This is a genomic window from Roseivirga sp., assembly GCF_049099775.1.
In the GTDB taxonomy this organism is placed as follows: domain Bacteria; phylum Bacteroidota; class Bacteroidia; order Cytophagales; family Cyclobacteriaceae; genus Roseivirga.
In genome coordinates this window covers 1-115,343 of sequence record NZ_JAGDZM010000007.1, presented here as the reverse complement: position 1 = coordinate 115,343, position 115,343 = coordinate 1, and the positions used below count along the sequence as shown (strand labels likewise).

Annotated in this window: 97 protein-coding genes, 1 tRNA gene and 1 pseudogene; 45 read left to right on the top strand and 54 right to left on the bottom strand. The window is 39.1% G+C overall.

Features of this window, described 5'->3' with window-relative positions; translation table 11 throughout:
• Window positions 1-24: 24 nt before the first annotated feature.
• Window positions 25-1,152, bottom strand: coding sequence for a glycosyltransferase family 4 protein (locus JXQ92_RS11515; RefSeq protein ID WP_421986766.1), 1,128 nt, complete (start codon window positions 1,150-1,152; stop codon window positions 25-27).
• Window positions 1,153-1,258: 106 nt separating this feature from the next.
• On the opposite strand from JXQ92_RS11515, the gene rfbB (JXQ92_RS11510) reads away from it, so the two are divergent.
• Genes rfbB (JXQ92_RS11510) through rfbD form a run of 4 tightly spaced genes read left to right on the top strand, consistent with a single transcriptional unit; the run spans window position 1,259 to window position 4,588 of the window.
• Entirely contained in the window at window positions 1,259-2,311 is a 1,053-nt protein-coding gene (gene rfbB / locus JXQ92_RS11510) for a dTDP-glucose 4,6-dehydratase (RefSeq protein WP_421986765.1), read from the top strand.
• The gene (gene rfbC, locus JXQ92_RS11505) at window positions 2,308-2,856 is read left to right on the top strand and encodes a dTDP-4-dehydrorhamnose 3,5-epimerase (protein ID WP_421986764.1); all 549 of its coding nucleotides are present in this window, start codon (window positions 2,308-2,310) and stop codon (window positions 2,854-2,856) included. Before rfbB (JXQ92_RS11510) ends, rfbC begins: the two co-directional genes overlap by 4 nt.
• 2 nt (window positions 2,857-2,858) lie before the next feature.
• Window positions 2,859-3,722, top strand: coding sequence for a glucose-1-phosphate thymidylyltransferase RfbA (gene rfbA / locus JXQ92_RS11500; protein WP_421986763.1), 864 nt, complete (start codon window positions 2,859-2,861; stop codon window positions 3,720-3,722).
• An 8-nt stretch (window positions 3,723-3,730) separates the two neighbouring features.
• Window positions 3,731-4,588 carry a dTDP-4-dehydrorhamnose reductase gene (rfbD, locus tag JXQ92_RS11495; protein ID WP_421986762.1) on the top strand — a complete coding sequence of 286 codons (858 nt, stop codon included), beginning with the start codon at window positions 3,731-3,733 and terminating at the stop codon, window positions 4,586-4,588.
• A gap of 77 nt (window positions 4,589-4,665) precedes the next feature.
• On the opposite strand, the gene JXQ92_RS11490 is transcribed toward rfbD, so the two are convergent.
• The 29 genes and pseudogenes from JXQ92_RS11490 to JXQ92_RS11350 all read right to left on the bottom strand — a co-directional run.
• Window positions 4,666-5,952: a hypothetical protein gene (locus JXQ92_RS11490; protein ID WP_421986761.1), complete on the bottom strand. Its 1,287-nt coding sequence runs from the start codon at window positions 5,950-5,952 to the stop codon at window positions 4,666-4,668.
• Window positions 5,949-7,037, bottom strand: a complete 1,089-nt coding sequence (locus JXQ92_RS11485) for a DUF1972 domain-containing protein (RefSeq protein ID WP_421986760.1) — start codon at window positions 7,035-7,037, stop codon at window positions 5,949-5,951. Before JXQ92_RS11485 ends, JXQ92_RS11490 begins: the two co-directional genes overlap by 4 nt.
• Before the next feature lie 3 nt (window positions 7,038-7,040).
• Window positions 7,041-8,150: a glycosyltransferase family 4 protein gene (locus JXQ92_RS11480; RefSeq protein ID WP_421986759.1), complete on the bottom strand. Its 1,110-nt coding sequence runs from the start codon at window positions 8,148-8,150 to the stop codon at window positions 7,041-7,043.
• A complete protein-coding gene (gene gmd / locus JXQ92_RS11475) occupies window positions 8,151-9,167 on the bottom strand; it encodes a GDP-mannose 4,6-dehydratase (protein ID WP_421986758.1) in 1,017 nt (338 codons plus the stop codon).
• A gap of 211 nt (window positions 9,168-9,378) precedes the next feature.
• A complete protein-coding gene (locus JXQ92_RS11470) occupies window positions 9,379-10,083 on the bottom strand; it encodes an acyltransferase (protein ID WP_421986757.1) in 705 nt (234 codons plus the stop codon).
• A gap of 45 nt (window positions 10,084-10,128) precedes the next feature.
• Window positions 10,129-11,382, bottom strand: a complete 1,254-nt coding sequence (locus JXQ92_RS11465; protein ID WP_421986756.1) for a hypothetical protein — start codon at window positions 11,380-11,382, stop codon at window positions 10,129-10,131.
• Window positions 11,379-12,731: a hypothetical protein gene (locus tag JXQ92_RS11460; protein ID WP_421986755.1), complete on the bottom strand. Its 1,353-nt coding sequence runs from the start codon at window positions 12,729-12,731 to the stop codon at window positions 11,379-11,381. Before JXQ92_RS11460 ends, JXQ92_RS11465 begins: the two co-directional genes overlap by 4 nt.
• 42 nt (window positions 12,732-12,773) lie before the next feature.
• Complete coding sequence (locus JXQ92_RS11455) at window positions 12,774-13,985, bottom strand: hypothetical protein (protein WP_421986754.1); 1,212 nt, start codon at window positions 13,983-13,985, stop codon at window positions 12,774-12,776.
• On the bottom strand, window positions 13,975-15,486 hold the full coding sequence (locus JXQ92_RS11450) for an asparagine synthase-related protein (protein WP_421986753.1): 1,512 nt from the start codon (window positions 15,484-15,486) through the stop codon (window positions 13,975-13,977). Before JXQ92_RS11450 ends, JXQ92_RS11455 begins: the two co-directional genes overlap by 11 nt.
• Before the next feature lie 99 nt (window positions 15,487-15,585).
• Complete coding sequence (locus JXQ92_RS11445) at window positions 15,586-16,296, bottom strand: PIG-L deacetylase family protein (RefSeq protein ID WP_421986752.1); 711 nt, start codon at window positions 16,294-16,296, stop codon at window positions 15,586-15,588.
• Window positions 16,274-16,948, bottom strand: a complete 675-nt coding sequence (locus JXQ92_RS11440; protein WP_421986751.1) for a formyltransferase family protein — start codon at window positions 16,946-16,948, stop codon at window positions 16,274-16,276. The genes JXQ92_RS11445 and JXQ92_RS11440 overlap by 23 nt, the downstream gene beginning before the upstream one ends.
• Window positions 16,948-18,000, bottom strand: coding sequence for a pseudaminic acid synthase (gene pseI / locus JXQ92_RS11435; RefSeq protein WP_421986750.1), 1,053 nt, complete (start codon window positions 17,998-18,000; stop codon window positions 16,948-16,950). The genes JXQ92_RS11440 and pseI overlap by 1 nt, the downstream gene beginning before the upstream one ends.
• Window positions 17,990-18,619 (bottom strand): hypothetical protein, encoded by a 630-nt coding sequence (locus JXQ92_RS11430; protein WP_421986749.1) that lies wholly within the window; start codon window positions 18,617-18,619, stop codon window positions 17,990-17,992. The genes pseI and JXQ92_RS11430 overlap by 11 nt, the downstream gene beginning before the upstream one ends.
• Complete coding sequence (gene pseG / locus JXQ92_RS11425) at window positions 18,616-19,596, bottom strand: UDP-2,4-diacetamido-2,4,6-trideoxy-beta-L-altropyranose hydrolase (RefSeq protein ID WP_421986748.1); 981 nt, start codon at window positions 19,594-19,596, stop codon at window positions 18,616-18,618. The genes JXQ92_RS11430 and pseG overlap by 4 nt, the downstream gene beginning before the upstream one ends.
• Complete coding sequence (gene pseF / locus JXQ92_RS11420) at window positions 19,577-20,281, bottom strand: pseudaminic acid cytidylyltransferase (protein ID WP_421986747.1); 705 nt, start codon at window positions 20,279-20,281, stop codon at window positions 19,577-19,579. Before pseF ends, pseG begins: the two co-directional genes overlap by 20 nt.
• The gene (gene pseC / locus JXQ92_RS11415; protein WP_421986746.1) at window positions 20,274-21,470 is read right to left on the bottom strand and encodes a UDP-4-amino-4,6-dideoxy-N-acetyl-beta-L-altrosamine transaminase; all 1,197 of its coding nucleotides are present in this window, start codon (window positions 21,468-21,470) and stop codon (window positions 20,274-20,276) included. Before pseC ends, pseF begins: the two co-directional genes overlap by 8 nt.
• 6 nt (window positions 21,471-21,476) lie before the next feature.
• The gene (gene pseB / locus JXQ92_RS11410; RefSeq protein WP_421986745.1) at window positions 21,477-22,487 is read right to left on the bottom strand and encodes a UDP-N-acetylglucosamine 4,6-dehydratase (inverting); all 1,011 of its coding nucleotides are present in this window, start codon (window positions 22,485-22,487) and stop codon (window positions 21,477-21,479) included.
• Entirely contained in the window at window positions 22,488-23,537 is a 1,050-nt protein-coding gene (locus JXQ92_RS11405; protein ID WP_421986744.1) for a hypothetical protein, read from the bottom strand.
• A gap of 77 nt (window positions 23,538-23,614) precedes the next feature.
• Complete coding sequence (locus tag JXQ92_RS11400; protein ID WP_421986743.1) at window positions 23,615-26,254, bottom strand: SLBB domain-containing protein; 2,640 nt, start codon at window positions 26,252-26,254, stop codon at window positions 23,615-23,617.
• A gap of 73 nt (window positions 26,255-26,327) precedes the next feature.
• Window positions 26,328-26,834, bottom strand: coding sequence for a UpxY family transcription antiterminator (locus tag JXQ92_RS11395; RefSeq protein ID WP_421986742.1), 507 nt, complete (start codon window positions 26,832-26,834; stop codon window positions 26,328-26,330).
• Entirely contained in the window at window positions 26,824-27,351 is a 528-nt protein-coding gene (locus tag JXQ92_RS11390) for a winged helix-turn-helix domain-containing protein (protein ID WP_421986741.1), read from the bottom strand. The genes JXQ92_RS11395 and JXQ92_RS11390 overlap by 11 nt, the downstream gene beginning before the upstream one ends.
• A gap of 145 nt (window positions 27,352-27,496) precedes the next feature.
• Entirely contained in the window at window positions 27,497-28,630 is a 1,134-nt protein-coding gene (locus JXQ92_RS11385) for a DegT/DnrJ/EryC1/StrS family aminotransferase (RefSeq protein ID WP_421986740.1), read from the bottom strand.
• 11 nt (window positions 28,631-28,641) lie between these two features.
• Window positions 28,642-29,697, bottom strand: coding sequence for an NAD-dependent epimerase (locus tag JXQ92_RS11380; protein ID WP_421986739.1), 1,056 nt, complete (start codon window positions 29,695-29,697; stop codon window positions 28,642-28,644).
• Window positions 29,698-30,978, bottom strand: coding sequence for a nucleotide sugar dehydrogenase (locus JXQ92_RS11375; protein ID WP_421986738.1), 1,281 nt, complete (start codon window positions 30,976-30,978; stop codon window positions 29,698-29,700).
• 9 nt (window positions 30,979-30,987) lie between these two features.
• The gene (gene cysQ / locus JXQ92_RS11370; protein WP_421986737.1) at window positions 30,988-31,755 is read right to left on the bottom strand and encodes a 3'(2'),5'-bisphosphate nucleotidase CysQ; all 768 of its coding nucleotides are present in this window, start codon (window positions 31,753-31,755) and stop codon (window positions 30,988-30,990) included.
• Window positions 31,756-31,757: 2 nt separating this feature from the next.
• A complete protein-coding gene (locus JXQ92_RS11365; RefSeq protein WP_421986736.1) occupies window positions 31,758-32,999 on the bottom strand; it encodes a sulfate adenylyltransferase subunit 1 in 1,242 nt (413 codons plus the stop codon).
• Window positions 33,000-33,019: 20 nt separating this feature from the next.
• Complete coding sequence (cysD, locus tag JXQ92_RS11360; protein WP_421986735.1) at window positions 33,020-33,925, bottom strand: sulfate adenylyltransferase subunit CysD; 906 nt, start codon at window positions 33,923-33,925, stop codon at window positions 33,020-33,022.
• Window positions 33,912-34,571 carry an adenylyl-sulfate kinase gene (cysC, locus tag JXQ92_RS11355; protein WP_421987367.1) on the bottom strand — a complete coding sequence of 220 codons (660 nt, stop codon included), beginning with the start codon at window positions 34,569-34,571 and terminating at the stop codon, window positions 33,912-33,914. Before cysC ends, cysD begins: the two co-directional genes overlap by 14 nt.
• Before the next feature lie 30 nt (window positions 34,572-34,601).
• A pseudogene (locus tag JXQ92_RS11350) lies at window positions 34,602-34,766 on the bottom strand (DUF2061 domain-containing protein); the annotation flags it as partial.
• Between the two features lie 45 nt (window positions 34,767-34,811).
• On the opposite strand from JXQ92_RS11350, the gene JXQ92_RS11345 reads away from it, so the two are divergent.
• The 15 genes from JXQ92_RS11345 (at window position 34,812) to rodA (ending at window position 50,373) form a co-directional block, all read left to right on the top strand.
• Window positions 34,812-35,480, top strand: coding sequence for a heme exporter protein CcmB (locus tag JXQ92_RS11345; protein WP_421986734.1), 669 nt, complete (start codon window positions 34,812-34,814; stop codon window positions 35,478-35,480).
• A 66-nt stretch (window positions 35,481-35,546) separates the two neighbouring features.
• Entirely contained in the window at window positions 35,547-36,212 is a 666-nt protein-coding gene (gene ccsA / locus JXQ92_RS11340; protein ID WP_421986733.1) for a cytochrome c biogenesis protein CcsA, read from the top strand.
• Between the two features lies 1 nt (window position 36,213).
• Window positions 36,214-36,498 (top strand): CcmD family protein, encoded by a 285-nt coding sequence (locus JXQ92_RS11335; RefSeq protein ID WP_421986732.1) that lies wholly within the window; start codon window positions 36,214-36,216, stop codon window positions 36,496-36,498.
• 46 nt (window positions 36,499-36,544) lie between these two features.
• Window positions 36,545-36,943, top strand: a complete 399-nt coding sequence (locus tag JXQ92_RS11330) for a cytochrome c maturation protein CcmE (protein WP_421986731.1) — start codon at window positions 36,545-36,547, stop codon at window positions 36,941-36,943.
• Window positions 36,944-37,010: 67 nt separating this feature from the next.
• Window positions 37,011-39,569: a cytochrome c biogenesis protein CcsA gene (gene ccsA, locus JXQ92_RS11325; protein ID WP_421986730.1), complete on the top strand. Its 2,559-nt coding sequence runs from the start codon at window positions 37,011-37,013 to the stop codon at window positions 39,567-39,569.
• Window positions 39,570-39,627: 58 nt separating this feature from the next.
• Complete coding sequence (locus JXQ92_RS11320) at window positions 39,628-40,917, top strand: aminotransferase class V-fold PLP-dependent enzyme (RefSeq protein ID WP_421986729.1); 1,290 nt, start codon at window positions 39,628-39,630, stop codon at window positions 40,915-40,917.
• 24 nt (window positions 40,918-40,941) lie between these two features.
• The gene (locus JXQ92_RS11315; protein ID WP_421986728.1) at window positions 40,942-41,724 is read left to right on the top strand and encodes a Rossmann-like and DUF2520 domain-containing protein; all 783 of its coding nucleotides are present in this window, start codon (window positions 40,942-40,944) and stop codon (window positions 41,722-41,724) included.
• Between the two features lie 162 nt (window positions 41,725-41,886).
• A complete protein-coding gene (locus tag JXQ92_RS11310; RefSeq protein ID WP_421986727.1) occupies window positions 41,887-42,672 on the top strand; it encodes a geranylgeranylglycerol-phosphate geranylgeranyltransferase in 786 nt (261 codons plus the stop codon).
• A complete protein-coding gene (gene purN, locus JXQ92_RS11305; protein ID WP_421986726.1) occupies window positions 42,669-43,247 on the top strand; it encodes a phosphoribosylglycinamide formyltransferase in 579 nt (192 codons plus the stop codon). Before JXQ92_RS11310 ends, purN begins: the two co-directional genes overlap by 4 nt.
• Window positions 43,248-43,286: 39 nt before the next feature.
• A complete protein-coding gene (gene purH, locus JXQ92_RS11300) occupies window positions 43,287-44,816 on the top strand; it encodes a bifunctional phosphoribosylaminoimidazolecarboxamide formyltransferase/IMP cyclohydrolase (protein WP_421986725.1) in 1,530 nt (509 codons plus the stop codon).
• 66 nt (window positions 44,817-44,882) lie between these two features.
• Entirely contained in the window at window positions 44,883-45,911 is a 1,029-nt protein-coding gene (locus JXQ92_RS11295) for a rod shape-determining protein (RefSeq protein ID WP_421986724.1), read from the top strand.
• Between the two features lie 6 nt (window positions 45,912-45,917).
• A complete protein-coding gene (mreC, locus tag JXQ92_RS11290; RefSeq protein WP_421986723.1) occupies window positions 45,918-46,763 on the top strand; it encodes a rod shape-determining protein MreC in 846 nt (281 codons plus the stop codon).
• Window positions 46,760-47,275 (top strand): Rod shape-determining protein MreD, encoded by a 516-nt coding sequence (locus tag JXQ92_RS11285; protein WP_421986722.1) that lies wholly within the window; start codon window positions 46,760-46,762, stop codon window positions 47,273-47,275. Before mreC ends, JXQ92_RS11285 begins: the two co-directional genes overlap by 4 nt.
• Entirely contained in the window at window positions 47,276-49,090 is a 1,815-nt protein-coding gene (locus JXQ92_RS11280) for a penicillin-binding transpeptidase domain-containing protein (RefSeq protein ID WP_421986721.1), read from the top strand. It abuts the gene before it with no gap.
• 8 nt (window positions 49,091-49,098) lie between these two features.
• Window positions 49,099-50,373 (top strand): rod shape-determining protein RodA, encoded by a 1,275-nt coding sequence (rodA, locus tag JXQ92_RS11275; RefSeq protein ID WP_421986720.1) that lies wholly within the window; start codon window positions 49,099-49,101, stop codon window positions 50,371-50,373.
• Here the strand turns inward: rodA and JXQ92_RS11270 are convergent.
• Window positions 50,370-51,368 carry a hypothetical protein gene (locus JXQ92_RS11270; protein ID WP_421986719.1) on the bottom strand — a complete coding sequence of 333 codons (999 nt, stop codon included), beginning with the start codon at window positions 51,366-51,368 and terminating at the stop codon, window positions 50,370-50,372. The genes rodA and JXQ92_RS11270 overlap by 4 nt on opposite strands.
• A 115-nt stretch (window positions 51,369-51,483) precedes the next feature.
• On the opposite strand from JXQ92_RS11270, the gene JXQ92_RS11265 reads away from it, so the two are divergent.
• From JXQ92_RS11265 to chrA, 6 genes are read left to right on the top strand one after another with little or no spacing between them, the layout of a single operon-like run.
• Window positions 51,484-51,807: a 2Fe-2S iron-sulfur cluster-binding protein gene (locus JXQ92_RS11265; RefSeq protein ID WP_421986718.1), complete on the top strand. Its 324-nt coding sequence runs from the start codon at window positions 51,484-51,486 to the stop codon at window positions 51,805-51,807.
• Window positions 51,808-52,413: a thymidine kinase gene (locus JXQ92_RS11260; protein WP_421986717.1), complete on the top strand. Its 606-nt coding sequence runs from the start codon at window positions 51,808-51,810 to the stop codon at window positions 52,411-52,413.
• Entirely contained in the window at window positions 52,373-54,652 is a 2,280-nt protein-coding gene (locus JXQ92_RS11255) for a two-component regulator propeller domain-containing protein (protein WP_421986716.1), read from the top strand. Before JXQ92_RS11260 ends, JXQ92_RS11255 begins: the two co-directional genes overlap by 41 nt.
• The gene (recO, locus tag JXQ92_RS11250) at window positions 54,652-55,341 is read left to right on the top strand and encodes a DNA repair protein RecO (protein ID WP_421986715.1); all 690 of its coding nucleotides are present in this window, start codon (window positions 54,652-54,654) and stop codon (window positions 55,339-55,341) included. Before JXQ92_RS11255 ends, recO begins: the two co-directional genes overlap by 1 nt.
• Window positions 55,342-55,389: 48 nt before the next feature.
• The gene (locus JXQ92_RS11245; protein WP_421986714.1) at window positions 55,390-56,364 is read left to right on the top strand and encodes an isopenicillin N synthase family dioxygenase; all 975 of its coding nucleotides are present in this window, start codon (window positions 55,390-55,392) and stop codon (window positions 56,362-56,364) included.
• Window positions 56,365-56,372: 8 nt separating this feature from the next.
• Window positions 56,373-57,551, top strand: coding sequence for a chromate efflux transporter (chrA, locus tag JXQ92_RS11240; protein WP_421986713.1), 1,179 nt, complete (start codon window positions 56,373-56,375; stop codon window positions 57,549-57,551).
• Here the strand turns inward: chrA and JXQ92_RS11235 are convergent.
• From JXQ92_RS11235 to JXQ92_RS11185, 11 genes are all read right to left on the bottom strand, one after another.
• Window positions 57,543-58,439: a S66 peptidase family protein gene (locus tag JXQ92_RS11235; RefSeq protein ID WP_421986712.1), complete on the bottom strand. Its 897-nt coding sequence runs from the start codon at window positions 58,437-58,439 to the stop codon at window positions 57,543-57,545. The genes chrA and JXQ92_RS11235 overlap by 9 nt on opposite strands.
• 60 nt (window positions 58,440-58,499) lie before the next feature.
• The gene (locus tag JXQ92_RS11230; protein ID WP_421986711.1) at window positions 58,500-59,087 is read right to left on the bottom strand and encodes an OmpH family outer membrane protein; all 588 of its coding nucleotides are present in this window, start codon (window positions 59,085-59,087) and stop codon (window positions 58,500-58,502) included.
• Window positions 59,088-59,114: 27 nt separating this feature from the next.
• Complete coding sequence (locus JXQ92_RS11225) at window positions 59,115-59,582, bottom strand: OmpH family outer membrane protein (protein ID WP_421986710.1); 468 nt, start codon at window positions 59,580-59,582, stop codon at window positions 59,115-59,117.
• 70 nt (window positions 59,583-59,652) lie between these two features.
• Window positions 59,653-62,307, bottom strand: coding sequence for a BamA/OMP85 family outer membrane protein (locus JXQ92_RS11220; RefSeq protein ID WP_421986709.1), 2,655 nt, complete (start codon window positions 62,305-62,307; stop codon window positions 59,653-59,655).
• 8 nt (window positions 62,308-62,315) lie between these two features.
• A complete protein-coding gene (locus JXQ92_RS11215; protein WP_421986708.1) occupies window positions 62,316-63,053 on the bottom strand; it encodes an isoprenyl transferase in 738 nt (245 codons plus the stop codon).
• An 83-nt stretch (window positions 63,054-63,136) separates the two neighbouring features.
• Window positions 63,137-63,844, bottom strand: a complete 708-nt coding sequence (locus JXQ92_RS11210) for a DUF6089 family protein (protein WP_421987366.1) — start codon at window positions 63,842-63,844, stop codon at window positions 63,137-63,139.
• A gap of 53 nt (window positions 63,845-63,897) precedes the next feature.
• Window positions 63,898-64,773: an NAD kinase gene (locus tag JXQ92_RS11205; protein ID WP_421986707.1), complete on the bottom strand. Its 876-nt coding sequence runs from the start codon at window positions 64,771-64,773 to the stop codon at window positions 63,898-63,900.
• 7 nt (window positions 64,774-64,780) lie between these two features.
• On the bottom strand, window positions 64,781-65,446 hold the full coding sequence (locus JXQ92_RS11200) for a CBS domain-containing protein (RefSeq protein WP_421986706.1): 666 nt from the start codon (window positions 65,444-65,446) through the stop codon (window positions 64,781-64,783).
• A 64-nt stretch (window positions 65,447-65,510) separates the two neighbouring features.
• Entirely contained in the window at window positions 65,511-66,080 is a 570-nt protein-coding gene (locus JXQ92_RS11195) for an anthranilate synthase component II (protein ID WP_421986705.1), read from the bottom strand.
• Window positions 66,077-66,601, bottom strand: a complete 525-nt coding sequence (locus JXQ92_RS11190) for a CvpA family protein (RefSeq protein ID WP_421986704.1) — start codon at window positions 66,599-66,601, stop codon at window positions 66,077-66,079. Before JXQ92_RS11190 ends, JXQ92_RS11195 begins: the two co-directional genes overlap by 4 nt.
• Before the next feature lies 1 nt (window position 66,602).
• Window positions 66,603-67,055, bottom strand: a complete 453-nt coding sequence (locus JXQ92_RS11185; protein ID WP_421986703.1) for a GatB/YqeY domain-containing protein — start codon at window positions 67,053-67,055, stop codon at window positions 66,603-66,605.
• Window positions 67,056-67,123: 68 nt separating this feature from the next.
• On the opposite strand from JXQ92_RS11185, the gene JXQ92_RS11180 reads away from it, so the two are divergent.
• The 4 genes from JXQ92_RS11180 (at window position 67,124) to metK (ending at window position 70,630) form a co-directional block, all read left to right on the top strand.
• Window positions 67,124-67,837, top strand: coding sequence for a pyridoxine 5'-phosphate synthase (locus tag JXQ92_RS11180; protein WP_421986702.1), 714 nt, complete (start codon window positions 67,124-67,126; stop codon window positions 67,835-67,837).
• Window positions 67,838-68,599, top strand: coding sequence for an alpha/beta fold hydrolase (locus JXQ92_RS11175; RefSeq protein WP_421986701.1), 762 nt, complete (start codon window positions 67,838-67,840; stop codon window positions 68,597-68,599).
• The gene (locus JXQ92_RS11170; protein WP_421986700.1) at window positions 68,596-69,312 is read left to right on the top strand and encodes an SAM-dependent methyltransferase; all 717 of its coding nucleotides are present in this window, start codon (window positions 68,596-68,598) and stop codon (window positions 69,310-69,312) included. The genes JXQ92_RS11175 and JXQ92_RS11170 overlap by 4 nt, the downstream gene beginning before the upstream one ends.
• Window positions 69,313-69,382: 70 nt before the next feature.
• Window positions 69,383-70,630 carry a methionine adenosyltransferase gene (metK, locus tag JXQ92_RS11165; protein ID WP_421986699.1) on the top strand — a complete coding sequence of 416 codons (1,248 nt, stop codon included), beginning with the start codon at window positions 69,383-69,385 and terminating at the stop codon, window positions 70,628-70,630.
• Between the two features lie 52 nt (window positions 70,631-70,682).
• Here metK and hpf read toward each other — a convergent pair whose 3' ends face one another.
• The 4 genes from hpf to JXQ92_RS11145 form a co-directional block, all read right to left on the bottom strand.
• The gene (gene hpf / locus JXQ92_RS11160; RefSeq protein ID WP_421986698.1) at window positions 70,683-70,979 is read right to left on the bottom strand and encodes a ribosome hibernation-promoting factor, HPF/YfiA family; all 297 of its coding nucleotides are present in this window, start codon (window positions 70,977-70,979) and stop codon (window positions 70,683-70,685) included.
• A 24-nt stretch (window positions 70,980-71,003) separates the two neighbouring features.
• On the bottom strand, window positions 71,004-71,918 hold the full coding sequence (locus JXQ92_RS11155) for a tyrosine-type recombinase/integrase (protein ID WP_421986697.1): 915 nt from the start codon (window positions 71,916-71,918) through the stop codon (window positions 71,004-71,006).
• Between the two features lie 28 nt (window positions 71,919-71,946).
• The gene (rpsU, locus tag JXQ92_RS11150) at window positions 71,947-72,141 is read right to left on the bottom strand and encodes a 30S ribosomal protein S21 (protein WP_069834144.1); all 195 of its coding nucleotides are present in this window, start codon (window positions 72,139-72,141) and stop codon (window positions 71,947-71,949) included.
• Window positions 72,142-72,270: 129 nt separating this feature from the next.
• The gene (locus JXQ92_RS11145) at window positions 72,271-73,410 is read right to left on the bottom strand and encodes an acyl-CoA dehydrogenase family protein (RefSeq protein WP_421986696.1); all 1,140 of its coding nucleotides are present in this window, start codon (window positions 73,408-73,410) and stop codon (window positions 72,271-72,273) included.
• Window positions 73,411-73,577: 167 nt separating this feature from the next.
• Between JXQ92_RS11145 and rfbB (JXQ92_RS11140) the strand changes: the two genes are divergently transcribed.
• Both rfbB (JXQ92_RS11140) and rfbA (JXQ92_RS11135) read left to right on the top strand, forming a co-directional pair.
• Complete coding sequence (gene rfbB / locus JXQ92_RS11140; protein WP_421986695.1) at window positions 73,578-74,627, top strand: dTDP-glucose 4,6-dehydratase; 1,050 nt, start codon at window positions 73,578-73,580, stop codon at window positions 74,625-74,627.
• Window positions 74,624-75,484 carry a glucose-1-phosphate thymidylyltransferase RfbA gene (rfbA, locus tag JXQ92_RS11135; protein ID WP_421986694.1) on the top strand — a complete coding sequence of 287 codons (861 nt, stop codon included), beginning with the start codon at window positions 74,624-74,626 and terminating at the stop codon, window positions 75,482-75,484. The genes rfbB (JXQ92_RS11140) and rfbA (JXQ92_RS11135) overlap by 4 nt, the downstream gene beginning before the upstream one ends.
• 3 nt (window positions 75,485-75,487) lie before the next feature.
• Here the strand turns inward: rfbA (JXQ92_RS11135) and JXQ92_RS11130 are convergent, their stop codons facing one another.
• Window positions 75,488-76,492 (bottom strand): M28 family peptidase, encoded by a 1,005-nt coding sequence (locus JXQ92_RS11130; RefSeq protein WP_421986693.1) that lies wholly within the window; start codon window positions 76,490-76,492, stop codon window positions 75,488-75,490.
• A 157-nt stretch (window positions 76,493-76,649) separates the two neighbouring features.
• Here JXQ92_RS11130 and rimP point away from each other — a divergent pair, with 157 nt between their 5' ends.
• Genes rimP through infB form a run of 3 tightly spaced genes read left to right on the top strand, consistent with a single transcriptional unit; the run spans window position 76,650 to window position 81,214 of the window.
• Window positions 76,650-77,117, top strand: a complete 468-nt coding sequence (rimP, locus tag JXQ92_RS11125; RefSeq protein ID WP_421986692.1) for a ribosome maturation factor RimP — start codon at window positions 76,650-76,652, stop codon at window positions 77,115-77,117.
• A gap of 5 nt (window positions 77,118-77,122) precedes the next feature.
• On the top strand, window positions 77,123-78,367 hold the full coding sequence (gene nusA / locus JXQ92_RS11120) for a transcription termination factor NusA (RefSeq protein WP_421986691.1): 1,245 nt from the start codon (window positions 77,123-77,125) through the stop codon (window positions 78,365-78,367).
• 39 nt (window positions 78,368-78,406) lie between these two features.
• Entirely contained in the window at window positions 78,407-81,214 is a 2,808-nt protein-coding gene (gene infB / locus JXQ92_RS11115; protein WP_421986690.1) for a translation initiation factor IF-2, read from the top strand.
• Window positions 81,215-81,438: 224 nt separating this feature from the next.
• On the opposite strand, the gene JXQ92_RS11110 is transcribed toward infB, so the two are convergent.
• Together JXQ92_RS11110 and JXQ92_RS11105 are read right to left on the bottom strand one after the other, a co-directional pair.
• A complete protein-coding gene (locus tag JXQ92_RS11110) occupies window positions 81,439-82,623 on the bottom strand; it encodes a THUMP-like domain-containing protein (RefSeq protein ID WP_421986689.1) in 1,185 nt (394 codons plus the stop codon).
• Window positions 82,620-83,612, bottom strand: coding sequence for an aspartate-semialdehyde dehydrogenase (locus JXQ92_RS11105; RefSeq protein WP_421986688.1), 993 nt, complete (start codon window positions 83,610-83,612; stop codon window positions 82,620-82,622). Before JXQ92_RS11105 ends, JXQ92_RS11110 begins: the two co-directional genes overlap by 4 nt.
• A 226-nt stretch (window positions 83,613-83,838) precedes the next feature.
• Between JXQ92_RS11105 and JXQ92_RS11100 the strand changes: the two genes are divergently transcribed.
• From JXQ92_RS11100 to JXQ92_RS11085, 4 genes are all read left to right on the top strand, one after another.
• Window positions 83,839-89,937: a lamin tail domain-containing protein gene (locus JXQ92_RS11100; RefSeq protein ID WP_421986687.1), complete on the top strand. Its 6,099-nt coding sequence runs from the start codon at window positions 83,839-83,841 to the stop codon at window positions 89,935-89,937.
• A gap of 519 nt (window positions 89,938-90,456) precedes the next feature.
• Window positions 90,457-90,843: a TraR/DksA family transcriptional regulator gene (locus tag JXQ92_RS11095; RefSeq protein ID WP_421986686.1), complete on the top strand. Its 387-nt coding sequence runs from the start codon at window positions 90,457-90,459 to the stop codon at window positions 90,841-90,843.
• Window positions 90,843-91,415 (top strand): SMC-Scp complex subunit ScpB, encoded by a 573-nt coding sequence (scpB, locus tag JXQ92_RS11090; RefSeq protein ID WP_421986685.1) that lies wholly within the window; start codon window positions 90,843-90,845, stop codon window positions 91,413-91,415. The genes JXQ92_RS11095 and scpB overlap by 1 nt, the downstream gene beginning before the upstream one ends.
• A 43-nt stretch (window positions 91,416-91,458) precedes the next feature.
• Window positions 91,459-92,262, top strand: coding sequence for a pseudouridine synthase (locus JXQ92_RS11085; RefSeq protein WP_421986684.1), 804 nt, complete (start codon window positions 91,459-91,461; stop codon window positions 92,260-92,262).
• Window positions 92,263-92,375: 113 nt separating this feature from the next.
• On the opposite strand, the gene JXQ92_RS11080 is transcribed toward JXQ92_RS11085, so the two are convergent.
• Window positions 92,376-92,448: transfer RNA gene (locus tag JXQ92_RS11080), tRNA-Phe, on the bottom strand.
• 99 nt (window positions 92,449-92,547) lie between these two features.
• On the opposite strand from JXQ92_RS11080, the gene JXQ92_RS11075 reads away from it, so the two are divergent.
• Both JXQ92_RS11075 and JXQ92_RS11070 read left to right on the top strand, forming a co-directional pair.
• Entirely contained in the window at window positions 92,548-93,873 is a 1,326-nt protein-coding gene (locus JXQ92_RS11075) for a 4Fe-4S dicluster domain-containing protein (RefSeq protein WP_421986683.1), read from the top strand.
• Between the two features lie 18 nt (window positions 93,874-93,891).
• Window positions 93,892-94,689: a (Fe-S)-binding protein gene (locus JXQ92_RS11070; protein ID WP_421986682.1), complete on the top strand. Its 798-nt coding sequence runs from the start codon at window positions 93,892-93,894 to the stop codon at window positions 94,687-94,689.
• Between the two features lie 71 nt (window positions 94,690-94,760).
• Here the strand turns inward: JXQ92_RS11070 and JXQ92_RS11065 are convergent, their stop codons facing one another.
• Genes JXQ92_RS11065 through JXQ92_RS11050 form a run of 4 tightly spaced genes read right to left on the bottom strand, consistent with a single transcriptional unit; the run spans window position 94,761 to window position 98,485 of the window.
• A complete protein-coding gene (locus tag JXQ92_RS11065; RefSeq protein ID WP_421986681.1) occupies window positions 94,761-95,612 on the bottom strand; it encodes a hypothetical protein in 852 nt (283 codons plus the stop codon).
• Between the two features lie 4 nt (window positions 95,613-95,616).
• Window positions 95,617-96,294 (bottom strand): DM13 domain-containing protein, encoded by a 678-nt coding sequence (locus JXQ92_RS11060; RefSeq protein ID WP_421986680.1) that lies wholly within the window; start codon window positions 96,292-96,294, stop codon window positions 95,617-95,619.
• Window positions 96,291-97,775: an ATP-binding protein gene (locus JXQ92_RS11055; RefSeq protein WP_421986679.1), complete on the bottom strand. Its 1,485-nt coding sequence runs from the start codon at window positions 97,773-97,775 to the stop codon at window positions 96,291-96,293. Before JXQ92_RS11055 ends, JXQ92_RS11060 begins: the two co-directional genes overlap by 4 nt.
• Complete coding sequence (locus JXQ92_RS11050; RefSeq protein ID WP_421986678.1) at window positions 97,775-98,485, bottom strand: response regulator; 711 nt, start codon at window positions 98,483-98,485, stop codon at window positions 97,775-97,777. Before JXQ92_RS11050 ends, JXQ92_RS11055 begins: the two co-directional genes overlap by 1 nt.
• A 205-nt stretch (window positions 98,486-98,690) precedes the next feature.
• Here JXQ92_RS11050 and JXQ92_RS11045 point away from each other — a divergent pair, with 205 nt between their 5' ends.
• From JXQ92_RS11045 to JXQ92_RS11025, 5 genes are all read left to right on the top strand, one after another.
• Entirely contained in the window at window positions 98,691-99,194 is a 504-nt protein-coding gene (locus JXQ92_RS11045; RefSeq protein ID WP_421986677.1) for a hypothetical protein, read from the top strand.
• A 35-nt stretch (window positions 99,195-99,229) separates the two neighbouring features.
• Window positions 99,230-101,317, top strand: a complete 2,088-nt coding sequence (locus JXQ92_RS11040; protein ID WP_421986676.1) for an OmpA family protein — start codon at window positions 99,230-99,232, stop codon at window positions 101,315-101,317.
• Between the two features lie 81 nt (window positions 101,318-101,398).
• Window positions 101,399-102,562 carry an AIR synthase related protein gene (locus tag JXQ92_RS11035; RefSeq protein WP_421986675.1) on the top strand — a complete coding sequence of 388 codons (1,164 nt, stop codon included), beginning with the start codon at window positions 101,399-101,401 and terminating at the stop codon, window positions 102,560-102,562.
• Between the two features lie 292 nt (window positions 102,563-102,854).
• On the top strand, window positions 102,855-109,754 hold the full coding sequence (locus JXQ92_RS11030; RefSeq protein ID WP_421986674.1) for a T9SS type A sorting domain-containing protein: 6,900 nt from the start codon (window positions 102,855-102,857) through the stop codon (window positions 109,752-109,754).
• A gap of 572 nt (window positions 109,755-110,326) precedes the next feature.
• The coding region (locus JXQ92_RS11025; RefSeq protein ID WP_421986673.1) for a beta strand repeat-containing protein at window positions 110,327-115,343 on the top strand (5,017 nt) is incomplete at its 3' end.

Genomic DNA, 115,343 nt, shown 5'->3' with positions numbered 1-115,343 from the left:
AAGGATTAAATGACGGGAATAGAATTACCCGGCGTTCTTAGAGATGGAAACGACTTTTGCTTCATTTCTCTGAGCGCGATTTCGCTCTTTAAGCTCTTCTTTTCTTTTGTCTATAGCAGACTTAAAAATTAGCTCGAGAATTGTGCCTAAAGCAAAAACAGTGACTAATAAAGATGGGATTACAACAGCATCGGTAAAATTCTTCAAAACCAGTGCTAGAAGCACAAAAACGATGTTAACTGTTACAAGTATACCTGTAGATTGTGCATGATTACAACCAAGTCTTAGCAAGATATGGTGAAAATGTGTTCTATCTGGATGCATAGGAGACTTACCTTTTGCCACACGTTTGACAAAAACACGTGCTGTGTCGGCTAAAGGAAGAATCAAAATAGCCATCGCGGTTCCAATAGAACCACCAAATGCATATTCACCTAGGGTTAGCATTGAATTAGAATCAATAAACTTAATTGTGGCTATTGATAGAAAGAACCCTATAAACAATGAACCAGTGTCTCCCATGAATATTTTCGATGGTGCCCAGTTGAAATTTAAGAAAGCAAGCAATGCCCCTCCAAAAGCAAATGAAATCAAAGAAAAAGACACTAAGCCGTTAAGATAAAACCAAGTCCCGAAAAAGATTGACGATATGACACCAACAGAACCAGCCAACCCATCAATACCATCAATCAAATTATAGGCGTTGGTAATTACGATAATTGTAAAAACCGAAATTAAATAGCTAATCACTAATGGAACTTCACCAATACCAAAAAGGCCATAAAGGGACATTAATCTGATATCACATACTGTAACAATTATTAATGCGGCAGCAATCTGCCCAAATAGCTTCTGAAAAGCTCTCAGGTTGATTAGATCATCTCGAAACCCTATTATAAACATTATTGAGAGAGCACTTAAAACATATTTCGTTTCTCGCAATGTTTCAAATGGGGCCCAAATCAATAGAGCAATACAGAAACCAATAAACATTGGAAAGCCACCCATAGCAGGTGTCTTTGCCGTATGAATCTTCCTTCCTCCAGGATCATCCAAAAAATTTCGTCTCTTGAAGAATTTGATGAATACTGGAAACATCAAGAAAGTGACTAAGAAAGAAGTTCCTCCTACTAAAAATATCTGTTCCATCATTAAAATTAGATTCAAATATAACAACGAAAAGCCTCATTAAAAATAACCCCAAAATTTCTTTAAAAAGATCAATTGTATTGTGGGAGGCATTTACTAGCTTCGCATCATGAAGAAAGTTCTGATTACTGGAGGAGCCGGATTTATTGGAAGTCATTTGGTTAGGCTATTTATAAGAAAGTATCCAGACTACTCAGTTTACAACCTAGATGCCCTTACCTATGCAGGTAATCTTGAGAACCTTATGGATATTCAGGATCACGAAAACTACACCTTTATCAAGGGAAATATATGTGATGCGGCATTCATAGATGCACTGTTTGCTGAGCACAAGTTTGACAGTGTTATACACTTAGCGGCTGAGTCACATGTGGATAGGTCTATTACGGATCCGCTGGCTTTTGTTAACACCAATGTGATAGGTACGGTCAACTTATTAAATGCAGCTAAAAAAACATGGGCAGACAACATGGATGATTGTCGTTTCTATCACGTATCTACAGATGAGGTTTATGGTTCTCTGGGTGACGAAGGCTTCTTTTTAGAAGATACCTCTTATGATCCACAGTCACCTTACTCAGCCTCTAAAGCTAGTTCAGATCATTTTGTGCGAGCTTATGCAAATACGTACAAATTGCCAGTAGTGGTTTCCAACTGCTCCAACAACTACGGACCAAATCAATTTCCAGAAAAATTACTCCCACTCTGTATCAATAACATAAAGCACAGTAAGCCCCTGCCAATTTATGGTAAAGGGGAGAATATTAGAGACTGGCTGTATGTAATAGATCATGCAACTGCCATTGACAGCGTTTTTCATCAGGGCAAAAACGGTGATACCTACAACATCGGCGGCTTTAACGAATGGAAGAATATAGACATCGTAAGACTGCTTTGTGACATTATGGATAAGAAGTTGGGTAGAGATGAAGGCACCTCTCAAAAACTTATCACCTTCGTAAAAGACAGAGCAGGTCATGATATGAGGTATGCCATTGATGCAAGTAAAATCAAGGATGAGCTTGGCTGGATCCCGTCCCTTCAATTTGAAGAAGGCCTGGAGAATACTGTTGACTGGTACCTTGAAAATGAAGTGTGGCTGGAAAATGTCACCTCTGGTGCCTATCAAAGCTATTACGACAAACAGTACTCTAATTCATGACGATTACTCAAACCCCCCTTGTCGATTTATACCTTATACAGCCAAAAGCATTTTTGGATGAGAGAGGATATTTCATGGAGGTGTCTAACGACAGCCGAACAAAGGGAAGTGTACTTGATTCATACAATTGGATTCAAGAGAATGAGTCCATGTCTTCGAAAGGTGTATTAAGAGGTATGCACTTTCAAAAAGGAGAATATGCACAAGCCAAATTGGTTAGGGTTATTTTAGGAGAAGTTTTTGACGTGGCAGTAGACCTACGCGAATCTTCGCCAACCTTTGGAAGGTGGTTTGGTATTTATTTATCAGGCGAGAATAAAACCCAACTTCTGGTACCTCGTGGCTTTGCTCATGGCTTTTTGGTGATCTCAGAATCGGCTATCTTCTCATATAAGTGTGACAACTTTTATGCACCGGAATATGACTCGGGCATCTTGTATAATGATGCAGAAGTAGGCATAGAGTGGCCGGAAGTAAATACGGAACTCAGGCTATCTCCAAAGGACCTGAACTTAAGCACCTTGAGAACAGGATATCGATTTTAATCATGAAAGGTATTATTCTAGCAGGTGGATCTGGCACCAGACTACACCCACTTACCATAGCCATTAGTAAACAACTAATGCCGGTATATGACAAGCCGATGATTTATTATCCATTATCGGTTTTGATGCTCAGCGGTATTAGAGAGATTTTGATTATTTCTACTCCTCATGATCTGCCACTATTCAAAAAATTATTGGGAGATGGCAGTCAGCTAGGTTGCAGGTTTTCTTATGCAGAACAACCTCGACCTGAAGGATTAGCACAAGCCTTTATCATTGGCAAAGAATTTATTGGTGATGAAAGTGTGGCCCTCATATTGGGTGATAACATTTTCTATGCATCAGGCTTGCCCAATCTGCTAAGAAGCAATGTAGATCCTGATGGAGGAATTGTATTTGCCTACCGGGTAAATGATCCCGAACGCTATGGCGTAGTAGAATTCAATAAGGATAAGGAGGCCATTTCTATTGAGGAAAAGCCCGAAAATCCAAAATCAAACTACGCAGTACCAGGACTCTACTTTTATGACAACTCAGTAGTGGAGATTGCCGCAAAACTCAAGCCAAGTCCTAGGGGCGAACTTGAAATTACAGACGTAAACAAGCACTACCTGGAACAGGGAAAACTTAGGGTAAGTGTGCTCGACCGGGGAACTGCCTGGCTCGATACGGGTACTTTCACATCTTTAATGCAGGCATGTCAGTTTGTACAGGTTTTGGAAGAAAGGCAAGGCGTAAAAATATCATGCATCGAAGAAATTGCCCACTCTATGGGCTTCATAGATGACAGTCAGCTACTTAAGCTGGCCAACTCGCTTGAAAAATCAGGCTATGGCAAATACCTGAGAAAGATCGCTCAACAATAACCTAATCTATGAAAAATGTGCTCGTTACAGGAAGCAATGGCCAACTCGGATCTGAGTTGAAACAACTTATTGGGGTTCACCCAGGTTTTTCCTTCACGTTTATTGATATTGAAGATCTAGACTTTACCGATGGGCTTTCCGTGGATCGTTTCTTTGAGGGAAAATCCTTTGATGCTATTATCAATTGTGCGGCCTATACGGCTGTTGACAAGGCTGAAGAGGAAAGGGAAATGGCCTACAAGGTCAATGAAGGAATTCCCCGATTACTGGCCAACAAAGCCAACCTAAACAAGGCAATTCTTGTACATGTTTCAACTGACTTCGTCTTTGAGGGAAAGGCACATAAGCCTTTGAAAGAAACAGACGATACTTACCCGGTAAGTATTTATGGTGAAACGAAGCTAGCCGGCGAAATTGCAGTGAGCACACATGCCAAAAAACACTTTATCATACGTACATCCTGGTTATACTCTACTTTTGGAAAAAACTTTGTAAAGACCATTCTAAACCTTTCAAAGTCAAGAGACGAAATGAGGATTGTGGCAGACCAGATAGGTACACCTACATATGCCAGAGATTTAGCCAAGGTAATCATGCATATATTGAAAACGGATTCTGACAATTATGGGGTTTATCACTTTAGCAATGAAGGAACTGCCAGCTGGTTTGATTTTGCGCACGCCATAGTAGAACTTAGTGGCAATGAATGCAAAGTAAACCCGATCCCAGCCAGTGCTTATCCTACACCAGCGAAAAGACCGGCTTTCAGCCTCATGGATAAGTCAAAAATCAAAGACACTTTTGATTTAGAAATAGATCACTGGACCAAGCCTCTCAAAAATTGCCTTGATCTGATTCAGGATTAGGATTTGACACAATAAAAAGCAACGGGGCTTGCCATAAGTGGCAAGCCCCGTTGTTCATTGCTGTTGGCAATCACCACTTAAAATGAACTTACGATTTCATCATAAACCTGAGTTAGTGGAAAGCGTTCTGGTAGTTTTGATTGTGGAGCCGTATCAATGAAGTAGCCGATTCCATGGTGTTCACCATTTTTTATGGCTACAAAGGCAAGGTATTGATTAAAATTTTCAATGGTTGTATCACCTACAATGTTAAAGCCTTCTGGAATATCATTTGGATATACCAACTCAACAAAGAGACTATTACCTCTATTGTCTACTTGAAATATTTTTATCGCATCTTTTTCAGCCATAAAAGAATTCAGCTTGTCCTCTGCATACTTGGCCGAAGCCTCATTGTCAAATTCTACAAGAAAATCTCTGGACATTCTAGGAAAAATGTTGGTGAAATCACTGACACCCATTTTTAACATAAATGCCTTATGTTCTTTAATTCTCCAGTAATATGTCAGGTGTTTATGTGGTTTCTGATGCAAGCCTGTTGAGATTATTATGCGCTGGCCAAAGGCCAGAAGCTTACCCAAAACTTTGTCATACTCTTTCAAGATAGTGTATACTGGATCCTGGTCTTGAGGGCAGTACCAATTTGGGTTTTTCAGATCACCCTCATAAGCTTTCGAGTTGAAAAGGTAATGATGTTGTAAGTGGGCTCCTGAATTGAGAAATAGTGATGAAAAATCAGGCTGGTGCTTTTTCCACTGGTGGACGAAGAGATCACCCAGAAGCTTGTCAAGTACAATAGCCTTTACGCCAACCATACTCTTGATCTTCGTAAACAGTGAGAGATATTCAAAATAACTCTGCACTGGCACCACCTTCATGTACGTTTTGAGCATGGCCAGAACGGAAGATTTTGACAATTTTCCTTCAGCATTGTCATTCACTGCCTGAGAAACAGCTTCTGAAACAGCCAGAACGAAAGACTCTCCGCTAGCCTTAGTTTCAGTCCAAGGGTCGGGAACGAAAAATTTAGGGTTTTTCAGCCTATTATCTGCATTAAAAGGGCTAATGGCTCCTACACTGTGTCCTTTCTTTTCGGCAATTTCCCACAGTTGTTCCAGGTCTTTTCTACTGACAATGTCTCCCAGCCTGAATACCTGATGTTCGTCATAGTTTTTGCCTGTATGCACAGTAGTCCACTGAATCCAAGGTTCAAGTAGCTTATACTCATTTTCCGAAGTGGTCTCCAGATAACCATAGGTATCAAAGAGGTGTTTGAAATTAGGTAACAACCCCTCTTCGGCATACTTTTTAATGAATTCAAAGTTCAACTCATTCAGTCCAAGTAAAATCAGTTTACCAGTCATAGTTCTTCAATTCTGTTACTCAAATTGCCTGCTAATTCTTTCCAGTTGTAGGTATATTTTACTTCCTCAAAATTAGCCTTAATTTTCGCATCGTCAAGGCTAGTAGCATCGGTATAATACTCAATAACTCCTTTTACTTCATCTCCATCTTTAAAATAGCCCTCTTTTTGCAGCAAAACCCCTTTATTAAAGACATTGTCATGTGCCACTACGTTGGCTTTACACGCCATAGCTTCGAGCAACGAAGGGTTCGTTCCTCCGACAGAGTGTCCATGAAAGTAAATGAGGCAATACCTTCTAAGACTATCCAATTTTGACTTGTCAAAGATACCTCCCAAAAAACGAACTTTATCTCCGTATTGTTCAAATAAAAGCTCACCAAATTTTGTATTGGTATTTCCCACAATTAGCAGAGGTTTTTGACTTTTACTTTTGAGATAACCCTCAATTACAGTTTGTACATTGTTTTCAGGCTCCAATCTAGCTATTACCATATAGTAATCAAAAGGCGCTAATTGATATTCAGTTAAAACCTCCTTTGTAAATTCCAAGTCGGTATCGGCACCGTATGGCAAATAAAAGGTCTCCTTATCAGGGTATTTACCTTGGAGGTAATCAGTAATGCCATGGTTGTCAGAAATCAATATATCTGATGAATTGGCAGCCAATTTTTCTAGCCACCGAAAACACTTTTGCATAAATGGAGACCATTTAGTCCTTTTCCACTCAAGCCCGTCCATGTTAGTCATTACTACCGGCTTTGCCTTTTTGTAAAACCATATGGAAGGTGCCGAACTACCGTAACCTAATTCAATGACTACCTCAACCCTTTTTTTGATAGCATCTTTCAGGCAAACCCAATCGTAAATAAAATTGGCAAAAGGGCCCATCTTCAAAGGAAGTGGTTTTCTTACAATTTTCACCCCTCGATACTCATTTTCGGTATAAGGGTGATCAGTACTGTTATATACATATACCTCATGCCCTAGTGAAACCAAGTGTACAGACAGATATTCGGCACACTGTTCAAAGCCTGAATAGTTATTAGGAATGCCCCGAGAGCCTACAATTGCAATGGTCTTCATGAGTTAATGGGCGGTTAATAAATTATGAAATTGTTTTCCGATGGTTTCCCAAGAGTAGGTTTTCAAAACAGTCTGTCTGATCTCTTCTACCTTTTCTACCGATATGGGGTTTTCTACAGCATCTTTGATAGCCGCTTCAAGACTACCAGCCTCATTTATGTCTATGTGGTACTTACCAAAGAAGGTATAATCTTCCAGTGAGGTAGTATTTGAGCAGATAACTGGTACGCCAAGACAAGCTGCTTCCAATGGAGGCAAGCCAAACCCCTCACTAAAAGATGGGTAAACGAACAGCCTGCAGTGTCGATAAAAAGAAACTAGGTCTGAGTAAGGTATAGACTCTAAAAAGAAAATTCTCTCCTCACAATCTTTACTAATTTCAGACAAGGCCTGATTGAGTTGAACACTATCTAAGGCCCTCTTCCCTATCAATACCAGATCATACTCATTGTGAAGTTCTAAGCGGTTGAAAGCACGAATAAGTTCTGCATGATTTTTACGAGGCTCAATGCGGCTTACAAACAACAAGTATTTCTCTCTGATTTTATATTTATCTATAATAGGAGCTACCTTTGTCTTATCCAAATTGGTGAAGTCCTCATTGATTCCCAATGGAATGTCATTGATTTTTGACTGCTTGATCTTAAAAAAGCGACTGATGCTCTTTTTAGAGAATCGAGAGTCGGTTATTAAGATGTTGCAAATTTTGGCAGAGATTCCATACAGAAGGCCTCTCATCGTTCTAACATGAAATGGATAATCCTTAGGATAATTGAGGAAAAGCACATCGTGAACCGTATTAATGGTTCTGGCCTTGATCAAAGGGGATACCACATACTGAAAGTGCACAAAATCTACTTCGTACTCCTTAGCTAGTTTAGGGAATTCATAAAGGTACCTTTCAAAGCGCTTTGTACTGTTCAATTGAATGAGATGAATATTTTCCAAGTCTGGAAATTCCTCTCTCAGAGAATCGAGGTTCTTAGCTGCCAAATACAATGTTGTATCTGGAAAACTCTTGGCTACACTTGTATACAAGCCCCTCAAGTAAGTACGTGTCCCTTGAAAGAGATCATCAAAAACATGACAATCCACTAATATCCTATGTGACACTTAGGCTTCTTTTTTAAGGTCATAATCCATCATAAGCCTCACGAGACCATCCAGATCGACTTCTTTTTCCCAACCGAGAACCTCTTGTGCCTTTGTTGAGTCACCCAAGAGTTGATCTACTTCTGCAGGGCGATAGAATTCTTTTGAAACCTCCACTAGAACATCACCTGTTTCTGTATTGACTCCTTTTTCATCCGTCCCTTCACCTTCCCACCTAATAGTGATACCAATGTGTAGGAAGCTTTTTTCTACAAACTCCCTAATGCTATACATCTTACCTGTTGCCAATATATAATCGTCTGGTGTGTCGTGCTGCAGCATCAGATACATACCTTTCACATAATCTCCGGCATAGCCCCAGTCTCTTTTAGCATCCATATTCCCCAAAGTGATCTTATCTTGCTTGCCGTGTTTGATACGCGCCACCGCGTTTGTGACTTTCTTGGTTACGAATTCAATTCCTCGGAAGGGAGATTCATGGTTGAAGAGAATACCCGAACAAGCAAACAACCCAAATGACTCTCTATAGTTTTTTACAATCCAGTGTGCATACAGTTTGGCCACACCATAAGGACTTCTTGGATAAAATGGTGTGTTCTCAGTCTGCGGTACTTCCTGTACCTTTCCAAACATCTCACTGGTAGAAGCCTGATAATATTTAATAGTCGGGTCCAGGGTTTTGATGGCCTCCAGAATCCTGACCGGCCCCATGGCATCTATGTCGGCAGTAAGAATGGGCTGGGTAAAAGAGGCTCCAACAAAGCTTTGAGCTCCGAGATTATAAATCTCGTTAGGCTTTACATCTCTGATCACATTAAAAATATTAGAAAACTCAAGCAGATCCATGTAAACATGGTTCACCTTTGAATCTATTCCCAGTTCTTTCAAACGCCACGAAAAAGAGTCCACTCTTCGTCTGTCTGCTCCATATACTTCATAGCCATTGGCGAGAAGATGGTTGGCCAAATAGGCCCCATCTTGACCATTTATACCGGTAATTAATGCCTTTTTTCTCATATCTTAAGCGTAATCTATCGTATAATCTTTATGTATTGTTATCCTAAAAATCAACTTAAAGGACTCTTTTCGTAAAATCTATTAAAAATTATCCCCCTAAATTTTTGTTCGTTAAAAATAGTATATAACGGAAGAAAATGGAAGAATATTAAGCTTAATGAAAGCGCTTTAGCAAATAATAGATATTGTTAGCTCAAAAACGAATTTAACATCAAGTAGCCTTAGTTGATCCCTGATCTTTTCTGTTCTTAATTACTCTTGCTGGGTTTCCTACAGCAATAGAGTATGGAGGCAGGTCTTTTGTAACAATGCTACCAGCTCCAATCACACAACCTTCTCCCACAGTGACACCACCCAAGATACATACATTGCTTCCAATCCAGCAATCTGACCCTATTTGAACAGGCTTTTTTTCTGTACCCTGAAAACGAATGGGCAATTCAGTATTGCCGAATAGGTGATTATCGGAATGAACAGTAAATCGCTCTCCTATGATGCAATCCCGCCCAATCTTGATTCCTCCATAACCTCCCAAGTAACTATTAGAACCCATGGCTACATTATCACCTAGTTCAATTCCTTCTCCTAAATCGGTCAAAACTCCCGTGCATTTAAAAATGGTACCAGAGCCGAGGTTATTGTTAAGCCCCAGGACAACGCCATTTTTCGAAAGCCCAGACAATTCCACATCGCGGCCTAGGGTAGAATTACGACCTATGGCTACTTTGTGTCCATATACCAGCTTTACACGTCTACCAGCAAAAATTCGCCTCCTATACCAAAGCATACCTCTGATTAACATTCCACAGCGCTGAAAAGCAAAAATCCATAAGTCCCTGTCGGAAAGTTCAGTCGAAAGTTCGAACTGATCGCCCTTAATTTTTTTGTACTGTCTTTCGAGTAATTTCTTAATCATGGGATGTTGCGCTGATCTGGTTTTAGATTAAAATAATAAAAGAATTTAAATCGTGATTTGAAACTTACTCTCTGCAACTGCCTCTTTGGCCGGCAAGCTGTTGATGACTCCAAAGCATAAAATGCAATACCAAAAAAGTTGTGTATTAATATTAGCATTAAAAACCAATGGAATCATAACCCATAAAAAGGCTATGTTTTTAAATAACTTGGTGGATACAATAAAGACCCAAATAAACACCACTGCCAGAAGTACTCCAAAGTCATATAAGAACCCAGGGAAAAAGTGAAGAGGAAAAAGGTAATCAGGCCCTGCTGTTGGTGCTAGAAAACCGGTCATCAATTCTGAACCATAGTCTATACCATTTCCCAGCCAAAAAGACGATTCGAAGGGCTGCAACTGATAGAGATAAATAAAGAAAGGGGCTACTCGTACAAAAGAGCTACCGTCTTGAGTTGCCAACTCGGATAATGATTGAATCTCAATATTACCGGTAAAGAAAGAAAAGAAATTGATTAAGCGTTCAAAAAATGGCAGACCTGACACGAGATACACTACGATGATACCTCCTAGCACAAGTACAGCAATATTTTTGAAGTTGAAGTGCGACCTTTTCAAAAATAGTAAGAAGGGTACCGGAAGCATCAGGAATGAGAAACTACTCACATAGCTAATCATCATGTATAGATACACCACCCAATATATAAGTGGTGTAGTCTTATTATAATAACGGTTGAGCTCTAAAATCGCCACCATCGTAGTAGCTGTTAAAAAGCCTGCATATGAAGGCTCTGTGGATAATGAGCCTTGACGAAAAACATCACCATCCAATTGGTAGATCGTGCCAAACGGACCATGTTGAAGCCCCGTTTCACCAATATTGTTTGGTATAAACAGTCCAAGTGATACATATATCTGACCCAAAATCAGCCAGATCAGATACATGAAAAATATAAACTTGAGGCCAGTAAGAAAAACCTTTGGGCTGAACTGTGCATTGAACACAACAAAGAAATAAATAAAGAAAAGCAGATAGACGATGGTAATCAGACCAGAGCTCTGAAAGTTCAATCCAAATGATATCAATACACTTAATACAAAAATTATGATCCCGTTACTAGGTAGGAGTATAGATCTTCTGGAAATAAGATGATTTATAATTAATAGCCCTGCAGCTACCATAAACATGCTAACGTTATTGTTCAGCATTAAACCAGAAAAGGCCATAGTTATCAGACTCAACCACAACAGAAAGTCGGTCAAGTTAATGTCTTTCACATATAGCAAGGTTATTTTCATCTTCCTTTGCAGTAGTTTGTCAAAGCATAGGCCAGGGAATTTAAATTTTCTTCTTTCATAGCGCCTTCTTCTTCATCATTCCAGGTACCAGCGTATGCATTTGTATAGAGCCACTGACTAAACTGCTCCTGATTCATCTTGTCCTTATCAGCCTCTCGACAAGATTTTATCAGATCATCAAAGTTCTTACATTGAGCAAAATGGTCAACCCCTATCCTGTAACATCCTTTAAGGTGATTGAAAAAGACATCAGAGAAGGTAAAGGATACTTTTCCAAGTAATGCTGCTTCATAACCAGCAGTACTACTCACGCTAAAAATTGCCTGAGCCTTATCAAGTATTTTTCTAGAGTCAATGTGTTCATTCACCACTAGTACATTAGGCAAAGCTTTGATCTCCTTAAAAAAGGAAAAACCTCTATTCCCCATAGCATTGGGATGCTCTTTTACCAGCAAGTATGAATCTTCATCCAGAATCTTCCAAATATTGGTAATATTCTTAATTTGTTCTTCGTAGTACTGACCCAATACGTCAATAGAAGCTTCTGGCTGCATGTGTAAAGGATAAAACACAAACTTCTTATCTTTTACTGCTTCCCAGGTTTCTGTCTTGACAAACTTATACTGAATCGAGTTTCTTTCATCTCGATACCCTTTGAAAAAACGTCTATACCAGTGATACATAACTGATGGGTCGTGTCGGTCAATTCTCTCGGCAGTAATGTAGCGCTTGAGCCTCATGAGCCGCGACCCAAATGACCTGGATTTAGACAGGTTCTTGGTATTTTTGGCGAAATAGGTAGGCTTTGAAACCTGAATGGTTTTATAGTCAGATACCAATGCCTGCTCAGGATTATAAGCAAGGTAATCACGTTCTCCTTGATAAAAGGCAAAGTGCCTGTCTGGCATTCTCGTAACATGTGGGCGAATGTAAGTACAATTCAGCTCCTTTGCATTGCGAGTCACTCGGTTGATAGTCAGCTCATGCCCCCAGGTAAGCTCTCCTATCACATACCGTACATCATGCTTTTTGAGAAAATCATAGGTGTAATCTCTCACCTTGTGAAGATACTTTTTCATACTAGCCCTCTCAAATTTTAAGTAACGATCGTGGTAAACTATTTCATTGATCTTGCATTCGATATGCGCCGGCTCAGGAGCTGGTGGTACATTTTTAGGCAAAAAGAGAATATCCGCCTCATTTACCAGCTCATCCGCCAAAAGATCATTTTTGATCTTTTTATTCACCACAATCCATACCACTTTAAAGTCACCTTGCTTAATTAGCCTTCTAGCTACTTCAAGAAACAGGTAGGTCTTTCCAAAATTGGCAACAAAGCAAATCGTCATTGGTACTAGGTTAGGGTTAAATTATAAATATCAGTGCCACTTCTAAACAAAAAGCTTGAACTTTCTTATTAAGATAACAATACTTAATAGTGATATAAGTCCACCTATTGACATTGCCTTAATAATCACATCAACTGATATGGAGCTCACAAAAACAAAGACAGAAGCGTAACTACAGATTCCTAAAAATGAAACTAGAGGTATGAAAATATTACGATTGTTTTTGTTCAAATAGACTTCAAAATAAGATGCAATAGACGACAGTAAAAAGAATAATAGAACTAGTAGGTGGCTATATCTAAAGCTAATAGTCAAGCCTTTTATGTCCAAATTGATAAATAGTATATATAAAACACAGGCCATCGAGCACCCGGCCAATAGAGTGAATAAATAAACACCTAAGGTTCTCCTACTCTCCTTTACGGATTTACTGAGAAATAATTTCTTGGAAAAGAAAGTCATTGAGGACAAATGCGCCAATTGAATTATCATTCCTATTCGGAGCATTAGTGATATTTCAGACATTTCACTATCCGATAATGAGTTGAAAGCATAGATTTTCCCAAAATTATTCACAACACTCACCATAGCACCATTTAAAATTAAAGGCCAGCTATATGAGATAACCTTAAAAAAATAACTCTTTAATAGAGTCAGGTCCGCCATGGAACCAATTCTGAAATCTTTCAGAAAAAATACCAGGAGAACCACTGCTGATCCAAAAAAGAAATAATCTAGTCTTAACACCCAACCAGCCTTAAAAACAGTTAACAAGAGGAGCAATGACAATATCGTCCCTGGGATAGTCCAACGAAACAACCTAGATGGCTTATCATCAAATCTATATATGACAGATTTATAATTGGTGAAGAAAATGTAGATAAACCTCAGTCCAATATACCCCGCTGTCATTTTACTCACAGGGTGGTTGACAAAGTAAATCGAAGTGGCAATTAATACTGTTGATAATACATAAAGTAAAAAGAGTGTATTGAATACCTTACTGGTTCGAGATAGAAAGTATTCTTCCCTGCCCACAGACTCCTTGTATCCATAAAATAGATAGCTTCTAAATCCCAAATCAGCAAAAGTGGCAAGTATCAATGCCACCGACAATACATACTCTATCTCATTGTATATTAAGTTATCTTGAAAAAATAAGAGAATAGCCAAAGGGAGTAAGAAGTTGAGTCCCTTGTCTAAAAAGTTAAGAAAGGTAAACTTTAGTAGGGCCTTAGTCTCTTTAATCGACATTTTTTGAAGTAATGAACCCTTCTACCATGGAATTAAAATGAGCATCTACGATATCGACTATTTCTCCAAGTGGCATGAAGTTTCCATCCGGATCAATAGAAGGCTTTTTCAATAGATTCTTATTTATTTCCAATAGCTCCGAAATAGGGTATTTGGGATAGATTAACTCTTTTTTGTCGTCTTTATGTTTAACAGTACCTAAAATAATCCTTGGAGTGGCATAAGGCATAAGAACGGATTTAAAACCGTTAGTTGTTGCAGATTGTATTACTACTTGATTATCAGACCCTTGGAGATAACCCATCAGCTTCAAGTATGTTCTCAGCGAATTCCCACTATACTCCTTTGATACACACTCAATTTTCTTACTCAAGTAATCCATCAGCCCTGGATCCAAGGAATCATCAGACAAAATTAGATACTTTAATTGATTGTAGAAGGCCAACAAAAACTCTTGATCTCCTTTAGGTAATCTGAGGGGTGTTTTCCACTTAAAGTTGAACAAGGCGCACAGAACTCTCTTGAGGTATTGATTTTGACTATACATCAGAGCTCTTTTGGCCATACCACCAAAAGTGCTTTCTGATGGCCCAAAAGAGAAAACGTTATCTGAAGATTGTCCATTAATGATTACCCAGTCATTTCCAAACATGTTTTTTAACTTTCTTAGACCGCCAAAATGCAAAATGGAGAAATGACGGTCCAATGGCATATTGGAACAGATTTCCGTTATGTTATCAAGCTCTTCTTTTAAGTCAACCTCAACAACTTGTAAATCAGTTTTAATTGCTTTTGCAGCACGTTTAGCTCTTTCAAAATCTTGCTCATTTTGAGTATATCTCGGAGTTAACCTCAAGAAAACCAGCACAAAAGGGATCTCATGTTTTCTCAGATATTGGAACAAAAGCATAGAATCCAAACCGCCCGAAAAGAATAAAATGACTTTATGGTCCCGTTTTTCCAATAAATCAAATGTATCATTCAAGTCATTTTTTACCTCTTGCACATGATTCTTAACGTCAGGTATATTCTCTAGAAAAGGGAAATATGGTTTGTTTATAACTTTGTCTCCAATTAATAAGTAGGACGCTGGTTTTATTTTGAAAACTCCTTCTGCAAAGGTTCCATCTCCAGTTGTATATCCGTGACGAATCCAAAATTTATATTCGCTAAGATTGATTTTGCATTTTGGAAACTCAGAGGTTAACGCTAAATAATCATCATTTATATGTACTGCACCCTTATCTTCAATGTAGTACAACCTGAAACCGGCAGCTATGTCATTGTAGATATAGAATTTTCCGTCACTCATATAGATGGCACAGAAATATCCTTTGATCTTCAAAACCTCTTCTTCAAAGTTGTCTAAAGTGATTTTGGATAAATCAAAATATAAAGGAAATCCGAAATACAGTATATCATTGTATTCTGCATATGATGCTACTTGTAAGTTTACAAAGACTTTATATCCAGAGGTAGAGAATTGCTTTTCGAATTTCATTTCTTATTGTAATAGATTGAAAATATGATTGACCATATGCAAACTCCATTTTCTATTTTTTTGATAGTAAGGTAGGAATTATTTTAATAGCAGTAAGCTTTAAGAAATACATCTTATCATATGGAATGCCTCCGCATAAGGTACACCATTGGCAACCCCCCACATCTGAGCTCTTACCTTGAGCGCTTCTGGAGACCTCGGGTGGGGGTATTGGCGTTTTTCAAACTCGTAAGCTTCCATACCCAGGATTTTAGCATTGAGATTTTCTTCACTGATTGCCACAAACAAGTTCGGAATGAAGTGTCTGGGATCAGCCGAAGCCCTCCATTCTGTACCTGACATGGTTTCGAAAGTAATAATGGCTTTGACCCGTTCATGTGCCATGGGTCTACATGCAGTAACAACCGCTTCGAATGTTCTTTGATGATCTATATTAACATCTCCTCCATGATGTGTAAAAATCACCTCTGGTTCAAAATCCATCTTTTCTCGTTCGATAACCTTGATGATGTCGAGCAGGTCAACTGAATCGAAGCGATTGTCAGCAAAATCGTACATACCGGTAGACTCATAGCCTATGGCTTTTCTGGCCGCCTTAATATTGTTTCTGTGCGTAGCGAGTTTTCCCTTCCACTTTTCAGAGTTTCTTTTGTCAGACCTAGAGGTAAGCCCTTCACCCAAAATAACAGCACGAATGGTACAGTTATATTCTGTCACCAAACGATTCATTGTTCCTCCAGGCCCTAATAGTTCGTCATCAGGGTGGGCCACCACCACTAACACTCTTTTATTTCTTAAATATTCTAACATCTGCAACTATAGACTTATCGGCCGCCAGACCAGCACGTGAAAACTCAATTCGGAAATGTTCGGTCTCTATGAAGGCTTTTGGATATCCCTCACAATCGAGCATTCTAATGAAATCAAATACATTTTCTATACTATTCAGTGATGCCAGGTCACCATCTTCAGGTTTTCTTCTGTCGAACGAAGTAGGCTCTCCTTCCTGTGGTCTCGGCACAGGGTTCTCTGCAATGATCTGCTCAATTATTCGACCAATTACCTTGCCGCTCCTGATAAATATCTCCTGTGCAGTACCATGCAAACTCAGGTCGGCTTTGGTATAAATATCACCGGTATCTATTCCCTTACCGACTTTCAAGGCAGAAACCCTGGTCCCTTCATGTCCCCTGACAATTAGATTTTGAAGAGGGCTGCCTCCCCGGCCAAAAGGCAAGTCGGTCATGTGAAAAACAATGCATTCAAACTGCTCATAAATGGATGCCGGAATGATATATGACCAATGTGGAATAAATATCTTATCCGGCTCAAAGGTTTTCAGATCTTTAGCATTGAAAGCTTCACGGTCGCTTATACGCAACCAATTTTCGCCCGACCTGGCGCTTAGGCTCTCAAAAAGCTCATCATGCCACTTTTTCTCTGTAAGAAGTATATAATTCATCAAACCGAATCCCAGGTTAATGCTGTTCCTCTTGTCATGTCCTTTCTGGCTGTCTTGCCCAGCATCTTCTCATAATACTTGGGTTCCATACCATCTCCGGGACGGATAATTCGGATGTTCTTCTCAGTGAAGGCTTCACCTGCCTTGATATCTTTCACTACATAGACCGATCGCTTAAATCTCAGGCTTGCGCGTTCGTCTTGTAAAATTTCATATTTTACCTGGCCGAGAGACTGCCATGCTCTTTCTGATTCCACAACCAGTGTTTTTAGCTCATCAGGTTCAATTGAAAATGCTGAATCAACCCCGCCTTCTGCTCTGTTCAATGTAAAGTGTTTTTCAATGACACGTGCACCTAATGATACAGATGCAATTGCTGCACCAACCCCTCCCGTATGGTCAGATAGCCCTGTAAAGCAATTGAACATTTCTCTCATATGAGGAATAGTCATAAGGTTGGTATTCTCAGGGCTTGCTGGGTAAGTACTGGTACACTTGAGTAAGATCAATTGCTCACAGCCATTTGAGCGTAGCACCGCAACGGACTCTGCAATATCGCTGATTGTCGAAGCACCTGTTGACATAATCACAGGCTTACCAGTAGATGCTATCTTTTTGAGCAGGGGCCAATCTTTGTTTTCGAAAGAGGCCACTTTATATACCGGTACATCCAGCGATTCAAGAAAATCAACAGAGGTATGGTCAAAAGGAGTGCTGAAAGGGATCAACCCCTTTTCCTTGGCGCGCTCGAAGATCGGTGCATGCCATTTCCATGGAGTATATGCTATCTGATACAGCTCATGTAGTGTTGTGCCATGCCAGAGCGATTTCGGGTCGTCAATGTAAAACAATCCTTTGTCATGCGGAATGGTCATAGTGTCCGCAGTATAGGTCTGGATTTTAAGGCCATGAGCTCCGGCTTCAGCTGCAGCATCTACAATTTCGAGTGCTCTTTCCAATGACTGGTTGTGGTTTCCAGACATTTCAGCGATTATGAATGGTTTGTGATCATCACCTATGGTGAAATCCGCAACTTTGAAACTATTGATCATCCTTGTATATTTTTAATATGTATTTAATACCGTTTTTCACAAAAAAGGCAGGATATCGCTCATTGTCACAAATCCTCAACAGATTAAATTGTTCCTCAATGCTTTTGGTTGTATCCAGCTCAGAGTCTGCAGCTGTTCTGCGTTCATAAAATGTGGACTCCCCTACTTGTTCGGTACCTTCAGGCATTTCATCAAGAAATTTCAGAATGACATTTTGAGAGGCCACCCCTTGCATATGTTTGATCTCTGAAATCAACTCGGTGCCGTCTAGGTAAATATAATCTTTCATATAGATCACCCCAGAATCAACCGACGCTGCGGCTTCAAAGAGGGTAATCGGAATTTCTCTAAGTCCCTCCAGCACCTGCCATGAAACGGGAGACCAGCCTTTGCCTTTAGGCAAGTCACTTTCGTGCATCACCAGGTTGAACCGGTTCAGCTCTAATTTTTTAAAAATTCTTTCACAAGACAAAAGGCATAGTACATCTCCTTCTACCACTTCCTTATGCTTGTGTATCAGGTTTGCTGTATGGCCTTTTGCATTCAACTGCCTGGTAAGATTCCCTGCATAAGGAACTATCCAAGAGTTGATATTATCTACTAATATTTGGACTTTCATGACTGTAAAGCTGAAAATACTTCTAAATACCTTTCTGGTGACTTCAGGTCCATCACTGAGGATTGAGCAGCCCTCATTTTTGAACCTTCATCCACTATGGCCTTACCCAGGGCTTCCAAAAAGTGTTCTTTTGAAAAATCACGTGCATCATGAAAGACCTCATATTTCTTGAACCCTTCATAGATTCCCATTTGATTGTCGGTATAGTAACCTGAAATAATAGTACCTCCCACAGCTATCGACTCGAACAGAATACCACTGGCAGGCACCACATGAATTTTTGCTCTATCCATTTGCCTTCTCATGGCCATGGCATCCAAACCTGCCTTAAGCTCTATGTTGAGGTCCTGACGTTCCTGTATGACTGTATTTAACTTGTCTAAATAGATATAGGCCGGGCCTATAATTACTATTAGTTTCAGTTTGACTTCAGGCATTAATTCCAGTACCTGGCAGGTCAGGTTTTTAAAATCTGAGCCACCAAAACAGATCATCATCTGAGGAATCTCCGGTTCTTTAACGGCCTGCTTATTCAAAAATTCAGGTCTTAACAAAGCGTAATCAGGTCCCAGACAAAACCGAGTGCTTGTCGGTACATCGTACAAATTTCGGCTCACTCCGGGAGCATGATTAATAATAATGTCTGAATGAAAAGGAGCCTGATGCAAGTCGTCAATGCATACCAATTTTGAGCAAAGGCTTTTGACTGTATTCTGGTATTCCGGATCAAAATGGTATCCATCCAATACAATAATATCATTGGCATCTATTGCTGAAAAAAAGTCCGGCTCGCTTTCAATATTATGAACTTGAAAACCTGCTCCTACTACTCTGGACCTGATACTGGATGACGTTCCCTTTAAATAAAAAGTGATCTCAAATTGATCGCTTAGCATGTCTGCCAATGAAAGAGATCTGATCAAATGTCCCAGACCAATTTCCGGACTGGCGTCTAATCTAAATTTCAGACTGCTCATCATCCATGAGTTTCTTTTTCAACTCAGCTAGTTTCCAATCCACAAAATTATCTATGTCTTGTACTTCAATCTGGCTGAGTTGAATGGCTCCGGAATTCTTATTGAATAATTCGCCCTCATTTAATAATCCTACAGAATTGAACCAATAAAACTGGCCTGCATCGTGAAAGGCCTTTTGAAGGTCTTGAGAACGGCTGGACCGGTATTCCGGCCAATTCATGGCCACAGAGTCGTTCACTGAGAGATTCAAAGACCTCATTATGGGATATCCGAATTCCACTACAGGGAATACCGTTATGAATTTTCTTTCGACCAAAAGTTCATAACCTTCCTTCAGTCTGTCGGTATTCAACAAAGGAGCTGTCGGGTAAATACAGCAACCATAATCAAACTGTTGTCCCATTATTTGATAGGTTGCCAATACCTCCTGGATCACATCAAATGTAGTAGCATAGTCATCTGCATTTTCAGAACTTCTCAGAAAAGGTACTTTTGCTCCATAAGCTTGGGCAATGTCTGCAATTTCCTGATCATCAGTAGAAACCATGACCTCATCGAAAAGCCCTGATGCCAGCGCAGTTTCAATGGAATAGGCTATGATGGGTTTACCGGCAAAATCCCTGATATTTTTTCTGGGTATGCGCTTACTGCCTCCCCTGGCAGGAATAATACAGAGTTTACTCACCGTAGTAGCTCTTTATCTGGCCAATGACGAAGTCTTGTTCCTCATTGGTAAGTGTAGGATACATGGGCAGGCTAATGCAGCGACTGTAGTATTTTTCTGCATGGGGCATATCTCCTTTAGACCAGCCAAACTGCTGATAGTAAGGCATCAGGTGCGTAGGTATATAATGAATCTGCGGGAAGATTTTCTGCAACCTCAGGTGCTGGTAAAGCCCTCTGCGGTCGTCTACTTCTACCACATATAAGTGGTAGGCGTGCCCTTCTACTTTTCCCGATTGCCCCTTCATAAAGGAGGCACCTTCGAAGGCTTGTTCATACCTTTCAGCTATTTCTCTTCTACGAGCCAGGCCTTCTTGGGCCCTGCCGAGCTGGCTTTCCCCCAGTGCAGCTTGAATATCTGTTAACCTGTAGTTGTAGCCTAGGTGCTGCATTTCCATGTACCATCCAGGGTAATTGACATAATCAGCCCCTTCTATACCAAAAGCCGTATCGAGGTCATTGACATAAATATCTTCTTGCCTAACAATACCATGAGTACGCAAAGCGAGCAATTGGTTGTACAGCCCCTCATTGTTGGTGGTAATCATGCCACCCTCGCCTGCAGCAATGTGTTTCACAGGGTGGAAAGAGAAAATGGCAAGGTCAGCGAAATTGCCATTTCCACAATGCTGTGGCTCATCTTTGCTGCTGATAAAGTGCCCCCCCGGTGCATGGCATGAATCTTCGATCATCCAAAGACCAAACTCATCGGCCAGTGCCCTGAAGGCCTCCAGGTTTACCGACCTGCCAGCAAAATCTACTGGCACTATGCCTGAGTAAGTGCCCTTTGGAGCAGCCTCCAACAAGCTTCTCACGGCCACGATATCGAGCAAGTAGGTATCCGGATCTATATCGGCAAAAACCACTTCACCACCACAGTAACGAATGCAGTTGGCAGAGGCAGCAAAGGTAATGGGTGTAGTAATTACTTTATCACCCTCTTTTACTCCAAGTACCATGGCGCAAAGGTGCAGAGCAGCTGTTCCGTTAGAAACAGCCACGGCATAAGCCGACCCAACATAGCTGGCAAAGGCCTCTTCAAATGACTTGACTCTGGGCCCTTGTGTCAGAAAATCAGCTCCTAGTGTATCTACTACAGCACCTACATCGCCTGCCGTAATTTGCTGTTTGCCGTACGGTATCGGTTTCATAAAAGTTTAAACCTCGAAACTGGCATTTACGTGTTCTTTGATCAATTGACGCAGTGACTCTACAGTTTCCCAGTCGGTGTTATCACCTGAGTTATAGTTGAAGCCTGCTGGTACCTTTTTGTCCTGATTTTGGCTCAGGAACGCTTCCAGAGGCCTGGTAGGTACTGTGGGTACTATGATGTAATAGGCGCCCAAGTCGTAGGTATTGTATGAGTCAGAGGAGGTTATCATTTCTTCATGAATCTTTTCACCTGGCCTAATGCCTATCACTGGTTTTTCGCACTCAGGCCCAATGGCATCGGCCACATCTGTTATTCTGTAAGAAGGAATTTTCGGCACATACAGCTCTCCTCCCAGGGCATGCTTCAAAGCATACATTACCATATCTACACCACCCTGTAGGCTAATGTTGAAACGAGTCATATCAGGATCGGTAATGGGCAATACACCCTCTTTTTTCTTCTGAAGGAAAAACGGCATCACTGAACCGTTACTACCCATTACGTTTCCGTAGCGTACTACAGAAAACCGGATTGGGTTGACACCTTTCACATTGTTAGCAGCAATGAAAAGTTTATCTGAAGTAAGCTTGGTAGCACCATAAAGGTTGATTGGCGCACAAGCTTTATCAGTAGACAGAGCCACCACACGCTGCACCTTGGTTTCTATGGCAGCATTGATTACATTTTGTGCACCATCCACATTGGTTCTAATGCACTCTTCAGGATTGTATTCTGCAATGTGTACATGCTTCATAGCAGCCGCGTGAATCACAAAGTCTACCTGTTGAAATGCTCTTTTGAGACGATCGAGATCTCTTACATCACCTATAAAAAAACGAATCTGCGGATACTGTCGCGAGGGGTATTCCTGCGCCATTTGAAACTGCTTCTGCTCATCTCTTGAAAAGATGATCAGTTTTCGAACATCAGGATATTCCTTAAGAATGTGCTTAGTTATGGCCTTTCCTAAAGAGCCAGTACCACCTGTAATTAATATGGTTTTGCCGTTTAGCATTTAATTGTAATTAAAAATTGATTTTATAACGAGCCAACCACCTGCGAGAATCGCTCCAACAATACAAAAGATTATGATAGTCGTTACTCGCTTGGGCTTACTTCTAATTGTTGGTATTATAACAGGATCCAATTCCGTAAATACTGGAGTCTTTTCCTGTACCTTTATTTTTGCCTGTGACAACTGCTCTCTTAAAGAACTCAAGAGGTTGAATTCTAGATCGTAATTCGATTGAAGGTTTCTAAGGATAGTATTGGCTTGGTTACTCAAAACTCCCTGATTCCTGTCTTTGAACCTCGCCAGTGCTTTTTGTGCCTCTAAAAAGTTAGCCTCATTTTCTTCTACCTGTGATTGGATAAATTCCAATCGCTCCTTTTCTTTATTGGTCACATAGTTCACCACACTTTTAGTAAGGTAGTCTATGGTAAACTGATTAACCTCCGCTGCCAGCAAGGGGTTCTGCATGCGTGTATTGACGATTAACAGGTCTGTATTTTTGTCAACATAAGCCACAATTCGAGACCTTAACTCCTCAATAATCTCTAGCTGTTCATACGTGAGTTGTACAAACTCTCCTTTGACACCAGTTCCCGCAGGTTTCGGTTTCAGAAAGTTAATGGCCTTTTTTGGCAGCCCTCCAATCTTCCTCACTAAGGCGGTTTCCAGATGTCCCTTCATATATTGCTCCATACTCATGCTACAGTCACAAAAATCGAACTGAAAGCCCCTATTCATCAACTCAAGCATAAAAGGGATACTTCCTATAATTTCAGTATAAAGTTCAGGGCTGATGGAGCCTTCCTGTTCTCCCGGAATCTTGACACCTGCGATACTCGCCAGTCCACCAATAGAACTTGAGTTAAAAGAAGAGGACTCACTTTCAAGAATCATTCGAGCCGAAGTATCCCACTCTCCAGGGGTGGTAAATACAATAACCACACCGACTATAAATGCAACGCCACTGCCCTTGAGAATAAAACGCCATTGCTTTAGCAACATACTCATTAGCTCGTCTATTCTGATTTCCTTTGGGTTTGAGCTGTCAATCATGCACTTCTGTATAAAAGGTCAACAATTAAATAGGTCTTGATTTCTAAATACTTTAAACTCATCAATACGTGAAGGTACTAGTTATTTTGACTCAAACGATCAACAACCAACGCCAGAGTAGCTACTGAACCTACAGCAGCAATTATGGCCTGAAAATTTAAAGCTTGGCGCTCTGCTTTTCGACTCACAAAAATAGTTGAGCCAGGCTTAATCTCTGGATATTTTTTAAACCACAAGAATCTCCGAACACCCTTACTCTCACCATTCGGATATTGAACGTAGCTTCTACCTCTTTTTGCCGTTTGCAGAAACCCTCCTGATTGGAAGATATAGTCTTTAAAGGAATAGTCCGAATCATAACGCAAATTTAAGGGTGAAGTGACTTCTCCAGCTATACGGACAGTTTGTAATTCACCGGGTATCGAGATTATATCACCAGGACGAATTATCAAGTCGTATTTTGAACCAGGGCTTTCCAATATTTTTTTTAAGTCAATGGCAACTGGCTCTTGATCTGGGATTTCAATATTCTTTATTAATGAATCTCTCTCAGTAATATCCTCAATCCTCTCTTTTTTTATCTGGCTCCCTACTAGGTCGTCATCTGTATTTTGAGTCGTACGATTCCCGATTTTATCTAATCTTTCACTCAGTCTTACTTGGCTTATATTTTTCAACTCTGATTCGTCATTTAAAACTTTCTGTCTGAGTTGTTGAAGGTAATCTTGACTGATCTGATCATTAGACTTGGTGTCAGAAAACTCGGTTTTCCTTATTAAAATAGCACCTTCCGGATCGGCATATTGAGTGAGTCCTTCAGCTCGAGACAAGATATCTGATATTCTTTCGTCCTTTCTACTGATTGTATATAAACCAGGAGCTACTATTTCGCCTTCTACCGTTACCTGCTGTTGAACAGTATATCCTGGCGATTTTCGTATGTAAACTTGATCAAAAGGCTGTAAAACCATCTCTTCTTGTCCTTTTAATGAGAGTTTCTCATCAATTGAAAGGGTTATAATCTCGGCAGTAGTATTCGCGCTGCTGTTCTTGTTTCTTCTAGATATCTCAATTAAAGCCCCTGAAGCAGACTCTTTTAAGCCTTTAGCCAAAACAATCAAATCCTTAACATTCATCTGATTAAAATATGGCCAGACTCCCTCCTCTTGCACCTCTCCAGAAATTGAAACAAAATACTCTTCACGTAAATCGTATATAGACGTGATTCTTACAACATCTTCACGCAAAAGCGGTATATCAGGAATTTTACCATTCCTTAATGCACCTAAATCAAATGGTAAGGTGGATTGTGAAAAATCTTCACCAGTTCTATAGATTGTCGCCCTAGTCAGATAGGCATCACCTCTCAAGCCATCGGCTTTTTCTATAAGTTGCTTTACTGTAAGATCTTTAGTTAGTTGATATTCACCTTCTCTAAATACAGCCCCGTCTATAATAACTCGATTTGAAAAACGATCCAAAATCCCACTTACCTCTATTAAGTCTCCATCTTTTGGATAAAATGCTTCGAATTCTTCCGAATCTACATCAATAATTTCTCTCTCTCTTTCACCATTTCGTTTAACCGTTATTAGAGACTTGAAAGCAGTATTAGTAAAACCACCAGCAAACCCCAATAGATCCTTAAAGCCCTCGTTTGGCTTTAACTCAAATAAACCTGGCCTCCGAACTTCTCCTTCTAACTCAATTTGTGATTGTGTTGGTCTTACAATTATCACATCTCCATCCTTTAAAGTCATATCACCAGATCTTATCCCGTCAGTCAAAAAGGAGTAAATGTCTACTGAAGTAACAAGCTTATTATTTCTTACCAAACGAATGTCTCTAAAAGTACCTGTTTCAGTAGGCCCACCCGCAGCATGAAGCGCTGTATATACAGTGGCAAGTGATGGAAGCGCATAAAGACTTGGTCGACCCACCTCCCCAACTACGTTTACATTAATGGTACGAATATTTCCTAAACTTACTTGATAAAAAATATTCGGAGGTGCTCCATTTAATGATTTCAAACCACTATTGACTTCACTCAGCCGAGCAATTATTTTCTCTGATGCTTTGTCAATGGTAAGGCCATTAACATAAATCGGGCTCAAATTTTCAGGTCTCACGGTTCCCTCTGAAGACACTTCGAGTTCTAAATATTGTTGAGTGGCTCCCCACATATCAACAATTAATACATCTTGCGGTCCTAAAATATAATTTTCAGGTGTAGGCAAATTTAAATTTGGAGCAAATGTCAAACTCTTTGTCTGAAATAAGTCAAAACCAAAAATTCTCTTTTGATTCTCAGTTAAATCAGCCAATTCTTGTCCCGAAAGCGCCCCAAAGACATCCTCCTGAGTAACCAATTGAGTAGTTCTACCTAGATTACGATTATTGCTTGGAGTACTAGGATCTGTTGACAATCCTCCTCGTAGACGCTCAACTCTTCTTCTTAATTTCGAAATTTCGGATTCAGCAACTCCACGCTGTCTCGCCAACTCTTCTAATTGAGACTGGGTTAAACCTTTCTCTTCTGCTTGCCTAATGTAACCAAGAATTTGCTCATCACTCAAATCATCTACACGTACTGATTTCAAATCTATTCCACCTAAGCCTTGAGCTGACAAAGTTTCAGTTGATACCAACAAAAGTGTTGCTAGCAAAAGAATTCTTGATAAACTGTAGAGACTATTAAGTAGTTGGGATACTCTCATGTTAAATTTGAATACAAAGAGTTTTAATGAACTCGGCAAATATAGGAGTTTAAAGTATTTATTTGATAGCTCGTCAGCCGACCTTTTTTAAATGCCCCAAACTAATTTCAGCCTGCACTTCAATACCGAGACTTACTATTGTCAAATATGCCTTTGCTCCCTTTATTCGACGTACTAAACCATTTTGACCAGTTAAAGGGCCAGAGGAAATTTGGACCTTACTACCAGATTCAAAATCTCCGTAACTAACTTGAGCCAATGGATAATCATTGAGAAAAGATTGGATAGCAAGAATTTCTTGATCCCTTATGACTGCAGGTTTTCCAAGCCAAAATACACTTGAAACGACTCCTTGGTCAGACAATATTTCATTCCTTTTTTGCTCATTAACCTTAGCGAAGATATAAGAGGTGAAAATAGGCTCAGACACCTTTTTTTTCCTATCTGACCATTGCTTTACGACCGTCCGAGTGGGGCAGTATACTTCATACCCTTCTTGAACTAGACGATCAGTGGTCTTTTTCTCACTTCTAGGCTTCGTATAGAAAGCAGTCCAATACAATCGAGAGTTATTGTTCATTCCACAACAGGAGAGTTCGTTCGTTTTCGAGATCCAAAGATTTAGCTTCATCTTTAGAATAAATCAAATATTGTATCTTTTTTGGTATTAGTTCCTCTACTTTACTTATCAATTGTAAAAGATAATTTTTATCGGGGTTTCCTACCAAAATTAAACTTACAACATTTGAATTTTTACCCATAGCAAGATCCCCTGTGAGAAAAACTTGATTAATATCACCCAACTCTTCAATCACTTCACTAATGACATCTTGAAGACCAGTATATTTTAGTAAGATTTTTCTTATCTCTCCGAAAAGTGGGTACTCACCATTAGCCTTGAAGAATTTCTTATTTCCAACGTTTTCTGAAGAGAGCATTCCTGCCTCTTCAAAACGATTCAATTCTAAACGCACTGCATTCGTGCTTTCACCAAATTCATCGGCTAACCCCCTCAAATATGCTTTTGAGCCTGGATTTAGAAATAACCTCAACAAAAGCTTAATGCGAGTTTTTGAAGAAATGAGTGTTTCTAACATGATACAGCTTCGCCTGGTCAGTCACATTCACGTAACTTACAAACGAGTAACAAAATTACTCGTTATTTATTAACTACAAATTAATAATGAAAAAATCTGACTGCAAGAAAGAATGAATACCTTGACAACTATAATATTAAAGCTATCAACTAAAGTATTCCAGAACACCGCTAATTATGGTTTCTTGTTGCTCATTCCTCATCTCCGAATGAATAGGGAAAGAAATAACTCTAGAACATAAGTCCTCAGTAATAGGGAAATCACCTTTTTCATACCCAAAGTAAGAATAGGCCTTCTGCAAATGATTTGGTACTGGATAATAAATCATTGAAGGGATACCTCTATCGGCTAAGAAAGAGTGGAGATCGTCCCGGTCAATGCCATCGCCGAGCTTTACTGTATATTGATGAAAAACATGTGTAGAAAAATCAGACCTATGGGGTGTAATAATTAAGCTTGAGCTCCTAAATGCCTCATCATAATTACTAGCCACTTTTCTCCTAGACTCACTATAATCATCCAAGTATTTAAGTTTAACTTTGAGCACTGCGGCTTGTAAAGAATCAAGTCTAGAGTTTACTCCAATCGAATCATGGTGGTATCGTTTACTTTGACCATGATTTACAATCATTCTGATCTTGGATGCTAATTCATCCTCATTTGTAAAAATAGCACCACCATCACCATAGCAACCGAGATTTTTAGCAGGGAAAAAAGAAGTCGCTCCAGCATTTCCCATTGTTCCAGCTTTTGCCTTGCTACCATTACTATAGATATAATCTGCACCTATAGCTTGCGCTGTATCTTCAAACACTTTAAGATCATTCGCTTTAGCCAATTCAATCAACGGCTCCATATTAGCACATTGCCCATAAAGATGAACAGGAACTACAGCAACTGTCTTGTGAGTGATCTTTCCCGATAAGTCCTCAATATCAACATTGAAAGTATCAGGATAAACTTCAACAAATACCGGCTTCAAACCTAATAGGGCTATGACTTCGACAGTAGCAACATAAGTATATGATGGAACGATTACTTCCGACCCTGCAGGAAAGTCATAGGCCATCATAATCACTTGAAGCGCGTCAGTACCATTCGCACATGGTATAACATGTTTAACATCCAGGTAAGATTCAAGGTCAGATTGAAATTCATGAACTAATGGACCATTAATGAAAGCTGCCGAATCCAGAACCCTGTCAAATTCAGTTCGAATTTCATCCTTGATTTTCGCATATTGGTTGACCAAATCAACCATTTGAAGCTTACCTTTCATTTCTTCTTGATTCAGATATTGTGAAATTCCTTATACCAATTGACAAACTCCTTTACACCATCATTCAAAGGCGTATTAGGTTTATAGTCAAAATCGTTAGTGAGTTCTTTGGTGTCAGCATATGTTGAAACAACATCTCCTGGCTGCATCGGCATGAACTGCTTTTTTGCTTTTCTCCCAAGATTACTTTCAATGGTTTCGATAAAATCCATCAGTTTAATGGGAGAACTATTCCCAATATTATATACACGATAAGGCGCCTTAGAGCTATCAGGATTCGGCAACATTCCACTCCAGTTCTCATCACCGATTGGTGCTGTATTGTTAACTCTAATTATTCCTTCAACTATGTCATCGATGTAAGTAAAATCTCTCGACATAAGACCGTCATTAAACACCTTAATTGGTCTATTATTTAGAATGGCATCAGTAAATAGGTAATACGCCATGTCTGGGCGCCCCCAAGGACCATAAACAGTGAAAAACCTTAGTCCAGTGGTTGGAAGATTAAATAAATGGCTGTAAGTATGAGCCATCAGTTCATTGCTTTTTTTGCTAGCAGCATAAAGACTTATTGGATGATCAACATTATGCTGAACCTTAAAAGGCACTTTTTCATTCAAGCCATAAACAGAAGAACTACTAGCATAGCTCAAATGGGAAATATTGAAATGTCTACAGGCCTCTAGAATATTGAGAAACCCTACAATATTACTATCTATATAAGCCCTTGGGTTTTCAATGCTATATCTTACACCTGCCTGGGCGGCCAGATTAATAACATGAGTAAAATGTTGTTTATTAAACAATTGATTAAGCCCCTCATGATCTTCTAATTTCAGCTTAATAAAGGAATATTTTGGATGTTTCGAGCTGGTTACTAATGAGTTGTAAACTATATTTTCTTTTTGAATACCAGATTCTCTGAGTCTTCCATACTTCAAATTTGGGTCATAATAATCATTGATACTATCCAAACCTATCACCGTCTCACCTTTTGATATAAGGTTTTTAACTAGGTGGTAACCTATAAAACCCGCTGCTCCTGTTACAAGAATCTTTTTCATTTATAGTCTAGCGTCTACGATTTCTCTCGGTAAAAACGATTTTACATCAAAAATAACTCCATCATTTGATCTTATCTGCAGGTAATCAAGATTTTCAAATCCCTTGTGGCTTACAGCTAAAATTACTGAGTCGTAAGTGTTCAAGTCTACGGCCGAAATAAGATCAATACCCAATTCGTCCCTAACTTGATCAACACTAGCCCATGGGTCGTAAACGTCTACAACAACACCATAGGCTTTCAACTCATGAAATATATCGATTGACCTAGTATTTCGAATATCAGGGCAATTCTCTTTAAAAGTAATACCGAGCAAGAGACTCCTACTACCTTTAACTTTTTTTCCTTTTCTAATAAGTAATTTGACTACTTTACTTGCAATAAACTCTCCCATCGCATCATTCACTTTTCTACCAGAAGAGATGACTGCAGGATAATAGCCGAGTGATTCTGCTTTTTGTTTTAAGTAGTATGGATCGACGCTGATACAATGACCTCCAACTAGCCCCGGCCTATACTTGATAAAATTCCACTTGGTACCTGCCGCCTCAAGAACATCTGTTGTGTCAATATTCATTCTATCAAACATTAGAGCCAATTCATTCACAAAAGAAATGTTAATATCTCTTTGAGCATTCTCAATTGCTTTTGACGCTTCAGCGACTTTTATTGATGGAGCCAAGTGCGTACCGGCAGTAATTATACTTTTATACAAGTCATCGACTTTTTTAGCAATTGCCTTATTAGACCCTGAAGTTACTTTCTTAATAGAAGTTAAAGTATTTATCTTATCTCCTGGGTTTATTCTTTCAGGTGAATAGCCACAATAAAAATCTAAGTTGAAAACTAACCCCGAAGCCTTTTCTAGTTCAGGAACGCAATCCTCTTCGGTGCAACCGGGGTAAACAGTCGATTCATAAATGATGATATCATCTTTCTTAATGATCCCTCCTATCATCTTCGTCGCGCCGATGAGAGGCGAAAGGTCTGGCTTTTTATCCTTGTCTACTGGAGTAGGGACAGTTATTACAAAAATATTGCAATCTTTTAATTCTTCAAGGCTAGAAGTATTTTCAAGCCCAATTCCATTTTTAGTCGAGTTTAATACTGATTTCAACAAATGTTCTTCTACTTCCAAAGTCTGGTCAAAACCGTCATTCAGTTGATTAACTCTATGAGTATTTATGTCGAAACCCACAACCTTATACTTCTGTGAAAATGCTACTGCCAGAGGTAATCCCACATACCCAAGGCCAATGATTGCAATTTTTTCTTGATTCATTTGTTTCAGTTATTCAGCGCTAAAATATGGATTAAGTAAATTTTCCTTATTGTATATTAAGGAATTACCGTCGAGGTTAGACACTTTTCCACCCAACTCTTCTAGTATTGCATGTGCAGCAGCCGTATCCCATTCCATTGTTGGTGCAAACCTTGGATAAACATCGGCGTTTCCTTCAGCAATTACCATAAACTTTAAAGAACTACCCATACTTACAATTTCAGGTTGTTTTAAATTATTCAAAAATGCCTGAGTTTCTTCATTCAAATGGGACCTCGAAGCAACAACTTTAAGGTTAGGTTTAGTTAAGTCCAGTCGAACTTTTGGTTTCAAAACTCTTATGCCCTCTTTAGAGATCAAGCTAGCACCTATGGCTTTAGCACCGGCATAAAGTTTATCTAAAACAGGTGCATAAACAACTCCTAAGATAGGCTGCTGATTTCGAACTAGTGCTATATTCACAGTAAACTCACCGTTTCGTTTTATAAATTCCTTTGTTCCGTCAAGTGGGTCTACTATCCAGAGGAATTCCCATTTTTTCCTTTCATTATAAGAAATCTCTCTGCCTTCTTCACTCAAAACAGGAATACCCGTAGGTTCAAGAAATGACATAATAATCTCATGAGCTGCTTTATCAGCTTTTGTCAGCGGCGAGTTATCACCTTTAATCTCAACAACAAAATCATTTGAATTATAAATTTCTAGAATCTTGGATCCTGCTAAAAGACTTGCTTCTTTCGCAATTTCAAGCAAACTCGATAGTTTTTGTTTCAGCATAATCATATAATCATTCCAGCTGCTACAGTTTCATTAGTTGCATCATCTACCAAAATAATAGAGCCTGTAAATCTATTTTTTCTATAGGCATCCTTCATCAAAGGTTTGGTAGTTCTTACTGATACCCGCACAATATCGTTCATGGTAAGTTTTAAGTCATCTTCATTCCGGTGCAGGGAATTAATATCAAGTTTGTAGCGTATTTGCTTGATCATCGCTTTCACCTCATTATTGGCATGCATAAGGGTAAATTTAGCTCTAGGTAAAGGCGTTTGCTGATTAAACCAACATAACATGATATCTATTTCTTGAGTGACATCAGGCCTATTCATATCACGGACGATCATATCTCCTCTACCAACGTCTATGTCATCTTCCAATGTAATTGCTACAGACATCGGGGCAAAAGCTTGTTCTACTTCGCCTGTCATGGTATGAAGTGCTTTAATTTTTGAGGTAAACCCTGAGGGCAAAACAGCAACTTCATCTCCTTTCTTAAATACTCCACCGGCTACTCGGCCTGCATAGCCTCTAAAGTCATGGTACTTATCTTGTTTCGGTCGAATTACTGTCTGTACAGGAAAACGACAATCTATATGATTTTGATCACTTCCAATATGAATATTCTCCAGTGTGTACAAAAGGGTTGACCCTTCGTACCAATCCATTTTTTTAGACTTATTAACTACGTTATCACCTTTAAGGGCACTAATAGGTATAAACCTGATATCTTTTACATCCAATTTAGCAGCAAAAGACTCATATTCGGCCTTAATCTTTTCATAGGCCTCCTCACTGTAGTCCACAAGGTCCATTTTATTTATGCAAACTATTAAATGGGGGATTTGCAATAAAGAAGCAATAAAACTATGCCTACAAGTTTGTTCGACAACGCCATGGCGCGCGTCAATGAGAATTAAAGCTAGGTTTGCTGTGGAAGCTCCTGTTACCATGTTTCTTGTATACTGTATATGGCCAGGTGTGTCTGCAATAATGAATTTACGTTTCGGTGTAGCAAAGTAACGGTATGCTACATCAATAGTAATTCCTTGCTCTCTTTCATCTCTAAGACCATCTGTAAGCAATGCCAAGTCTGTATGGTCTAAACCTCTTTTCTTACTTGAATTCTCAACCTGATCGAGTTGATCTTCAAAGATAGACTTGCTATCAAAAAGCAATCTTCCTATTAGGGTACTTTTTCCGTCATCAACACTTCCTGCAGTTGTAAAACGAAGAAGTTCCATATTTAAATAAGTATTATCCATTAAAAGTATCCCTCTTTTTTACGGTCTTCCATTGATGTTTCAGAGCGTTTATCATCCGCTCGATTACCTCTTTCGGTTTGTCTAGCTGCAGCCACTTCAGCCACAATTTTTTCTAAGGTATCAGCCTCTGACTCATCTCCGCCAGTAATAGTAATATCTCCAAGTGTTCTGAATCTGATTTTCTTATTCACTATCTCTTCGCCCTCTCTTAGTTTAATAAACTCTGAGTTAGGTAACCAGGTGCCTCCTCTTTTGATTACATCGCGATAATGAGCAATATAAAGTGAAGGGATAGCGATATTTTCTGACAAAATATATTGCCATACATCCATTTCTGTCCAATTGCTGATAGGAAAGACCCGGAAATGTTCACCAAAGTTCTTTTTCCCATTAAAGATATTCCAAAGCTCCGGGCGTTGGTTTTTTGGATCCCATTGACCAAAATCATCACGATGTGAAAAAAACCGCTCCTTAGCTCTAGCTTTTTCTTCGTCCCTCCTAGCTCCACCCATCAGGGCATCAAATCCATTTTCTTCAATAGAATCTAGCAGCGTAGTAATCTGCAACCAATTTCTTGAAGCATCTTTACCTGTTTCTTCTCTAACCCTTCCGTCATCAATGGCCTGCTGTACTGAAGCAACGACTAGATCAACTTCTAGTTCCTTAACTAGATCATCTCGGAACTTAATAGTCTCAGGAAAATTATGTCCAGTATCGATGTGCACCAAAGGAAACGGCACTCTGGCTGGCCAAAAAGCTTTCCTCGCTAGATGAGTAACAACGATTGAATCTTTACCTCCGGAAAAAAGAATACCCGGCTTCTCAAACTGGGCAAACACTTCTCGAATCACATAAATTGCCTCTGATTCAAGTTCTTTTAGATGACTCAAATTATACTTCGACATTCGCTTTCACACTAATTTTCGGTTCAACATAATCCAAAAGATTTGATAAAAGAATTTGCGGTTCTATCTCCGCTGTTTTTAAAACCAAATTCGGATTTTTGGGCTTTTCAAATGGGGAATCAATTCCCGTGAAATTCTTGATCTTCCCTTCTCGTGCTTTTTTATAGAGGCCTTTGACGTCGCGCTCTTCACATACTTCTAAAGGACAATCTACAAACACCTCAACAAAATTCTGTTTTCCTACTAAGGAAGCAACTTGCTCTCTGTCTTGGGCAAAGGGCGAAACAAAAGCTGAAAGAACTATTACACCTGAGTCGAGAAATAATTTCGACACTTCACCTATTCTCCTAATATTTTCTATTCTGTCTTTTTCTGTAAAAGCCAAATCATTGCATAGCCCATGTCTTATATTATCACCGTCCAATAGGTAGGTCTTATATCCACTTGCGTGTAATTCAGCTTCCAGTAAATTAGCCATGGTCGACTTACCAGATCCGGATAGCCCTGTAAACCATACTAAAAGTGGTTTTTGCTTTAATAAAGATTGTCGCTTTGTTCTATTAATTTTAAAATTTTGTTGCACAACATTAGTTGTTGCTTTTACTGTCCTATCTTGTCGACTTTTTCTCTCTTGTCTTCTATCCAAACCGAAATTGACTTTATACCACATCCGCTCGTGCAGATAATATAGTATCATCTTGGTAACAACCTCCGCTGCACCAATTTTCAACCCAGTGGCAGGGTCTCCCGATATGACCCAAGCAAGAATAATCGTGTCAACAGTACCAACTACTCGCCATGTAATAGTCTTTGCTAAGTGCCTTACTCTACTATCAGACATAAATGAAATTAATTAAGAGCAAACGTAATATATTTACCATCCAAAATGAAGGAGTCATCAATAATCACGCTTATTAAAAAAGAATTCCTCTCGGAATGGAGGCAACGCTATGCTTTAAATGGTATTGTTCTTTATTTAGCCTCGACCATTTTTGTTTGTTATATGAGTTTTGGACTTAAGTCTGGAACGCTCAATGGTCCAACCTGGAATGCTTTATTCTGGATTATTCTCCTTTTTACTGCAACCAATGCTGTAGCAAAAAGCTTCATTCAAGAGGCTTCCGGAAGGTTACTATACTACTATTCATTAGCTAAGGCTGAATCCATAATAATCTCCAAAACTATCTACTATTCTCTGCTATTAATGATTATGGCAATGATAGGGCTATTCTTTTACAGCATAGTAATGGGTAACCCAATTCAAGATTGGCCAATGTATATTTTAATTTTGATTTTGGGTTCGGTTGGCCTTGCCTCTGCCTTGACAATGGTTTCTGGAATAGCATCTAAGGCTCCAAATAGCACCTCCCTGATGGCTATACTCAGTTTTCCGGCCATAATCCCCATGCTCTTAGTGATTATAAAGACTTCTAAAAGTGCAATGGATGGAATTGATAGAAGCGTCTATCAAGATCAAGTATTTGTTTTACTAGCTATAAATGCCATAATCATTGCTATAACTTATATGCTATTCCCTTATCTTTGGCGCAGCTAATTAACGCTAGGTTGGGTATAGCCTAACAGATTCCGTTGATTACTAAACAGACCATAAAAATCAGCTATGAAAAAAGTCTGGTGGAAAGCACTTGCAGTAGCCTTAGTCCTTTATACTATAATCAGTGGCCTTTTATTGGATGTACCACGATTATCCATCTTAAATGAGACAATTCGAAATTTACATTTCCATGTACCCATGTGGTTTGGTATGATCATTATGCTAACAGGGTCTCTTGTCTATTCCGTCAAATATTTAAGAACTGGTAAGATTGATTTTGACACAAAATCAGTTGAGCTGGCAAGAGCAGGAATACTCTTCTGTATTCTTGGCTTACTCACTGGTATGCTTTGGGCAAAATTCACGTGGTCTGAATGGTGGAGTGGCGACCCTAAACAAAATGCAGCGGCAATCTGCCTATTGATATACCTGGCCTATTTAGTACTAAGAAATTCGTTGCAAGACGAACAGCAACGCGCGAGAATAAGCAGTGTTTATAGCATTTTTGCTTATGCTGCTATGATTCCTCTTTTATTCATTCTTCCAAGAATGGCTGAAAGTTCGCTCCACCCCGGAAATGGTGGTAATCCAGCTTTAAACTTCTTTGATTCTGACGACAAATTGAAAATGGTTTTATACCCTGCTGTTATCGGTTGGACTTTAATGGGCGTTTGGTTAGCAGAACTAAGAGTAAGATATAAAAGAATTGAAAAGGCAACTGAAGAAGATTAAGATGAAAAAATTATTAATCATAACTCTGTTTTTAGCGTTTTGTGCACCCGTTTTTTCACAAGACATCAGTGATTTGAAGTCAGGTGAGAAATATGAAATAAAAGATGATGACTACACGAATAAAGATGTAGACATGGCAGATAAAATGCGTGAAAACGGCAAAATTTATGTCGTTGTAGGTGTCATAGCTATCATCTTTATTGGTATTACAACTTACGCCATAAGAATAGATCGAAAACTATCTAAAATTGAGCGGGAGGTTTTCAAGGAAAAGGTTAATTCTTAGGCGTTTGTGTCTTACTTTTGCCTGAGTAAACTAAAGGAGATAGATCATGAAAAAATCAAGTCTAATTGGTATCGTTGTAATTGCTGTAGCAATCGCCGTAATAGTTTCCACCTCTAGTAACGCAAGCTCATATGTTACTTTCGACGAAGCATACACTTTGTCAGAAAATGGCAAATCAAATTCAATCCATGTTGTTGGTGAGCTAAAGAAAAATAGTGCAGGTGAAGTTGTTGGTATAAACCCAAGTAATGATCGTTTAACAGTTGAATTCATTCTTGTGGATGACAACCAAAAAGAACAGTCTGTTTTTCTAAACAGCCCTATGCCATCTGATTTATTGAAGTCTGACAAAGTTGTGGTGATTGGTGCTTATAAAAACGACAGGTTTATGGCTGATAAAGTACTTTTAAAGTGCCCTTCCAAATACGAAGAGAACTCTTTGTAGCACAGAGCATCCTCACAGAGGTTGTCAAAATCATATTCGATCTGACTGAATTAAAAACAAAGAAATCTTGAATCCAGAACCTCAAACCTTACATCTCGGAATAGGAAACGTAGGACACCTCTTTGTAATTATCTCTTTCATTTCATCCATTCTTGCCTCTTTTGCTTACGGAAAAGCGGCTGTTAACAATGAATTGGGTAAGGACCCTTGGGTTAGTTTCGGTCGAAAAATATTTATTGTACATGGACTTACCGTCATCGGAACGGTCGTTACCCTGTTCCTAATCATATACTACCACTATTTTGAATACCATTACGCCTATAGTCATTCCTCCGTAAACCTTGCCGTTCACTATATGATCGCTTGTTTTTGGGAAGGACAAGAGGGTAGTTTCCTAATATGGACGCTCTGGAACGCATTACTTGGCTTCGTACTTATTGGAACCAATAAAAAATGGGAAGCCCCAGTGATGACCATTTTCTCTTTGGTTCAGGCATTCCTAACCTCAATGATATTGGGTGTCGTATTTGGCGATTTTAAACTAGGTAGCTCTCCTTTCATTCTTATGAGAGACGTAATGCAAGATACGGTCTACCTAATTAATCCAAATTTTGTAACTGAAGATGGCAAAGGGCTCAATCCTTTACTACAGAATTATTGGATGGTTATACACCCACCATTAACATTCCTTGGTTTTGCACTTACTTTAGTGCCTTTCTCATTTTGCTTGGCAGGTTTATGGCGGAGAGATTTCACAGACTGGATAAGACCAGCACTACCATGGACCATATTTGGTGGGGTAGTACTAGGTACGGCCATAATAATGGGTGCCTATTGGGCCTATGAAACACTAAACTTCGGGGGCTATTGGAATTGGGATCCCGTGGAAAATGCCGTCTATGTACCATGGCTGGTATTAATAGCCAGTATGCATACTATGATCGTCTATAAAAAGAGCGAAACCGCACTTAAGACATCCATAGTATTAGTGATATCAACTTTCCTAATGATTCTTTACGCCACTTTCTTAACACGAAGTGGAATATTAGGAAATACATCTGTGCATTCATTTACCGATCTTGGGTTATCAGGTCAGCTTTTAATCTACATGTTCTTTTTCATGATAGGCAGTATAGTTTTAGCGGCCATTCGTTGGAAAGAAATTCCTACATCGGAAAAAGAAGCATCTACATACTCTAGAGAATTTTGGATTTTTATTGGCGCATTGACTTTATGCCTAATGGCATTTCAAGTAATTGTTCCTACATCATTTCCGGTAATCAATAAAATTGTTGAGCTATTCGGAGGTATTTCTTCCTTAGCTCCTCCTGCCAATCAGATAGAATTTTATTCTAAATGGCAATTGTGGTTTGCTGTAGGAATAGCTGGGCTTTCAGGAACTGGCCAATTCTTCTACTGGAAGAAAATGGATAAGGATAAGCTGAAATCTGCGATGGTTTTTCCAATTCTAATATCCTTAATATTATCCGCAATTATTTTCACCCTTCAAAAAATATTCGACCCAACTTATATCCTCATCCTAGTGGCGAGTATGTACTCAGTGGTATCAAATAGCAAGATTCTATATGGCCTATTAAAGAGTAATAGCTATAAACTAACCGGAGGTTCCGTAGCCCATATAGGAATAGCAATGATGCTTATTGGAATTATGTTTTCCGAAGGCTATTCAAAAGTAATTTCTAAAAACACAACCATAATCGCGGATAACTTTACTGAAGAGGAAAACGTGAACAACGTGATCATCTTCTTAAACGATCCTAAGGTGATGGCCGGTTATAAAATCCTTTACAAGGGTGAAGGTGTAAGTTCGGAAAGTGTGCCGGGTTATATCAGAAAATCGTTGCTCCGCGAAACGAGAGACCCTCATTATAAAGTAGCTATAAAGCCGATCGTAGTGGATGGTGAGACATATGCTGAGGCTGAAGACACATTATATTTCCGTACGCCTGAGAATACATATCACGAAATTGAGTATACCTCAATGAGTACTGGAAAACAGTTTACCCTTTTCCCGAGAATCCAGAAAAATGAAACAATGGGTCGGCCGGTACAATCCCCTGCCATAAGAAAAGAATGGGACAGAGACCTTTACACTTTTGTGCAACTTCAAAACGACTTTGAAGAAGAGAATACAGAGTGGAGTGAAAAAGAGTTAATTAGTTTGGATTCTATCGGACAACGCTTTTTTATTAACGATTATGTTGCTCAATATCGAGGATGGGAGCGAATTCCTAAAGTTAATTTTGCCGATTTAGGCCCAAATGACATTGCCGTTCGCGCCAATATTGTCGTCTTTGCTGAAAATGATGTTCAACACCTGATCCAGCCTATTTTTGTCATTACCAATTATAACATGGTCAGGCCTTATGAACTCAACCAAGAGATTGCCGCTAGAATAAGGGTTGAAGGTATTTATCCTGAAAATGGTACCGTTGAAATAGCCGTTGAAACAACCCAAAAAGACTGGGTCATTATTCAAGCGATTGAAAAACCACAGATTAATATACTTTGGATTGGTACCATTATCATGATTATAGGCTTCATGATTGCCACAAGAAGGCGATATGTTGAGTTTATGAAAATGCGCGATAAAGGCCTCGCATAATATCAATAGATTGAATCGTATGTTTTTTATATTTTGAGTTGAATTCAATTCGACTCAGATGAACAATCGACGATCATTTATTCGCAAAACATTCTTAACAGCAGGCACGCTATCCCTGAGCTCTTTCTTCAAAAAGTCATTAGCAGAAGATATTGCTGATGCTTTCGGTGAATTGCATAAGCTAAATCCTATAGCGGCGGCACAAAATGAAGAATTATGGGCTAGAATTCAGCAAGCCTACACCACGTCATCTGCTATCATTAATTTAAACAATGGTGGCGTGAGCCCACAACCCAAAGTGGTACAAGATGCGGCCAATCGCTACTATACCTACGCGAACGAAGCGCCTTCCTACTACATGTGGCGTATTCTAGATCAGGGAAGAGAACCTTTAAGAGCAAAATTAGCCGCATTAGCTGGCGTAAATCCGGATGAGATAGCTATTAACCGAAATACTACTGAAGCCATTAACACAGTCATTTTCGGTTTAAACCTTAAAGCGGGCGATGAGGTAGTGCTAACAAAATACGACTACCCGAATATGATCAATGCTTGGAAACAAAGGGAAAGACGAGATGGGATTGTTTTGAAATGGTTAGATTTTGATATCCCAATGGAAAGCAATGAAGAGGTAATTCAAAAGTTCAGCGCAGCGATAAGTCCAAAAACCAAAGTCTTCCATATTACGCATATGATCAACTGGACAGGCCATATTATGCCCGCTAAAGAACTCTGCACTTTGGCAAAAGCAAATGGTATTTTATCGGTTGTAGATGGCGCTCATACTTTTGGGCATTTGGACTTTAAAATTTCAGACTTGAACTGTGATTTTTTCGGCACAAGTCTGCATAAATGGCTTTGTGCTCCTTTTGGTACCGGTATGCTATACATCAGCAAAGCAAGAATTAAAGATGTATGGCCTTTACTCGCTTCACCAGAAGACCAAGTTGATAATATTAGAAAGTTCGAAAACATTGGCACCAGGTCTTTCGCTATAGAACAAGCCATCGGTTCAGCTATAGACTTTCATAATGCAATCGGTGCCACAAGGAAAGAAGCGCGACTTAAATACCTCAAGTCTTTTTGGGTAAACCAAGTGAAAGATATTGATAGGGTGAAATTCTATACGAGCACCAAGCAAGAATTGAGTGGTGCCTTATTTAATTTTGGAATTGAAGGTATGGATGCTGGCCCTGTACATAACTCCTTATTTAGAACGCATAAAGTGCATACCAGTCCTATAAAATGGGAAAACGTGAACGGGCCAAGAATTACTCCACATGTTTATACAAAGAAGTATGACTTGGAAAGATTAGTGGAAGCCATTAATATAGTTTCCAAGCTGTAACTTCAGCACAATAAGTAGCATATCATGAGACATAAAATTGCCATTATTGGTACAGGTAATGTGGCTTGGCATTTTGCCAGAACATTAGAAAATGCAGGGCATATCATATCTCATGTCTATGATAGAAATATTGAAAAAGCAGAAAAATTTGCTTTAGACTATTTCAATGCTTCTGTAAGCGATTCTACAGATCTAAGTAAGGTAGATGCTTCCATTTTGATTATGGCCGTTCGAGACGATGCCATTGAAGAGGTTGCGCAGTCTCTGATGCTACCTCAAGAGAGTATACTAGTTCATACCTCAGGCACTATTCCCTTAAATGCGCTGGGCTATGCTCAAACTCAAAATATTGGAGTGCTTTATCCTGTTCAAACTTTAAGTAAAGGGCAACAGATAGACTTTAAGAAAGTGCCTGTTTGTGTTGAAGGCGAGTCCATCAGTACCGTTGAAATATTAGAAGACCTTGCCGGAAGTATCAGCCAAACGGTGAGCGTTCTAACAAGTCAGCAAAGAAAGGTAATTCATTTGGCTGCCGTTTTTGCTTGCAATTTCACAAATCATATGTTCAGTATATCTAAAAAAATACTTGAATCGAATGATATGAATTTTGGCCTTTTAGAGCCGTTAATTGTCGAGACGCTAAACAAATCTTTTGATATAGGGCCAGAAAACGCACAAACAGGACCTGCAAAACGAGGAGATTTAGAAACATTAGATCAGCAATTCGAAACGCTTTCATCTGATCCTGAAATTGCAGAAATCTATAAATTGATTTCTCAGAACATAATGGATACTCACCTTGAATAGTCCCGATTACAAATAATTCAGAACAATCGGGCTTACCGATAAAAAATAAGATCAAACAGCCGTAGATTTGCATCGTACACACTGACAATGCAAAAGGTTAACACTCAAAAAGGATCATTTATATTCAACTACCTGAAATTGGTACGTGGTCTAAATTTGTTCATGGTAGCGTTGACGCAATACTTGACTGCCATTTTCTTAGTAGGTGACCCCAATGGCTGGTATCAAGTTTTAACAAATAAAGGTTTCTTTCTGCTAGTGTCAAGTACTGTGATGATTACAGGAGCGGGTTATCTCATAAACGACTATTACGATGTGAAAATCGACTTAATAAATAAACCAGGTCGTGTCATAGTAGGTAAAGATTTAAAAAGAAGGTGGGTAATTGCTGGCCACACTTTTCTAAACCTCTCTTCAATTGCCATTGGCTTTTACCTTTCCACAACCATCGGTGTTATTAATTTCTTTGCGGCGTTCTTACTTTGGCTGTATTCAAATAGGCTGAAGAGACACCCTTTTATTGGAAATTTTGTGGTTGCTGTTCTTACCGGTACTACTCTCTTTCTAGTGAGCGAATATTTTGGTGAGAAACAGTATTTAATACTCTGTTATGCTGTTTTTGCGGGCTTCATTACGCTAATTCGAGAGATTATCAAAGATTTGGAAGATATGAAAGGCGATGAACGTTATGGCTGTAGAACCTTACCGATTGCTTTAGGTGTTCCGAAAACAAAAAATTTTATTTTGGGTACCGCCATTATATTTCTAGCCACTGTTTACATCATGATCAGTCACATTTCATTGGTTCTTCCAATTACACTGACGGTTACCTTAATTTTTTTAATCTTTGGTGTACATAAGGCCGACACAGTTAAAGCCTATAATCGATTGAGCAACTTGTGTAAAATCATTATGCTCTTAGGCGTTATCAGTATGATTTGGATATGACAAAAAAGAGAATTTCAATTTTCGCTTCAGGTGGAGGATCAAATGCAGAAAGATTTTTTGAATTCTTTCAAAATGATCAGGACATTGAGATTGTGTCACTTTTCACCAATAATAAATCTGCTGGAGTCATTGAAAGGGCGAAACGCTTCAATATCCCTTACCACATTTACAACCGTAATTACTGGCAAAACGGAGAGGTCATTATCGACTTATTAAAGTCTCAAAAAGTAGACTACATAGTACTTGCTGGCTTTATGCTCCTCATTCCCGACGAACTCGTAAGTGCCTATCCCGACAAAATATTCAACATTCATCCGGCACTTTTGCCGAAGTTTGGTGGTAAAGGGATGTATGGTATGAACGTACATAAAGCAGTAAAAGAAGCTAGAGAAGCTACATCAGGAATAACGATTCATTATGTGAATGAGCACTATGACGAGGGTCAAATTATCAGTCAAGTATCTTGTCCAATAGAGTTATCAGATACCGTCGAGGAAATTGCCAAAAAAGTATTAGCCCTCGAACATAAAAATTATCCAAAAGTGATTGCGGAAGTAGTTCGGAAATCCATATAATATCCCTAGTTTTGGGCTTTTATTATCACTCCCTCCAACATGTCGCAAATTAGAATCAAATCCGCTTTAGTATCAGTGTTTTACAAGGATAATTTAGCGCCTATTATCGACCTTTTAAAGGCCAATAATGTGACCATCTATTCAACCGGTGGTACCCAAAAATTTATCGAAGATCAAGGGGCAGAAGTTATCCCTGTAGAAGACCTTACAAGCTACCCTTCAATTTTTGGTGGAAGGGTAAAAACGCTACACCCAAAAATATTTGGTGGAATTCTTTACAGAAGAGATCATGAGGGCGATCAAGGACAAGCTTCAGAGTTTGAAATTCCAAGTATTGACCTTGTCATTGTTGATCTTTATCCTTTCGAAGAAACGGTGGCTTCAGGAGCTGCTGAACAAGACATTATCGAGAAAATCGATATTGGTGGCATCTCATTGATTCGAGCTGCTGCAAAAAATTACAAAGACGTTCTTATTGTTTCAACTAGAGAACAATATGCTTCGCTCGAAAACCTTTTAAAGGAAAAAGAAGGAAGTACAGACCTAACAGATAGAAGAAGGTTTGCTGCTGAAGCATTCGACATTTCTTCACACTATGATAGTGCTATATTCAACTACTTTAACCAAGAGGAAGGATTAGACAAATTCAAAGTAAGCGAGAGAACTGGAAAGCAACTTCGTTATGGAGAAAATCCTCACCAAGAAGGCCACTTTTATGGTCCACTAAATGAGCTTTTCGATCAGCTAAACGGTAAGGAGCTTTCTTACAACAATTTGGTTGATATAGATGCTGCAGTTTCTTTATTAGAAGAGTTTGATGATAGCGAAACAGCATTCGCGATCCTGAAACACACAAACGCTTGTGGAGTTGCCATTGGCAATTCTGTAAAAGATGCCTACTTAAAGGCATTTGCTGCCGATACGGTAAGTGCTTTTGGTGGAGTTTTAATTTGTAATCAAACAATTGACGCTGCAGCTGCCGAAGAATTACACAAGTTGTTTTTTGAAGTACTTATTGCTCCAAATTTCGACCAAGATGCCTTAGATATTTTAAAGGCAAAGAAGAATAGAGTACTCCTCGTCAAAAAACAGAATTTAAGTACACAGAAACAGTACAAAAACCTTTTGAATGGCGTTATAGTACAAGACAGAGATTTGGTAACAGATAAAATCGAAGATTTTAAACTCGTTACTAAGAAAGATGCCACTGAAGAGCAGAAACGTGCTTTAGTGTTCGCATCCAAAATCTGTAAGCATACAAAATCTAACACAATTATATTGGCAAAAGAGGGGCAACTTCTTGCCAGTGGTGTTGGGCAAACATCTAGAGTAGATGCCCTTAGACAAGCGATTGAAAAAGCAAAGTCGTTTGGGTTTGAACTTAAAGGTGCTGTAATGGCATCAGATGCATTTTTTCCGTTTCCTGATTGTGTAGAAATAGCCAGTGGTGAAGGAATCGCTGCTGTGATTCAACCAGGAGGATCAATCAAAGATGAATTATCGATTAACTTCTGTGATAACAATGATATGGCCATGGTATTTACAGGCACCCGTCATTTCAAACATTAATCACTAGAAAACAATAGTATTTCATTAACTTAGTTAACTAATTTAAACCGCAAGGAGACCACTTAAATGGGTTTTTTCGACTTCTTAACAAGTGACATTGCCATCGACCTAGGAACGGCAAACACATTAATTATTCACAAAGACAAAATTGTTGTTGACGAACCGTCAATCATTGCCATCGATAAAAATACCAACAAGGTATTGGCTATCGGTAAAGAGGCGATGAACATGCATGAGAAAACGCATGACAACATTAAAACAATCCGTCCGCTGAAAGATGGGGTAATTGCCGATTTCGAAGCTGCGGAAATGATGATCAAAGGGATGATCAAAATGATCGATCTCAAAAAACGTGGCTTTTTACCTTCTTCTCATAGAATGGTCATCTGTATTCCTTCTGGTATTACTGAAGTTGAAAAACGAGCGGTTCGAGATTCAGCAGAACATGCCAATGCAAAAGAAGTATACATGATCTACGAACCTATTGCAGCAGCTATAGGAACGGGAATTAAAATAGATGAGCCTGTTGGTTCTATGATCGTTGATATCGGGGGTGGTACTACAGAAATTGCAGTAATTGCGCTAAGTGGTATTGTGTGTGATCAGTCTATTCGTGTAGCCGGAGATACTTTCACCAAAGACATTCTCGATTATATGAGAAGACAGCACAACTTGCTTATTGGTGAGAGATCGGCAGAAAAAGTGAAAATCGCTATTGGTTCTGCACTTACTGAACTGGAAGATGCTCCTGAGGATTATGAAATCAGAGGTAGAGACTTAATGACGGGAATTCCTAAGGTTATTAAAATTTCATACTCTGAAATTGCCTTCGCTTTAGATAAATCAGTTTCTAAAATAGAAGAAGCTGTACTGAAAGCCCTAGAGATTTCTCCACCAGAATTATCTGCCGATATTTATGATCGCGGAATTTACCTCACAGGTGGTGGTGCAATGCTTAAAGGATTAGATAAGCGTTTGGCGCTAAAAACTAAGCTCCCAATTCACATTGCTGACGATCCGTTAAGGGCTGTAGTAAGGGGTACGGGAGAATCGCTGAAAAATATTGACTCTTACAGAGCCGTGCTAATGACTTAATAATGGATGGGTCAGCTTCTAGCATTTCTATTTAAATACCGAGCATTCTTCATCTTCTTATGCTTAGAGTTTCTATGCATAGTCCTTATTGTTTCTAATAATGACTATCAGCGTAGCGCCTACATCAGTTCATCTTCTGGCTTTGTTGGTGGAATTACTGAAACATCTGATAACATTGGAGATTTCTTCAGCCTAAAACGCGTAAATAAAGAGCTTGCCGAAGAAAACGCCAGACTAAAAGCAGAACTTTTAGGTTTAAGAACTGCCCCTATTGATTCGCTGGATCAAAAGTTAATCATCACTGATTCTACTGAACGCTCAAACTATCGACTGATATCAGCAGAAATTGTGAATAATAATATTAGAAACACGAGTAACTTCTTCATGATTAATAAAGGGTCCAATGACGGCATAATGCCTGAAATGGGTGTGATCAGTCCATTCGGTGTTGTTGGTAAAATTAGGACAGTTTCCAAAAAGTATTCTATAGGCATTTCACTTCTCAATACGCGAAACTCATTTTCTGCTAAGCATCAATCTTCAGATAGAATTGGAACCGTGCAATGGGACGGTGCCGACCCTAAGTTTGCACAGCTACTATATATAACGCCTGATGTGGAAGTGCAAAAGGGAGATACAATTGTAACTTCTGGCTTTAGCTCTATTTTCCCTAAAGACATGATTATCGGTAGGGTTGAGGGTAGTCAGAAAGACGCAAATAGTACTTACTTGAACATTAAAGTAGCACTTAGTGTCGATTTTGGTAGACTCTCTTATGTGCGAGTAATCGAGAATGTGGAGAAAATAGAACAGGACTCATTGATAAACGCAAATCCAGAAGATATTCAATGAACCGAAACACCATCATATTGATTGCAAGTTTTGCCGTACTGATCCCCTTACAGATTTTCGTATTCCAAAATTTCGTGTTTTTCAATTTAGGTTTCTGCTTCATCTACTTATTGTTCTTGCTCAGTTTACCATTAGAAACAAGCATTATTGCGGGCATGTGCATTGCCTTAGTTACCGGCTTGCTCATTGATATTTTTTATCAAACGCTGGGCATACATGCCGCTGCAGGTGTTTTCATGATGTTTCTTAAGCCCTACTGGTTAAAGTTAAATGTGCCAAGAAGTGGGTATGAAGCAGGACGATTGCCACTGATCCGCGAATATGGCCTAGGCTGGTTCATATTTTATGCCTTACCGCTAATACTTGTTTATACTTTGGCCGTTCTTTTTATTGAGGCTGGCAATTCTGCCTTGTTTTGGTTAATATTATCTAAGGCGCTGGTAACCACATTAGTTACACTGCTTTTCATAATTGTATCACAGTATATTTTCTACCCAAAATCGAAATACTAATTGTTAGAAAACAGGCGATATATCATCCAAGGATTCTTCATTGTAATGGGGATCGTCTTTTTGGTGAAGCTATTTGCGCTTCAAGTGGTAAATGACACCTATTCCAGTCAAGCAGAAAGCAATACGCGACAACGCATTGTAGAATATCCTTTTCGGGGCTTAATCTATGACAGGAACGAAAATTTGATCGTCTACAATGAGCCGATTTATGACCTTATGGTCATTCCAAAAGATATTGAAGTAACCGATACAACATCTTTTTGTAACCTGTTTGAGATTACTAAACAGGAGTTTGAAGAAAATGTACTAAATGCTAGAAAGTACTCTTATGTAAAGCCTTCTACATTTTTAAAGAAGATATCGCATGAGAGGTACGCGCAAATACAAGATCAACTCTATAAGTTTAGAGGGTTTTATGTCAACCCAAGAACAGTAAGAAGATATTCTAAGCCTATCCTGGCTAATGAATTGGGGTATATCGGTGAAGTGGATCAAGATTTTCTCGATGGGGATACCACCAATTCTTATAAACCCGGTGATTATATAGGGATAACAGGACTTGAAGAGGCTTATGAAGATGCTTTAAGAGGAAAAAGGGGAGTTAGTTATAAGTTGGTAAATGTTAGTGGTATCGTAAAAGGAGCCTATAAAGGGGGAACCAATGATACAGCGTCAATTCCAGGTAAAAATTTAATCAGTACAATTGATTTACCGCTCCAAGAATATGCTGAAAAACTGCTTGATGGCAAGCGCGGAAGTGTAGTTGCGATAGAACCATCTACTGGAGAAATTTTAGTCATGGCATCAGCTCCGACTTACGACCCTAATTTGCTTACAGGTAAAAAACTAGGAGATAATTTTAATAAAATTAGAGTAGATACAACAGCTCCGCTTTTCAACCGGCCTATTATGGCTCAATATCCTCCCGGATCAATCTTCAAAACCGTTCAAGCACTCATCGCACTTGATGAAGGCGTTACAACCACAGATGAAAAAATAAAAGTAAACCTTAATAATATTGGCGACCACGCCCCTCCTGGGGTCTATGATGTAGTCAAAGGAATTAGATACTCGTCAAATAACTATTTCTATGAGATCATGAAGCGTCTCATTCTAAGAGGAGAAGGATCAAATATCTTTACTGATACTCCATTAGGATTAGAAAAGTGGACGGCAGCAGTGAAAAAATTTGGCTTTGGTGACCAGTTAGGAATTGATATTCCTGGTGAGGTTCCGGGTGGCGTACCTGACGTAGAACTTTATGATAAAATGTATGGTAAAGGCCGTTATGCATACAGTGGTTTTGCGTCCGTTTCAATCGGTCAAGGTGAATTACTAGTAACACCTTTGCAAGTAGCCAACTTAGCAGCGATAATCGCTAACAGAGGGCATTACATTAAACCGCATTTAATAAAAGGTATCAAGGAGAACGACAAAACTGAATATTTCAACTTTGACAAGGTTTATACCGGCAACAATAACGAATACTATCCTGAAATTATAGAAGGTATGGCGCAGGCCGCTAAGCAAACTGCGCCAAGAGCCATAATCAATGATATTGAAATTATTGGTAAAACCGGCACAGCCGAAAATGGCAAGAAGGACGAAACACTAGATCACTCCGTTTTCATGGCGTTTGCCCCTAGAGAAAACCCACAAATTGCCATTGCAGTTTACGTAGAAAACTCTGGAATGGGTGGTAGGGCTGCTGGAATGACGGCGAGTCTTATCATAGAAAAGTATTTACGCGGATACATTAAGAAAAACTGGTGGAAGCGTGAAGAATATGTCTTAAAGGGTGATTTTATAGACTAGGAGGACCGTTGAGAAGAGAAGGCAGTTTTTTTTCGAACCTAGATTGGTTAACGGTATTCATATACTTCATTCTACTTACACTAGGCTGGTTCAATATTTATGCTTCAGTATATGACCCAGTACAGGACCTGAGCATTCTAGATATGAGCATTGATTCAGGTAAGCAATTACTTTGGATTGGCACCTCATTAATCCTCATCATTCTTGTTTTACTTCTCGACTTTAGGATATATGAATCGGTAGCACCACTCCTTTATGGGGTTTTCATACTACTACTGATTGCCGTTGTTATAGTCGGAAAAGAAACTAATGGGGCCAGAGCCTGGTTTCAGTTTGGCTCATTCCGCTTTCAACCCTCAGAACTAGCAAAGTTTGCCACAGCTTTACTCTTAGCCAGATATGTTTCTACCAATAGTGTGAAGCTTACAATCTTCAAAAGTCAGATTACTTCATTTACTATTATGTTGGCTCCTGTTGCGTTAATCATGCTTCAGCCCGATTTAGGTTCAGCTTTAATATTCTTCTCCTTTTTCATTCCTATTTTCAGAGAGGGCCTCCCCTCTATTTACTTGACATCAATCTTGTCACTAGTAGTCATCGGTACATTATCCATCGTACTCTCAACACAAGTAATTGCCATTATTCTTGGCTCTTTAGGGCTCATCTGGATTTTACTGACATCGAAATCCATAAAAAACATATTGCTAAGCATTCTAATTGTGGGTGTAGGAATTGGGTTTTCTGCCGGCTTCAGTCATGCCTTTGAAAATGCTTTACCAAAATATCAGCGCGATAGAATTCTTATACTTTTTTACCCAGATGCTTTGGATGATCAAGGCGCTGGCTATAATCTCAACCAATCAAAAATTGCGATTGGATCTGGAGGGTTTTCTGGAAAAGGATTCTTGGATGGTACGCAAACCAAATTTGACTTTGTACCTGCACAGAGTACCGACTTTATATTCAGCACCCTAGCCGAGGAACATGGTTGGCTTGGATGTGCCCTAATCATCGCGCTTTTTGTGGCTTTAATGATGCGGATAGTCTTTATTGCCGAACGGCAAAAGTCGCAGTTTGCAAGGGTTTATGGCTATAGCATAGCAGGAATAATATTTTTCCACTTTACCATTAACATTGCTATGACCATTGGATTATTCCCAGTAGTTGGTATTCCATTGCCGTTTTTTAGTTACGGAGGTTCCTCCTTATGGTCTTTTACGATTATGCTCTTCGTACTTTTGAAAATAGATATGCATAGAACGCAGGTACTAATGAGAGGCTAGGCAAATCGACGTTCAAGTACACTCATAAATGCTTCTACCTCTTCACTATCCATATCCCAATCCGTGTTGTACTGGTTCGCTTTGTTCAAAGCATCTTGTAAATCTGTCGCCTGATCTATACTAGCAAAAGCTTCCTTCATTTTTGCATTGTCACCACCGAAGAGATTGTTTTGAAACATAAACTTCTCATTGAGGGTCAATGAAGACTCAATAGACTTATTTACTTTTCTCTGGAGCTTTTCCGCTAGCGTCATACCCTTTGCTGGCTGATCAAACTGATCGTTAATCGTAATGGGCGTTTCTTCCACACTTTCAGTAGGCGCAACAGGCTCCACAATTGATATTTCAACAACTGGTTCTTCCACTAGAACCGGTTCTTCAACAACTTCTTCAATCGTTTCAAACAAATTTTCGATCCTTGAAGAAGCATTCAGTTTATCTAAAAAATCTTCTTCACTTACTTCTTCTAAATCGAATCCGTCAAGCGACTCATAAGTTTGAATGATACTCGACTTTGTATCAAATTCTCCAATACGATCAGTTAGACCCTTAAATAGCTCTCTGTTGGTTTTAATGTACTTGAATTGGAGCTTAAAATCCTGAGGCCTTTCAATTCTATTTAAAATACTCTCTAAATATAGTTTTGGGGCAAAGGAAATAAGAATTGCATCCTCGATCGCCTGAAAAAGCAGTGGTTCCAAGTGTTCCTTGTCAATACTGATGTGGTTAGACAGGACATTCATAAAACCTTTCAATGCATCTTTTACAAGCTCATGATTAAAATCGAAATACGGGCTTTCAAGTCGTTCAACCTCGTTTCTCCACTGATTGAATAACGAACGAATGATAAAAGAATTTACCTGTCGAGAGTTGGTTAAAGAAATCAAACGCTCACCATCCATTTTACTATGAGCTTGATAGGCATGCTCAATAATATCAGCAGCAATTAATTTGCTGATTTCTGTAACTGCATCGTCCTTTAACTTGTAGCGCATTGCTTATTTCTTTTGATTTGTAAATTACACGGGTTCGGCAAAACGCCGAGAAAAGGAAGTTCCTTTTGGTGATGAATAATCAACCCTTTTAAGAACTCACGTCAAATTAAGCATAATGCCCAAAATCCTAATTCGAAATCTGAACAATAAAACCATTTCTGCTAACGACGCTAAGAAAAGTATATTGGATATTATCCATTCAGAAAGTGTAGATTGGATGCACGCTTGTGGTGGAAAAGGTAAATGTACAACCTGCAAAATGGTTGTACATGCTGGAATTGATACTTTAGGTACAGATACTGAGCCTGAAGAAAGATTACGCGGTTTGGAAAGATTGGCCGAAAATGAAAGACTGGCCTGCCAGTGTAAATTATCTGGTGATATTGAAATTAGTGTGGCTGAAGGAAACAAATTTCCTCATATAGAATACTCTGCATAAATGTTTTTAGAACCTCAGAGCAAAATATCGGGTGAGCATACTTCTGGCAGTATAGAAGTGATATGCGGCTGTATGTTTTCTGGAAAAACTGAGGAACTTATTCGAAGATTACGTCGGGCGACGATTGCGCAACAAAAGGTCGAAATATTCAAACCAGCTGTAGATACGCGGTATGACGAAGAAGATGTAGTGTCTCATAATAAGACAGCTATTCGCTCTACACCGGTTCAGTTTGCCTCTGACATACTTCTTTTAACAGGAGAAAGCGATGTAATCGGTATTGACGAAGCTCAGTTTTTTGATGATCAAATCATTGATGTTTGTCGAAAATTGGCCAACAGTGGTAAACGTGTAATTGTAGCTGGGCTAGATATGGATGCCAATGGAAATCCTTTTGGCCCAATGCCGCAATTACTGGCTATTGCTGAATTCGTCACAAAACTTCACGCTATATGCACCATAAGTGGCTCGCTCGCTTCGTTTTCTTACAAGCTTACCACTTCTGAAAAAACCGTTGAACTTGGTGAAGCAGATATATACGAAGCCCGAAATAGAAAATATTTTTATGAAGGACAGCAAGAGAAGAAAGACAAAAAGAACCAGTAGCGTAGCGGTTCTTACCGTTCTCCTTCTTTGCATATCTACCGCTTTAGCCTTCGCTCAAAGTACCGTCCCAATATTAGGCTGGCGCACCCATTTTAGCTACAATAATATCACAAACGTAACCGATGGGGGTGATCGAGTTTTCGCTTCTACAGAAAACGCTATTTTCTATGTTGATTTAGAGGACAATAGCCTTAACCTTATTAATAAAAATACGGGTTTGTCAGACGTCGGAATCGGTGCAATCTTTTATGATCAAAGTCGAGAGCTACTTGTTATTGCTTATAAAAATGGACGTATTGAATTTTGGTCAGAAACAGCTGGTGTTACAACAATTAATACTGTTTTAGAGTCGGAAATTGTTGGAAGTAAACACCTTCGGAACATCGAATTATTCCAGAACAAACTTTACATTTCAGGAGATTTAGGCATTATTGTTTACGACCAAACTAGAAATGAAATAGTTGAAAATTATCGAAATCTAGGACCAAACGGAGAACCACTGATCATTTACGAAACAGCGTTTACTAATGACAGTATTTTTGCCGTATCGGAGAATGGTATTCTTTCAGCTAGTTTAAATGAAGATGTCAACAAACAAGATTTTAATAATTGGCGCAGAATTTTAGAAGGAATCTCGTTTCAACACATCACCCAATTTGGAGACGAACTAAAAGCAAGTGCCGATAGTGATTTATTCGATTATACTGCTGGTGAATGGTCTTTTGAGCGAAACTATAATTTGTCAATCAAGGAAGTGCATTCAATCACAGAAGAAATATTTTATGTATTAACGGAGCAAGATCTTTGGGTTAGTGGAGATATTTCGGGGTTTAGGTCGCTTTATTCAGCAGCAAGTAATCAAACTTTAAACAGCTTTTTGTTTACACAATTAGGGTCATGGATAGGCTCATCAGACGTAGGGCTTCTATATTTCAATGCCTTTAACGTAGCTCCTTCAAGCCTTTTGCCTGCGGGACCCTCTTCCGATTTACTGATCAAACCTCAAGAATTCGGAAACTCGGCCCATTGGATTTCTGCATCGGGAAGCATTAGTAGTTTCAACTTAGAAACTCAGGAATGGTCTTCAAGAATAACGAGAAACAGTGATGGAGATAGAATTGATAACCTTACTGATTTGGAGTTCGGGATTACAGAAACCCCTAATATCAGCTTACCCATTTTCTCTTCTTTTGGGGAAGGGCCTTTTTTTGGTGGAGACAATCTCAATGGATCAACGAACATCATCGAAGATTTCTCTAATTCCAGTCCAATTACCAGACTAAACGGTTCTTACAATAACACAGCGCTAGCCATGCAAGAAAACCTCTTGTGGCTAACTACTTCTGGAACATCAAATACTTTGTATTCCTGGAATTTAGCCACCGACCAATGGAATAGTTACGGTTTTAGTTTCGCACAGGCTCGCTTTCCTACTGATTTGTTTATTGGAAGTAACGGTTTTAAGTGGATGCCAATTTCCGAAACAAATGGCGGCGGCTTAGTAGTTTTTGATGAAACCACCTCTAGACAAAGATTTCTAAATACTAATGGTGGCCAAGGTGGTTTACCTGGTGCCGAGGTGACTTCACTTGCCATAGATGACGATCAGTTTATTTGGATTGGGACTAATCAAGGCCTTTGCTTTTTTCCAAACCAATCGGTTATTCTAGATAATATCTCGCTCACCGCAAATGTTCCAATTTTCGAAAACAGGTTATTGCTCAGAGATGAATTCATTACACAGGTATTAATAGATCCTGCGAACAGAAAATGGTTTGGCACTAGAAATAATGGCCTATGGCTATTTAGTGAAACTGGCGAAGAGCTAGTCTATCATTTTACTACTGAGAATAGCCCCTTGCCTTCGAATAATATTATATCTCTATTCGTCGATCGGCCATCGGGAGAACTATTTATAGGTACCGACAAAGGCTTAATATCCTTTAGAAGCGATGCTACCGAGGGATCAGCAATTCATGAGAATGTAAAGATTTACCCCAACCCAGTAAATCGATCCTTTCAAGGAGAAATTGTAATTAACGGCCTTGCGAATAATGCAATAGTGAAGATTACAGATGTTTCGGGAAAACTAGTTAGAGAGGCTCGCGCCAATGGTAGTACACTGCTTTGGAATACTCGAAATATCAATGGTGTTCGAGTAGCGTCTGGTGTATACTTAGTGTTTAGTTCTAGTTCTGATGGTGTTGAGACTTTTGTAGGGAAAATAGTCGTAATCTGATGCTGAATAATACCGAAGGCATTGTTTTTAGTGCGGTCAAATTCAAAGAGAGTTCGATCATTGTTAAGATTTTCACCTCGGCCTATGGAATGCAATCCTACATTGTTCATGGTGCTCGAAGTCAACGTTCCAAAGGTAAAATCGCACTCTATCAGCCACTTTCCTTACTCGATATGGTAGTATACTATAAGGAGGATAAAGACATTCATAAAATCTCTGAAAGTAAGTTTGCTCAAACCTATAGTGATATTCCATTCGATCCTGTGAAAAGAACAATTGGCATCTTCATCACTGAGATTTTTGGAAAGGTTTTAAGGGATGAAGGCGAAAACAAAGTCTTATTTGAGTTCTTGTTCAATTCACTTCAAATTTTCGATCGATTAAAAGAGAATGCCTCTAACTTTCATCTTCAACTATTATTAAAGGCTACACATCACCTGGGTTTTGGTCCAGCGAGTGCTAATGATTTCATTTTTCAGCTCAGCGAATCTGGCTTTCACTTGAGTATTTCACAGGAAGAAAAAAAAGCGATTGATGCTTTAATGAGCTCAAATTATGGTGACACAATTTCAATGAGTCTTCAGTTTAGAAGAGATGTTCTGGATCATATTATAAAATACTACCGTGTAAATACGGGTAACCTAAGGGAAATCAAGTCATTGAGCATTCTCAAAGTCATTTTTGAATAGGAAATTTCTCCATATAAATTATTAATTTCGATACAAATCCATTTTGCTATGAGCGCTAAACTCTACGATGAAATTCCTTCATTAGACCTTGCAGATTTTACTGGTGGAGACGCCGAGAAAAAAGCTGCCTTTGTTCAAACTTTAGGAGAGGCTTACAATACTATTGGTTTCGTGGCCATTAAAAACCATGGCCTAACGGATGAAATGACAACTAAGCTCTATAGTGTAATCAAAGAGTTTTTTACACTTTCAGATGTTACCAAACAGCAATATGAAATTCCTGAATTGGCAGGTCAAAGAGGTTATATAGGTAAAGGAAAGGAACATGCCAAAGGAAGAAAAACGGGTGATTTAAAGGAGTTTTATCATATCGGTCAATTGGTGACTGATGGTGACAAAATAGCTTCAGAATATCCTGATAATATTTGGCCGAAAGAGCTTCCTGAAATGGAAGCAATAGGAATACATGTTTACAAGACTTTAGAAGCTGCTGGCATAAAAATGCTTCAAGCCATTGCTCTATACTTAGGCCTAGATGAACACTATTTTGACAATAAGGCGCATAATGGCAATAGTATCCTAAGGCCAATTCACTACTTCCCAATAGAAACTCCTGATGAGGTACCGGCCGATGCCGTAAGAGCCGCCGAACATGGCGACATCAATTTGATTACGTTATTAATGGGTGCTAGTGCTGATGGATTGCAGGTACTGAGAAGGGATAACAAGTGGATTCCAATTACAGCTCTTCCTGATCAAATTATTGTGAATGTTGGGGATATGCTCTCCAGACACACAAATAATAAGCTAAAATCGACAATACACAGGGTTGTAAATCCACCTAAAGCGCAAATGAAAACTTCGAGGTTTTCAATACCATTCTTCATGCACCCACGGTCTGATATGGACCTGACTGTATTAGAAAATTGTATCGATCAGGATAGTCCAAAACTTTATGATGACATTACAGCAGGCGACTTTCTTCAGCAGCGCCTTGCTGAAATTGGCTTGAAAAAGAAGTAATACACACCATGGCGGTAAAGCGCATTCGATATTTCATTTTCATTAAAGATGTAATTTCATTGGCATTGACGGCCTTTGGCGGACCGCAAGCGCATATTGCCATGTTCATAAAAATAATGGTCGAAAAGCGCGGGTATATCACCGAAGAAGAACTGATTGAACTTAATGCGCTTTGCCAGATACTACCGGGACCAACTTCTACTCAAACTGTAACGGCTATTGGCTACCGGATTGGAGGCGCAAACTTGGCTTATTTAACCTTACTGGTTTGGATGATTCCTGCCGTAAGTATTATGACCACCGCGGCCATACTCATTAACTCATATCAGACAAAAAACCTAAGTCTAGAATTTACCAGGTTTATACAACCAATGGCTGTTGGTTTTATCAGTTATGGTGCTTTTACCATTGCCAAAAAGGTGATTAACACTAAAACGGCAATTATCTTAATGATTCTGTCAGCAGTAGTTACTTATTTCATTACTACGCCTGCTGCACTACCCATTGTACTGGTTATTGCAGGTTCCATCACCGCTTTCAAGTATAAAAAACAAGAAATCGCTGAAAAGGAAAAAGTAAAAATCAAATGGGGTAATTTTACGCTTTGGGCACTTGTACTTGTCGTAGCTGCTTTATTAGGTGCATTAACTCAAGATCGTTTCGTTTTACTCTTTGAAAATTTCTATCGTAACGGAAGTCTCATCTTTGGAGGTGGTCAAGTGCTAATTCCCTTTCTAAATACAGAGTTCGTCGAGTTTAAAGGTTATTTATCGTCTGAAGAGTTTCTTTCGGGCTTGGCCATGGTACAAACAGTTCCAGGGCCTGTCTTTTCTGTAAGTTCTTTTGTGGGTGCACTTTCTGTTCGTGATTTAGGGATAGGTGGGCAAATTCTGGCAGGTTTCATTTCAGCATGCGGTATTTTTCTGCCCGGTACATTTCTTATCTTCTTCGTTATCAGGTTTTGGGATAGCCTAAAGACATACAGAGTAGTAAGGGCCTCCTTAGAGGGAATCAATGCTGCCAGTTCTGGAATGGTTGCTGCAGCTGCATTTATTTTATTTGAACCTATTCAAGGTTCTGTTATGGACGTATCTGTTGTAATAGGTACATTCCTTTTACTTACTTTGACTAAAATACCTCCACCATTAATTATTCTGGCAGGGCTCTTGGCAGGATTTCTAATCTAGATATTTAATTGTGAGCTGTCCTAGTTCAACAAGCACTTCAGCATCACATCCAAAAATAAGCGGCAAGTTCATCGGTTCATGACCGGCGCTTAAGCCATATGCGATCGGGATATTTAAGTGACCGAAATAGGAATTAAGAATTTCATCAGTTTCAGTTTCAAAGTAGCCCTGAGGATCTGAAATATTACTAAAACTCCCAATAATCACACCCGAAAGGTTAGTGATCTTACCTGCTCGTTTTAGTTTATTGAGCATTCTATCAAGGCTATACTTAGCCTCTCCTACTTCTTCGATAAAGAGAATATTACCCTCTGTATCGATTTCATTGTTAGTACCAATGGATTCACAAATTAGGGTAAGATTACCCCCTGTTATTTTTCCAGAACAGGTACCAAAAGTCGTGGAACTAGACTCAGTCAATGGATAAACTGAATTTGAACCTTCAAATAAAATAGACTTTAGATACTGATCGGATGCGTAATCGTTCCCAATGGTCATTGCCACAGGACCATGGATTGAAGGCACGTCAAATTTTAACGCTTGCAGGAGAATGCTCGTCAAATCACTAAAACCAACGAGCCATTTAGGGCTTTTCTTAAAGCCGTCGAAATCTACCTGATCGATAATTCTTGTGGTACCATAGCCTCCTCTGGCAAAAATTATAGCCTTAATTTCAGGATTATCTAAGGCAGATTGAAGACTTTCGAGCCTATCATCATCGCTACCGGCGAAATATCCGCTTTGCTTATTGACGTTCTCGTCTACTATTACATCTAAGCCCCATTCCGTAAGCGTTTCAATACCGTCTGCTATTGATCGTTCAAGCCTTTTAGCCGTTGCCACAACAGCTATTTTGTCTCCAAGCTTTAAAAATTCAGGCCTTTGCATAGGTGCAAAATAAAAAACCCCTTCGTATGAAGGGGTTTCAAATCAATATTTTAATAAATACTATTTATCGTTTCCGGTATCCGCAGTTGCAGGAGCATCTCCTGGGCTAGGTTGTTTTGGCATTTCTACCCCTAGTTTAGCAAATACTTGTTCTGTAATATTTAAATCATCTTCTGCTGCTAAAACGATACCATCTCCTGAAGCAGATACTCTCATATTAAGAATCATAGCATAGCCTAATTCCTTTCTTACTTCGTCGATAGCAGTTTGTACTTTAGAATAAATAGGATTCATCAGCGTAGCCTCTTTTGCTTGTAACGCTTGTTGCGCTTGTGCTGTGTAATCTTGTAAATCCTTGTCTAACTTCTGAAGTTCGTTGTTCAATTCTTGCATTGCCGCTTGACTTGCATTTGGCTGCTGAGACATTCTTTGAGCTTCTTCGTATTTAGTCTGAAATGTTGTTCTTTTTGCTTGAACGTTAGATCCTAACTGACCTTCGTAAGTCTTTAACTCTGATCTGATACCTTCAATTTCCGGCATACTGTATACAATAAACTCCAAGTAAGTGAATCCAATTTTGAAGTCCTGCGCCTGTGTAGCTCCAAACACAAAAAGTGCTGCCACCATCACCAATAATCTACGCTTCATAATTCTATATTTTAATGTTTCAGTTTCTTAATTCTGTTCTATAATCCCTAATTCTTCTAGTACGAATTCAGTATAGTCGTGAACTGGGTTAGAATATGCTATTCCTATATCAGCCGATTTATCAAATAGATAATCTAGACCATACTTCTTACATACAACCTCCACCGTTTGGTTTACTTTAGTCCTTAGTGGAAGTAACAACTCGTCTACTTTTTTAAAGTAGAGTCCGTTATAGCCAAAGAGATCAGTACTTTTTTTCGCTGCTTCTTCTTGCTTTGCTTGAATCGCTTTCGTCCTATCTTTTTTCATTTCAGAGGTCAAAAGTACTTCAGTTGCTCTTAGCTCTGCTCGCATCCTTTCTGCCTCATCATACAAACTCCGTACCTCTTTGTCATATGCTACAGAAAGAGCTTCTAACTCCTTCACCTTTTCGGCATATTCTGGCATTTTATTGAGTACGTATTCTGAGTCATAATGGCCGAATTTCTGAGCCAAGACGCTTTTAGCAGGCGCAAATATAAAAATTAATGTTAGGATTACTAGAGTGGGAAATATTTTGTACATGTTACCTTATTTGTTGTCCAATTGTAAAATGCACCTGTGATCCAGCTTGAATCGCCGGAGAGAAAGAATCATCAGAATCGAATCCGTGAGCCCAGTCTACACCAAGTAATCCAAACGCCGGCAAGAATATTCTTGCGCCAAAACCAGCAGACCTAAATAGTTTACGCGGTGTATACTCTGAAAAATCTATCCAAGTATTACCTGCTTCCATAAAGGCTAGTAAATAAATTGTAGAGCCGGGTTTAAGTGTTACTGGGTATCTTAATTCAGCAACAAACTTATTGTAAACAACCCCTCCTCTAAATCCGGTATTAGCGTCTACAGGGTCAATTATGTTATCATCATAACCCCTTAACGCAATTATATCCTGTCCAATTATAAAATTGTTCGCTCCATTTAGTCCATTACCGCCTAAGAAGAACCTTTCAAAAGGACCTGAGTCTGTTTTATCTGAATATGTTCCAATGAATCCCATATGGGCTCTTGCATTGATTACGAACTTGCTATTTAAAGGAATAAATAGGGACAAGTCCATCATCCACTTATGGTACTCTACAAACTCATATCTATCAGCTTCGCTCAACTCAGGGTCAGCAAACTTATCAGGATTCAGTAAAGACCATGGTGGTGTGGCGTTTACAGAAAGTGTAAACTGAGAACCATAAGTTGGGAACTGAGGGTTGTCAATATTACTTCGTGAAATTGTTGTATTGAAAGTCAAACTATTGGACTGACCTGTAGAGAATCCAAGTGTGTTACCAAAATTGAATACATCGTAGAACTGGTAGGAAATAGTATTTTGTACTTGGAAGTAGTCATCTGGCCATCGAAGCCTTCTACCTAAACCAACTGTCACTCCAGTAGCCTTTAAGAACCCTAAAAGGTCATTCGTGATTGGTTGGATAGTTCTATTCGATGTTCTACTTAAACTTACGGTAAAGTTATTCGGCTTTCTACCGCCTAACCATGGCTCAGAAAAAACTAAACTAGTACTTCTAAATCTTCTACCGTTCGACTGTAGTTGTAAGGAAAGTTTCTGACCATCACCACTTGGGTACGGTCTCCATTTGCTCCAATCGCCAATATTTCTTACAGAAAAGTTATTTAAAGACAGCCCAACAGTACCTACAAAACCAAAAGGACCTCCAAATCCACCAGATAACTGAATCTGGTCCGATGATTTTTCCACAAGGTTGAAGATAATATCTACTGTACCATCATTTAGATTGGGGATAGGTTGTGGATCAATCTGTTCTGGATCAAAATAACCTAGTTGCCCAAGTTCCTGGATCGTTCTAATCAACTCTCTCCTACTGTACTTTTGACCAGGTAATGTTCTGATCTCTCGTAGAATTACATGATCACTTGTTCTATCATTACCATTTAATATGATTCGTTTAATAGTCGCCTGCTCACCTTCAGACATTCTCATTTCAATGTCTATAGAGTCATTTTCTGCTCTTACTTCTACAGCTTGAATTCTAAAAGTCAAATATCCATCATCGGAGTAAAGTGACATGATATCTCCGCCATTCGGACCGGCAAATTGTGTTCTTTCGTCTAGCTTCTGACGGTTGTAAACATCGCCTTTTCTAATATCGAGTTTCTCAGTAAGTACAGAATCGGTGTATTTGAAGTTTCCAATCCAATCAATATTTCTGATATAATATTTTCTTCCTTCTTCTACGGCTAGTTTTAGGTCTATGAAGTCTTCATTTACCTTCACTATCTCATCGCTCAATACTTCGGCATCGCGATATCCTTTTGAATTATAAAAAGCAACAAGGCTGTTCTTATCATCTTCAAAATCTGTGTTAATGAACTTGGATCCCTTTAAAAAGTTGAGTTTTACATTATCGTTTAAAAACCTCTTGAATTCAGACTGCGAAACAGTATAAGATGAATCAACATAGTTTCGAACTGAATTTGCATTGGTCCTAAATATTTCATCAAACAGTTTAGAAATTAACCAGAACCTAGGTTTTTCAGCGGTATTCTTCAGCGTTCTTTTGAGTCGCTTATCGGTAAAAGATTCATTTCCATCGAAGTAAATCTTATTAATCTTTACTTTGGATTTTTTATCAACATTGAAATTCAATCTTACTCTATCGGCAAATAATGAATCTTCAATTTGTTCTGTCTGAACTACCGTATTCAAGAACCCTTTTTCAATAAAGTATTTTCGAATAACTATTTCTGAGTTTTTGATCAAAGCTGGCGTGGCGACTTTACCACTTATGTTCAACTGATCTAACATTTCCGAAGATTGAGAGGAATTAACATTGTTAATTTTAGCCTCTTGAATTCTTGGTCGCTCCGAAACGCGAACTTCAATAAATGCACGATCACCTTCTGTTTTAGTTAACCAAAACTGTACATCGGCAATAATTCCCTGATTCCAAAGTTTCTTAATACCATCAGATATCTCTTGTCCTGGGATAGGAATTTTATCTCCTACTTTAATTCCCGTAAGGGCAAGCAGTGCGCTTTCTTGTAATCCAACAAGTCCAGTAATTGAAATATCAGCTACTTCAAAAACTTTAGGGTTAGAATAGTCAATCTGAACGCCTTCTCCGGCATTCACCTGATATCTATTTTGTGCAAAACCACTAATGCACAACATCAGAAACATGACAGCTACTAATAACTTTCTCATCCGCTTTATCAACTCTTTAACTGCTCGCTTGTCATTCCGAACCTTCTTTCTCTATTCTGATAAGATACTATGGCTTCGTATAAATGCTTTTTTCTGTAATCTGGCCACAAAGTATCTGTAATGTAAAACTCTGTATACGCCATTTGCCAAAGCAGGAAATTGCTAATACGTTGTTCTCCACTTGTTCTTATCAACAATTCAGGATCGGGTATCCCTGATGTATTTAAGTATTTATTAATTAATTCTTGATCAATATTTTCAGCATTTACTTTCCCGGCGGCCACCTCATTTGCTATAGCTTTTGTGGCTTGAGTAATATCCCATCGCCCGCTATAGCTTAGCGCCAGTACCAGCACCATTCTTTCATTTTTCGATGTCTTCTCCATAGCCTCGGCAAGTTCGCGTTGACATTTTTTTGGAAGACTTTCTGTATCCCCTATCGTTGCTAATCGAATGCCATTGTCCATTAAAGTCTTCATTTCTGAGACTAAAGTTGAAACTAGGAGTTCCATTAGGGCATTAACTTCTACTTTTGGTCTTGACCAATTTTCTGTAGAGAATGCATAGAGGGTTAAGAATTCTACGCCTAACTCGGCACAGCCTTCGGTAACATCTCTCACCGCCTTAATAGCGTTTTTATGCCCAAAAATCCTTGCAGCACCCTTTTTCTTTGCCCAACGACCATTTCCGTCCATAATAACGGCGATGTGTTTCGGCAGGGATTCTGTTATGATTTGTTCCTTCATTCTTCGGATTTCTCAAAAAGCAAGCGCGAAGGTACAAAAATGGAATTGGTTTTTAAATCTCCTAATAAACTCTTTCTCAGAGATTAATAGAATGGTTTAGGGCAGACAATTTTGAAGAAAGTATAACTCAGTGAGAAACCAGTGAAAAACATCACATCATCATCATTCGGATTACCTCCTCGGTAGTCCTTAATATTAGGTGTTTGTAAAGAAACATTATCCAAAAAATCTGAATTAGTCTTGATAGCTGAAGTGGATATACCCAATATCCAACGTCTATTTAACTTTACTTTTATTCCTATGCCAACTGGCACTTTAAATTGAACTCCTGAATTATAGTTATTACCAAGCTGATCATCTCCTTGAAGTCGATAAGCTCCTAGTCCGAAAAAGAGATAGGGTGTCCAATGCTGATCTAACTTTTCGTTTCTGTAATCCAAAAAGTTATACTCAAGAATCATATCTGTGTTGACAAACCGACTTGAGAATGATGCTCTTCTATTTGCTGAAAATACGTCAAATGCTTCATTATCCGCACCTTTTAAAGTGCCTCTCCCTACTGAAAATCGTAGGCTGACACCGTCATTAATGTGCTTTCTGAAGAATAACTGTCCTCCTAATGTATTATTGCTAAAATCGTATTGTCTTACAACATCTCCGATGTAATTATACCCTCCTAGCTCTACACCAATCTCCGTATTCTGAGCTTTCAAACCGGTTGAAAAACCCATGAATAACAGACTTATTAAGAAAACAAGTCTATCCAGTTTATCCGTATGATATGATTGCAAGCTAGAGAACAAAGAGAAATTGTTTTTTAAGGTCTCAGTTAAATATTGTTAACTCAATTTCGGGCGTCTAAACCCCAATTCAATTTTTGACGCAATGTATCGAAATACTTATTATTCTTAAAGCGAACGAGTTTTGCTTCAAATTCTTCTCTCCTAACGGAAATTTGTACACTATCGTCTATACTTTGTGAACGAGAATCTAAAGAGACCATAAATTGCTTCGATCTTCCTTCAATTTCAAAGGTAATAACACTCTGATCGGAAAGGATTATTGGTCGCACATTAAGGTTATGTGGACTGACTGGGGTAATAATAAAGTTTTTCTGTGCTGGATCAACTAATGGACCTCCACAACTAAGAGAGTACCCTGTGGAACCGGTTGGGGTAGCTACAATAAGACCGTCAGCCCAATAGGAATTAAGATAATCTCCATCCACATAAGTATGCACTACAATCATGGAGGAGGTCTCCTTTTTAACAATCGTCAGTTCATTCAAACCAAAATTATAGGGGTGAAATATGCCTTGATTTGAGTCGACATGAATTAGAGATCTTGATTCTACCGTAAAATCTCCTGATATGAGCCTTTCAAAAGTATCTTTTATTTCGTTTCTCGGGGTGTTCGCCAAGAAGCCCAACCTCCCGAGGTTTATGCCTACTATTGGTACTTCGGAACGATTTGTATATGTAATGGTATCGAGAATGGTTCCATCGCCACCCAAACTAATTATGAAGTCGAATCCAGAAAGATCATCGCCTATATGAAAAGTATCCAGTTTTCCGGTAAAGAGGCCTTTCTCTAACAAATCAGCCTTATAACTTTCTGATATTGAAGCTACGATTTGATGTTTTTCTAATAATTCAAAAACATCATTGATACACTTTTGTGCCTCAGGACCAGTGCTTTTACCATGAAGTGCGATTCTCATACAGTCATTATATGTTCAAGTAGCGCATTAGAAGATCAAACCGTTCTTGATCGTTTGATTTAATTTCTTCCTCCTGAAACCTACCTATTATACTGTATCCAAAGCGCTCTAGGGCAGCCGTAACAGGAGATACTTCTGATTTATTCAGTTTTAATGTCACCCTTAACTTTGCCGAGTCTTTTGGATCTGAATTAATGGTGCTACTCAATATTTTAACATCCTCTGCTTCAACCAGTCTGCTTATTTCAGCCAAAGAATAATCTCGCTGATTCATTAATAAAACTAGAATTGCGCCGGGTTCTTGTACTGCTGTAGACTCTGCAAAGGCATTGATTGTATCTTCCAAAGCAATTACGCCTTGAAACGCACCAGTACTAGAAAGAACTGCTACTTGCTGAGATTCATGTTCTGCAGCAATTTTAATTACATCATAAAAATGCTGATGTTCATTTACGATACATCCCTCTCCTTCTAAATAGTATTGGTTGACGGGCTTTTTGGAATCATTTTCTTCAAGGATTATCTCTTCTGTAATAAAACCAAGAAATCTACCTTTTTCAATGACTGGTAACTGATTCATACGCAGCTCTTCCATCCAAACAATGGCTTTGTGGCCATCATCCGTTGGTTTAAGAGGGGGAATCATATGATTTATTAAATCTGATGCTACCATTTAAAATGCTTTTGACATAGAACGACCGATTTAGCCATTTAGTTCTAACTAATATAGTATGGTTCTAAACAATATTATGAATTGTGACCCAGTTTTTGAGTATTTCAAGGCCATATTGTGTCAGATAGGCCTCCGGATGAAATTGTATGCCCCATGTTTTCAGCTCATGATTGCTCTCAAAAGACATTAATTCTCCGTGCGCTGTAAGAGCAGTCGGTTTTAACGTTTTAGGTAGATCTTTCACGACAAGCGAGTGATATCTAACAACATCTATTCTACTAGGTAAATTTCGATAAGTCTGAGATTCCGATGTGTCGATACTTGATATCTTACCATGCATCGGCTTGTGCGCTTTCACAATTTGTCCACCTAAATACTCTGCTATTGCTTGGTGGCCAAGGCAAATGCCCAGCATCGGAACCCTACCGATATATTGATCTATTAAGGTTAACAAATTACCAGCATCACTAGGTCGCTCCGGGCCTGGGGAAAGCACTATTCCACTAAATTTTAATGAATTGAATTCCGCTTGAGGGGTATCGTTCCTTAGCACCTTCACTTCTACTCCCAATTGATTGAAGTAATCAACCAAATTGTAGGTAAACGAATCGTAATTGTCAATTAATAGAATCAAACAGGTGAGATTAACTCTTTTATAGACTCGAGCATTTCTTCGGCAAAAGGTAGGACAACATCCAGTGCGGAAATAATATTAGGTCCTAGATCGGCCAAAAATGGATACAAAACCAATTCTTCATCTTGACCGGGTAGTTCTACTCCAAAATTCAAAGTAAGCCATAGGATAATACTTACGCCAATAGCCCATTTTACTATTCCCACTATTGCTCCGGCAAATTTATCTACTCCACCAAGCAAGGTCATATCCACCATCTTCTTCACCAATTTACCCAGCATATTCACTAGTAAAATGATTCCGATGAATATAACTATGAAGGAAATAAAAGGAAGCAAATGATCTACTCCCTCTAAATACCCTTCTAAATAAGTCATGCCCAATTCCATCAGCTTGAAACCACCAATAATGGCAAGAACAAAGGCCAAAATTCCAAATAACTCCAGTAAGAGCCCCTTTCGGTAACCCATAACTCCTCCAAAAATTAAAGGAACAAGCAAAATGACATCGAGCGTTTTCAAACTATCCGACTAAAATAGATTTTACAATGCCTGAAATTGTTTTACCATCAGCTTTTCCAGCCATAGCTTTACTTGCCATACCCATTACTTTACCCATGTCTTGTGGTCCAGAAGCCCCAACTTGCGCAATTATCTTCTCTAATTCAGCTCTAATTTCATCTTCTGATAATTGCTTTGGTAAATATTTCTCTATTACGGCAATTTCCGCCACTTCTGTTGTAGCCAAGTCTTCGCGCCCTTGGTCTTTATATATTTGAGCAGAGTCTTTTCTTTGCTTTACAGCCTTCATTAGCAGCTTAAGCTCAGCATCTTCTGATACATCACCTGAACCACCCTTTTCAGTTTCGGCCAAAAGAATCATTGATTTTATCGCCCTTAGGGCCTTCAACTCGTCTTTTTCACGTGCCAACATGGCTTTCTTTATATCTGCCTCAATCTGTAGTTTTAAGCTCATCTTTTAAATATTTTCGATTTTTTAAATCATTAACTTGCGCGCAAAGTTAGGTAATAAAGGGAAATTGAATGACTAGACTGAGTGTTAACATTAATAAAGTAGCTACACTGAGAAATGCCCGCGGGGGAAACAATCCAAGTGTAGTTCAATTAGCGAAAGATGCTGAGCGTTTTGGAGCACAAGGAATTACCATACATCCGAGACCTGATGAGAGGCATATAACCACTAAAGATGTTTATGACCTCAAAGATGTTGTCACTACAGAATTTAATATCGAAGGCTATCCTGATGAGCGTTTTATGAAAATTCTGGAAGATGTTCGCCCAGATCAAGCTACGCTAGTGCCAGATCCTCCGCACGTGCTTACTTCAAATGCTGGCTGGGATACAGTGGCCAATGAAGAAAAATTGGCAGACATTATTAGCAGAATTAAAGCCTTGGGTATTCGGACTTCCATATTTGTAAACCCTGAAGTCGCCATGATTATAGGTGCTTCAAAAGTAGGAACCGATCGAATAGAGCTTTATACCGAAATGTATGCGACTGACTATTTAAAAAATCCATCTGAAGCGGTGAGCAGTTATAAAGCCGCAGCAGAAAAAGCTATCGAATTAGGTATCGGAATTAATGCTGGTCATGACTTGGACTTAAAGAACTTGAAATATTTAACTAAAGAAATCCCAAACATAGATGAAGTGAGTATTGGTCATGCCCTTATTTGCGACGCACTATATTTTGGTCTTGAAAATACCATCCAACTTTACTTAAGAGAACTACAATAAATGTCTACACTGAATTACAAGGTTTTTGGCGAAGGAAAGCCACTAATAATATTGCACGGTCTTTTTGGGTCTTTAGATAACTGGGTAACCTTAGGGAAAAAGTTTGGTGAAGACTTCAAAGTTTTCCTAGTCGACCAAAGAAACCATGGTCAGTCATTTCATGACTCTTCATTTTCATACGAGGTCATGTCTGAAGATCTTTGCCAATTTATGGGCGAAATGAATATAAGTTCAGCCGACCTTATAGGGCACTCTATGGGTGGTAAAACAGTTATGGAATTTGCCAGAAAATACCCCGAAAAAGTTGACAAACTTGTTGTAGCGGATATAGGGCCTAAATCTTACCCCGTTCATCATACCACTATCATTAAAGCATTTTATTCAGTGCCGATTGATAGTTTGACATCGAGAAAAGAGGCGGATGAAATTCTAAGTAAACAGATTGAAGATTTCGGTATAAGACAATTTTTACTTAAAAACTTAGCAAGAACAACTGATGGTTTTAAATGGAAAATGAATTTAGACGTCATTGCCTCGCAAATTGAGGAAGTTGGAAAGGGGCTCAATCAAAATGCAACTTTTCAAAAAGAAACTCTTTTCATAAGAGGAGGAAATTCAGACTACATTCTCGACGCAGATTTTAATATGATTCATTCTATTTTTCCAAAAAGTAAAATAGCAACTGTTGACGGTGCCGGCCATTGGCTTCATGCTGAAAAACCTATGGACTTTTATGAACAAGTAAAAAGTTTCCTAGCATGAACGATTCTTTTGGAAAGATTTACCTTATCCCAAGTGTAATTTCGGATAACACACAAGAGCAAGTAATTCCGCTACATGTAAAAAATGCCATAAAGGGCTGTGACTCATTCCTAGTTGAAAATGTAAGAACAGCAAGAAGGTTTATTAGCTCTTTAAAGCTTGGTCTTACTATTGAAGAACTGGAGTTCGAAGTGTTAGATAAGAAAACATCTTTTGAAGACTGTGTCGATTTGATACAGCCTATTTTACAAGGCCAAAATATCGGAGTCCTATCAGAATCAGGTTGTCCTGGTATAGCAGACCCTGGTGCTCGGTTAGTACACATCGCTCATCAATTTGGAATTACTAGTGTACCCATTGTAGGTCCATCTTCCATACTACTTGCTCTTATGGCTAGTGGGTTTAATGGTCAATCATTCGCCTTTCATGGTTATTTACCAATCGACAAAAAACAAAGACAACAACGGATTAGAGAATTAGAGAGAGAATCGAAAGAGAAAAACCAGACTCAAATCTTTATGGACACTCCTTATCGGAATGAAGCGTTGCTTGCAGATGTCATCAAGGCAGCAAGACAAGACACTTTTTTATGCGTAGCAAGAGATATTACAGGTGAAAAGGAACTAATTCTTACCAAATCCATTAGTAAGTGGAAACCAAACATGATTACGTTGAAAAAGATGCCGACTATTTTTCTAATTCTTGCTAATTAGCATCTCATAAAATATGTTTTCATTATTCCATACTTACGTCTAATTTTGCAGCCTTATAAATAGTTAATATATGCCTTACTTATTTACATCAGAATCTGTTTCTGAAGGTCACCCAGACAAAGTAGCTGATCAAATTTCAGATGCTTTAATCGATAACTTTTTAGCCTTCGATGCAGATTCAAAAGTTGCTTGCGAAACACTGGTAACAACTGGACAAGTAGTACTTGCTGGCGAAGTAAAGTCAAACACTTATTTAGATGTTCAGCGAATCGCACGCGAAACAATCGAAAGAATAGGTTACAATAAGGCAGAGTATCAATTCGACAGTAAGTCTTGTGGTGTGCTTTCAGCAATTCACGAACAGTCTGACGATATCAATAGAGGTGTAGATAGAGCTTCGAAAGAAGAGCAAGGTGCTGGTGATCAAGGAATGATGTTCGGATATGCTTCTAAGGAAACCGAAAACTACATGCCGTTAGCATTAGACCTATCGCATAAAATACTAAAGACCCTTGCTGACCTTAGAAGAGAAAACAACGAGATTAAGTATTTAAGACCAGATGCAAAATCTCAAGTCACGATAGAATATTCCGATAATAATGTTCCTCAGAGAATTGAAGCTATTGTTGTTTCTACCCAACATGATGACTTTGGAACTGATGAAGTGATGCTTTCTAAAATTAGAGAAGACATCGTCAACATTCTAATACCTCGAGTTAAGTCAGAACTTCCTGTAAATATTCAAGCCCTTTTTAACGATCAAATTAAATTTCATATTAACCCAACCGGTAAATTCGTGATTGGTGGACCACATGGAGACACTGGTTTAACTGGCAGAAAAATTATCGTTGACACTTACGGTGGAAAAGGCGCTCACGGTGGCGGAGCATTTTCAGGTAAAGATCCTTCAAAAGTAGACCGTTCCGCAGCATATGCTACGAGACACATTGCTAAAAACCTTGTAGCAGCCGGTATAGCTGATGAGGTTTTGGTTCAGGTTTCTTATGCAATTGGCGTAGTAGAACCGATGGGTATTTTTATTGATACCTACGGCACTGCAAAAGTGGATATGACAGATGGCGAAATTGCCGAAAAAGTAACTGAGGTATTCGATATGCGTCCTTACGCTATTGAAACGCGCTTAAAATTAAGAAACCCAATGTATACCGAAACGGCCGCCTATGGTCATATGGGTAGAAAATCTGAAACTGTTAAGAAAACATTTATCAATGCTTCAGGTAAACCACAGGAATTCGATGTGGAACTCTTTACTTGGGAGAAATTAGATTATGTAGATAAAGTTAAAGCTGCATTTTAACCTATAACTGATAAAAAATTAAAGGCCTCGAGAATCTCGAGGCCTTTTTTATTTAGTGAGGTAATAATTTTTCTTTGTGTTTTTGAACTTGCCGTTTCAATGCTTCAGTACAATGATCTGTGGCAGCTTCAAAGGAAGCACTATTCTTGGTTGCAAAAAGCTGTTCTCCTGGTACGTTTAGTTTTATCTCAACGGTTTTATTCTCAATACCCTCATTATTGACCCTTAAAATTACTTCCGCATCAATTGTTCTATCGTAATAGGTGTCTAGTTTATCTAATTTCTTTTGCACAAAGTCAATTAGTTTAACATCAGCATCGAAATGAATGGATTGAACTTTTACTATCATATTTCAAAATTTAAAGGGTTAATACTAAGCTTTTGGATGTGCTTGATCAAAAACTGACTTCAGCTTTTCCAATGAATTATGTGTATAAACTTGTGTAGCGGCTAGGCTACTATGTCCTAATAAATCTTTCACCGCATTCAAATCGGCTCCTTTATTTAATAGGTGAGTTGCGAACGTATGTCGCAAAACATGGGGACTCTTTTTATCTAAAGACGAAACTTGAGATAAATATTTCTTTACCACGCGGTATATCAGTACTGGGTATGCCGAATCTCCACTATTATTAACGATTAAAAAAGAATTTTGATCGTGTGAAAACACATGATTTTTCTCATAAATATATTTTTCTGTCAAATTGAGAAGCGCATTCGAAATCGGAATAATACGTTCCTTGTTTCTCTTGCCTAGCACTTTAATTGTAGATTGATTTTTGTCGATATCAGAAACTTTCAAACCAAGTAATTCCGCCTGTCTAATTCCAGTACCGTAAAGCAATTCAAGAATCAATTGATCTCTTCTACCTTCAAACGAATCTTCAAAAACATCACTATTTAAATATGCCGATAATTCTTGCTCATCCGCAAAGTTTGGTAATTCTTTTTGAGTCTTAAGCGATCTAACTTTTGCAGTAGGGTTTTGGCTAATAACGTCTCTCTTCACTAAGAATTTGAAGTAAGACCGTAGACTCGCTAGCTTCCTATTTACCGATCGAGGGCTTAAAGCGTCATCCATTAAGGACAGCACCCAAGCTCTAATCATCAGTTGCGTAGCTGTAGTGATATCCGCTACGTGAAATTTATGAAGTATGTAAGATTGAAACTGCTCGAGATCAATTTGGTAGGACTTAACAGTATGTTGACTGTAGCGTTTCTCGAACGAAATATATTTAAGAAAAGAATCAACCATGTTAATACTGAGCGTTACACACAGTACTAACATAGTGATTTAAAGGCAAATTTAGAACGCCTTAGTAGTTTTCTTTAGCGTACATTTTCTGCTTGTAAGCAGCCTTGATTTTCATAGTTCTGTTTGCAACAGAAGGCTTCTCGTACGCGGTTCTTGACCTAAGCTCTTTTAAAACTCCAGTTTTCTCGAATTTCTTCTTGAAACGTTTGAGCGCTTTGTCAATTGATTCGTTTTCTTTTACATTAATGATGATCATAATATATTACACCTCCTCTCAATTCGGATCGCAAAGGTACAACCTTTTCTGACAATCAGTTACATATGGCAAAAGAAAAGACCTCCGATTGAAGAGGCCTTTATTAGTATTTCAAGAATTGAGGGAAACTTATTTCAAAATCTCTCGAGAAATCACAAGTTTCTGAATTTCTGATGTTCCCTCACCAATGGTACATAGCTTAGAATCGCGATAGTATTTTTCGACGGGATAGTCCTTTGTATAGCCATAACCACCAAAAATTTGCACCGCTTCAGTAGAGCACTCTACTGCACACTCCGAAGCATAGTATTTAGCCATGGCCGACTCTTTTGTCATAGGTTTTCCTTCATTTTTAAGTTGAGCAGCCTGATGTGTAAGCAACTTGGCTCCTTCAAGTTTTGTAGCCATATCGGCTAGCTTAAAAGATATCCCTTGAAAATTTGAAATCGGCTGATTAAACTGATGTCTCTCTTGAGAATATTGAACGGCTTCGTTAAAAGCTCCTTCTGCAATACCTAAACTCAAGGCCGCAATAGAGATTCTACCTCCGTCGAGGACTTTCATTGACTGAATAAAACCTGCTCCTACCTCTCCGAGTACATTTTCTTCGGGAATACGGCAGTCTTCAAATATCATTTCGGCAGTTTCAGAAGATCTCATACCAAGTTTATCTTCTTTTTTCCCAGCTTTAAAACCAGGGGTTCCGCGTTCAACAACAAAGGCTGTCATGCCATGGGAATCTCCTATTTCTCCAGTGCGAACTATAACTACTGCGATATCTCCTGATTTTCCGTGGGTGATCCAGTTTTTTGTGCCGTTAATTACCCACTCATTACCATCCTTTTTTGCTGTGGTCTTCATATTTCCAGCATCAGAGCCCGTATTTGGCTCAGTTAAGCCCCATGCACCAATCCATTCAGCTGTAGCAAGTTTTGGCAACCACCTCTTTTTTTGTTCCTTATTTCCAAATTGAAGGATATGCCCAGTACATAATGAGTTATGTGCGGCAACAGATAAACCAACACCCGGATCAAGCTTAGCTACTTCAGAAACAACAGTGATGTATTCATGGTAACCAAAACCTGAGCCTCCATACTCTTGTGGCACCAAAACACCCATTAATCCTAATTCACCAAATTTCTTAAAGATATGCACTGGGAATTCTTGATCGTCATCCCACTTATTTCTATAAGGAGTAATCTCTCGCTCACCAAAGTCTTTGATCATATCAGCGATCAGCAACTGGTTTTCATTCATCTCAAAGTCCATTTCTATTCTAGTTTGTGGAAAATTACTTAAAATACATTTCCAAACAAACGTTTGTTAGGAAGAATGGTTCATCTAAAAAGTCTGTTACTGATAGGCATTAATTCGCTAGTCATCGAAGTCTATTTGTGTAGAGAAATCTTAACTTTACTTTTGAGCAAAAGCAAATCATGAAAAGAATATTAATTACAGGAGGTGCAGGGTTTATCGGCAATCACGTTGTCAGGCTATTCGTTAATAAATTTCCAGAATATGAGATTTATAACCTTGACCAACTTACCTATGCAGGAAACCTAGAAAATCTTAAGGATATAGAAGGAAAGGAAAATTACACCTTTATTAAAGGAGATATTACCAATGCGCAGTTCATAGATGAGCTTTTTATAAAATATCAGTTTGAAGGGGTTATTCATTTAGCGGCAGAGTCTCATGTCGACAGATCGATTTCAGATCCTTTGGCTTTTGTCAATACAAATGTTATCGGGACGGTAAATCTTTTAAATGCTGCAAAAAGTTGCTGGGCAAATGATTATTCAAACAAGCTTTTCTATCATATCTCAACAGACGAGGTTTATGGATCTCTTGGAGAAGAAGGCTTATTTACTGAGGAAACATCATATGATCCTCAATCACCATATTCTGCATCTAAAGGCAGTTCCGATCACTTTGTGAGAGCCTATGCGAATACTTATAAGTTACCAATTGTAATTTCAAATTGCTCCAATAATTACGGACCAAATCAATTTCCAGAAAAACTGTTACCATTGTGCATCAATAACATTAAAAACAACAAGCCCTTACCTATATATGGCAAAGGTGAGAATATCAGAGATTGGCTATACGTAGTGGACCACGCACGTGCTATCAATACCATTTTTCATCAAGGTAGAGCTGGCGAAACTTATAATATTGGTGGAATTAACGAATGGAAAAACATAGATATCGTTAAACTTCTCTGTGATATTATGGATAAGAAATTAAATAGACCAGAAGGTAAATCTCGAGAGCTTATTACGTTTGTGAAAGACCGTGCCGGTCATGACATGAGGTATGCCATCGATGCTAGTAAAATTGAGAAAGAGTTAGGGTGGACACCTTCACTTCAATTTGAAGAAGGACTTGAAAAAACTGTAGATTGGTACCTCAGTAACACAAATTGGCTTGAAAATGTGACTTCAGGCGACTATCAAAATTATTATTCTAATCAATATCAATCATGAAAGGTATTATTCTAGCTGGGGGTTCTGGCACTAGATTGCATCCACTTACGATCGCTATTAGCAAGCAGTTGATGCCTGTTTATGACAAACCCATGATCTATTACCCACTTTCCATTTTAATGCTAGCTGGTATTAAGGATATTCTGATTATTTCTACACCGCACGACTTACCACTTTTTGAAAAACTCCTTGGTGATGGAAGCCGAATAGGGTGTAAATTTAACTATGCCGTTCAACCAGAACCTGAAGGACTTGCACAGGCATTTATAATTGGAGAAGAATTTATCGGGAACGACAAAGTTGCTTTGGTTCTTGGAGACAATATCTTTTATGGCTCTGGACTCCCAAAATTATTACAGAGCAATACAGATCCAGAAGGTGGAGTAGTCTATGCCTACCGAGTTAACGACCCAGAGAGGTACGGTGTCGTGGAATTTGACGATAAAATGAATGCATTGTCAATTGAAGAAAAACCAGATAATCCAAAATCAAATTGGGCGATTCCTGGGCTATACTTTTATGATAATAGAGTTGTTGATATTGCTAAAAACCTTAAACCGAGTGAAAGGGGCGAACTTGAAATTACAGATATAAACAAGGCTTATTTAGAAATGGGCGCGTTGAAAGTAGGCATTATGGATAGAGGTACGGCATGGCTTGATACTGGAACCATTCAATCTCTTACACAAGCTGCACAGTTTGTTCAAATTTTAGAAGAAAGACAAGGCATTAAGATATCTTGCATAGAAGAAATTGCCTTTAGAATGGGATTCATTAACAAAGAACAACTCATGAAAATTGCAAAACCACTAGAAAAATCCGGTTACGGTAAATACTTAAGAAAACTACTCGAGTAAGTGCTATTCGTTATAAAGAACAGACATTAAAAGACTAGCTACATTACCTAAAGTCTCCTTACTGATATTTTCCATGTTATCGTTTTCAGTATGCCAAACTGGAGTAAAACCAACTTCAGTATCTGGTCTATAGTCTATAATATCAATCATAGGAATTCTAGCATCCTCATTAATATAAACGTGATCATCAGTTATTCTACCAAAACCGAGTTCTTTCTTGAACATAGCACCATAGCCTAATTTTTCAGCAATAGACCATACGTTCTGAAGAACGCGGCCTGCATTTTCTTGTGATACACTGTCATAATAAAATGTAGCATTAGGCGCACCAACCATATCTAATAAAATTCCATAGTAGGCCGAATAATTAGCTTTGTGCTTATTCTTGCTCCAATACTGCGAACCAAGACACCACCAAGTTCTTTTATCATTGGGTAAATCTCTACTAGCTTCGTCGTTGTGCTCACCCCAATCCTCCCCATCAAAAAGAATAATATCAATACCTACATCAGGAGCCTCATTAATACTTAACGCTCTGGCCACCTCCATCAATACACCGACGCCACTACCACCATCATTTGCACCATCAATTACCGCATACTTTTCGCTTGAACCTTGGTCAGAAAACGGCCTCGTATCCCAATGGGCAGATAACATTATTCTTTTTTTCTTCTCAGGATAAAAGGAAGCAATAATATTCGTCAATTCGACCTTCGTACCATCATACACATAGTCTGTGAATTCTTGCATTGTAACAGCCGCACCAAATGATTCAAATTTTGACTTTAACCACTGTGATGCTTCCTTATGCGCTTTTGAGTTAGGTACCCTCGGCCCAAAATCAACTTGTTTCTGAACAAAGGCAAATGCAGAATCAGGACTAATTGAAGGCGCAGTTTTCAGTGGTTCTTGAGCGGAGTTAGATGCAGATGAACCTACTTCTTTTCCACCACAGGCATAAAGAAATACAAATGCAAATAGAATTAGGATAGTCTTAATATGTTTCATAGAGCAAGATTCTACTTCGAAAGTAATAGGCTTTTACGAAAAAAATAGGTTTCTCGCTTCGTATTTGATAAGAAATAAAATTCACCTATTTTTGTGCTACTTATTTGGAGATACTACCAGAGGGGACCTTAAGTCCCCTCTTTCTTTGTAAAATATTATGGAAATAACGTCGCAGCTTAAAACAATTGCCGAATCCTTTCTTAAGGACGACAGTTATTTTATTGTCGATGTAATTTCAAAAGGAGTTTCTGGCAGAGCTAAACATTTGATCTTATTAGATGGTGATAATGGCGTCAATATTGATGATTGCGCATCATTGAGCAGACAAATTGCAGCAGAGGTTGAAGCAGAAGACTTAATAGAAGGTGCTTTTATTCTAGAGGTTTCTTCTCCCGGACTAGATCACCCTTTGGCTTCTAAAAGGCAGTTTGCAAAGAATGTAGGTAGAAAATTAAAAGTAAGGTTACAAGATGGAACAATGCTTCAGGGAAAACTGGAAAGTGTAGAAGACGAAGCATTGGAAATTTTAAAAGAAGTAAAAGAAAAGAAGAAGATAGTGACTGAAAAAACCTCTATCCTTTTCGATTCTATAGATAAAGCGAACGTTTTAGTGTCATTTAATTAAGAGAAATGGACAGTGGAGTATTAATCGAGTCATTCGCAGAATTTGCAAAAAGCAAAAACGTAGACCGACCAACGATGATTAGAATTCTGGAAGATGTTTTCAGAACGATGATCAGGAAGAAATATGAAGTGGATGATAACTTCGATATTGTTATCAATGCTGATAAAGGAGATTTAGAGATTTGGCGTTTCCGTGAAATCGTCGACGACAACTCCGAAGACATCTGGGATTACGATAAAATTTGTTTAACCGACGCGCGTAAAATAGAGCCTGATTTCGAAATAGGTGAAGAAGTTGCTGAGGAAATAAAATTGGTTGACTTTGGTCGAAGAGCAGTTATGACTGCCCGTCAAACGCTTATTCAGCGTATCAAAGACTTAGAAAAAGATATTCTTTATCAAAAGTATAAGGACCTAGTAGGCGAGATTATTTCTACAGAGGTTTATCAGATTTTGAGTAGAGAAGTGCTCCTAATGGATAATGAAGACAATGAGCTTTCTATTCCAAGAAACGAGCAAATTTCAAAAGATCGTTTCAGAAAAGGAGAATCTGTTCGCGCTATTGTCGACCGCGTTGATATGGTCAATGGTAGCCCGAAAATTATTCTTTCAAGAACTTCAGGAGAATTCCTAGAAAGACTATTTGAGAGTGAGGTACCAGAAGTTTACGATGGCCTTATCACAATCAAAAAAGTTGTAAGGGAACCCGGTGAAAGAGCCAAAGTTGCTGTTGAGTCTTATGACGACAGAATTGATCCAGTTGGAGCATGTGTCGGTATGAAAGGTTCTAGAATTCACAGTATTGTTCGTGAATTACAAAACGAGAACATTGATGTTATCAACTTTACTGATAACATGGAACTGTACATTGCTCGAGCATTAAGTCCTGCTAAAATATCTACGATGAAAATCTTAGATGAAGAAGGGCGAGTATCAGTTTATTTAAAACCAGATCAGGTTTCACTTGCAATCGGTAAAGGTGGACAAAACATCAAACTAGCCTCAAAACTAGTTGGACTCGAAATTGATGTCTTTAGAGAACTTTCTGAGTACGAAGAAGAAGATGTTGATCTTGATGAATTTGCTGATGAAATAGACAGCTGGATAATTGATGAACTTAAGCGTATCGGTTTAGATACTGCAAAAAGTGTTATCACTTTAGAACCAACTGATATTGTAAAAAGAACAGACCTTGAGGAAGAAACTGTCAAGGCACTATTCGAAATTCTTAACAAGGAGTTCGAAAAATAATAGATTTTAAAAAAACCTTAAAAAAAGGGATATTTGAGTATGTCTGAAGAAAAAATGATGAGGTTGAGCCAGGTGGCAAGAAAACTTAATGTTGGTAGAAATACCATCGTTGACTTTCTATCTGCTAAAGGTCACTCAGTCGACAGCAGTCCTAATGCCAAGATCAATGGTGAGCAATATTCATTGCTAGCCAAGGAATTTGCTGCGTCTGCCTCTGAAAAAGAGGAAGCTTCTCATCTGACTATTGGTACAAAGCACGTAGAAGACTTAGCCGCTAAGGAGCCTTCTACCCCTGCAGAACCAATTGTTGAAGTGGTTGCTACTCCAGAACCTGAAGTGCCAAAAGAGGCACCAAAGCCGGAGCCTACTCCAGCGCCAGAGCCAGAGCCAGTTCAAGAACCAGTGGCTGAAGAAAAGCCTACACCTGAACCAGTAAAAGAGGAACCTGTTGCTGAAAAGCCTACAGAAACTCCTGTATCTGAAGAAAAGGCAGTGGAAGCAGCTGCACCTGCTGAAGAAAAAGCGGAAGACGACAAACCTGGGTTAAAGATCCTAGGTAAAATTGATCTGAATAAGGATAAGAAAAAGCCTGCTCCAAAGGCAAAAGAGAAAGAAGCACCAAAAGCCGAAGTTCCAGCAAAAGAAAAAGCTCCTTCCGAAGAGAAAACTACTGAAGAAGGAACGGGTAAAGTAATAGAAGCTAAAGCTGACTCCTTAAGAGGACTTAAAGTTTTAGGTAAAATTAAACTACCGGATCCTCCTAAAAAGGGTAAACCAGAAGCTAAGAAGCCAGGAGAGGATTCAAAAAGACCTCGAAAAAGGATTCAAAGCAAGTTCGAAAGGGCTAATAAAGGAGCCGGTGGACAAGGCGGAAACGACCAAAGAAGAGGTGGTGGACAAAGAGGTGGAAACAACAAAAAGCGTGTACCTAAAGAAGAGCTCACGGATAAGCAAATCCAAGAGCAAATTAAGGAAACACTTGCTCGTTTAAGTGCTGGCAAAGGCGGCGGTAAAAGCCGATCAAAATATAGAAAAGAGAAGCGTTCAGCTGTAGCAGAAGCCGCAGAAGAAAAAATGCTTCAAGATCAGGAGGATAGCAAAGTACTTAAGGTTACTGAATTTGTATCAGCAAGTGATTTAGCAAGTTTAATGGATGTTTCTGTTAATGATGTTATATCAGCCTGCATGACGCTCGGTATGTTCGTATCTATCAACCAGAGATTAGATGCTGAAGCCATTACTATCATCGCTGATGAATTCGGGTTCGATGTAGATTTTACAACTACTGAAGAAGAAACAGACATTGCCGAAGAGAATGATAAAGAAGAGGATTTACTTTCTCGTGCACCAATCGTTACCATTATGGGACACGTTGATCACGGTAAAACTTCCTTACTAGATTATATCCGTGAAGCAAATGTAACAGCTGGTGAAGCAGGTGGAATTACTCAGCACATTGGTGCTTATGATGTAACCACTAAAGACGATAAAAGAATTGCATTCCTAGATACACCGGGTCACGAAGCCTTTACAGCAATGCGTGCACGTGGTGCAAAAATTACGGATGTTGTAATTATTGTGGTCGCTGCTGACGATAATGTGATGCCTCAAACTAAGGAAGCCATCAATCACGCTCAAGTAGCTGAAGTGCCTATCGTTATTGCAATCAATAAAATTGATAAGCCGAATGCCAACGCTGATAAGATCAAGGAAGAGCTTTCTCAAATGAATGTTCTTGTTGAAGATTGGGGTGGTAAATATCAGTGCCAAGAAGTATCAGCCAAAACAGGTCAAGGTATTGATGAACTCTTAGAAAAAGTATTGCTAGAAGCCGAATTACTTGAGCTGAAAGCAAACCCTAATAAAAATGCAGTTGGTACTGTAATAGAAGCATCGCTTGACAAGGGACGTGGATACCTTTCTACTGTTATGGTACAAGGTGGAACCATGAAAATTGGTGATGTTGTACTCGCAGGCTCACACTTTGGTAAAGTAAAAGCCATGTACGATCACAGAGGAAACAGACTAAAAGAAGTAGGACCGGCCACGCCTGTTCAAATGCTTGGTTTAGCTGGTGCCCCTCAGGCTGGCGATAAGTTCAACGTGATGGATACTGACCGTGAAGCTCGTGAAATTGCTAACAAACGTGAGCAGATTCTTCGTGAGCAGAGTGTTAGAACCAAGAAACACATTACACTTGATGAAATCGGTAGACGATTGGCAGTGGGCAACTTTAAGGAACTCAATGTTATTGTAAAAGGTGATGTGGATGGTTCTGTTGAAGCATTGAGTGATTCACTACTTAAACTTTCTACCGAAGAAGTTCAAGTTAACATCATCCATAAAGGTGTAGGTCAGATTTCAGAATCTGATGTACTGCTTGCAACAGCTTCTGATGCAATTATCATTGGTTTCCAAGTAAGGCCTTCTGGCGGCGCTAGAAAAATTGCTGAAACTGAGGAAATCGAAATCAGACTATACTCTATCATCTATGATGCTATCAACGAGCTGAAAGATGCAATGGAAGGTTTACTTGAGCCAACTGAGAAAGAGGTTATTACAGGTAATATCGAAGTCCGTGAAGTATTCAAAATTTCCAAAATCGGTACAGTCGCAGGATGTTATGTTACTGATGGTTTTGTGAAGCGCAACAACCAAATCAGATTGATTAGAGACGGTATTGTAGCTTACACGGGAGATATCGGCCAGTTGAAGCGATTCAAAGACGATGTTGGTGAAGTGAAATCAGGTTATGAATGTGGTCTTAGTATCAAGAGTTTCAATGATATTCAAATTGGCGATATAATCGAAGGGTTCGAAATACAAGAAGTGAAACGTAAACTATAAGCTTCTAAAATTTATAAATTTAAACCTCGACTGAAAAGTCGAGGTTTTTTTATGGACAATATTTTGCTGATTCTTATTACTCTAAATGTCGCCATCATATTGATGGGGTTAATCAGTCCATGGCGCGCACTCTGGTGGATGAGTAAACAAAACAGACTGTTGGTGCTTAAATATTATGGAAGTGCTTTAATAATACTCCTAATCATAAGACTCATATTAGCATATTAGGTGACTTTCCTTGTCTGAAAGACCTTGGCTCCCATCTGATCAGAGGTCGCAAATAGATAGTCTTCGCCCCCCTCTTTCAACCCTGTCTTCTTTCTAATTTGGGCCACAGACATGGGATAATTGCGAACTGTAATATTAGCCTTCATTGTAGGGATAATTTTTCTCAATGACTTCTTATTCAAAGAAATCTCATCTAGTACTTCAAATGATCTACCAGGAAAATCATCCACTAAAACATCAGCAGTATACAAATGTGAATTGGGGTGGAGCTTTCGAAGCTTTAACCTTTCTCCTATCACTTTGAAACCCCCTCCTTTCAGAATACTCGCATTAGGCTCATAGAGATACTTTCTCATGGCCCCAAATGTCGAAAGCAATTCCTCTTCCTCGCTAAACTGAAAATCAAATTGTTCGGTTTTTCCCTTGGTCAGATTGACACAATGAATAATTGGATCTCCTTCCGCTGAAGCATTCAATTCAAAAAGTAGTTCTTTCACCTCATTTCCAACAGCCACCACATGCACGGCCGCAACATGCTGTAACTCCCTAATCGCTCCCTTAATATCAAGTAGCGGAGAAGTTTTAATAATCACCCGTTTCGATTTGACCAATAGGTCCGGCAGCAGGTCAATCACGTTCGGCTCGCAATCATTCAGACTGACGACTTTCTGATCTCTATCCCCCCTTCTTGCGGGGTCAATATAAATCAAATCAAAAGCCCTATTCTCTTTTAAGAACCTTATAGAATCATCCGTATGGACATGCAAATTCTGGAAGCCCAAAGACTCAAAATTATGTTGGGCTATGGCAGATAACCCTTCATTGCGTTCCACATAATGGCATTCACTAAAAAGATTGGCAAATGCCGAAATATCTACACCAAAGCCTCCGGTTAAGTCTACCATTCGCTTTCCTTTTTCGGCAAGTCCTGCCTTGTAGGCTGCCGTTAACTCAGAAGAGCATTGTTCCATCGATAGCAGGGGTGGAAATATAATTCTTGATGTACTAAACCAAGTTGGCAATTTCTTCTTTGCCTTTTGCTTAGATTGAATTTGAGTTACAATCTCTTTCATTGGCCAGTTAGGATATTTATTGGCCTTGAGCATTAGTGTTGCAGGATCACTTAATAAATGATCATTTATAAATTGCTGAATTTCCGGTGTTGAAAGCGCTTGAATCAAGCCTCTTGCATTTGTTGTTGTAAGTATTCTACAATTTGTACCGCGTTTGTAGCCGCACCTTTTCTTAAGTTATCAGCCACTACCCACATATTTAAGGTGTTTGCTTGGCTTTCATCCCTTCTCAATCTGCCTACAAAAACTTCGTCCTTTTTATGCGCTGTAAGCGGCATAGGATATAAGTTTTCAGCGGGATTATCTTGAAGAATAATACCTTCTGTTCCTTCTAAAAGAGATCTTACTTCCTCCAAATCAAAGTCTTCCTTAAACTCTACATTCAAGGCTTCTGAATGTCCTCCCATCGTTGGAATACGAACTGTAGTTGCCGTTAGCGCAATTGTATCATCATCAAAGATTTTTTTCGTTTCATTAATCATCTTCATTTCCTCTTTAGTATATCCATTATCTTGGAATACATCAATATGAGGTAATGCATTCTGATCAATTTTATGAGGGTAGCACATTTCACCTTCAATGCCGTTTCTCTCGTTCATCATCTGATCAACAGCCGCTTTACCAGATCCCGTAACAGATTGATAAGTAGAAACAACGATTCGCTTAATACCATATCTCTTTCTCAGTGGCTCTAAAGCCACAACCATCTGAATAGTTGAGCAATTTGGGTTGGCAATTATCTTGTCATCAGCGCTTAAAGAATGAGCGTTAATTTCAGGAACAATTAGTTTATGATCAGGACTCATTCTCCATGCTGACGAATTGTCAACCACAGTCGTGCCCACTTCGGCAAACTTTGGTGCCCACTCTAAAGAAGTGCCTCCTCCCGCTGAAAAAACAGCAAAGTCCGGCGCTAAAGCTATGGCGTCTTGCATAGTCATAAGCGTATACTCCTTGCCCTTAAATGTCTTCTTTAACCCAGCAGACCTGGCAGACGCTACCAAATACAACTCATCAAATTGAACATTTCTTTCTTCCAAGACTTCTAAAATCTCACCTCCAACAAGCCCTGTGGCACCTACTACTGCAATTCTCATTTCTCTATTATTCAATACAATAACTCCACTGAGTTATCACTGCAAATATACATTTAAGTGTTTTTAACCGCTTTACCGATTCAAAAAGTTTCAGCAACTCGAATAAAAATTTTATATAACTTATTTAATTTTTCTCTATACTTATTTGATTTATTAATTCAAAGTGAGATATTCATAAATAACTATTTTATGTTTTATTTATTTTTTATTGACTATTTAACTTTCCTTGAAACGTCTCTACACACTTTTTCTAATCATCCTTTCTTCTATAATTACTACTCAACCTAATGCAAGAAATGACATTCAGAGCTTTGAAAGCACATTCAATACTGGCTCCAATGTTTATTTTGTAGAGAATTGGAAAGGCAATGAAGTATCTACTTCGAAACGAATTTATCAGGGTGATAATCCGAGATCAGGCGAAAAATCCCTTAATATTATTACAACCTCTAGCTTCGAGGCTGTCATACAGGTCTCTTTAAACTTAGACAGTATAGAATTTCCAAGTGCGTCATTCTATGCTTATTCTAGACAAAATGGTTCTTCAAGTTCTACCAGGTCAGCTATTTTAAAAGTATCACTATCTACTGACGGCGGTACCAGCTTTTATAACGAGCAACAAATTGGTGATGATGGAACTTTTCCGAATGACGATTCCACTGAATACAAAAAATACAGCTACGATATTTCAATTGAACCAAATCAAAAAGATGATGTGGTCATTAAATTAAGTGTAGAACGCGGAGATGGTCAGGGCTCCTCAGCGGAACTGGTCATTGACGACTTCCAAATCATATCAGAAATTCCTCAGCTAGATATATCAAGTTTCACTGCCATATCAGGCGATTCTTTATTAGTAAAATTTAACCAAGGCATTAGTCAAAATTCCGCTGAAGACAGCAATAATTACACTTTGGACAATGGCGCCATTATTAAGAGTGCCACGTTATTGGAAAAGACTGAAGTATTGCTCATTCTAGAGGAACCACTTCTAAACAACACCTACAATTTATCGGCAAGTAATTTAGAAAGTCTTCTAAGCGGAGAGATATCTACTTTCCTAGAGGATAGCATTCGATTCGAAACACCTACAAACTTCCGTCAAGTTGTTATCAATGAAATATTCGCCGACCCAAATGGTGATTATTCCCCGCCACAAAGTGGTTTACCTACTGAGAGCTCGGCGGAATTCATTGAGCTATATAATAACTCAAGGCAAGCTATTGATATTTCAGGGTTTGATTTATCAGGAGGCATCATACAGCAATTTGTGCTAAAACCTGAAAGCCATGTTATCATCACTTCAACGGCAAATTATGAGCTTTACAAAGAATTTGGAACTGTTGCAACTGTCACTTCATGGAACACCCTAAGCAATTCTGGTGAAAATATAACACTAAAAGATAACCTTGGAAATGTAGTAGATACTGTAAACTATGACTTAAGCTGGTACCGAAACCTTGACAAGTCTGCTGGCGGATGGACTTTAGAACAAATTAACCCAAACCTGCCTTGTAGTGGCTTTGACAATTGGGAAGCCTCAACTGATAGTCTTGGAGGTACTCCTGGAATCAGAAACTCAAACTTTAGCGACTTACCGGATACGATACAACCTAGGATAATAAAGATCGAAGTATTATCAAGCCAAAGATTAGTTGCCCATTTCAATGAATCAATGGATAAGAACTCATTGATAAATGCCGACTACAGATTAGAACATCAGAATGAAAGCATTCCTATAGAAAATACCACCGCGTCCTTCTGGCAAGTAGAAATGAATCTTACCGACCGAATGGTTTCAGGCCGTCAGTATACCCTATCAATTACCGGTGCTACTGACTGTTCTGGAAATGAAATAGAGGCTGGTGGATTTACTTTTCTCTTTGACGATCAAGGTCCGGTCATAAACCATATTGTATTAAGAGATTCGATATCAATAGAAGTTCAGTTCGATGAACCAATTGATCAAACAGCCAGCTTAGATGCACAAGATTTTCAGCTTGAAAGTCAGAGATTGGATGTGATTAATGTAGAATATTCAGATACAAATTCGAATCAAATCAATTTGTCCAGTGCATCAGGATTTAAATTGGACTCAACATATACTTTAATCTATACTAATGTTTCGGACACTCTTGAAAACAGGTCCATAAACAAGTTTTTTGACTTCATTTTCGAAGATCACCTCGACACAGTGGAGATAATTTCGAGCCAGTTGATAGACCTTGTATTCAAGCAAGACCTGAATCAAAATAGCACGGAGGAAATCCATAATTACGCGTTGGGATCTGATGCTCAAAATCCCCTCAAAGCAGTATTGGATCAAGAAAGTAGAAATCGAGTCCATCTGATTTTAGATCAGTCGCTTCCAGAAAACAAAAGCGTAGATCTTACTTTTAATTTGCTTTACGATAAAGACTCGAATCGAATTCAGGCCCTAAACCGGATAATCACATTCGATACCAAAGCTCCAAGTGTTGATTCCGTTAAAGTAATCAATGAAAAAAGCATCGAATTATTCATCAGTGAACGAATTGATGTTTCATCAGCTGAGAACACTAGTAATTACCTTTTAAACAGAACTACCTACCCTATTAAAGCCACGTTAGAGAACCAAGGAGCTTCAGTAATCCTTGACTTTTCTGAAGAATTCATACCCGAAACAGAATATCAGATTAACATAAGTGATATATCAGATTTATGGGGCAATAAGCGAACGAGCAGTCAAAACCGAGTCTTTGTGTTCGACCAGCAACCTCCTAGCCTTGTGTCACTCCAAGTTATTTCTCCTAAAAAATTGTCTTTAACATTGTCTGAGTCACTCGACTCAACAACCGCCTTCGATACTTCTAACTATCTGGTCAGTAATGGCATTGACCATCCAAAACATGCATCACTTTCAGTAAGAGATGATCGTATTATACACCTTGAATTCGAAAGCTTAGGAAACAATGAATTCAATATTTTAGAAATCAAAAATCTTCAAGACTTAAGGGGCAATATTATCAGAGATAGCATTATCAGTTCATTCACGACTTTGACACCAATGTTAAGCGGGATAACCGTACAAAGCGGATTTGAAATTCAGCTGCAATTCTCTAAAGAACTAACTGGATCAAGTGCATCTGACCTTAGCAACTATGTTATTGAAGGAGTGACTTCATTGGCTCGTGTCAATCAAGACAGCTTGGACGCATCAATCGTGAGACTTTTCTTTGATGCTCCGATCCAACTTGACCAATCATATCCAATTCGGCTCAAAAACCTTGTCGACAATTTTGGAAACAGTTTAGAGCTGCTCGACACTACCTTTTCTTATACTAGCCCTATTCAAGAGATAACAACCCTAAGCAAGAATTCCATTTACATCTCTTTTTCCACCGATCTCGATTTTTCCAGCGTCGAACCAATAGAGAATTTTGAGGTAAATAATGGATTAGGAAGCCCTTTATTAATAAAAGTAGACGACAATGACCCGAAAAGCATTTTATTATTTTTTGAAGAAGCATTTCAGCCAAATCTAGCCTATACAATTTCAATAAATGGATTGAAAGATAAATTTGAAGACAATATTTCAGGTGTATCGCTTAGGTTCGTTTATGATACCAAACCGCCAGAAATAGAGTCAATTCAATCAGTATACCTGAATGAGATAGAAGTTGCTTTCAACGAACCTCTTGATATTGTAAGCGCAATTGTTCTTAGCCATTTCTTATTGAACGAAAATCAAATAGCGAAAAATGTTAAAATTGATAATAGTCAGAAAACGGCACTAATTATTTTCAATGAAAACTTAGTAGATGGCAACAGTTACTCCCTAGATGTGCGTCGGGTTAAAGATTTACAAGGCAATGAAATCATAAGCACTGCTCAAGATTTTATTCACGAAGCACCTCGCCTTCCTGAGTTTAGAGATATCGTAATCAATGAAGTTTATTTCGAAACGGCATCCGAATCTTACCTGCCAGAATTTGAATTTATTGAGCTTTTCAATCGGTCTGATGGGCCGATTCTCCTAACAGATTTTGTAATAACTGATCGAAGTGATACTGCGTTTCTTCCAAGCATCAATCTGCTCAGTGAAGAGCATATCATCCTAACCAAGTCTTCAGCAGAAAACGCTTATCGAGACTATGGAAATACCATGGGTATTGAAGGCTTTCCCAGTCTATCAAATACTGGAGAAACCGTTTGGCTTCTAGATCGAAATATGACGATTGTGGATTCCTTGTCATTCAACAGATCGTCCTATAATGACACACTAAGAAATAATGGAGGATTCTCATTAGAGCTTATCAATCCATTTAAACACTGTTTTGACGATTCAAACTATGGCGCGTCTACTTCCGCAACTGGCGGTACGCCAGGCCGATCTAATGAATTATTGAACACCAGTCTGGATGATGAAAAGCCAAATGTTTCATCTTTCGAAGTCATTTCATCTAGCCAATTAAGACTTGGTTTTAGTGAAGCTATGGACGTAACGAGTTTAGAGCCTGCTAGCTTTTTTATTGATACTGAAAATTCAATCGCTCAACTAAATTTCATCGGTAGCTTTGGCAAAAGCATAGACATAATTCTTGACCAACCTTTTAGAAAAGGAGAATTGGTTTCTATGGAAATTTCCAATGTGTTTGATTGCTCCAGAAACAATCGCCTCGATACAACAATCTATTTTTCTAAAGGAATAGAACCTACAATGGGCGACTTGGTTATAACTGAAATAATGGCCAACCCAATACAAGAACAGGAGCTTCCTAATGCTGAATACCTTGAAGTTTTGAATAAAAGTGAAAAGATTATTTCAATGCACAATTTGGTTTTAGCGGACGGAAATAATTCAACTATACTTAACGATTTTGATCTAAAACCGAACGAGTATTTGCTACTAGTACCTTCATCGGCAAGTGATGAATTTAGTTTTGCAGATCATCTCTTGCCCGTTACCAATTGGCCTAGTTTGAATAATAGCGCTGACAAAGTAGCCCTTTATACTTTGGCTGGAACAGAATTGATAAGCATCTCTTACGACGACTCTTGGTATACAGATACAGAGAAGGCAAATGGTGGCATTTCGCTTGAAATGATTGATCCAAATTATCCCTGCCTTCTTGCAAATAATTGGAATGCTTCCGAAAGTTCTACAGGTGGAACACCAGGTGATCAAAATTCAATCAATGCCGAAAACCCCGATGTAATAGGGCCAAAAATCCTTAGTGCAATCGCATTAAACTCTTCCACTATTCTAATAGACTTCGACGAGAAACTCTCAATAGAATCGGTTGAAATAATCGATTTTGTGGCCGATCAAGGCCTTGCATTTCTCTCCTTCCTAATCGGTGAAAGTAAAAAGACTATCACACTCTTTACCGAAGAAGACCTTAAGGAGAATACGGTCTACAAGGTCAGCGTGGAAAATATAACTGATTGTTCTGGAAACTTAATTGACGCAAATGCCAGTAACGCTGACCTAATTGTTGCTGGAATCCCATCACCAAAAGATATTTTAGTCAACGAAATTCTATTCAACCCAAGATCAGGAGGCGTTAGGTTTGTCGAAATCTATAACCATTCCAACAAATACATCAACATGAAGGATTGGGTTCTTAAAGGGGGTACAAATCAGGTTGTACTTTCAGCATCCAATTTATTCATTCAACCTCAAGAATACTTTATAGTCACAAATGACGAAAACATCTTAGCAGCTCAATATCCAAATTCAGTGATGGACAACCTGGTAATAGTGCGTTCTCTTCCAAGTTTTCCCTCAGATAAAGGTGAAGTAGGCTTATTGGATAACCTGAATAACGAGATAGACTTGTTCGAATACGACGAAGGATTTCATTCTCCGTTTCTTAAGATTCTTGATGGTGTATCTCTAGAACGCCTAAAGTTTTCTAACGAGACAAATAATTCTAATAATTGGTTTTCAGCATTAGCTAACGTGAACTATGCAACGCCAGGTTATGAAAACTCACAGTTTACGCCAGATATCCTTACGCCGCGAAATATAAGTGTGGCACCAGCAAGTTTTGCCCCTAACACATCAGCGGCAGATAACTTCACTACTATTAACTACAATTTCGAATCCCCGGGTAATGTGATAGATATAAAGATCTTATCTGCCGATGGCCGTTTGATCAAACAAGTTACCAAGAACACCTTAGTTGGTCGTGAAGGTTTCTTCAGATGGGACGGATCAACCGACACTGGCGGTAAAGCACGCATAGGTTATTATATGGTATTATGCACAGTCATCGGAACGAATAATGAAGTGAAAAAGCTCATAGAAAAAGTCGCTATTGGCGGTAGATTGAACCCTTAAAATTTCTCGAATAAAATAAATTTTAGAAGGAATAGATTTATTCTATTAATGACTGATTTCTTGCCTACATATTTTATGCAATCGTTATACATTGATCAGTTTTCTATATATATTATATCACTGACCAGATTAATCTAAGAGACACTACAACTATAACAAATGAATTGCTTAATCAATGAAACAGCCGACCACTATTTAAGGAAAGGCAAAAAACTAGAAGTTATATCCAGATACATAAGGCTTAAGTATCGCATTAGCATCGAAAACGCCACATTGGCCAAACGGTTGCAACTAATGAATTTAAACTACTAACTATATAAGGATCCCTAGGGATCCTTTTTTATTGCTTTTAAGGTTCTGACCATTCATTCGAATTCAGAATTTCCTAAATATGGAAAGGGTATTTTCCATAAAACCTTTGGCAATTTATTATGTCCGAAAAACAAAGTTATGTTTTGGGAATTATCGATTCGCCCTTATTTTAGCGCAAATTTTTAAGTCAACCATAAATAAATAAGAATGAGCCAAGTGGAAAAGAATAGATATTCGGCAAACGAACTTAGTGAATTTGAAGCGCTTATTAAGGAGAAGATTGACAAAGCGAAAGTCGAGCTAAACGAATTGAAAAAGAGTTTAACAAAAAGTGGTGATTCTGGAGACGACATCAGCAACAACTCTACAAAGGTATTAGAAGATGGTGCTGACACTATGGAGAAAGAAAATTTAAATCAATTAGCGGCTAGACAACAGAAGTTCATCAACAACCTTGAGAACGCCCTTATTCGAATTAAGAACGGTACTTATGGCATTTGCATAGATACAGGAAATCTGATTTCGAAAGAAAGACTCATGGCTGTTCCTCATACAATGCACTCCATTGCTGCCAAGTTGTCTAAGCGTAAATAATGGACTTTTTAAGTCAACATATTGAAGCCTTAATATTCTGCGCTCAAAAGCCCATTAAACTCGATGACATCAAATCCTGCCTCTCAGAAATGTTTGAGGCAGAAGTACCTGAAAAGGACGTGAAAAAAGCGATTGAAAGCATTTTGACAAAATACGCAGCTGACACCTACCCTTTTCAAGTAACGAAAACAGGCGGTGGCTATCAGTTTTTGACTAAGCCCGCTTACCAAGCGAGTATTGGAATTCTATTAAAACAACAATCTAAAAAGAGACTCTCTACTTCGGCTTTAGAAACTTTATCCATCATAGCCTATAAACAACCCGTTACCAAATCAGAGATTGAACAAATACGTGGCGTAAACTGCGACTACTCCGTTCAAAAGCTCTTAGAAAAAGAACTAATTGAAATAAAAGGTAAATCAGAAGCTGTTGGTCGCCCTTTACTTTATGGTTCTTCCGACCGATTTATGGATTACTTTGGCATTAATGACCTGAAAGATTTACCTAGCCCGAGAGATTTCGCCGTACCTGAAGAGGTACAAAACGAAAATCCATCTTCAGATCCTGAATAATCAGCTACCTTTGCTAAAAATCCAGTAGTGATACTGCGTAACGATGCAAAGAAAAAACTTCAGACCAAAAAAGAATCGCATAAGAAAAAAGGCTTCAGAAAAGCCAGATTACCAGAGCGCGAAGCTTCAGACCACTTCAGAAAAGTCTGACGGTATTCGTTTGAATAAGTATATCGCCAACTCAGGCGTATGTTCAAGAAGAGAAGCCGATAAACTCATAGAAAGCGGTCAGATTACAGCCGATAATAAGCCTATAAAAGAACTTGGCTTCAAAGTGAAACCCGGCGTTGTTATCAGGTATAACAAGCGAGTTCTTAAACCAGAAAAATTAGTTTATCTGTTGTTAAACAAACCCAAAGGCTTTATCACAACGACTACAGATCCGGACGGAAGAAAGACGGTAATGGACCTTATCAAAAATGCCTGTGAAGAAAAAGTATTTCCTGTGGGTAGGTTAGACCGCGTAACTACTGGACTATTGCTTTTTACTAATGATGGAGAATTAGCCAAAAAACTTACACTCCCAACGCATAAGATTAAAAAAATCTATCAGGTAGAACTGAACAAACCGATATCAAAGAACGACTTTGAGAGTATTGCCAACGGGGTTAAACTCGATGACGGTATTGCTCATGTAGATGATTTAGCAATAGTTTCAGAAGATGGTAAAGTATTGGGCATTGAAATTCACTTAGGTAAAAACAGAATTGTCAGGAGAATTTTTGAACACCTTGGATATCAGGTCGAAAAACTAGATCGTGTGGCCTACGGTGAACTTACCAAAAAGGACTTACCACGCAGCAATTGGAGGTTTTTAACCGAAAAAGAAGCGCTGTGGTTGAAATAAAATAGTATGCATGCATACTATTTTATACTTGATACTTATATTAGCAATAGACATGCAAACGATTTCGGTATATAAAAACAAAAAAGGCCTCTCGAAAAGAGAGACCTTTGATGTGGTGCTAAGTGGGCTCGAACCACCGACTCACGGATTTTCAGTCCGATGCTCTACCAACTGAGCTATAGCACCCTGAAATGGTGCACAAAAGTATATAAAAAGTTAATGCGTGCAAAACATTTTTAATAAATTCAAAACAGAGTTCTAGATCAACCTGTACTAACTAACAATATGGAATATCTGCCACAAATTGCCTTCCTCCTAATTATCGCTGTAGCGACCTTTTTTCTCTATAAAAGGATCACCCAAATCCGTAAAAATATTTTTTTAGGGAAGTCGGTAGAAAGAAACGATAATAGTTCGGAACGATGGAAAACAATGCTCTTAATTGCTTTTGGTCAACAGAAAATGTTCAAGCGTGTGGTACCTGCACTTCTTCACTCACTTATTTACGTGGGTTTCTTAGTAATCAACCTTGAAGTTCTGGAGTTTGTCATCGATGGATTTGCAGGAACACACAGAATCTTTGCTCCATACCTTGGCGGATTCTATACCGTCCTCATCAATGTGTTTGAATTTTTAACCGTAGGGGTAATCTTTTCATGTATTGCTTTTCTTATTCGAAGAAATGTAATGAAAGTAAAGAGGTTCAGCGGCGAGGAAATGCGCAAATGGCCAACACTAGATGCTAATCTTATTCTAGTGATCGAAATCATTCTAATGTTCGCCATTCTAACGATGAATGCTACTGACATGCTAATTCAAGGTCAAGATGAGCACTATGCTGAAACTGGAAAATTCTTCTTCAGTGGATTGATTATGCCTCTCTTTGAAGGAATGAGCGTAAGTAGCCTTATTGCTCTAGAACGTTTTGCCTGGTGGTTTCATATCATAGGCATTCTGGGCTTTGCCATTTATGTAACCTATTCTAAGCACCTTCATATTGCGCTGGCATTCCCAAACACATGGTATTCCAATCTTAATGCTAAAGGAAAGATTGAGAACATGCCAGTTGTTACAAATGAAGTAAAAATGATGCTTGGTATGCCCACTGAAGGTGCAAATGAGCCCCCTACCGAGGTGGAAAGATTTGGAGCAAAGGATGTCAACGACCTTAACTGGGTAAACATCATGAATGCGTACTCCTGTACAGAATGTGGCCGTTGTACCTCACAGTGCCCAGCAAATATTACGGGTAAGAAGCTTTCTCCAAGAAAAATAATGATGGCCACTAGAGACAGAGCTGAGGAAGTTGGCGCTAGTATTGCCAAAGGCGGTAAGGGACTTGAAGATGGTAAATCACTATTCGGAGACTATATCACCAAAGAAGAAGTAAATGCATGTACAAGTTGTAATGCGTGTGTTGAGGCTTGCCCTATTAACATTGATCCATTATCAATCATTTTAGAAATGAGACGATATGCCTCAATGGAAGAATCAAGTGCACCTGCTTCTTGGAATGGCATGTTCCAAAATATTGAAACTAGTTTCTCTCCGTGGAAATTTGCCCCTACCGATCGTTATAAGTGGGCCGATGAATTAAAAGAAAACGACTAATAAAGAAATCAGCAGAATATGAGCGATAATATAAATCGAGTACAAACCATGGCCGAAATGGTGGCCAAAGGAGAATCTCCAGAAGTACTTTTCTGGGTTGGCTGTGCAGGTTCATTCGACGATAGGTACAAGAAGGTAACCATTGCCTTTATCAAAATTTTAAACAAGGTAGGGATTTCTTTTGCCGTACTAGGTGATGAAGAAACTTGTACTGGCGACCCTGCAAGAAGGGCTGGAAATGAGTTTCTCTTTCAAATGCAAGCAGTAGCCAATATTCAGGTACTAGATGGCTATGGGGTTAAAAAGATTGTAACGGCTTGCCCTCACTGCTTTAATACCATCAAAAATGAATACCCGGAACTGGGTGGCAACTACGAGGTTATTCACCACGCCACTTTTCTACAACAACTGATTAACGAAGGCAAAGTAGGCCTGAAAGGCGGTGGAGAGTTTAAAGGCAAAAAGATCACCTATCACGATTCTTGCTACCTGGGCAGAGCCAACAATATTTACGAAGCTCCTAGGGAAGTATTGCAAGCCTTAGACGCAGAACTGGTTGAAATGAAGCGCTGCCGTACAAAAGGCTTATGCTGTGGTGCTGGTGGTGCTCAAATGTTTAAAGATGCTGAACCGGGGAATAAAGAGATCAATACAGAAAGAACTGAGGAGGCGCTTGCAACAGGTGCCAATGTGATCGCAGCTGCTTGTCCATTCTGCATGACTATGATGCGTGATGGTGTAAAAACTAAAAATAAAGAGGAGAGTGTTGAAGTACTTGACTTGGCAGAGCTGATCGCCAAAAACGAAGGACTCTAAAAGAATACTTATGCATAAAAAAGGCCGCTTACTATTGCTAGTAAGCGGCCTTTTTTTGATCCCATTTAAGGCTAAAAGCTTTTAAATAAACCTATGCTAAATGAAGGAGATGCTAATACGCGTTTACCTGATGCCGCAAAGCCAATAGCGCCTGAAATTCCAAGATTATCTTTAACGAAATAATTCACCTCTGGTGTGATAGCTAAATACTCTATGTTATTAGAGAAAATACCATTTGCCGGAGTCTCTAAATCACTTCCGTTCTGCAGTGAGTTTACGCTTAGCACTTTTAAAGCGCCGCTTACTTTTGGCGAAATTCTATAGCCTACTTCGGCGCCAATTCTAAATTCATCACTAAAATTCTCGCTTCGATTATTAAAAGCCGCAAGCGTATTGATATAACCCTTGCCCCCGTCGAAACTTCTACTTGCTTCAAGGCCAAGCATCACGTTAAACTCGCCATCACCAGTTTGTAAAACTTGTGTTTCTCCCCCAGCTGAATTTCCCAAGGGAAGTCCAAAAGTGAGAGTAGCGCTTACAACAACTGGTTTATTAACAATGAGACCATATTTTACGGACAGATCAAAATCACCTATCGAATTAACCGCATCACCTTCGGCCAGTAAAGTACCACTTGTCGAAACCTGCTCATTTAAGGTTGCTCGAGAGAAAAACGGCATATACGCCGTTACCCCTAGGCGATCGGTAAGTCCATATTCACCATAAATACTGCTGATATAAATGCTTGCCGTGGAAATATCAATGATTTGCCCACTAGGAGAAAAATATTGATTCGACCTAATCACAAATTGACTTAATTTCAAATACCCTTTTCCCTTAGGAATTGGCCATCCTCCGCCAGCAAAAACTGCGTTACTACCCAATATTAAAATTGCGATGATTACTATCTGTAATTTTCTCATAGCCTTAATTATCAAACTCTCCTGTACCAAATCCTACCCCGAAAGGCTTACAATAGATCACTACATGGTTGTAGGTATCTAACTCTGCATTAAGCCTACTGATAATATACGTTTGGCTTCCTGAATTAGCACTGAGTCTACCAACTTCAACCCCTCCTGTAACGCGGGTGGCGCTATTACTCAAATAGACGAATAAACCCGGGCCATTCGATGATTGGAAATTACTTGAGAAAGTTAATTCTAGATTGTCTCCATTTTCTACCAATGTGAAATTTCCATTTACGGTATAATCTCTTAGCCCCATAAACGAACCCGTTCTTTCCAAAGCGCGAAAAGTGGTCATTGGCCCGGCACCAAGTGTAATTGTATCGCTCGTACTGCCTGAAGAAACAGTGATTGTTACATCACCATCAGATATTGCAGTAGCCAAACCATCGGCCGTAATGGATACAATTTGTTCATCACTAGAACTCCAATTGGCATCGCTATTGACGCGTTCTCCTAGTTCATCGAAGAAATCTGCTTCGAATTGAAAAGAGTCGCCAATCGCCAAAGTCAATATTCGACTGGTAATAGTGAGTTGCTCGTCTACAATTACCTCCTCCACTACATCGGTGCCTATACAACTAAAGACGGTGATACTCGCAAAGAGCATCCATCCAAAAGATTTTATTTTTTTCATGCTTGGTGATAAGGTAGTTGAAATGAAAATGAAGTCCCTTTATTTAGTTTACTGGTCAGGTTTATGGTAGCATCGTGAATCTCTAATATCTTCTGCACGATGGCTAAGCCAAGTCCTGTATTATTCTTATCTAAACTCAATCTTTTATCGCCGATATGGTATCTATCGAAAACAAACGGAATTTGCTCTTCAGGTATACCTACACCAGTATCAGAAACCTGAATTTCTACAGCGCTATCCATTTCGTTTGTTTTAATAGTAATAGTGCCTCCTTCCGGTGTAAACTTTAAAGCGTTATCAATTAAGTTTTGAAGAACACGCTCAATTAAAGCGATATCTGCATTTACCAGTTCAATGTTATTAGAAATGACACTTTGAATAAGGACTCCTTTCTTACGCGCAAGGATTAAATACTTTTGGACAACATCCTGTAAAAGTTCATTGATAAAAAATGGCTCTTTTTTAGGGTGAACTTGCTTCGACTCTAGTTTAGAAAGTTCAAATAGTTCCGCCACCATTTTCTTCAGCTTTTCCGTACTTGAAAGAATAATATTTAGGTATTTATCTCTCTCTTCAATGCTCAAATCGTCCTTCTTAATCATCAGCGTTTCGATATAACCATGAATAACCGCCAAGGGTGTTCTTAAATCGTGACTAACATTGCCCACAAGTTCTCTTCGCAAATTCTCCATAGACTTGAGGTTCTCAATATTCCCTACAATGGTATCCGCCATATCGTTAAAAGCCATACTAAGGGTATTGAACTCTTTACCTGATTTAGCACTGATGCGCGCATCTAAATCTCCTTCTTGAAACCTACGAACGGCATCTATAATACCCCTTAGGTTTCTTGTGATAAACCAAATGGCTATTAAACCGATAAATAAAGCGGCAAACAGCGTAATTAGCATAGAACTACCGCCTAAAGAAGTGATATACTCGTTCCATAAATTAGAAGCGACAGCGTAGTATTCCTCCCCTGCCAGCACCACATAAACATAGCCTTGTAATTGGTCATTATCGGTAATGGCCGCCGCACTGAAAATTTGTAATTCACCAGGCTTTCGAGGGTCATCGCCCTGAACAAATTCCTCGCCACTAGCGTCGATAAAAGCTTGAATTGGCTCTAGGTTAACTGTTTTAAGCTTTACCTTTTTGTATGGTGCCACATGACTCAATATATAACCTGTCTTATCTAACAGATAAACCTCAATACTTGGGTTTACGGCCATCATATGATGCATAATATCATCTAAGGCATTTGCCGTTACCTCTCCATTAATGATTGGTTTTACTTCTTGAATGATGCTTTGGGCTATTCCAGCATTGAGCTTTTGGTTGCGCTCTAAATAATACTGATCGCTGGCCGATATCGAGAGTGTAATATGTACAGCTCCAACCATTATCAATAGCACTAAAAATGTGGCCGAAAGCTTCCAAAAAAGACTTACACCACCGTTAACTGAGTTTTTCTTCGCCATTATTCTTGATTTAATTCATCGTTAAAGCGATACCCCACACCCCATGAAGTCAATATATATTTAGGGTTTGAAAGGTCGCGCTCAATTTTTGTTCTCAACCTATTGATATGAGAGTTCACCGTATGCTCATAGCCTGCGAATTCATAACCCCAAACCACATTCAATAGACTTTCTCTGCTATAACTTTTACCAGGATTATCGGCCATTAGAGCAAGTAGGTCAAATTCTTTTGGTGTAAGCTCCATACGCTCCCCGTCCAAAATGACCTTCCTTTTGTTTTTATCGACAATGAGTTCGCCATGGCGGATTATCTCAGAGTCATGCTTATTACCTTCACCTTCAGATGCTGTTCTTCGAAGTATCGCCTTAACTCTGGCGGTAAGCTCTCTTATGCTAAAAGGTTTAGTCAGGTAGTCGTCGGCTCCCATCTCAAGGCCCAAAATCTTATCGATTTCTTCAGAACGCGCCGTGAGCATTAGAATTGGCGTCTTAATCTTGGCAGATCTTATCTCTCTGCAAACTTCTAAACCATCTTTCCCCGGCATCATTATATCCAAAATGATAAAATCTAGTCGCTCAGTTAGTGCCAGTTCCAAACCGGTATCGCCACGATCAGAAACGAGTGTTTCAAAGCCCATATCCTTCAAATGAATTTCTATCAATCCACTGATGTCATGGTCATCTTCTACTATGAGTACTCTTTTATCCATATCAAATTGCAAGGTTAATATTAGTTACTCACGAAAAGATCACAGAAGTCTAATCAATCTAAAACTGTAGCGATAAGCTCGGAAGCGCGTTGATTAAACCAAATAATTTGAATCTTTGTCCATTCTAATTGTTTAGAAAAGACAAGCACACGACATTTGACGAGAATTTATCGAATATTTTTCCACAAAAAGTAGTTAATCGACTATGTTAAGCCCATTTGAAAACTTAAGCGCGAAAGCGCGAATCTGGATTTACCAAGCCGATCGAAGAATCGATCAGAAAGAGGAGCAAACAATACTTTCTGGAGCTGAAAAGTTTATCACAGAATGGGCGGCCCATGGTCAATCATTATTGGCCTCTGCAGCAGTGTTTCATGGTTACTTCTTGGTAATAGCAACGGATGAAAATTTCAATCTAGCCAGCGGTTGTTCCATTGACAGTTCTTTTCGTTTTGTACAACAGCTGGGTGGAGAACTTCAGATAGACTTTTTTCAAAGAACTAACATTGCATTTTCAGTAAATGGTGAAGTTAAGTTAATTCCAATGTCAAAAATTAAAGAAGAAGTTGCTCAAGGCAATATCACTAACGAGAGCTTTTTCTTTGATAATAACATAGGTGATAAATCAGAACTTGAAGATAAATGGCTCGTTAGAGCAGATAAAAGTTGGCTCAAAAGATACTTTCAAACATCTGCAAGCGTACTATAAGATAGCATTCAGCTTAATTCGCTAATTTACAAACAATGAAAAAGCTCGTTTCATTCGTCCTCATTGCTACTCTCATTATTGTGAGTAGTTGCGCCAGTCAAAAGCAGAATTTTTTGGGTGTTCAAGAAGCGCCTAAGAAAACAGCTCCTAGGCCTACCAATCCATCAGTAGGTCCTACTCAAAACGCCGCTGCGAAAGTTGTAACAGCCAAAAAAGAAGATGATAAAACACCTAAAGTCTTAAAGAGCTACGTAGAAGATCAGAATTACATTAAGGCCATAGAAGATTTTAAAGACGCCTTGAAGGATAATCCTGATGCCCCTGATTTAAATTATTATACAGCAGAATCTTATCGAAAACTAGGCAACCCTAAAGCTTCATTGCCCTATTATGCAAAAGCGCTAGAAGCTGGTTTCGAAAATGAAGAGTTACAAATAAACTATGCACTGGCTTTAAAAGCCGATGAGCAATATGACAATGCGAAAGCCATTCTGGCCGACTATGTTGATTTTGCTTCTGTTGAAATTTATAAAGAGCGGGCTCAACAAGAAATTCAAAATTTAGAAAAATTAGACAGCATTGGGCTTTATGTTCGCAACGTGGATTTAACCCCACTCGATGCTATTAATTCTGAACAGGCGGAATACAGCCCTTTCTTTTTTAATAACACGCTATTTTTCGCAAGCACAAGAGAATCCGAAACCTTCGATCGGTATGATATGCCTTTTAGCGATTTGTATCAAGTAGCCATAAGTGAACTTATTCCTGATGCTGCTACATTAGGCCCGATACCAGGAGCATTTAATCAACCCGAAATTAACGAAGGTTCAATTGCCTTCTCTCCTGATGGCAATACAGTGATTTTTGCCAAAGGAAATGCCAACGAAAAGAAAGGTAGACGTAGCGTAGACTTATTTATTTCGACCAAAAAGAATGGCAAATGGAGCACTCCGGTTGCTATGCCTATTAATAGTCCACAACATTGGGATACTTCTCCTACATTCAATCAAGCAGGCAATACAATTTATTTTGCTTCCGATAGACCTGGTGGTTTTGGTGGATCAGACATTTACAGAGCTACTTTAAATGACAGAGGCCGATGGGGCGGTGTTACTAATATGGGTGATGCCATTAATACCGCAGGCGATGAGGCTTTTCCTTATGTGGCACCGGATAACAAACTCTATTTTGCGTCTGATGGACATGCCGGGTTCGGAATGTTAGACCTATTTTCTGCAGAAAACAAAGGAGGAAACGTGACCATAAGAAATATGGGACCTTCATTTAATTCCGCTGCCGATGACTTTGGTTTGATCTACACAGATTTTCCTTTTGAAGGCTTCTATACCTCTAATAGAAGTGGCGGGAAAGGTGGAGATGATCTATATAGCTTTATCGATAATTCAAGTGACCTAAAGCAGATTACCTACTTACTGAAAGGAACTACTTACAGACGCAATGACGATAGTACTCAAACAATTTTAGGGAATGTAAGAGTAAAGCTTCTTGATGAAAACGATCAAGTAATTGACGATGTACTAAGTAGTAGAGGTGGTTCTTATAACTTTCCGATCGATCCGGAAAAAGACTATACACTCATTGGTGAAGCCGACGATTTCTTTACCGCAAGAAGAATCTTCTCAACAGTAGGCCAAGGTATACCTCAAGAAGAATTGATCGAACGATTTACTGAAAAGACTTTTACTGAAGATTTAACCCTCGATCCGATAATTTTGGATGCCACCATTGTGTTAGAAAACATCTATTATGATTTAGATAAGTTTGAAATACGTTCTGATGCGGCAATAGAACTTGACAAACTCGTAAGTATTCTTCAAGATAATCCGGCCATAGTTCAGGTAGAATTGAGTTCCCATACAGATTCACGCGGTTTTGACGACGCTAACATGTTATTGTCAGAAAATAGGGCTAAGGCCGCCGTAGACTACATTGTTTCTAAAGGAATAGCCAGAAGCAGAATGGTAGCTAAAGGATATGGTGAAACACGTTTGATCAATGGCTGTGACAACGATACCGAGTGCGATGATACTTTGCACCAGCAAAACCGCCGAACAGAGTTTAAGGTATTAGAATACGACAAAACCAAAATTGATCGTAATTAATAAGCCTTATTGTAAAGTAATTTATGGTTTGAAGCCTCCTATTAGGAGGCTTTCTTATTTTTGTGGTTTAAATCACTCGCCATGAACGATCGATACATGCAAAGAGGAGTTTCTGCCTCAAAAGAAGATGTACACAACGCTATCAAAAACCTTGATAAAGGCCTTTACCCTAAAGCCTTTTGCAAAGTAGTACCTGACTTCATGGGTGGAGATGATGACTATTGCAATATTATGCATGCCGATGGCGCCGGTACAAAGTCTTCTTTGGCCTATATGTATTGGAAGGAGACTGGAGATATTACCGTATGGAAAGGTATAGCGCAGGATGCCATCATCATGAATATTGATGATCTACTCTGTGTTGGCGCAATAGATAACATCTTACTTTCTTCTACAATTGGGCGAAATAAAAACCTTATTCCTGGCGAAGTCATCTCTGCCTTAATCAATGGCACCGAAGAAGTGCTTCAAATGCTCAGAGATAATGGCTTAAATATTATCAGTACTGGCGGCGAAACGGCAGATGTAGGTGATTTAGTTAGGTCTGTAATTGTTGATAGTACGGTTATAGCCCGAATGAAACGTAAAGACGTTATCACAAATGAAAAAATTAAACCAGGGCAAGTTATCATTGGATTAGCCTCTTTTGGCCAAGCCAATTATGAAAGTCAATACAACGGTGGTATGGGTTCCAATGGCCTTACATCTGCCCGACATGATGTTTTCCATAAATATCTAGCAGAAAAATTCCCCGAGAGCTTTGACCCAAGTGTGCCAAGCGACCTTGTTTACTCAGGAAGCAAGAAGCTTACTGATTCGGTAGATGGTTCTCCTCTTGACGCCGGGCAATTAGTTTTATCGCCCACTAGAACCTATGCCCCAGTAATGGTGGAGATTCTTAAGAAATTTAGAAATGAGCTAGGCGGAGTGATTCACTGTAGCGGAGGCGCACAAACAAAAATTCTCCACTTTATAGAGGGGCTTCATATTATCAAAGATAATCTCTTCGATGTTCCACCTTTATTCAAACTGGTCCAAGAAGAAAGTAATACAGATTGGAAGGAAATGTATAAAGTGTTCAACATGGGTCATCGTATGGAAATTTATGCAGATCAAAGTATCGCAGATGAAATTATCAGCATTTCAGAGTCCTTCGGTATACCTGCACAAGTGATAGGGCAAGTGCAAGCTTCTGAAAAGAAGAAACTTACGATAAAAAGTGACGCTGGAGAATTTATTTATTGACTTGTTTGATAACTCAGCTTACATACAAATAAAGAAACTTCATACTCATCATTTTGTCGTTCACAGCAAGTAATCGGCTATTTCCTTTGATAATCCATTAAATTTTTAATGTAAGCGGTAGGGGAAATGATAGTTTTCGGGTATAAGATGGTAAGATAACGCAACCAAAAACGTTATCTTTGATCGATCTAGACTGTCAAGTTTAGACGACCTGAACCCTGTGTTGGCAAAACTATTTACATATAATTCATCTCGGATGACCGGGTTGCTTGTTATACTTTTAATAACAAGCTTGACTTGTTTTGGACAAACACCAATTGCTTCAGCATCATTTTCTACAACAACTACAGGCCTAACAACCAGCTCATACACTGTCAGTTCCCCTTCCGACGCGAGTGGAGGAATATTGGCAAGCACATCCTATCTGGTTAGGTATGGAGAGGTACAGAATCAATTTATTACAGATTATACAGTAGGTGGCACTTTGTATGATAATTTTGTACTACCAGACACCCTCATCATTAGAAGAACAGATGCAGGTAGACAACTAATCATTTTTTACGAATATGATAGAACCGAAACTGGGCCTACTCCTGATGAAATATTTTTAGACCCTGAACAACAAGATAACGAAGAAGGGCTTTATTTAAGCGGATTAAGTAATGCAGGGTATGACAATATCTTGACAAACAATTCTACAAACTTTGCGAATGTAGAAAGAATAGACATTCTCTATTATACTGGAGTGGTTACCTCATCTCCAACAACAGCAGTTTTTCCAATTATTGAAAGAGGCGGTAACGACGACATTCGTGTAGCTGCCGTTCGTGGGCTTGATGCTAATGGTGATCCAAACGATTACTATCCAACGGTTGTACGTGTAAGTAATGATGGAACAACAGATTGGGGAAATTTAGGCCAATCGCATATCTCCTTAGTAATGAGGAGACAAGATGCTACATCAAACCCAATTCCAGTTCAAGTCTTGGGCTCCCAAAATATTCATGGCAGTGCTATTGCGTTTGATGAATTTGGTATTGCTGCGGATGATATCGTCTATGGCTATTCAATTTTCGCTGACGATGTAACCGTAACCGGTTCGGACTTAGTAGATTTTACAAATTCTACAAACTACCCTACAGGCACCACAGGTTCAGGACTAGATCTTATTGCAGGAGTATCTACAGCCGTTGCCAGTGATAATAATCTGACCAAATCAGTTGGACCAGGAGGCTATAAAGCAGCATTAAATACTTGGTTAAAGGCAAATAACGATGAAAGTGTGACAACTAGCACAGATGGATCGACAGTAACCGATTGGCAAGACGAATGGCTTGGTGATCACGACGCGACTACTTTAACCACCGCCCCAACTTATAGAGATGGTTCTGCTTCAAACCTAGATGATATAAATTTTAACCCGACAGTTGATTTTCTAGATGCAGCTGAGCGCGGATTACAAATCGCTAACAATACAGACTTCAACACCGCCACATCATACACCACTAAAGGAATAAATATTGCAATTAGGACGGGCAATGATGTTACCGTTAAACAGCAGATATATGAGCAAGGTAGTAATGACAGAGGTATCAATGTTTATATAAGAAATGGTGACCTGTATGTTGGCGCTTGGAACATACCAAATACCGATGGCACAGGGGATAATTGGGGCTTTAGCTCTACTAGTACGAGTATTAGTACCGATACAGAATATATCGTAACCTTAGAGTTCAATGGTAATTCTGGAGGAACGGGTACAGTAGCGGCCTATTTAAACGGAGAAAATTTCGGGACAATCTCAAGCGTTGGCTTACTCTTCAATGATACAGACGGCATTGGCCTTGGCGATACAAATTCACAGTCTAGATATGATGATGGCACCACCGCCGCCGCTTCTTTTTATGGCAGTATTCCAGAATTTGTTTACTGCAACGAACCAGGCTCTTTCCCAACTACCCAGAGAAATAGAATTGAAAGTTATTTAGCCTTAAAGTATGGTATCACCCTAGACCAATCTTCCCCAATAAATTATGTTAATTCCGACGGTTCAACAATATTCAATACCACAACAGCGGCAGCAATTGGCGGCTATTTAGAATACAACAATGACATTGCCGGCATAGGTCGCGATGACAATTCTGAATTAGAACAACTATCATCACAAAGTGAAAACACCGGTAGTTTAGTTCAAATTGATAGAAATTCAGCCATCGGTTCAGACGATACTTGGCTCATTTGGGGAAATGATGGTGGCCTTAGCTCATCAAGTCGATTGGTAACCAAACCTGATGCTATCAATGAAAGAATAGAGCGCATTTGGCGAGTAGCGGAAGAAAACTCGGTTGGCGTTACCGATGTTTCCTTCGATTTAACCGGTTTGGGCTACACCACTGATACCAATGACTTTGCCTTAATGATTGCCAGCAATAGTTCTAATGGTGATTTTTCCAGTGCTACCCTTGTCACAGGTGGCACATTCAATGGTGACGTAATCACGTTCCCAGATGTAGAATTATCCGATGGTCAATACTTTACCTTAGGTACACAATTCTTCATTTGTACACCAGGAAATGTTCAAGACGGACTTTCACTTTGGCTCAAAGCTGATGCTGAAACCTTCAATACTGGAACTACGGCTGCCACTGACGGACAAACTGTAGAAACTTGGGGCGATCAAAGTCGAAATGATTTCGATGCTACTAATGACGGTGGCGTTACGAATCGTGCCCCAACCTGGGTAGAAACAGATCTTAATTTTAATCCTGGGCTAAATTGGGATGCCGGCACGAATGAAATCGGATTTACGCTAGGTAGCAATTTCATATTTGCTCCGGCTGCAAATGGGGGATCACATATTTTTTCATCGATAGAACCAGAAACAACATTTACCGGAGGGGACAGAAACAATAAGTGGATATACAACTTTGGTAATAATAATAATTCAGCTGTAGGCATAGCCGGATATGGTGATCGTGCCAATATCGTCGCTGATGGAAAGGTAAACTTTAACATATCACCCAATAACACTAGTTACTTGGCCGAAGGGGATTTCAATACCAATTCTGGAACTGGTGATACAAAGAATTATATTATAGATGGCACAATTGTTAGTACCAACACTGGAGTAGACATAGATATCGATGACTCTGGGATAACACAAAATAATACACACGCTTCTAACCAAGGCCCTGTTTCAATTGGTAGACAATCTGAAACGAACAACTTAGGGAATAATGGTGGACGACGGTTCTTCGGTGATATGCAAGAAGTGATCGTTTATAATGAGAATGTTTCAGACCTGGAGGCACAACAAATAAGAAGTTACCTAGCCATTAAATACGGCACCACACTTACTAATGACAATGATGCAGACGCCACGCCAAACGAAACCTTAGGAGGTGCAGTAGTGGAAGGTGACTATGTTGCCTCAGACGGAACGACCATTACGTTTGATTATTCCGACGATACGGGTTTTGTAACAAATGTGGCGGGTATTGGCCGAGACGACGACACATGTTTAGAGCAAAAACAGTCTTCAAGCGTTAATACTGGTTCAATTTTAACCATAGGTTTAGGTGAAATCGCTGCAAATAACGCTGCAAATAGTAATTCCTTCGACGATGACCTAGATTTCCTCACTTGGGGTTCGGATGGCGCCAGCACTGATTTTGGTAGCATAACCACCGCAGGTACACCAGGAACAGTAACCGAACGAATGCTCAGAATTTGGAGAGCACAAGACACAGGAGATGTAGGTCTTACTGACATCTCATTTGATTTAACAGGGCTTCCTGGCTATAGCACCGATGAAACTGATTATCAATTAATTATTGCCAGTGGAGGTGACAATACCTCATTAGAAAGTGGTAGTACAATCGTTGGTGGTACATTTAACGGCACTGTACTAACTTTTGAAAATATAGATTTGACAGATGGTCAATATTTTACGCTAGGCGTATCTAAAAGTCAGTGCAGTCCTGGGGGAGTACCAGATGCCAATCTTCAAATTTGGTTAAGAGCTGATCTTGGTATTTCTACAAGTGGTTCCGATGTCACCGGATGGTCAGACCAATCAGGAAAAGCCAACAATGCGTCTTCAACTAGCGAACCGGAATTAAATACAAATAACCACAATTTTAACCCATCAGTTGATTTTACTGCAATCAATTCGGACAACATGGAAATTGCCGATGCATCAAATTTAAGTCCTGATCAGCAAGCTGTCTTTCTAGTAGGCACAATTAATTCAGGTTCTGACGCATGGTCACCTTTCATTATTAAAACAGCAACTTTCGATTGGCCAGATGGATGGGGAATAGCAAGAAATAATTCAACCACGGAGATTTTATATCATAAGGATAACTACACCGATAACACGAGTGGTGCTGATTATGCGAGTAGAACGATTGTCTATAATACACCAAACATCCACACTGCTTATAAAGATGCTACAGACTATTATTACAGCCTTGACTTAGGTACGGAAGATACGGATACACCAAACTCAACGTATCAAAGTTCGGACAATATCATCTTTTTAGGCGCCACACCAGATGGTACCGGAACAACTAACAACACTACTGCTACTAACTTTTTAGAAGGATCAATCTCAGAAGTAGCGATGTTCAGTGATGACTTGACTGCCACTCAAAGGCAACAAGTAGCCACGTACTTGGCGGTAAAGTATGGAATTACACTCGAGGCCAATTATCTATGGTCTGACGGAACAACAGAACTATGGAATATTACTACCAATGCCACTTACAGCAATGATATTGCAGGTATTGGTAGAGACGATATTAGTTGTTTCAGCCAAAAACAATCATCAAGCGTTAATGATGGAAGTATTCTTACTATAGGGCTAGAAAGCGTTGAAAATACCAATGCAGAAAACCTCAATTCATTTAGTGATGATGGTGATTACCTTGTTTGGGGACATGATGGAGTCGCCACGGATCAGGCCACGGCTGCAGGAGACTTAACCGATCTACCAAGTACTGTTTCCGAAAGAATGAGAAGGGTTTGGAGGGTTGAAGACACAGGAACTGTTGGCGAAACTGAAATTCAGTTTGATTTGACTGGACTGGGCTACTCGACAAGCGATGCCTCTGATTATAGACTCATAATTGCTGATGCCGGAAGTGGTGGAACAATGGCTGGAGGCACACTGGTGGCCGGCGGCACATTCAATGGAGACGTACTTTCATTTACTGGAATCGACTTAACAGATGGACAGTATTTTACGCTAGGCACTGCACTTGAAACGTGTGGACCGGGCGGAGTAAATAGTTCCATAGGCCTTTGGCTTAGAGGAGACCTAGAAGTATTCTCCGATGCAGGCTCAACCCCTGCTGTTGACGGAGACAATGTTCAGCAATGGAATGACCAAAGCTCACCTTCCACTAATGCGTCAGAAGCTAATGGTGGTGGCGGTGCCACAGTACCTCCTGTTTTTAGAACTGAAGAAATCAATTTTAACCCAAGTCTATTCATCTCAGACCAGAACACTACCAATAACTCCTATATGGAAACTGCTGCAGCTTCTAACAATGTATCCGATGACATGACACTTATCGCTGTTTTTGAAACAGCCCAAAACCAAGGAACTGATAATGCAATAGACAATTCTCCTTCTTTAATAGGCGCTGAAGACGACGGAGGTTCTAACGATTATGGCTTAGGGATGCACGATGGTGAAGTTGTTTTTAACGCTGCGAATACGAATACTTTTACCGCAAGAAGCCCTACGGCTACTTATAATGACAGTGAACCATATATTGCCACTGGAACACGAATTCAAGCAGCTTCAGGAGCGGTTAATCTGTATATAAATTCACTAAACGTGGCATCAGGGACATCGGATGCCACCACTTTAGATGCTGCCGATACTTGGGCAATTGGCAATCAAAGCAGTTACCAGAACGGAGCTCAATTTCAAGGTAATATCGCAGAAGTTTTAGTTTTCTCCTCCGTACTTGATGGTGAAGAATTAGCAAGAGCAGAATCGTATTTAGCCATAAAATATGGCATAACGCGAACCGATGACAACGACGATGATATGACCACCAATGAAATAATATCTGGCAGTATTAGAGAAGGAGACTACGTAGCTGCAGATGGCGATATAATTTGGGATTATGCAGCCAGAAGCGCCACTTACTTTAACGATATAGCCGGCATCGGCCGTGACGATTTATCATGCCTTGATCAAGTTCGTTCAAAGAGCGAAAATGATGATGCTATTGTTGATATAGCCATTAGTAGTTGGGATAATAATGATTCTTGGTTTATTTGGGGTAATGACAATGCCGAGTTAGAAGCCACAAGAAATCGAGAAAGACCAGACGGCATCAATAGCCGATTGAACAGAGAATGGCAAGCCCAAGAAACAGGAACAGTAGGAACAGTTAGTGTGACTTTTGACTTGGACGACGTGACTGGAACGCCAACGGGAGACAATAACCTGAACCTTGTAAGGATGATGGTTTCTACCAACGACGACTTTAGTACTGGCGTCACGCTCATAGAACCAACTGCCATAGACGCGGTAAACAATACCGTAACTTTCGATTACGATTTTACTAGTGGGGAAGGCTTCTATTATACACTAGGATCAATAGAGAATGATGCTTTACCGATCCAACTAATTGAATTTAAGGCTGAAGCTAAAAGTTCCAACGTAGCCCTTTCTTGGTCTACTGCCTCTGAGGAAAATAACGCTTTTTACTCAATCGAAAGAAGTGCCGATGGTATTGAATACGAGGTTATAGCTCGGCTAGATGGCGCTGGAACAAGCGATGGCCTAAACGAGTATAGCTTTACAGATCAATCACCACTGAAAGGTTTATCCTATTATAGATTAAAGCAAACTGACGTTGGAGGAGCGTCAAGTTACTCTCCTGTGGAAAGTGTTTTTATAAGTGCTGAGGAATCTCTTAAGGTAGTAGTTATGCCAAACCCAGTTTCAGTTAGTCAAGAAGTAAAACTAAAAATTGATTTACCAGAAGGAACTAAAGAGGTAAACTTGTATGTATTCAATAGCCAAGGCTCTCGAGTATTAAATGCCTCATTGTCAATAGAAAACAACCTTCATTCTTTCAGTACAGACCACCTCAAATCAGGCATCTATTTCATTAAAATACAAGTAGACAAGCGCAAAGCACTTACTAAACGACTTATTATTAAATAAGCAGCTCTCATTTTAAAAGAAAAGATTGTAAATCACACTTTACAATTTTATAAATGTATCTCAAAAACAGTTTAATGTATTTGAATTACATTTTTAGTCATCTATACCTGTCTGGGTTATTTTTCCCAAAATGGGATTAATTAATTCGGAATTGACATGGTCAATTAATAAAAAACACCGATTATTGCTGCCTTTCTACATACTTTAACTTTGGCATGATCTTCAATAGTAGACGAATGCTCAGGTTAAAATCTGTTGAAATCATTGAGCTAAGAATTTAATTATAAATGTGATCCAAATTAAAGTAGGGAATTTCTCCCTCTGGGTTTACATATAGGAACGAAATAGCTTGAACCAAAACTGCTGACATTAATAAACTGCTGACGATATTACTAAGCTTAGGGCTCTTTGTTTGCTATGGCGTAACGCTAAAAGCGCAATCAGATATTACCACTATCAATACCACTACCGTTTCAGGTACTGCTACCTCAAATCTTAATGTAGAAATACCGAGTGATGCTGGAAACTCTTTAACCGATGATGCTGGTGAAGAAATAACGGTTAACTATGGCGTGGGGAACAACATCAAAGTAAGCTCTTATGTAGTCGGTGGTGTAACATATGATCGATTTCTAGCACCTGATACCCTAGTACTTAATAGAGCTTTATCCACTGATCGACTCGTAAACATTTGGCTAACGCTAAATAGCACATTAGTGGATAATACACCTCCTACCGATGACATTGCGAACCTAGATGCCGACGAAGTTGAAGATGCCGACGCAATTTATCTAAGCGGAAATCTAAACGCAGGATATGACAATATTCTGGTAAATATTGATGATGCCGCAGCTGGGAGTATTGAGGTAGAAACGGAACGCGTAGATGTCATCTGGTATTCGGGAATACAAACTTCAGATCCAACAACAGCCGTTTTTCCAGTCATAGAAAGAGGAGGAAATGATAATATTGCTATTGCAGCCATTACAAGCCTCAATTCAGATGGTACACCAGCATCCTATAGCACATTGATAGGTATTTCAGAAAATGACTGGCCAGGAAGTGGGTCATCTTTTAACAACTACCTTATCCTAAGAAGAGAAACTGCGGGTAGCACGCCATTACCGCTACTGAATATTGGTACTGATGTCGCACAACCAGCGCAAGTTATTCAAGGAGTTGCCGTATCCTTCACAGAACTCGGAATCTCAGCCAACCAATCAATTTTTGGTTATTCTATATTCCCCGCCGATGTGGTTAATGGTTATGTGTCGAATGGTGGAAATTCTGTTACCACTGGTACAGTTAGCGTAGCCGCAGGTATAGATTTAACAGACATCAGTACCTTTCCTAATGATACCAGATCTAATGATTCTGGACTTGATCTTGTGGCTGGGGTATCCGCTGCCGTGGCAAGTGACGATAACCTTATCGAAACCGTTGGACCTGGAGGTTATAAATCCAACAACGTATTAAGAACTTGGCTAAAAGCCAATGATGGGGCATTTGTATCTAATGGCGGAGCAGCTTCTACAGAAGGTGGTTCTGTAGGTTTCTGGGAAGATCAGTCTGTGGCAGATAACAACTTTACCACATTGACCACAGCACCTACTTTCAGAAGTTCCACAAGCGCAATTAATTTTAATCCGACCGTAGATTTTCTCAATGGAACCGAAACTGGACTGTTGACACCAAATAGTGATGACTATAATCAAAATGGACCTTACACAAAAAAATCTATTAATATAGCTTTTAGAACGTCTAGTGATATTTCTACCCGACAACAGTTATTTGAAGAAGGCGGTGGAACAAATGGATTGGGGATACATATTGATGGAGGAATACTGTATGGTTCAGTTTGGAACAGAGGTAATAGCGGTAGCACAGGAGCTCCGTGGAATACAGTCACACCTACCAGCTTTGTAAGTACTTCCAGTATTTCCACCGATACAGAGTACATTCTAACGCTTGAATTTGATGGAAATACTTCTTCAACAGGAACTATTACACTTTACTTAAACGGACAGAGCTTTGGTTCATTAAGTAGTGTAGGCTTATTATATAATCATACAGGTGCCATTGGTCTAGGTGATGTAAATGGTGCCTCTCGTTATCATAATAATACTACAGCGGCAGGTTCTTACCGCGGAGAAATTGCTGAGTTTATCTATTGTAATGACCCAGCAGCACTCACAACAGCAGGAAGAAATAGGATCGAAAGCTATTTAGCAATAAAATATGGGATTACACTAGATCAGTCTTCACCAATTAATTATGTGAATTCTGCCGGGGATATCATCTTTAATACCACCAGTAGCGCCGCCATAGGTGGTTATTTAGAGTACAACAATGATATTGCTGGTATAGGTCGAGATGACGACTCAGAATTAGATCAACCGGCCTCAAGAAGTGAAAATGTAGGCAGTGTGGTCACCATAGATCGTGGTGCTTCAATCAGCACGGATGACACTTGGTTAATTTGGGGTAATGACGGAGCAGCTTTGACTGAAACTACATCATTGACCAAGCCTGATACTATTGACTCAAGGCTTAATCGTGTCTGGCGAGTTGCTGAGGAAAACGAAGTATTAACTACCTCAGTTTCATTCGATATTACTGGCCTAAGCTTAAGTACAAATGAAGATGATTTTAGTTTATTAATAGCTTCTAACAGTTCTAATGCCGACTTCAGCAATGCAACTGTCCTGACTGGTGGAACACTGGTCGGAAACACATTAACATTCGATGGAGTAGACCTTGAGGATGGTCAATACTTTACATTGGGAACAAAATATTTTGAATGTGGCCCTGGTGGTATTGTAGAAAATCTGTCTTTATGGCTAAAGGCCAATGATGGGCCTGACGTAACTACAGATGGCACAAATATCAATACTTGGTCTGATAAGTCTGGTGATGGAAATGATGCAACAGCAGCGTCGGGTAATGAACCAAATTACAGTGAAAACTCTATCAACTTTAACCCAACTGTAAACTTTGATGAATCAAATACCGAGGAAATAACTGGTTCTGCGGGGTTTCATTCAGTGGCATATTACATGGTAGTAAATCCTGACAATAGCCTCACTGATGCTACTGACGAGGATGTGTTAATTGGATTTACATCTCCAGCTGGTGCTACTGATGTATTCGGAGCTTTGGCGTTAGGAAGTACTACAGGTGCATTTACGGGTGAAGTGATTACTCATGCCATTGGAGGAACAGGTACAAGGTGGAGAAGAGGAATATCTTCTTCAACAATATCTCAAGTCAATGCAGGAGAAACTTATTTATTCGGAATTCGCGATAATGCCGATGCTGCCACATCAACTGATATGTTCGTAAATGGCCTCGAGCAGGCTGATCTGAGCTCAGGAACATTCCTTACCTCCGTCAATGTAGATTATGAAATTGGCAGCTATACTTCTACCAACGCTTTTGCTACCGCCAATCACTATGACGGCCAAGTCGGGGAAGTAATTTCTTATTCTGTACGACCTGATGACACAGAACATCTTCAAATTCAAACCTACCTAGCCATTAAATATGGTATCACATTGGATCAAACCTCAGCTACGAACTATTTAGCAGCCGATGGTGGTACCATCTGGAACGCTACTGACAATAGTGGTTATGCAAATGACATTGCTGGTATCGGTAGAGATGACAATTCATGTCTAGAACAAAAACAGTCCAAGAGTGTAAACACCGGTTCTATCGTAGCCATGGGACTTGGTGAAATAGCTGCTAGTAACAATGCCAACAGCAATAGTTTTGCAACAGATGACTCATTCCTTGTCTGGGGTAATGACGGTGCCAGTGCTACTGAAGCTAGTTCGGTGGCCTACACCGAAGGAGTCGTTACAGAGCGTATGTTAACCGTCTGGAGAGCAGACGAAAATGCGGGAACCGTTGGCGCCACAGATATCTCTTTTGACTTAACCGGCCTAGGGTATACCGGTAGTCTTTCAGATTACAACTTGATTATATCAGACGCATCAGGCTTAACAAGCCCTACTATTGTACCAGCCTCCTCTTTTGCCGGTGATGTAGTAACGTTTAGTGACATTGACCTCACTGATGGCCAGTTCTTTACTTTGGGAACTGCCCGTACCACTTGTAGTCCAGGTGGTGTGGATACAGACTTGTACGTTTGGTTAAGAGCAGATGCAGGTACATCAACACTCCTTGATAATACAACCCTAGCGACATGGACAGATCAAGCTGGTAATGAAAATGCCATTGCTGATGGAACTCCGCCATTGTTCAAGAATAATACTACCGATAATATCAATTTCAATCCAACCATTGACTTTGATGGGACTGATGATCGATTGACTTTTGGAAACTTACCCAACATAAAATCTGGCGCCGCCAATGGAGGCGATTACACTTTAATAGCCCTTGGGTTAAGACAGGATGATCAGACAAACTATATCCTAGGTTCTCCTGGAGGAACCACTAATGAAGACCTTCATTTTGGGTATAGAAGCAACACTCAGGTTACACTTGCTCATTGGGGTAACGACATCAACCTCAATGTCAACGCATTCGATAATCCAACTGCACCTTATTTAGTCTCAGGAGAGTACGATGGTACTAGTAGAATTCTTGAAGAAATAAGAGCAGGCACTTTAACAAGAACTTCTGGGGCCAATACAACAGATTTAAGTGGTTCTAAGGATGTCTTTATTGGTGAAAGGTCAGGAACTTTGAATTACAATGGGGCGATCTCTGAAATTATCATTTTTGATAACGACATTACCGATTTACAGAAACAACAGGTATACACTTACTTGGCGATTAAATATGGTATCACATTGTCGAATGATGCCGATGGTGATGCTATAACGAATGAAGTCATCTCTGGAAGTGTGAGAGAAGGTGACTATGTAGCCTCTGATGGGGCCACCATAATCTGGACTTATGCTGATAACACTGCATACAGCAATGACATCGCAGGAATTGGCCGTGACGATGATGGATGCTTTGTTCAAAAACAGTCAACTGCTCAAGACACTGATGATATTCTTACAGTTGGTTTGGGTAATGTTGCTACCTCAAATGGAGATAACGCTAACGGATTCGATGACGATAAAGACTACTTCGTTTGGGGTAATGACAATGGTTCCACTGACAGAAATAACGGTGGCTTAGAAACAAGTGACGTACCGTCGACTATAGCTGAAAGAATGACTAGGGTATGGAAAGCGCAGGATACTGGAAACGTTGGTGAAACAGAACTTCAGTTTGACCTAACAGGCACAAATTTCTCCACTGCTGATGCATCATCTTACTCTTTACTTATTAGTGATGTTGATGGAGATATGACCAACGCTATGATTGTCACGGGAGGAACATTTAATGGCAGTGTTCTTTCGTTTGACGGTATAGATATAGCTGACGGTCAATTCTTTACTATCGGTACAGCATTTGTTACCTGCGGCCCTGGTGGTGTGAATTCTAACATTGCCCTTTGGTTGAGAGGTGATCTTGAAGCATTCTCCGATGCAGGATCAACTGCAGCTACTGATGGAGACAATGTGCTCCAATGGAATGACCAAAGCTCACCTGCCGACAATGGTAGCGAAT

What these genes read in the sequence shown, in the direction of transcription:
- JXQ92_RS11130 (WP_421986693.1), bottom strand. Translation starts at nt 76,492, where the DNA reads ATGAAACATATTAAGACTATCCTAATTCTATTTGCATTTGTATTTCTT.
- infB (WP_421986690.1), top strand. Translation starts at nt 78,407, where the DNA reads ATGTCTGAAGAAAAAATGATGAGGTTGAGCCAGGTGGCAAGAAAACTT.
- recO (WP_421986715.1), top strand. Translation starts at nt 54,652, where the DNA reads ATGCTGAATAATACCGAAGGCATTGTTTTTAGTGCGGTCAAATTCAAA.
- JXQ92_RS11245 (WP_421986714.1), top strand. Translation starts at nt 55,390, where the DNA reads ATGAGCGCTAAACTCTACGATGAAATTCCTTCATTAGACCTTGCAGAT.
- JXQ92_RS11070 (WP_421986682.1), top strand. Translation starts at nt 93,892, where the DNA reads ATGAGCGATAATATAAATCGAGTACAAACCATGGCCGAAATGGTGGCC.
- pseI (WP_421986750.1), bottom strand. Translation starts at nt 18,000, where the DNA reads ATGATCAATAGTTTCAAAGTTGCGGATTTCACCATAGGTGATGATCAC.
- JXQ92_RS11515 (WP_421986766.1), bottom strand. Translation starts at nt 1,152, where the DNA reads ATGATGGAACAGATATTTTTAGTAGGAGGAACTTCTTTCTTAGTCACT.
- pseC (WP_421986746.1), bottom strand. Translation starts at nt 21,470, where the DNA reads ATGAAACCGATACCGTACGGCAAACAGCAAATTACGGCAGGCGATGTA.
- JXQ92_RS11365 (WP_421986736.1), bottom strand. Translation starts at nt 32,999, where the DNA reads ATGGAACTTCTTCGTTTTACAACTGCAGGAAGTGTTGATGACGGAAAA.
- JXQ92_RS11285 (WP_421986722.1), top strand. Translation starts at nt 46,760, where the DNA reads ATGAACCGAAACACCATCATATTGATTGCAAGTTTTGCCGTACTGATC.
- JXQ92_RS11145 (WP_421986696.1), bottom strand. Translation starts at nt 73,410, where the DNA reads ATGGACTTTGAGATGAATGAAAACCAGTTGCTGATCGCTGATATGATC.
- JXQ92_RS11260 (WP_421986717.1), top strand. Translation starts at nt 51,808, where the DNA reads ATGTTTTTAGAACCTCAGAGCAAAATATCGGGTGAGCATACTTCTGGC.
- JXQ92_RS11215 (WP_421986708.1), bottom strand. Translation starts at nt 63,053, where the DNA reads ATGAAGGAACAAATCATAACAGAATCCCTGCCGAAACACATCGCCGTT.
- JXQ92_RS11175 (WP_421986701.1), top strand. Translation starts at nt 67,838, where the DNA reads ATGTCTACACTGAATTACAAGGTTTTTGGCGAAGGAAAGCCACTAATA.
- rfbD (WP_421986762.1), top strand. Translation starts at nt 3,731, where the DNA reads ATGAAAAATGTGCTCGTTACAGGAAGCAATGGCCAACTCGGATCTGAG.
- rfbB (WP_421986695.1), top strand. Translation starts at nt 73,578, where the DNA reads ATGAAAAGAATATTAATTACAGGAGGTGCAGGGTTTATCGGCAATCAC.
- JXQ92_RS11455 (WP_421986754.1), bottom strand. Translation starts at nt 13,985, where the DNA reads ATGTCGATTAAAGAGACTAAGGCCCTACTAAAGTTTACCTTTCTTAAC.
- rfbC (WP_421986764.1), top strand. Translation starts at nt 2,308, where the DNA reads ATGACGATTACTCAAACCCCCCTTGTCGATTTATACCTTATACAGCCA.
- purN (WP_421986726.1), top strand. Translation starts at nt 42,669, where the DNA reads ATGACAAAAAAGAGAATTTCAATTTTCGCTTCAGGTGGAGGATCAAAT.
- JXQ92_RS11065 (WP_421986681.1), bottom strand. Translation starts at nt 95,612, where the DNA reads ATGAGAAAATTACAGATAGTAATCATCGCAATTTTAATATTGGGTAGT.
- rfbA (WP_421986694.1), top strand. Translation starts at nt 74,624, where the DNA reads ATGAAAGGTATTATTCTAGCTGGGGGTTCTGGCACTAGATTGCATCCA.
- JXQ92_RS11465 (WP_421986756.1), bottom strand. Translation starts at nt 11,382, where the DNA reads ATGAAAATAACCTTGCTATATGTGAAAGACATTAACTTGACCGACTTT.
- JXQ92_RS11255 (WP_421986716.1), top strand. Translation starts at nt 52,373, where the DNA reads ATGAAGGACAGCAAGAGAAGAAAGACAAAAAGAACCAGTAGCGTAGCG.
- JXQ92_RS11235 (WP_421986712.1), bottom strand. Translation starts at nt 58,439, where the DNA reads ATGCAAAGGCCTGAATTTTTAAAGCTTGGAGACAAAATAGCTGTTGTG.
- pseB (WP_421986745.1), bottom strand. Translation starts at nt 22,487, where the DNA reads ATGCTAAACGGCAAAACCATATTAATTACAGGTGGTACTGGCTCTTTA.
- JXQ92_RS11490 (WP_421986761.1), bottom strand. Translation starts at nt 5,952, where the DNA reads ATGACTGGTAAACTGATTTTACTTGGACTGAATGAGTTGAACTTTGAA.
- pseG (WP_421986748.1), bottom strand. Translation starts at nt 19,596, where the DNA reads ATGAGCAGTCTGAAATTTAGATTAGACGCCAGTCCGGAAATTGGTCTG.
- JXQ92_RS11085 (WP_421986684.1), top strand. Translation starts at nt 91,459, where the DNA reads ATGCAAAGAAAAAACTTCAGACCAAAAAAGAATCGCATAAGAAAAAAG.
- JXQ92_RS11345 (WP_421986734.1), top strand. Translation starts at nt 34,812, where the DNA reads ATGAAGGAGTCATCAATAATCACGCTTATTAAAAAAGAATTCCTCTCG.
- JXQ92_RS11380 (WP_421986739.1), bottom strand. Translation starts at nt 29,697, where the DNA reads ATGAAAAAGATTCTTGTAACAGGAGCAGCGGGTTTTATAGGTTACCAC.
- JXQ92_RS11335 (WP_421986732.1), top strand. Translation starts at nt 36,214, where the DNA reads ATGAAAAAATTATTAATCATAACTCTGTTTTTAGCGTTTTGTGCACCC.
- JXQ92_RS11050 (WP_421986678.1), bottom strand. Translation starts at nt 98,485, where the DNA reads ATGGATAAAAGAGTACTCATAGTAGAAGATGACCATGACATCAGTGGA.
- gmd (WP_421986758.1), bottom strand. Translation starts at nt 9,167, where the DNA reads ATGAGAAAAAAGGCATTAATTACCGGTATAAATGGTCAAGATGGGGCC.
- JXQ92_RS11445 (WP_421986752.1), bottom strand. Translation starts at nt 16,296, where the DNA reads ATGTTAGAATATTTAAGAAATAAAAGAGTGTTAGTGGTGGTGGCCCAC.
- scpB (WP_421986685.1), top strand. Translation starts at nt 90,843, where the DNA reads ATGGACTTTTTAAGTCAACATATTGAAGCCTTAATATTCTGCGCTCAA.
- JXQ92_RS11400 (WP_421986743.1), bottom strand. Translation starts at nt 26,254, where the DNA reads ATGAGAGTATCCCAACTACTTAATAGTCTCTACAGTTTATCAAGAATT.
- rimP (WP_421986692.1), top strand. Translation starts at nt 76,650, where the DNA reads ATGGAAATAACGTCGCAGCTTAAAACAATTGCCGAATCCTTTCTTAAG.
- nusA (WP_421986691.1), top strand. Translation starts at nt 77,123, where the DNA reads ATGGACAGTGGAGTATTAATCGAGTCATTCGCAGAATTTGCAAAAAGC.
- JXQ92_RS11375 (WP_421986738.1), bottom strand. Translation starts at nt 30,978, where the DNA reads ATGAATCAAGAAAAAATTGCAATCATTGGCCTTGGGTATGTGGGATTA.
- JXQ92_RS11095 (WP_421986686.1), top strand. Translation starts at nt 90,457, where the DNA reads ATGAGCCAAGTGGAAAAGAATAGATATTCGGCAAACGAACTTAGTGAA.
- metK (WP_421986699.1), top strand. Translation starts at nt 69,383, where the DNA reads ATGCCTTACTTATTTACATCAGAATCTGTTTCTGAAGGTCACCCAGAC.
- hpf (WP_421986698.1), bottom strand. Translation starts at nt 70,979, where the DNA reads ATGATAGTAAAAGTTCAATCCATTCATTTCGATGCTGATGTTAAACTA.
- JXQ92_RS11440 (WP_421986751.1), bottom strand. Translation starts at nt 16,948, where the DNA reads ATGAATTATATACTTCTTACAGAGAAAAAGTGGCATGATGAGCTTTTT.
- cysD (WP_421986735.1), bottom strand. Translation starts at nt 33,925, where the DNA reads ATGTCGAAGTATAATTTGAGTCATCTAAAAGAACTTGAATCAGAGGCA.
- JXQ92_RS11035 (WP_421986675.1), top strand. Translation starts at nt 101,399, where the DNA reads ATGAACGATCGATACATGCAAAGAGGAGTTTCTGCCTCAAAAGAAGAT.
- JXQ92_RS11170 (WP_421986700.1), top strand. Translation starts at nt 68,596, where the DNA reads ATGAACGATTCTTTTGGAAAGATTTACCTTATCCCAAGTGTAATTTCG.
- JXQ92_RS11430 (WP_421986749.1), bottom strand. Translation starts at nt 18,619, where the DNA reads ATGAAAGTCCAAATATTAGTAGATAATATCAACTCTTGGATAGTTCCT.
- JXQ92_RS11460 (WP_421986755.1), bottom strand. Translation starts at nt 12,731, where the DNA reads ATGACGATTTGCTTTGTTGCCAATTTTGGAAAGACCTACCTGTTTCTT.
- rfbA (WP_421986763.1), top strand. Translation starts at nt 2,859, where the DNA reads ATGAAAGGTATTATTCTAGCAGGTGGATCTGGCACCAGACTACACCCA.
- ccsA (WP_421986733.1), top strand. Translation starts at nt 35,547, where the DNA reads ATGAAAAAAGTCTGGTGGAAAGCACTTGCAGTAGCCTTAGTCCTTTAT.
- JXQ92_RS11485 (WP_421986760.1), bottom strand. Translation starts at nt 7,037, where the DNA reads ATGAAGACCATTGCAATTGTAGGCTCTCGGGGCATTCCTAATAACTAT.
- JXQ92_RS11470 (WP_421986757.1), bottom strand. Translation starts at nt 10,083, where the DNA reads ATGATTAAGAAATTACTCGAAAGACAGTACAAAAAAATTAAGGGCGAT.
- JXQ92_RS11060 (WP_421986680.1), bottom strand. Translation starts at nt 96,294, where the DNA reads ATGAAAAAAATAAAATCTTTTGGATGGATGCTCTTTGCGAGTATCACC.
- JXQ92_RS11155 (WP_421986697.1), bottom strand. Translation starts at nt 71,918, where the DNA reads ATGTTAGTACTGTGTGTAACGCTCAGTATTAACATGGTTGATTCTTTT.
- JXQ92_RS11055 (WP_421986679.1), bottom strand. Translation starts at nt 97,775, where the DNA reads ATGGCGAAGAAAAACTCAGTTAACGGTGGTGTAAGTCTTTTTTGGAAG.
- JXQ92_RS11220 (WP_421986709.1), bottom strand. Translation starts at nt 62,307, where the DNA reads ATGAGAAAGTTATTAGTAGCTGTCATGTTTCTGATGTTGTGCATTAGT.
- JXQ92_RS11310 (WP_421986727.1), top strand. Translation starts at nt 41,887, where the DNA reads ATGGTAGCGTTGACGCAATACTTGACTGCCATTTTCTTAGTAGGTGAC.
- rpsU (WP_069834144.1), bottom strand. Translation starts at nt 72,141, where the DNA reads ATGATCATCATTAATGTAAAAGAAAACGAATCAATTGACAAAGCGCTC.
- rfbB (WP_421986765.1), top strand. Translation starts at nt 1,259, where the DNA reads ATGAAGAAAGTTCTGATTACTGGAGGAGCCGGATTTATTGGAAGTCAT.
- cysQ (WP_421986737.1), bottom strand. Translation starts at nt 31,755, where the DNA reads ATGCTGAAACAAAAACTATCGAGTTTGCTTGAAATTGCGAAAGAAGCA.
- JXQ92_RS11200 (WP_421986706.1), bottom strand. Translation starts at nt 65,446, where the DNA reads ATGGTAGCATCAGATTTAATAAATCATATGATTCCCCCTCTTAAACCA.
- JXQ92_RS11040 (WP_421986676.1), top strand. Translation starts at nt 99,230, where the DNA reads ATGAAAAAGCTCGTTTCATTCGTCCTCATTGCTACTCTCATTATTGTG.
- JXQ92_RS11075 (WP_421986683.1), top strand. Translation starts at nt 92,548, where the DNA reads ATGGAATATCTGCCACAAATTGCCTTCCTCCTAATTATCGCTGTAGCG.
- JXQ92_RS11185 (WP_421986703.1), bottom strand. Translation starts at nt 67,055, where the DNA reads ATGAGCTTAAAACTACAGATTGAGGCAGATATAAAGAAAGCCATGTTG.
- JXQ92_RS11045 (WP_421986677.1), top strand. Translation starts at nt 98,691, where the DNA reads ATGTTAAGCCCATTTGAAAACTTAAGCGCGAAAGCGCGAATCTGGATT.
- JXQ92_RS11295 (WP_421986724.1), top strand. Translation starts at nt 44,883, where the DNA reads ATGGGTTTTTTCGACTTCTTAACAAGTGACATTGCCATCGACCTAGGA.
- JXQ92_RS11265 (WP_421986718.1), top strand. Translation starts at nt 51,484, where the DNA reads ATGCCCAAAATCCTAATTCGAAATCTGAACAATAAAACCATTTCTGCT.
- JXQ92_RS11180 (WP_421986702.1), top strand. Translation starts at nt 67,124, where the DNA reads ATGACTAGACTGAGTGTTAACATTAATAAAGTAGCTACACTGAGAAAT.
- JXQ92_RS11330 (WP_421986731.1), top strand. Translation starts at nt 36,545, where the DNA reads ATGAAAAAATCAAGTCTAATTGGTATCGTTGTAATTGCTGTAGCAATC.
- JXQ92_RS11395 (WP_421986742.1), bottom strand. Translation starts at nt 26,834, where the DNA reads ATGAACAATAACTCTCGATTGTATTGGACTGCTTTCTATACGAAGCCT.
- JXQ92_RS11320 (WP_421986729.1), top strand. Translation starts at nt 39,628, where the DNA reads ATGAACAATCGACGATCATTTATTCGCAAAACATTCTTAACAGCAGGC.
- JXQ92_RS11270 (WP_421986719.1), bottom strand. Translation starts at nt 51,368, where the DNA reads ATGCGCTACAAGTTAAAGGACGATGCAGTTACAGAAATCAGCAAATTA.
- purH (WP_421986725.1), top strand. Translation starts at nt 43,287, where the DNA reads ATGTCGCAAATTAGAATCAAATCCGCTTTAGTATCAGTGTTTTACAAG.
- JXQ92_RS11450 (WP_421986753.1), bottom strand. Translation starts at nt 15,486, where the DNA reads ATGAAATTCGAAAAGCAATTCTCTACCTCTGGATATAAAGTCTTTGTA.
- JXQ92_RS11105 (WP_421986688.1), bottom strand. Translation starts at nt 83,612, where the DNA reads ATGAGAATTGCAGTAGTAGGTGCCACAGGGCTTGTTGGAGGTGAGATT.
- chrA (WP_421986713.1), top strand. Translation starts at nt 56,373, where the DNA reads ATGGCGGTAAAGCGCATTCGATATTTCATTTTCATTAAAGATGTAATT.
- JXQ92_RS11205 (WP_421986707.1), bottom strand. Translation starts at nt 64,773, where the DNA reads ATGAGAATCGCACTTCATGGTAAAAGCACTGGTCCTGAGGCACAAAAG.
- mreC (WP_421986723.1), top strand. Translation starts at nt 45,918, where the DNA reads ATGGGTCAGCTTCTAGCATTTCTATTTAAATACCGAGCATTCTTCATC.
- JXQ92_RS11385 (WP_421986740.1), bottom strand. Translation starts at nt 28,630, where the DNA reads ATGAAAGGTAAGCTTCAAATGGTTGATTTGGTCAACCAATATGCGAAA.
- JXQ92_RS11405 (WP_421986744.1), bottom strand. Translation starts at nt 23,537, where the DNA reads ATGATTGACAGCTCAAACCCAAAGGAAATCAGAATAGACGAGCTAATG.
- JXQ92_RS11390 (WP_421986741.1), bottom strand. Translation starts at nt 27,351, where the DNA reads ATGTTAGAAACACTCATTTCTTCAAAAACTCGCATTAAGCTTTTGTTG.
- JXQ92_RS11230 (WP_421986711.1), bottom strand. Translation starts at nt 59,087, where the DNA reads ATGAAGCGTAGATTATTGGTGATGGTGGCAGCACTTTTTGTGTTTGGA.
- JXQ92_RS11315 (WP_421986728.1), top strand. Translation starts at nt 40,942, where the DNA reads ATGAGACATAAAATTGCCATTATTGGTACAGGTAATGTGGCTTGGCAT.